We start from the raw sequence: 96401 nt of genomic DNA, 5'->3' as shown, positions 1-96401 counted from the left end.
TCTCATCTGGGCCCTCCCCGAAAGGACGGCCCGACAAGGGCTCGACGTGCGATCGTCTGTATATTCTACCCACTACTTTAAAGAACAAAAAATGCGATTTGACCCAATAGTCTTGAGCCAAAAAAACGGAGTTGAACACAATAACTATTGGGCTCAACCCCGTTTCGAAATTGGATTCCTAATGTAAGACTTTTTAGGGGTTCGTGTCAATGTTTTTGTCACATTTATTTTACGAATGTACCTAATGCCCTCCCCTTTGTTTAAAAGACACTTTTGCCACAATAACCTATGAATAGAGGCTGTATTCTCCGGGGTCTTCTTCATAATCCCTGAACATTTTTACTCCCAAATAACAGAGTGGAGTATCAAACAGTGCGAAAAAGAATTTAAAGAGGTAAGAATTGAGAATAAGGATGATTAATTTGCCAACGGTATCTATCTCCTGACCGAGATTTCCGGCCACAAAAAGGATCGTCAGGATAGCGGTAGAGTCCACTAACTGACTTATAGTAGTGGAAGCATTATTCCGCAACCAGAGGTGTTTTCCCTTGGTCAATCTCTTCCAAAAATGAAAGAGGCGGACATCCACTGTTTGGGCGACCAAATAGGCAATCATGCTGGCGATCGTATTACCGATCATAAATTCATAGACCCCTTCAAAGAGATCAAGTCCCCCACTGACCCCGGCCGTGTTGGGCAGCCAGTGATTTACACTCATTAACAGCAGCATGAACACATTCATCCAGAAACCTACCCAGACAACCAGCTGGGCTTTCTTCCGTCCATAGAGCTCTGAAAGTAAATCCGTCGCTAAAAACGTAAAGGGATACGCAATAACCCCCACCGGCACGCTCATGGTATATATGTCATTGTCCCGCACTAACTCCGGCACGATGGCTTGCATCCAGCTTGAGAGCTCGACTGAAAAAAGCGTCACAAATTTTGTCGTTCCTATAACATTGCCGAGCACCAGGGAAGTCAAGAAAATACCGGCAAGTGACAGAAACAGGGCATCCCGCTTGTAAGTTGCTACCGGCTCCTGCTTCGAAGGTTCGCCATTCATACGATTATACGACTATGCTTATTCCAGGTGATTCAATAGCTTGGTAGAAGCCTTTGAAAACCAGGGATTTTGGTCAAGATCAAGGCCCCGGGAAGGTTGCCCTCGCAGCATATAGCTCATATGTGAGGATTTCAACCGACCGATAACGCCGACATTGGGCAAAAGAGCGGTTTTGCAAAGATTTCTGGTAAAACTTCGACATAATAAAATCACTTTTCGAATGAAAATACAACTAAAAATTAATCTCGAAATAAACGACCCTAATTTTAATTTATAATTTAAAGGTTAAAACTGTATTTTCGCTTTTTTAATCTACGGAGATAATGAATTTTAACCCTCGTACAGCCAAGCTTTCTCTTCTCCCCATCCTGCTTTTTATCGGCCTGTTTCTGGGGACCGGTTTAACGCTGCAGGTGCTTGGTGTGGATCATGCCTTTCAGCAGCTCCCCGGACAGGTGGCCATACTACCGGCGCTGATGCTTGCGGTCTATTTACAAAAAAAACCTCTCACTCAATCCATTGGAGTACTGGTAAAGGGGGCCGGTAACGATAATATCATCACCATGTGTTTTATCTTTTTACTGGCCGGGGCTTTTTCTAATGTGGCTACAGCTACAGGCGGCGTAAATGCGGTAGTCAATGCGGGGCTGACTCTTATCCCTCCGGGATATATTCTGCCGGGACTTTTTGTAATTTCTGCCCTCATCTCCCTGGCCATGGGCACATCGGTCGGAACGATTGCTGCACTGGCCCCCATAGCGGTAGGTTTTGCAGAACAGGCCGGCATCGGAGAAGTACTTATTGCCGGAGCTCTTTTCGGAGGTGCCATGTTTGGAGATAACCTCTCTATCATCTCCGATACCACTATTGCCTCCACCCGTACCCAGGAGGTCGGCATGAGGGAAAAATTCTGGGAAAATTTTAAAATTGCCCTCCCGGCCACGATTGTCACCGTTCTCCTGTTTGTATTGCTGTCCACCGACTCCGCCCCCTTAACCCCGGAAACAGTCAACTGGACCGCTATCCTCCCCTACCTGGCAATTTTACTGTTGGCCGTCGGGGGAATGAACGTCTTCCTCGTACTCATTATCGGCATTCTAATGGCCGCGCTGCAAGGGGCTCTTTTTGCTGAGTATTCCCTGTCGACACTTGGCACTGATATAGCGGACGGCTTTGCCGACATGCAGGGCATTTTTATCCTTGCTATGCTTGTAGGCGCACTGGGTGAATACATCAAGCAGCAGGGCGGACTCCAATGGATTTCCGAAAAGATTAACCGTGTAGCGGCAAAAGCCTCGGGAACTGGTAATCGAGCCCAGCAGGCGGCTATAGGGATACTGGTATTTGTGACCGATTTTTGTATTGCCAATAATGTGGTTTCCATTATTGTGACCGGAGATCTGACCCGTGCCATTGCCAAAGAACACGGCATATCACCCAAGCGCAGTGCCAGCATCCTGGATATTTTTGCCTGTATAGCTCAGGGATTTCTACCCTATGGCAATCAGGCCCTTTTATTAAGCGCTACTTTTGCTATTTCACCATGGGAAGCCGTCACACATAACTATTATGGAGCTGTTTTACTGGTTTTTACCCTTGGAGCCATCTTCAGCTGGAAAGTCCGCGGGAACAATAATACCGTCATAAACAAATGAATTGATCGGCAATCCTGTTGTAACCCCATTATGTTATACTACGGACTTTTCCATAGAAGAGTTTTTTGTCCATTTTGTGTCTCCCCGGTTATCAGAATTCGGAAAAGAGCCTTGCTCACAAAGGGTTAACAGCTCTTAACGCACCCATGCAATAGATTTTAGAACGAATTCAGCAAAAACCGGCGGCATTTTGCACAACCTCTTATATTAATGATTAAATAATAACTGCTGCTTAAGTATATGTCGCTGCTGCTCATTGCTCCTGACCGCCAACTGTCATCGTGGGAAAAGACTATCCGAAAAATTGATCCCCATATAGAAGTTGCTATCTGGCCGGCCATTCCAAACAAGGAACAGGTCCAATTTGCCGTCTGCTGGAATCAGCCCAAGCATGTATTAGACAGCTTTCCCAACCTGAAAGCTGTCTCCTCGCTGGGTGCGGGCGCGGATCACCTGCTTTCGGATGAATCGCTACCGGAGTCCGTGGAAATTTGCCGGATCGTTTCGCCCTCGCTGGTACAACAGATGAAGGAATATATAATCGGCGCCGTTATTAGTATCCGGCGACATTTTACGAAGTATATCCGCCAGAAAGATCAGCAGCAATGGCAGGTCCATACCCACGGGGAAGTCTCCGGTACCCGAATTGGAGTGATGGGACTGGGTGCCATCGGCAAGCCCGCAGCCCGACAGCTGGCCCGGATGGGATACTCCGTCTCGGCCTGGTCGCGCACTCCCAAAAATGTACAGGATATTCGCTGTTTTGCCGGTCCCGATCAACTGGTCAATTTTCTCAAAAAGGCAGAAATACTCATCTGCCTGCTCCCGCTTACCGAAGAAACCGAAGACATTCTGGATCTGGAGCTTTTTAAACAGCTGCCGTCACCGGGATGGATCATCAATGTGGCCCGGGGGGATCACCTGGTGGATGAGGACCTGATTTATGCCCTTGACAGCCATCTCCTTCAGGGGGCATGGCTGGACGTTTTTTCCGAGGAACCCCTGCCGGACAAACACCCCTTTTGGAATCGCTCAAATATTATCATGACCCCCCATATCGCCAGCATCACACCCCCGGAAGAGGCAGCGGAACAAATCGTAGAAAACTATAAACGAGCGCTCTCGGGTATGAGCTTAAAGAATGCCGTGGACCGCGCGTTGGGATATTAGTTTTAGAGGCTTTAAAAAGCCAGGGATTTTGCCCAAACGATCCAGAGCGAGGCTGAAGCAAGAGCATATAACTCAAACGTGAAGATTTCAACACCCTGTTATCACCGACAATGGATCAAAATCCGTTTCTAAAATTCCCTATTACAAATAGCAGCTCACGGTATTGGATTCACCTCGCGAGTTGTTAGCATTATTTGCTTACATCGATCGGTCGCACCCAGTCAAACGGATCTTCTGTTCTGGATCGCTGGATGTCGTAAATCGTATCATAGAGCCTTTGTCCCACAGGCCCTCGCTCGGTCGCACCCGGCGTAACCGATGTACCATTGTGATGAATCTCCTCTATGGGAGCAATAACCGCCGCTGTTCCGGCCCCGAAGGCTTCCTCAAGCACTCCCGACTTACCTGCATCGATGACCTCATCAATCGTTATACGCCGTTCTTCAACGGGGATATCCCATTTCCGAGCCAGCTGGATCACTGAATCGCGCGTAACGCCGGGCAGTATGGTCCCGCCTAACTCAGGAGTGACAAGCGTTCCGTCAATAACAACGAAAATATTCATGGTCCCCACTTCCTCAAGATACTTATGCTCAAACGCATCCAGCCAAAGCACCTGATCGTATCCCTTCTCCTGGGCTTTACGCGCCGGGTAAAAGCTGCCCGCATAATTCCCGGCGAATTTGGCGTCGCCGACTCCACCTTTTGCAGCCCGGATGAATTTCTGAGAAGTTGTCAATTTCACTGACTTGCTGTAATAGGCCCCCACCGGCGATGTGATGACATAAAAGCGGTATGTTTCTGACGGGTTAGCCGCTATAACCCTGTCAAAAGCGGAAATGAAAGGGCGAATATACAGCACATCCCCCTCTTTGCGGGGAACCCACCGGCTATCCACCTTGATGAGAGCCGCAATGCCGTCCAAAAAAGTATCCCGGTCAACGAAGGGCATACATACCCGCTCGCATGAGCGGGCCATCCGTTCATAATTTTTTTCGATACGGAACAAATTTATGGTTTCATCATCCACGTAATATGCTTTTGCCCCTTCAAACACCGATTGCCCGTAATGAAAAACATGCAGGGAGGGGGGGACTTCAATGGCACCATACGGTTTAATCCGTGGCTGATTCCACTGGCCATCCGCAAATTCTACTTCCAGCATATGGTCGGAAAAGACACGGCCGAATCCCAATTCATCAAAATCAACCTGGTCTATACGGCTTTCTGTTGTTTTGGTGATGTCAAATGTAGTATCAGTGATCATAATAAAACATTATTTTAGGGAACTTTAATGTACCTCTTTTACAAAAATGGTTATGAGCAGTCACTTAGTCAATTAAACCGTCGGCGACGACTGTTCCTGTTTAAAATAGCTTTTATTCTGATTTATTCCATTAATTTTTTGCATGATATCATACTCGCAGATCGTTTTCCATCCGGCCCGGGCCGATGATATTTGATCAGGCGATTTAACGCGGATGATTTATCTGTAAAAATGTACCATAACGTTAAGCCTTCCGAGGAAAATTGGTCCATCATTTATAGCACGCAAAACTAACAGTTTGTCGGAAGTTTAAGATTCACCCGGGTATAGCATAATCTGCATAAATAATAAATAAACGGTATTGCCCCTCCCGATTGTCCGACTTGAGCAATACAAATTAATCTTCCATAAAATCTCTTTTTCCAAATAGGGTTCTCTCCGGTATATTGCAGACGCCCGGGATGCAACAACCGCAAACGGGCAGCTGAACTATCACCAACAAACCTTTATTTCCAAAATGAGTGGCCTGAATTCCCTTTTTACCCTTCTCCGAAATACGCCTGAAGGTTCTTTCTTTAATCCCTGGTACCAACATGATGAAAAGCACGATCTATCCGAAGAGGGCCCGGAAATTCGCCGGCGCCAGCTGCGTGCTTATCTTTCGGAACGAATCGGCAGAGCCAAATACCTGTTTATTGCGGAAGCGCTGGGGTATCAGGGGGGACATTTTACCGGTATTGCCATGACATCGGAGCGGATTCTGTTGGGGCATCACGAACCGGTCCATGGTATCCCCGCCGATGGCGCTTTTCAGTCTGCGCCTGCTCAGCGGACCAGCAAGCCCGCTGTCAATGCCAAGGGAATGTCAGAGCCAACGGCTACCATCATGTGGAAAGCGCTTTACAAGCTGGGAATAGATCCCTATGAAACAGTGCTCTGGAACGCCCTGCCCTGGCACCCGTACGATCCGGATGAGGGACTCCTGAGCAATCGCACCCCCACCGACCGTGAACTGCATCAGGGCTACCCATCGCTAAAAGCATTTTTAGCGCTCTTTCCCGGCGCTCAGCCCATCGCGGTGGGACGCAAATGCGAGCAAAGCCTAACCGACTTCGACCTCCCCTACATTCCTGTACGCCATCCGGCCAACGGGGGTGCTCCCAAATTTCGTCGGCAGATGAGGGAATTAATGGAGAATTAGGAATTTATTATCCCGTGCTCTGCATGGCGGCGGCTATGCCGTTGATACTCAGGAATATCGCGTTTCGCAGGGATTCCTCGTCTTTATCGGTCAACTCTTCATCCCAGCGATCCAGCAGCTCTACCTGCATCATATTCAGCGGATACGTAAAGGGATTACGAAACCGGATTGACTTTTTTATAACGGGACTGTTTTGAAGGACATAATCCTGCCTGGTTATGGCTTTGATCGCCTTTTCCGCCTTCTCGAAGTCATCCGTAATCAGCTTATGGAACGTTCCGTCGTCGTTGTCTTCATATATGGTAGAGGTGAGAATATGGGTCCGCGCCATTTCGCGCTGCACGTTATCCAGGATGGAATTGAAAAAGATATTCTGGTCATACCATTGCCGGAATCGTTCCAGCGCCTCTTCCCCCTGTTCTATCTGCTCCTGGAGGGCTACTCCCACGCCGTACCAGCCCGGCACATTATAGCGGACCTGGGTCCATGCAAAGACCCACGGTATGGCTCGTAAATTATCAAAGTCCGCCGCTTTGGCGCTCCCTCTTGAGACCGGGCGTGAGGCAATAGGCAGCCGGCTGATATGTTCAATGGGCGTCTTATTGGTATACCAACTCCAGAAATTCTCGTCGTCAATCAGATTCCGATAAGCCTTCATGGAACGCTGGGAAAGCTGTTCCATCGCCTGGTTAAACTGGTCCTTCTGGCCCACAGAATCAGACTCAGCTACGGTAATACGGATCATGGCATTGACAATCTGCTCTAAATGACGCCGCGTAATAGAGGCAAGGGAATACCTGAAGGAGATCACCTCGCCCTGTTCCGTAAAGCGAATACGTCCGTTGTTACTAACAGGGGGCAATGCTAAAATAGCCTCGTTGGATCGGCCGCCACCTCGTCCGACGGTACCACCCCGCCCGTGAAACAGGCGGAAATCCACGTCATACTCCCGGCAAACCCGTCCCAAACGCTGTTGCGCCTTGTCCAGGGCCCAGTTGGCCATCCAGTAACCGCCATCTTTGTTACTGTCGGAATAGCCCAGCATTATTTCCTGGAAATTGTCGCGGGCCTCCAGCTGCTTCTGGTACAGTTCGTTATCATAAATTTTGCGCATCAGGCTACCACATGCCTCCAGATCCTCAATGGTTTCAAAAAGCGGAACAACATCAATATCGCTTTCCACCTTGTCGTTTTCCTCACTCCAGAGACCTGCCTCCTTGGCCAGCACCAGCACTTCGAGCATGTCACTCACGCCGTGAGTCATACTGATGATATAGCTGCCGAAGCTGTTTTTGTCCAGGGCCAGCATGTCCCCGATCAGGGAAAAAGCTTTTAGCATCTGGGCCGTTTCGTCACTCAGATGTACCCGCACCGGTGAGAGGGGGCGAGGATTATTGAGTTCTTTGTTCAGAAGTGTCAACTTCTCTTCTTCGGAAAGATCAGGATAGCTGTCCGTTACCTCAGCGACAGAAAGGAGTTCAGCCACGGTGTTCTCATGAACTCCGCTGTGCTGACGAATATCCAGGGCCGCCATATGGAACCCGAATGTTTCTGCGCGTACAATCAGATGATGCAGCTTGCCAAAAGAGCTGACTTCCTCAAGTCCCGATGCCCGCAGGCTTTCGGCAATAAGCTTCAGCTCATGCACAAAATCTTCTGCCGTATACCGGTCGGCTTCATCCAGGATATAGCTGCGGTCTTCCTCCTTCATAACCTCAAGCTGATGTCTCAGCTTGTGCATCATATGCGTTACCTTGCGACGGTAGGGCTCCTGCTTGTACAACCGCTGGTACCGCTCCGAGAGCTGGTCAACTTTCTCATCTTCTTTAAGCGACGCTTCCAGCTTATCCGATATAGGAAATTTATTTTGCGATATGCTCAGGTATCGACGCAGTTCGTCGAGCTCTTCCAGATAGAGCTGGATGACATTTTCCCGCTGCTCCAGGATGGTTTCCCAGGTGACCGCGGAGGTTACATTGGGATTGCCATCCCGATCGCTGCCAATCCAGGAGCGATACTGCAACACCGTCGAAAAGTCGGGTACCTCTCCATAATACGTATGAAAAGCGTTTCTCAGATCGTCGTAAAGGACCGGCACGGTCTGCCAGATGGCATTCATAAAGTAGAACATCCCGTTTTCGACCTCATCTTCTACCGTCACTTTTTCCGTACGTACTTCATCGGTGGCCAGCAGCAGGTGAATTTCATTAAGAATTTCCATCGTCTTGGCCGTCTGTTCATCCGGCGTTAAGTTCCCGCGCCGTATCTGGTTAATCATTCTGGTGATGCTTTGCTGTTTCACCAGTACGCTGTGGCGCCGCGCTTCGGTAGGATGGGCGGTAATTGTCGGCTGAATATCAAGCTTTCCGATCACATCGGCAGCTTCCTGTGCGCTAAATCCTTCTGTTTTCAGGAAATAGACCGCCTCATCTATACTTTCTCCCCGGGGCGACTCCGGGTCGGTCTGAATAGCCCGTTCGCGATTAATGCGTGTAATTTCCCGCTGCTCCTGAGAGTTCATCAGGTGGAAAAAAACCGTATAGTACCGCAAAAGACGGGTGATTTCATCGGTAGAAAGTCCCGATATCTGCGCTTCCATCTCCCGGAAGGCCTCCTCATCTCCTTCATCAAAGGCCTGCGCCGCCAACTGGGGGAGATCTACCAACTCCTGGAGAAAATCATCATTCTCCTTACGACTCAGCACTTCCTCCAAAAAATGGGTAAGCGATTCAACCTGGTTTGAGAGTACTTTACTTATATCACTTTTTTCGGCAAATTGGTCAACGAGTTTTTCCCAGTGCATCGGTTTGATATCTTAATTATTGATACGTTAATTATTCATACATATGGATACGCCCAACCTTAACCTTCATTTCTCAAAAAGGCAATTATGAAAAATCGCTGCGTGTGGTGTCAAAATACGTTTGAGCAATATGTGCGTTATCATGATGAAGAATGGGGCGTGCCGGTCCATGACGACCAGACTCATTTCGAATTTTTAACGCTTGAGAGCGCACAGGCCGGTTTAAGCTGGAGTACCATTCTCAAAAAACGAGATGGGTACCGAAAGGCTTTTGCCGATTTTGAGGTCCGGGAAGTAGCACGCTTCGACGAAAAGAAGATACAACAATTGCTAAATAATTCAGCAATTGTTCGCAACAAGCTTAAAATTCGTTCGGCTGTCAACAATGCCCGGCAGTATATTGAGATCCAGAAAGCGTTCGGCAGCTTTGATAACTACATCTGGTCGTTTGTGGATGGCGAGCCTATTCAGAATCATTGGGAGAACCATGGGGATATACCCGCCACTACGCCTCTTTCCGACCGTTTCAGCAAAGATCTGAAGAAAAGGGGGTTTAAATTTGTGGGAAGTACCACGATGTATGCCCATCTCCAGGCATGCGGACTGGTTAATGATCATCTTGTATCCTGTTTCCGGCATGCCGAGGTTAAAAGCATGGCCTGAATGCACAAGATTTGCCTCCAAAATGGAATAGATCCCAAAATCGCTCTATTTAAGGTAGCAAAAAAGTTCATTTTTTCTATCTTTAGCCTACAGTCAAAATATTATAATTACTAATATCCCAAAATTTTGTTTGAATATGCGCTCAACATTCTCTTTGGAAGAAGTTGGTAAAATGCTGGATATGAAACCAAGTGAGGTTGAAAAAGAGATCGAAAACGGTCACCTCACGTACTCATTCTACGAAGGCAAGAAGCGGGTGTCTCTCTATGATTTGGAAAAATACATGGGGGCAGAACAAACCCGCAAGATTACTCAGGAATTTCTTGAAAACAAAAGCTCATAATATTCGATAAACTGAGAGTTACCTACAGATTAACGTTCGCTTATTGCTGTTAAGAGGGCTTTGAAAAAACCATGAACTTCGGTCAAAATAAAACCTGAGCGAATTTAAAACCGCAGCATATAAGGCAGATATGAGGTTTTTGAATTTGCGAACATGCAGAGATTGGCCAAAAGAACAGTTTTTGCAAAACTCTCTTTAATAAGAAGTTGCAGAAAATTAAGGCTGCCCTTAAAAAAGGCAGAAATCATACCTTCATACGATGCAGAGCGGCAGTCCAAGAGGCTCCGACGGGCTAATTTACGCCTGTACTATACAATCCCGATAGTTAGTCCGGCCAAGACGTGCGAAAAACTATTTCCCTTTTTTTACTCTTGTTACCCCTGATCGTATCTGCACAACAGACAGCCTCTCTAAGCGGTTATATTACGGATACGCAGACGGGGGAAACGCTTATAGCCGCCAATGTAGCTTTACAAGGTACCCGCGCCGGGACAACCACCAACACATCGGGATATTTTAACCTCCAGCATATTGAAGCCGGCACCTATACCCTCTTGGTTACTTATATCGGCTACCGACAGTATAAAAAAGAAATAACCCTCGAGGAGAATGAAAATCGACGGCTGGTTATTGAACTTATTCCCAAAGAATATCAGCTGGAAGAAGTGGTCGTTCAATCGGATCGTGAACAGGAGGAGCAGCGCAGTATCGGGACAGCACAGATCGAAACAGAATTTATCAGAACCGTTCCGAGTGTCTTTCAGGCAGATATCTTTCGTTCCCTGCAATTACTACCGGGGATTAAAGCGGCTTCCGACTTTTCCAGCGGCTTATATATCCGCGGCGGGAGTCCCGACCAGACGCTCATTTTACTTGATCATACCACCGTTTACAATCCCTCCCACTTTTTCGGATTTTTTTCCACTTTCAATCCGGATGCGGTCAAGGATGTTCGTCTCTATAAAGGAGGCTACCCGGCCAAATACGGCGGCAGGCTGGGATCGGTGCTCACTATTTTCAATAGAGATGGCAACCGCAACGAGTTTGAGGGATCCGTAACGCTGGGTATGCTGGCCTCCCGCGCTTCGGTCGAAGGTCCGATCAACAAAGGATCCTGGATCTTTTCCATTCGTCGCTCTACCCTGGAGCCACTGCTGGAGATACTGAGAAAATCACAGGATAATATTCCCGATCACTTTTCTTTCCTGGATGTAAATGGAAAAATAAATTATGATATCAATGCTGACAACAAACTGTCCATGGCATTGTATGCCGGGAACGACAACCTCCGGTTCCCTTTTGCAGAAGATGCGGGCGTTCGGTTACATTATGGAAATCAGACCTTCAGCGGCACATGGACGCATATCTTTTCTGAAAAAATATTTTCAAATTTTACCGTTACCGGTTCCCGCTACTTCAACTTTCCCTCTTTTAACATATCCGGCACTCCATTTAAGCGCTCCAATAATATTTACGATTTTTCTGCGAAAGGAGATGTAGAATACTTTCGTAACGACCGCCACGAATTTTCAGCGGGTTTTTGGGCCGGTCTGCTTACCTTAAAACTCCATGATAAGTTCGATGGAGATCAAACGTTTAGCTCGCGCACCCATACGCCATACGGTTCGTTCTATCTGCAGGACAAGTGGCATATCACCGACCGGCTGACGGTAACTCCCGGTCTTCGAATAAACGGTTTCAGCGAAGGCCGCTACCTGCGTGTGGGTCCCCGGTTCTCGCTCGAATACCGTCCTTCCGCCGGCATCCGCCTGCAGGGCGCATACGGTCGCTACCATCAGTTTCTTACGGTCGACTCCAATGAAGCGTTCACTGGCTTTGATGTTTGGCTGACGGCCGACGAAGGCGTGTCTCCGTCAGCGGGAAATCAATATATTGTTGGCATCAAAACATCTCCATGGAAAGATTATGCCGTAGATACGGAGCTGTATTTCCGGACGATGGAAGATCTCTTTGATCCGGACCCCTTTTTACAGGACCAGGCAGGACTTCCGTATGAGAAAACCTTTCGGTTCGGAAAAGGCTACGCTTTTGGTACAGAAATTTTACTTGAACGTCAGGCTGGAAGACTGACAGGCTTTGCAGGTTATACATTCGGGGTTACCCGCCGTAAATTTCCCGGCTTTAACGAGCCTGTGGAAGGAGGAACTGCCCGTTACTACCCGCCCAAATATGACCGTATCCACGATCTGAATGTGGTGCTGAGTTACGACCTCAGTTCACGATGGTCTGTCTCCGCCGCTTTCAATTATGCCACGGGACAGGCTTATACCAAACCATTGGGACGTACGGCGGCCTTTAACTTTCCCACGAGCGCTACCAGCAAACAACAGCTGACTGTGGGTAAAGTAAATGCCTCAAGGCTGCCCGATTACAATCGACTCGATCTCAGCTTCAGCCGGGATGGCACTTTTTGGGGTTTCGGGGAGGCACTGTGGCAGTTTCAGCTGGTGAATGTATATTCGCGGCGCAATACCTGGTTTTACAATTACGACCTGGATGAAAACCCGGCAGAACGCGAAGCAGTACAACTGCTTCCGATCCTGCCGACCATATCCTATACCCTTAATTTTTAACATGATGAATCGGATCCTTTTATTTGTTATCGGAGTAACTGTTCTTGCCGGCTGTGAGTTTTACGAGCAAGATGAATACCGGGAGTATTACGTGGTTGAAGCCTATCTCGTTGCTTATGACCCCCTCCCCGATATTATTCTGAGCAAAACCGTTCCCATTGAAGAGGAATATGTATACTCTGATGCTTCCGTTAATGATGCCTCGGTGGAAGTCCGTCTGCTCAATGCCGATAGTACGATCAACGAACGATACACCTATGGTTCGGGGGGAGAAGGATTATATTATCCCACAGAATCTGCCGCCGTTCAGGAAAAGCAGCTCTACCAGCTTTATGTCACCCTGCCCGGCGGAGACAGCATTGAGGCCAAGACTTATGTTCCGGGTGACTTTGAAACCGTTAACCGCCAGGAACTACCGGATCAATACAGATACCGGGGCGACAAACAGATTGAAATTACCACGACCCGAAGTGAATACCACACGGGGCGGCAAGCATACTATGTATTTACCGTCAATGCTGAAAAACCCGATTCGACCAACCTCACTCCCTTCTACGCCGATTTAGTCGGAGAACAGGAAAGGAGTCTGCAAAACTATTCTGTCCATTCATCCGGGATTATCAACGAAGGCAATTACAGTCCGACACCTGAGGGCAACATTACCCTGAAGGTTCCCTGGCTTTCCATCGCCTTTTACGGTCATAATGAGGTCGTTACAAATGCTATCGACGACAACATGTATGACTTTTTACGATCACAGGAAACCCAGACGGGCGGGTTCAGTCTGTCTCCCGGTGAAATTCAAAATATCCGCTATAATATCAATGGTGGTATCGGTATCTTCGGAAGTATGGCCCGCGACAAGAATCGCTTTGAAGTTCTCAGGCCTCCCCGGTAGCAGATTGCCGGCCGGGGTATTTTCCGGGGATGTCTATAGCTCAAAATCAAGGCCGATGTATTGTTCATATCCAAAACATCAAAAAATACTCATTTATACCGGTGCTTTCCCTTTGGTGTTAGCGTTTTTTTCGAGATATTTACCCAGTTCCCAAACATAACAAAACAGTTGCCATGATTATTCCCATCGCAAGCGATCACGCCGGATTTGAGACCAAGGAAAAAGTCAAAGTTATACTCGAAGAACTCGGACATATGCCGGTGGATTACGGTACTCATTCCGACGAATCGGTTGACTATCCGGACTTTGCCGTACAGGTTGCCGAAAAGGTGGACAACGGGGAGCACGGGAGAGGAATCCTTGTCTGCGGCAGCGGACAGGGGATGTGCATGACCGCTAATAAATACAGCAACATACGGGCGGCCCTGGTCTATGACGAGACCTCGGCCCGCATGACCCGTCAGCACAATAATGCCAATATCCTCTGCCTGCCCGGGCGTCAGATGGACCCTGAGAAGCTGCAGCAGATCGTGGAAATATGGCTCGGCACTGACTTTGACGGCGGGCGGCACGAACGACGCGTGAACAAAATTAAAAGTTTAACCGAGAATAATCAGAATTAACTTCATGGAACCACTTTCACAAAAGGATCCTTCCATCTATACCTTGCTTAATGAGGAAAAAGAGCGACAAAACAATAATTTAGAACTTATTGCCTCCGAAAATTTTGCTTCGCGGGCGGTCATCGAAGCCATGGGGTCTACCCTGACAAATAAATATGCGGAAGGCCTGCCGGGCAAGCGTTATTACGGGGGATGCGAAGTGGTTGACAAAGTGGAGGAAAAGGCCCGGGAGCGTGCAAAAAAGCTATTTGGAGCTTCATGGGTGAACGTCCAACCTCACTCCGGAGCCCAGGCCAATGCGGCCGTCTATCTCGCTTTTATGAAACCCGGGGAAACACTGTTGGGCCTGGATCTATCCCACGGGGGACACCTTACGCACGGTTCGCCCGTTAATTTTTCAGGACTGCTCTACCATTCGGAATTTTACGGGGTAGATAAAGAAACCGGCCGAATTGATCTTGACCAGGTTCGTAAGAAAGCCAGGGAAGTACAACCCAAACTTATTTCCATCGGGGCTTCGGCTTATCCGCGTGATTTAGACTACACAGCCTTCCGCGAAATAGCTGACGAAGTGGGCGCCTACCTCTGGATGGATATGGCACATACGGCGGGACTCATCGCCGCAGGCATTTTAAATGATCCCCTTCCTCACTGCCATGTGGTAACGACGACGACGCACAAAACCCTGCGGGGGCCGCGGGGTGGTATGATTTTGCTGGGTGAGGACGGTGAAAATACCCTTGGGGTGAGAGCGCGTAAATCCGGGCGGACCAAAACCTGGGGTGAAGTGCTTGATTCCAGCGTATTTCCGGGTACCCAGGGGGGACCGTTGATGCATGTGATTGCCTCCAAGGCAGTGGCCTTCAAGGAGGCCCTCCAGGATGATTTTACAGCCTATCAAAAACAGGTGCAAGCCAATGCGCAATCAATGGCAGAGACTTTTACGAAAAAAGGATATAAGCTGGTAAGCGGTGGTACGGACAATCACCTCATCCTTATCGACCTGAGAAATAAAGGCCTTACGGGGAAAACGGCCGAACAAGCGCTCGAAAAAGCGCATATCACGCTAAACAAAAATATGGTGCCTTTCGATACCGAAAGCCCCTTTGTTACTTCCGGCATTCGTATTGGTTCGCCGGCCATGACGAGTCGCGGCTTTGGCACAGATGAATTTACGAGGGTTGCCGATCTCATTGACCAAGTCCTGCAACATCCTGATGATGAAACCATACTATCGAATACCCGGAAGGAAGTGGCGGAAATGTGTCAAAATTTTCCGCTGTACGACTTCGTTACCGCTTAATTAATGCTGATGATTCTCCCGGGTATCACTTGCGACTCCTTCATCATCTTCGGTTTCTGATTTTTTGGAAACTTTTTTGAACTCATAGATACCCTGACCAATGCCCCGGGCCAGTTCAGGTATTTTCCGGGCGCCGAAAAACAGGAGGATAACACCAACAACAATAAGAATTTCCGTTGTTCCGAATGTCATAAAAAAAACGTTTTAAGTGAAAGTGTTTGTATCTTCTGCTACAGGATAAGAAAACAGAAGCATTTAAAATAATTTTAGTTCATAATAATCTGATTCCTATTGACTATGCTAAGCACTAAGGACCCTCCAATAATATTTTCACCGATAGTTGAAGATCTCTGTTGTGCTTTTTCGGAGGGCTTTTTAAGCCGAGATACCAAATATTTTTTTTATATTTGAAAGCTTTAATATAGTCTGTATCGTCTGTGGTATTTGTTCATATGATAATTTTTGGATTTAATTTAGAAGATTTGTGGAAAAACGAGAAACGATGACGAAAAATCCGCCCCCGGCTGAAATGCCGGAGGACCGAACAAGCGATATGGCTTTTCTGGACCACCTCGAAGAGCTACGCTGGAGAATCATCAAAGGTTTGGGGGGGATCGGCATCGGTATGATCATAGCCTTCATTTTTGGCGAATTTTTTATAGATAAGGTCATGCTGGGTCCCACCGATGCTGACTTTATTGTCTATCAGCTACTGGGCATAGACGCTATTGACCTTACGCTGCAAAGCCGTAAACTGCCCGGACAGTTTTTTACCTACTGGGGAACGCTTATCGTAGTTGGAATCATTATCGGATCCCCGATCTTTTTCTACCAGTTATGGGCGTTTATCGAACCCGCGCTTGAAAAAACCGAGAAATGGAAAACCCGCGGAAATACGGCTTTTATTACGTTCTTCTTTCTGCTCGGTGTGGCATTTGGCTATTTTGTACTGGTACCGTTTGCGCTGCAGTTTTTCACCCAGTTTCAGATTTCTACCGCTATCCACAACGATTTTGATATTAATGAATACTTTAGTTCAGTGACGATGTGGGTACTTTCCTGTGGCATCATATTTCAGCTGCCCGTTCTCAGCTATTTTCTTTCCAAATTCGGGCTGCTTACCCCTGAATTTTTAAAAAAGTATCGTCGCCATGCCATTATCTTCTGTTTTATACTTTCGGCATTTCTTACACCGCCGGACCCGGTTTCCCAGATATTAATCGCAATCCCGCTTATTTTGCTTTTCCAGCTTGCCGTGTTTATGAGTAAATTAGCTGTCCGTAAACGTAAAAAGGAACTTGATAAGGCATTTGGAGACGCCTAACAAATAAACATAATATTCGCGCTTTCCTGCGCGTTTTAAATACGTTACATTTAGCGCCTCTGTATGGCATGAGGCATCAGCTTTCGCTCGTACAAGTAGCTAACAGGGAGGTTTGTCAGCTTATAACTCTTTGGAACAGAGCCTTGAAAAACCAGGAATTTTGGTCGACTGGGCGAATTAACACCGCAGCATATAAGTATATGTGAAGATATCGAATGCGCTACAATATAGAGATTGGCCAAAATAACGGTTTTGCAAAAATATCTGAAAATTAACCGATATAAGTTTTTTATTTAATGATCTCATTGAAGCAATCAACGTTTTTGTCATTATTATCGGCACTTTCGCTTATCATGCTGATTCAGGCGTGCGGGGACGGTCCCTCCTATTACCGGCAAGCGGAGCTAACCCCCCCTGAGCCTTTCGATACGACCCAGGCGATAAGCGACTCGACGACCGAAGAGGGACTGACCATCTATTTTATTGAAGAGGGAGACGGCCTGCAGGACAAAAAAGTTGAGCCCCGTGATGAGGTATATGTTCGGTACACAGGGCGCACAGAAGACGGGGAAGCCTTCGACAGCAGCTACCGGGACAGTTCTCAGAATCCTGTTAGATTTCGTAATCTGACACCGGTGCCTAAAACTTCCCCCAACGGACAGCAGATCAGCCCCCTGGTCGAGGGGTTCCGACAAGGTTTGATAGGTATGGTCGAAGGCGAAAAAAGAACACTGATCATCCCTCCTGAACTTGGATACGGAGATCCCAATCAAAACTACAGCGGGGGCGACCTGGAAGATGAAACGCTTCGTTTTGATGTAGAGCTGGTAGTGATTCTTTAGCATCGGGGGGCTTTGAAAAACCAGGAGTTTTGGTCACCTTGGCGAATTCAAAAACACCCCGCATAAAAAGAAAAAGGCATACGCGAGCGAGGATGTCGTATGCGCTAAAGTTGGGACATTGCCCAAAAGAACAGTTTTGCAAGGTTCCCGAATCTTTATCGATCCGCATATTCCCGGGGAATACGCGGATCGATACTTGTCAGTATTTCATACGGGATGGTATCCAATTTTTGAGCCCAGTCATACGCATTATTCTCCGGGTATAACAGCTCAACCTCCGTCCCCGGCTCATAATAATCATTCCCCAGGAAAACCATGCAGTAGTTCATTGTAATTGTTCCCACAACCGCATACTCCTTTCCTGCAATACGGACTATCAGCCGGCCCGATAAATTGCGCTTAATGCCATCCTCATATCCTACGGGCAAGACCCCCAGATATCCATCCGAAGGGGCCTGCCACTCTGCCCCGTAACTCACCGTCGCTTCCGCTGATATTTTCTTTGTTTGAGCCAGAAAAGACCTCCAGCTCAATACAGGTTTTAGTCCCTCTATACCCGTAGTTCCCGGCGAATAGCCGTATAAACCGATCCCGAGGCGCACCATCGTAAACGGGCCGGTATCATAAAAAGCGATCCCCCCGGTGTTTGCTATATGAGCATTCAGATCATCCGAAAAACAGGATTGAATTTTTCGGAAGATTTCGTGCTGCCGGGAAACCAGTGAGAATCCGGGCTCATGTGCTGTTGCAAAATGACTGTATATTCCGGTACAAAAGAGTTCACTGTGATGCTGAACCCTATTAGCAACCTCTTCGGCCTGTGAGGGATGGAAACCAAGCCGCCTCATCCCCGTGTCAAAGTTCACATGATACGATGTCCCCTCAGGCACCCACTCAAAATGCTCTTTGGCACTAATTGTGGCCGTCAGGTCGTGCACGCGGTATTGCGATACCATCCGTTGCTGGGGGACTTCAAACACCAGGATAGGCTTTGTGATGCCGTTTTCCCGAAGTTCGATCCCCTCCTGAATAGCATTGACGGCAAAAGATTCAACCTTGGGAGCCAATATTTGTGCCACCTCAACCGCACCATGTCCATAGCCGTCGGATTTTACAACAGCCATAATGCGCGTTTCCGGATCCAGAAACCGGCTGAATGTCCGAAGATTATCCAGGAGCAGCTTACGACTTATCGTTACGGTTGAATTCGTTTTCTGAATCATGGGAAAAGAGTCTCGTTTTAAAACCAGGATTTCTTGCGCAAATCTTTCAGGATAATACGGGCTGCGTTATAGCCTGCGGCTCCGAATACTCCACCCCCGGGATGACAGGAAGCCGATGACAAATATAAATTTTTTACAGGAGTTTTGTACTCGCTCATCTCAGGAATGGGACGGAACATAAACATCTGGTCCAAACTCATCTCAACATGCATGACATTGCCGCGGGGCATGGCGTGTTTACGCTCAATATCAAGCGGCGTCTGGATATGCCAGTCGATTAACTTACCTTCCATATTGGGTGCATAGCGGCATACGACATCGTAAATTTTTTGAGCCTCCCGCTCGCGGATGTCATCCCAATGCAATCCATCCTGCAACTCATACGGATGCCACTGTGCCCAGCCGTAGAGGGTATGGCCCCCACTGGGAGCAACATCCGGATCAATCCCGGAAAAGGTCATGGCCACCACAGCAGGATCTTCAGGCGGTTTTTTCTTCATATAATCTCCGATGGCGTTGTTCAGGTAGGAGACCGAGGGGGCGAGCAGCTGCATCCCGTTGTGGATGTAGGAGTCATCGGGACAGGCTTCGTAGCGGGGCAGCTCTTCCACAGCACACCGGATGACCATTCCAAACCCATTGCCCACATTAATATTTTTAATCTTTCGATAGCTGTCGGCGGACAAATGCCGGGGGCCCACCAGCTCCATCATCGTAAGTTGCACATGAGCATTAGAAATCACAATATCCGCGCGAAATTCCCTTTCTTTGGTCCGTACGCCCACTGCTGTGCCCTTCTCGACGACAATATCCTGCACCGGCATTCCCGTCAGGATTTCCCCGCCGTGCGCTTCCAGGCAGCGAGCGAGCGCCTGGGTAAGCATTCCGCTGCCTCCCCGGGGATGCTTGGCCCCGCTTTGATGCAACATTGACTGCCAGCCGGCGAAATCGCCTGTCGCAGGATGGTCGGGCGTGGGGCCCGACTGGGCCGCAAACCAGGTAAGGGCCGCTTTCATATGCGGGCTCTCAAAGGCATCGTCCACTACCTTGCCATAGCTGCTCATGATTTTTTGCAATCCGCCGGCCTGCTCCCCTTTTTTGAACATCCTCCCCCCTCTCATCTGTCCCTTTGCCAGCTCCATAAAAATATTCTTGCTGCTCGGCGGTACCATAAACGCGTTGAGAACGCCCCTGTTAATGCGTCCCCAGAACTCCACAAATGCGCGGTAGTTCTCTACATCCTCCGGGGCGACCGTTGCAATAGCCTCCAGGGTGCGATCCAGATCCCTGAAGAAATGAATCACTCCCTGCTCCTTTCCGCCCGGGACAGGGTAGGACATGATGGGATCCATGTCGATGTAATCCAGTCCGTATTGCTCCAGTTCCAGCTCCTCAATAATCCCCGTCTGGTGGATCATGATATGGACGGAGGATCCCACATCCATGCGAAACCCCCGGGGATATTGTTCCGACCGGAACATCGTTTCGGTAGCTACCGCCCCTCCCAGTATATCGCGCCGCTCCACCACCGTTACCGGATACCCCTCTTTGGCAAGATAACAGGCGGTGATAAGTCCATTATGCCCCGAACCCACAACTATTATATCTTGTTTAGCCATTGATAACCAACGATTCTGTTTCTAACTTTTTTGCATATTTTTCGTATTCTCCAAGGTAAGAAATTATTATTCTATTAATTTTGAAATTAATGACCCTACGTGACTGCCTATGAATTTTTTCAAAACCCTTATTGCTACCATGCTGGGACTCTTTTTAGCAGTGGGACTGCTTCTTATTATTCTTGTTATCACTATTTCCAGCAGCTCACAGCAGCCTGAGCCCTATATCCAAAGCAACTCAGTCTTAAAAATAGGGATCAGTGGAACGCTCCCCGACCGGTCGGTCTCAAGCCCGCTGGATGAAATTTTGGACCAGGGCAATAAGGATAAGGTGTCTCTGCTAACATTAAAAGAAAATCTGACCAAGGCACAATCGCAAGACAACATCGAAGGTATCTGGCTTGAAATCGACTATGTGTCGGAAGGGTGGGCCAATCTTGAAGAAGCCCACCGGCTGATCAGCGCTTTCCGTGACAGCTCCGACAAATTCGTGTATGCCAATACCAGCGATGTGGGCTATAACGAAAAAGGATACTTTTTGGCCACGGCAGCCGACTCTATTTTCTCGGCACCGGAAACCTTTTTTGAGTTTGACGGTTTCTACAGCCAGGTCATGTTTTACGATGGCCTTTTTGAAAAATTGGGAATTGAAGCGGAAGTAACCCGCCACGGTAAATACAAAGGCGCGGTCGAGCCCTTTTATCGCAGAGAGATGTCGGATGAAAATGAATACCAGCTCTCGGAACTGCTGGATCAGGTACATCAGACCTTCATAGCAGCTGTCAGCCAGAAAAGCGGGCGTACGATCGAAGAACTGGATAGTCTGATGAACGGCCAGCCCCACCTGACCTCGCAATTTGCCTATGATGAGCAGCTTGTCGATTCGCTGCTATACACCGATCAGCTGGAAACGCTAATCAAAGAGCGTATCGGGCTTGCAGAGGATAAATCCATTAAAACCGTGTCCAATCGCCGGTATGCCAACGTTTCCGCATCCGCGGCGGGGCTCTCGAGCTCATCGGCCTCCGACAGGATTGCGGTTATTCACGCCAACGGCCCCATCATGCCCGAGATGAATTCCAGTTCACCACTGAACGAACAGCAGTTGATAACAGGTAGCTTTTTTGAGGAACAACTCGAAAACGTAAGACAGGATGACGATATCAAAGCGCTGGTCATCCGGGTCAACAGTCCCGGCGGGGCCGGGAGTACATCGGATCTGATATGGCGTAAAATTCAAACGGTCAAAGAAGAGATTCCGGTTATCGTCTCCATGGGCGGGGTGGCTGCATCCGGCGGGTACTATATCGCAATGGCCGCTGATTCTATTGTGGCCGAACCGACCACCATTACCGGCTCAATCGGTGTCTTCGCTACCAAGCTTAATGCCAAAGAATTCTTCAATGACAAAATCGGCCTTACGTTTGATGAGGTAAAGACCCACGAGCATGCCGACTGGCTTTCACAGAACCGAAGCTTAACGCCCGACGAGAAGCAAGCCTTTCAACGGTTTGTCGACCAATTCTACCAGGCGTTCATCAGCAAAGTAGCCGGCGACCGGAATATGAGCGTTGACCGGGTAGACAGCCTTGGACAGGGCCGCATATGGACCGGGGCCGCAGCACAGGAAAACGGGCTTGTCGACCTGCTGGGCGGCATGAACAAGGCTATAGAGGTCGCAGCTGAAAAGGCTGAACTGACCGACTACAAGCTTGACCATTTTCCCAAGCCAAAATCATTTTACGAGCTGCTCATGGGTTCTGCGGAAACCCAGGCAAAAGCATTGATGAACAATGGCTGGAGTTCCCTGATACCGGGGAACGAAATGCGACACCAGCTGTCGCTGTTGAAACAACGCCATGCCCTTACGCTCTTTCCTTTTGACATTAATATTCAATAATAAACGCCATGCAAATCGGATCGCTGACGGTAGAAATACTGAGTGAGGGGAAGTTCGAAGTTTTCCGGGACGGACACATCAACCGTTTTTCGGAAGACGAGGAGCAATCGTCTGATAACTTAGCGGAAATGGGGGTAGGCAGGCAATCTACCATAGTGGGCATTAATCCGATACTGGTAACATGCGGGGACCGGAAAATCTTGCTGGATACCGGCCTGGGCTGGGGACTGGATGCCGTGAGCAGTTATACCGGTGTTTCAAATATCAGCACAAACCTGGCTATATTCGGACTTGCACCGGAGGATATCACCCATGTGGTTCTCAGCCACCTGCATTATGATCATGCCGCCGGCTGCTCCTATATCGATTCTGCATCCTGCACCCGGGCGACCTTTCCGAATGCCATGTATTACCTGCATAAAGAAGAGTGGAACTTCGCCCTTGAACGGACAGCCCATGAGTCGCACGCAAGATGTACGGGCTATCAGCTGGATGAATTTTACCGGCTGATGGCGGACGACCGCGTACTGCTGGTGTCCGGAAAAACAACAGAGCTCATCGAGGGTATTAGCCTGCTTCATACCGGGGGACATACCCCCGGCCACCAGGTGGTATACCTGCAAAGCGGTGATGAATGTGCCTGCTACCCCGGAGAACTCATCCCCTCTTCGCTGCATCTTAACTATTACGGCAGCCATCAACAGGATTCCGACCCCATGCAGGCAAAGAAGGCGAAAGTCCGGCTACTCAAGAAAGCATACCGGGAACAAGCGGTCCTGTTGTTCTATCATTCACAACACGGCCAGTCGGGACGACTGATCAAGGATGACGACAAGCATTATGTTCTGGCTGATATAGCCGGGAAGTAGAAAAATAATTTGCAGTACGCAGTGAAGCCAGCTTCCGGATAAACACACATTGACACCATATCATCCATATTTTTTCCTTATAATACACATGGATCACGAACAAACGTAATTCGAATGGATAAACCCAGGCTAACCGCGTTTTGCGGTGACGTTTTACATCATTTTTTATCGAATAAAGTGCAAAAAAATGTTAACAGTTATACATTTTGTACTGTTTGATACTTAACTTTTAGAAGCTTTTGATAAACCGGGAATTTTAATCAACATCTAAACCCGGGCACATTTAAAACTACAGCATACAAGAAATATGTCAGGATGTTGAATGTGCCAAAATGCAGATATCGGCCAAAAGAACGGTTGTGCAAAGCCTTCTTTTAATACGATTCAATTCAAACGACAGCTTATTATGAAACGGTACGACTCTCTGCGTTGGATATTATTGGCTGCCGGGGTAATCGCTATTCTGGGGCTCACCAGCATGAACGTCTATTCGCTCTATGAGCTTCACGAGAGTACCATTCAGGTCGATCGCCAGCCCAAGAAGCTGCAGGTTGCTGAATTTGCAGACAAGGTCCGATATCGCTTTTTCAAGCCTTTCTGGGGACTTAGTTCAACCAATATGGAGCGCTTGAAATCCCGGTTCAGTCAAGACAACCAGTTCACTACCGCCATCCACAAACGGGTAAAGCAGGCAGCAACCGATTCCATTTTTAAAGACATCTATTTTATTCCCTCCAGTCTGGATGGGTGCGGACAAGGTGAATCCATTTTAAAGTATGATCCTGAGAAGGAAAAACTGGTTTGGAATGATAGCTATCCAGCAGCCGTATGCGACGGCATGGGCATTGCACGGACCCAGATGAAGGCACTCGTCAAAGACTATAAGTATAATAATAAAGTTATCTTTGACACCAACCGAAGTGTGACTCTCGCTTTTATAGATCCCTCTGAGCACACCATCTTCGGATATCTTACGATGCCCCTTGACCAGGAGTACCTTAAAAATGATTTTCTTCCCTCTGCACTGAATAAACACTTCGGGAAATCCCAACAGGCCGGGGTAAATGTATGGCTGCGTGACTGGACAAATGACAATATTATTGCCAGCAGTGATCCCGGCGTACCCTACGATCACGATAAAATCCAGTTCAAGCAGCGTTTTCCCGATTTCTTCGACAATTGGAAACTGGAAGTTTCCTTCACCAACACGCCAACAATAGAAGCCTCAAACTCTTCGCTGCTAAAAAATCTTATTGTTCTCGGGGCGGCTGTCCTGTTGCTGCTCGGATCGCTGGTTTTTATGTTCATGTCTGCCCAGAAAGAGCGTGCGTTAGCGGAACGACAGGCCGGCTTTTTGGCCAATGTCACTCATGAATTAAAAACACCACTGGCCGTCATGCAGGCCGCAGGCGAAAATTTGTCCGACGGACGGGTAAAGGATCAAACACGTCTCAAAAATTACGGCACACATATTTATAACGAAGCGGTACGGCTGCGCAGGATGATTGAAAAACTGCTCGATGTCGCCAAAGCAGATGCCGGTCAGTCGCTTATTGAGCCCCAGCCTGTGAATCTCGATCAGCTTGTACAAAGCTACATTGATGAACAAAAATCCTATATCAAAAGCAGGGGCTTTGCGCTCGATGTAGCTATTGAAAATGATATTCCCAAGGCCATGGTCGATATAGACAGCTTCGAGACCATCCTGGGCAACCTTGTGGAAAATGCCCTCAAATACAGCAATGAGGAACGTTACCTGGGTGTTTCACTCGAAGCGGATGACGATAACATCACTCTTAAAGTGGAAGACCACGGCGTGGGTATGCCCAAAAAGGTGATCTCTCATATTTTCGACAAATTTTACCGGGCGGAGGATACGCTGACCGCCCAAACAAAAGGTCATGGACTGGGACTTTCCATTGTAAAAAGCCTGGTGGAGCTGAACGGGGGAAGCATCAGAGTATCAAGTGAAGTGGGTAAAGGATCGATATTTACCGTCACCTTCCCCACCCTTGTCAATAGCCCCGTTGAAGAATCCCAGGCTTCTGCTGTTGATTCGTCAGCCATGCGTTCTCCTTCTTTAACACCATAAGCAAAAATTATGTCCGCTGAATCTAAAAAAATAATTATTGTTGAAGATGAACCGAGTCTTGTTTTTACACTTGAGGATACCCTTGAAAATGAAGGTTATCATACCTTTGTAGCGGAAAAGGGAGACGACGCCGTTGATATTGTCAAAAATGAAGATCTCGACCTTATGATTCTGGATCTCATGCTGCCCGGCATGAGTGGCTACGACGTCTGCAAGAAGGTAAGGGCCATGAACTATACCTTTCCGATCATCATGCTTACAGCCCGGGATCAGGAGATCGATAAGGTCACCGGCTTAAATATCGGCGCAGACGACTATATAACCAAGCCGTTTGGTGTAAAGGAGCTACTGGCTCGCATCCAGGCCCGCCTTCGCCGATCGAATCAATATGCCAAAGCCAAACCCATCAATGAATTAGAGCTCGGCGATATTCATATAGACCTGAAAAATGCCCGGGCCGACCATCCCGAACGGGGCGACATCGAATTGACGACGCGTGAAGTAGAACTGATCCGCTATCTTGCAGCCCATGCCAATGAACCGGTTTCGCGGGATGCGCTGCTCGAAAACGTATGGCGTTATGAATTCAGCACTAATACCAGGACGGTGGATGTCCATATCTCCAAACTTCGGTCCAAGGTTGAAATGCATCCCGATAATCCGAAATACCTCGTGACCCTGCACGGAGTCGGTTATATGCTGAAGATGAGCTGACTTATCTGTTATCAGAACCTGCCGATTGCTAAATTCCGCCTCAGGGAGTAACCTGGTTGTTGGCTATTTGTTATCGGTTATTTGAAGTCTTCGAAAAACCAGGAATTCTGTTCACGATCAAGGCCAGAGGAAGGGTGTCCTCGCAGCATATCACCTGTATGTGAGGAATTTCAACCGACCGATAACGCCGACGCCGACATTGGCCAAAAGAACGGTTGTGCAAAGGCTTCTATTAGGAACCCCCCGGCACAGAACCCGCTTCCGGACACTCCCTCAAGGAAAAATGGGACTATTTTTCACGTATGTAAAACCTAACACTCTCTATGGCTAACATTTACTATCGAGAAATTCGGATTAACCATCAGAAGGAGCCGTTCCTTCCATAAAATCACGCACAAAAGGGACAAAATTTTTTATCTGCGACTCCAGGAGCTCCTGTTGAAAGGCATCCTTAATCCCCTTTTGGTCATCAAAATTTTTGTTAATGCGCGGAATAAATACGCGTTCCGGGAAAACATGTGCATTGCGATAGCCAATTACCTGCTGAAGCTGTTCCACGGCCCGCAGGGCGCCGAATGCCCCGTTGGCTTCTCCCACCAGGGCTACCGGTTTTTTATGAAGGCTTTCCGGAAAGGGAAAATAATCAATAAAAAGTTTTAAGATTCCCGGGTAGCCGCCGTTGTACTCCGGACACACTATAACCAAGCCATCGGCCTGAACTGCCTGACCCACAAAAGCATTGACATCCGGGATATGCTGCCCATACCTGCCCCCGCTCACCTGTTCTATCGGAAAGTCCTGCAGATCGATAATCTCTGCTTCTACCCCCTCCTGCCGGTATTTCTTCTGCAAATACCGTGATACGCGAAGTGCATATGAGTTCGGGCGATCCGTACCGCTGATAATGCGTAGGTCAATCATCTCTGGCTGAAGGTGTGGGTTAAACTGGATTAAAGATACCATTTCTGTATGAAATAAAAATACGTACTCACCTGAATTTCGTCTCATGAAATTCATCGGGGTAATGATAAATTACAGAACAGTGAATGGGCTGTACGCTCATATATGGAAACAGATTTTTTTGCTCACCACATTATCCGGTAAAACTTTCAGGCTCCGGGGAATTAGGAATTAGGAATTAGGAATTGAGAATTGAGAATTGAGAATTGAGAATTGAGAATTGAGAATACTGGCCACACTTCACATCTTTTATTATTAATCATAAACATAATATTAGGTTAATAATTTATTTATTTTAATGAATTTATATTAATTATTTTTGTAAATTTGAATTTACTTATTATTATTACAAAGTAAATAACTTTGCATCCTAATATTCTAACTAAAATGATCCGAAATACTAAAATTCTTGTGCTTGTTGGTATATTCATGTTCCTGGATCCCCTCTCCACCGTTGCCCATGATGGCACTACCCTCGTTTCTGCCATCGAAATGCCGGAAACTTCCACCGGTAAGGCCTTCGCCGATCTGCTATGGGTCATGATTGCCGGGTTTCTGGTTTTTTTTATGCAGGCGGGATTCGCCCTCGTTGAAACGGGTTTTACCCGGGCAAAGAACGTTGCGAACATTATGATGAAAAACCTGATGGACTTCGGACTTGGGACCATCGTTTTCTGGGCCGTCGGCTTTTCCCTGATGTATGGCTCCGATGTCTGGGGTCTTTTTGGTTTTGGAAATTTCTTTTTATCAGAAGCGGTCGGCCCTGATGGCACGATCGACGCCTGGATGTACGCCAACTGGTTTTTCCAGGCGATGTTTGCCGCTACGGCTGCAACGATCGTTTCCGGCGCACTGGCAGAACGCACTACCTTTACGGGCTATCTCATGGTGACTGTCCTTATTACGGCTTTTATCTATCCTCTTGTCGGTCACTGGGTCTGGGGCGGCGGATGGCTTTCGAAGCTGGGGTTTTACGATTTTGCCGGTTCAACCGTGGTCCACGGCGTTGGCGCCTGGGCGGGACTCGTGGGTACTTGTATTCTGGGTCCCCGCATGGGACGCTTTGTTGACGGAAAGGTGAATGCGATTGCCGGTCACAGCATGGCTCTTGGAACGCTGGGCGTTTTCATCCTATGGCTCGGCTGGTTTGGTTTTAACGCCGGCAGTACGCTTAGTGCTGATGTTTCGTTTGCACGTATCGCTGTCATAACCAATATCGCTGCGGCCGGCGGAGCCGTATCCGGGATGCTCACCGCCTGGTATTATACGGGAAAACCTGATTTGGGGTATACGCTCAACGGCGCCCTGGCCGGACTGGTGGCCATTACAGCAGGAGCAAATCTCGTCTCACCCGCTTCCGCTCTAATCATCGGGCTTACAGGGGGGATCATCATGTATTATGGCACACGTTTTCTCGAAAAAATGCGGATCGATGATCCCGTAGGAGCTATCCCCGTTCATGGTTTTGCCGGCATATGGGGAACACTCGCCGTTGCTCTTTTTGCACAGGCACCCTATGCTACCTCCTTTACGGGACTGTTCTTCGGGGGATCCGCCTATCAGCTTCTCATCCAGTCCGTAGGTATTATCACCGTTTTAGGATGGACAGCCGGTACAGCCTATGTCGTTTGCAAAACCATTCATCGAACACACGGGTTACGTGTTTCTGAAATTGAAGAACTAAACGGACTCGACCAAAACGAGCATGGCACAACTGCATATCCCGATTTCTTTGGTGTGGATGAAGCCCGGGATATGCTCGACCTGGAGACCGAACAGGAACTTGCTTTGGTCAAGGAAAAGAAGCTGAAAATCGAGTTGAACCCCCACAACCCATAAAACCCATACACTAATCCCCCCACAGGGACCAGACTCTGACCGGGCCTGGTCCTTTTATTTTCGAGCTTCACTGTGAGAATACGCTTCTTTAATCTTCTGCAGCCGCTCCCACAGCTTATTCTCGCGGCCCACTTGTCCCGGCTCATACCACTCCCTGTTCCGAACCTCCTCGGGCAGATACTGCTGCGGGGCCCAGTGGTGATCATAGGAATGAGGATAGATATAATCGTCCGAAGCATTTTCAACGCCCAGGTAACGCGACTGCTTGGAGTTTGCCGTTTTATCGCGCAGATGGGGCGGCACGGCACCGATGCCACTGTTTTTGACTTCGCGACGGGCCGAAAAAATAGCGCCCGTGCTATTGCTCTTTGGTGCCAGTGACAGGTAGATACTGGCATGAGCCAGGAAATACAGTCCCTCGGGCATACCGCATTTGGTAAATGCCTCGTGCGCCGAATTGACCAGCGAGAGCGCATGCGGATCAGCCATTCCCACATCTTCGGAGGCCAGGATCAGCATACGCCGGAACAGGAAATTGGGATCCTCTCCGCCTTCCAGCATCGCGGCCATCCAGTACAGGGCCGCGTCGGGATCGGAGCCGCGCATGGACTTAATAAATGCCGAAGCATAATGATAGTGCTCGTCCCCGGTGCCGTCGTACCGCACGCTGCGCTTTTGAATACATTCCCGGGCGATCTCCAGGTCGATATGAATCATGCCCTCTTCATCCGGTTCGCTTGACAACACGGCTACCTCCAGAGCATTCAGGGCATTTCGGATATCCCCGCCCGCAAAATCCGCCAGATGATTTCTTGCCGGTTCGGTAACCTCGATATTTTTGTTGCCCAACCCGCGATGCTCTTCCTCTAACGCCCGGCCAATCATTGCCAATACATGATCCCTGGTAAGATCGTAAAGCTCAAACAGCTGGCAGCGTGAGAGCAATGGACTGACCATGGTGTAGAATGGATTCTCCGTTGTAGCTCCGATCAAGGTAATGATTCCGGACTCCAGATGCGGGAGCAGCGCATCCTGCTGGGCTTTGTTCCACCGGTGGATTTCATCCACAAACAGAATGGTCTTGCGCCCGTTCATCTGCTGCATCTTCTCCGCTTTGGCGACCACTTCTCGCAGGTCTTTTATCCCATCCAGGACGGCGTTAAGCACTACGAACTGAGCATTGATTTCACGCGATATGACGTGGGCCAGCGTTGTCTTTCCGGAGCTGGGGGGACCGTAAAAAATAAGCGAACCGATAACACCGGACTCAATCATACGCCGCAGCATCTTGCCTTCGCCCACGATGTGCTTTTGTCCCACAAACTCCTCCAGCGAGTGGGGACGCATACGCGTAGCCAGCGGTTCGTGGGGATTCGTGGAATCGGATTGTGAATCATCTCCATGATCGTCGGAATGCTCGTTAAACAAATCCATGACTTACGTTTGATAAAAAATTTAAAAACGGAAGTTAAGAATATCCCGTCAGCCATTCTAAATTTAATTATTCCCCTAAGGGAAATTTCTAAATAATCGGTATTACGAAATTCGATCATTTTGAACAGGCGACGTTTTTTCAGCTGCCAGCAACAATACCCATACTTAATAATATTATTAATTTTACTTTAAATGATTATTTATTTAACTAAATATCCGTTAATTATTTATATATATTATTAATTATTGTAATTTTAATTAATTTTGTTGCTACTCATGAGTTCTGACCGTTCTGTTATTTATGATAATCACGGCCGGCCTATTACCTATCTTCGCCTGTCCGTAACCGATCGATGCAATCTGCGGTGCAAATATTGTATGCCGGCTTCCGGAACAAATTTTTTGCCGCGCGAAGCATTGCTGTCCTATGAAGAGCTCGAACGTGTTATCACCATTCTTACGGACCTGGGAATATCCAAGATCCGTATCACCGGGGGCGAACCTTTTGTTCGAAAAAATTTAATCGACTTCATCACCACTATCAGCAACAACAAAAAACTTGAGAAAATTGCCCTCACTACCAACGGCACGCTCCTGTCCCCGTATATTTCACGTCTGCAACAAATAGGGATTACCTCTGTTAACCTGAGTCTTGACACGCTGGATTCTGATCGTTTTGAGTCGATTACACGAAGAAATCAATTTGACCGGGTGATTAAGACCTTCCATCTCCTTAAAAAGAGCTCTATTCCCTTTAAAATCAATACTGTGGTGATGGAGGATGAAAATATTAAGGATATCATCCCCCTGGCCGAACTCACGCGTTACAACGATCTGTCGGTACGGTTCATTGAAGAGATGCCCTTTAACGGGGAGGGCGGCAACGGCTCCGCACTTACCTGGACATACGACAAAATCCTGAATCATCTCAAAGACGAATATCCCCATTTAGAAACGATATTCTCTGGTCCCCACTCTACCTCCACTAACTATAAGATTCCGAATTACCGGGGAAAACTGGGTATCATAGCAGCTTTCAGCCGTACATTTTGCGGGACTTGTAATCGGATACGCATCGATTCCCAGGGCACCCTCAAAACCTGTCTCTATGACAGCGGCGTTCTCAACATCAGGGAAATTCTACGCGATGGTGCCAGTGATAGAGAAATCCGCACCCTCTTCAAACACACCTTTAAACAGCGGCCCAAAGATGGGTTTGAGGCAGAAAAGAGAAGAAAAGACAAACTCAACGAGTCGATGTCGGTAATTGGCGGATAATGTTCTGCCGGTCCTAATTCGATAAAACTGCCGGTCATTTTCCCCCGGGAAATGTACCTAAACTCTGTCCGCCCATCCATAACATAGCCACTTAGCCTTTGGGATAATCTCCAGCCGTTTTAAAACCCGTGATGCCTGTGAAACAAGGCCTCACAACGATCGATACAGGAACAGGGGATAGCTTTCCCCGGCCGTAAAATGGGCCCGGTCTTCCGGCAACTCCAGGAAACCATCTCCCCTGCACAGGTTGACCAAATCACTGGATCCTTTCCCTTTGACCGGGGTAGCCTTCATAATACCATCATTATTAATATCTATAGTCACCTGCAAAAAATAGGTCAGTTTTTTCTTGAAGGTATAATCTGCAGTAAGCTGAGCCCTTAATACATTTCTTTTACGCATCCCCAACTGCTTTTTCAGCCAGGGCAGGACATACCGGCAGCAGCAGGAAAAAGTAGAAACCGGATTCCCGGGAAGGGCAAAGACCACCGCCTCCTCAGATTGCCCGAACCAGAAGGGTTTGCCCGGACGCTGCCTTACTTTATGAAAGCGTTTTTCCACCCCTTTTTGCTCAAGTAACTCCGGAATATAGTCTAACTTTCCTCTGGAGACGCCCCCGCTTAGAATCATCAAATCAAATTGCCCGATTATCTTATCCAGTTTTTCCGCAATCTCAATGCGATCATCATTCAGATGAAACAGCTCTGCTTCCATATGCAGCTCTCGCAGCGCGGCGGATATAGTATAGGCATTCGACCGGCGTATTTGGTGAGGGAGCGGACGCTGACCGATGGGCACCAGTTCATCACCCGTAGATACCACGGCTACCTCCGGTACTTTCGAAACGTTCAGCCGTGTTTTCCCCACCGTGGCGGCTACCCCGATTTCGGCCGGGCTCAGAACCGTTCCCTGATCAATCACCCGCTCCCCCCTCTTCCGATTGGTCCCTGTTGGATGGATATTCTGTCCCTTTGCTTTGGGACCTTTTTGGATAACCGCTGAGATTTCTTTTCCATCCTGCTGGATGTTAATATCCTCATACCGGATCACCGTATCCACATTTCCGGGTAATATAGCCCCGGTCATCACTTCCATACAGTGCCCGTTACCATCCATGAGCTGTTTAGGTTCCCCTGCTTTTTGCAACCCCTCTACCGGAAACACGCTCTGTCCCTGCTCCCACTTGTCATACTGAATTGAAATACCATCCATCATCACCCGGTCAAAAGGAGGTAAATCCCGATCCAATGTTATCGGTTCCCGCAGAATCATTCCAGCGGTATCAGAAACATCAAGCTTCTCCGTTTCTACCTCCAATCGTACCCCGTCAATAATACCTTCGGCCTCTGCTACTTCAATCATAAACAGATAATAATTAATTTAATTAAATTACTAATTAAGTTAACAAATTATTGATATAATTAATATTTTACTAACTAAATTAATATTTTGTATCGTGCCTGCTGGAAAAATAGTTTTTACATATACTATGATTCCCAACAATGCCAAGGAACAACAACAGATAATGCCAAGGAATAAGAACAGGCAAACTCATCAAAAACACACTGTTTTAGCTAAAGCGGACCACGGTACATTCGGCAGAAACGAGCTGGCTATTGCCGGCACTACATGTCCGGCCGTTCAAAAGCTTGCCGCTCAACTTAGCAAATCGTTATCCCAAAAGTACCGAATCGGTTATGTAGATGCAGAGCATTCAAACGAGACTAATTCTGATCAGGACCGTGCAAAAACGTACACGGATACGGACCTGGTCCATATTCGAACAGAATCCGCCCAAAAGTTCAATTGTAGAAAGGGACTGGATAACTATCAGGCCAGATCAATGTTTAATGAAGCAGACCTGATACTTCTCAACGGCAATCATTTTGATGCCCAAAACCAGCTTACGGTCATAGACCAGCGAAAGCCGGTAGCCCCGGAGCGTCTAACCAATACCAAAATAATGGTATTGCAGGAAGGAGTAACCCATGTACCTGATTACGTGAAACAAAATATAAAAGAGATAGACCGGATCCCCGTTTTTAAAATTGAGGAAACAGGGAAAATTGTCAGTCGAATAGATCAACTTTTAGAGGCTGCCACACCCTCGTTGAAAGGATTGGTATTGGCCGGTGGAAAAAGTACGAGAATGCATACCGATAAAACGCGCTTGGACTACCATGGTAAACAGCAGCGCCTGTATCTCTATGAACTAATGGAGGATTATTGCAATGAGGTGTTTCTCTCATGCCGGAAAGATCAGAAAAAGGGCATTCCGGGGAATTATAACATCATTACGGACTCTTTTCTTGAAATGGGTCCCCTTGGAGGCCTGCTGTCAGCTTTTAGAGCGTATCCAAACTCGGCCTTCCTGGCAGTGGCCTGTGATCTGCCGTTATTATCTCCCCAAACCTTGCAGGCTCTGGTAGAAAACCGGAATCCTTCAAAAATTGCTACGGCGTTCCAAAAGAACGAAAGCAGATTCCCGGAGCCCCTCATTACCATTTGGGAGCCCAAAAGTTATCAGGTACTTCTAACGTTTCTGGGTATGGGTTACTCCTGTCCCCGGAAGGCATTAATCAACGCTGACATTCAGCTATTGGATCCTCCTGATCCCCGGGAGCTCATGAATGCCAATAATCCCCGCCAATATGAGCAGGCACTCGCCCAATTAGCTCATACTTCCTGAGCTTCGCCTTGCTCAGGGACAAATTTTTGGGAGAAGCAGGTACTCGCAGCTCATTAGGAAAACAGGATTTGTAATAAAAATCATTTAATTTTATATACCAATAGCCTATACCAAAGGGCGAGGCTGTAAACCAGCCCATGGCTCGGTTTTTTAAGTAATTACAACACCAGATCATTCGGCAACTGCTCTCATTTTCATTTCAAGTTTGAAAAAATCTATATCATGAATTCCACAAATCCACTCAATAATATGACTGCCGTGGCCTTTGAAAGCCGAATGGCCGACTCGACAGCACAACTACTGCAGCGAAAAGGAGCCCGGGCAATCAGCGCCCCCTCCATGCAGGAAGTGCCCCTGGAGAACCATACGGCTGTATTTTCATTCGCTGAGCAATTGTTTGACGGCAACGTTGATATCCTCATTTGCCTGACGGGCGTGGGGACAGATATGCTGGTAAAAACTATGAAGACTAAGTATGACTGGGAAAATATACACCAGGCACTATCGGGTATTACGGTTGTTTCGCGCGGTCCCAAGCCGGCCAAAGCACTTCGTAAGCTGGAGATCCCGATTAATATAAAAGTTCCGGAACCCAATACCTGGAAAGAGCTGTTGGAATCCCTTGCCGATAACGAGTTAACCTCTGATTTAAATGGAAAGCTCATAGCCATACAGGAATATGGGGAACCGAATGAAAAGCTAAACAGGGAATTAGAGGCACGCGGTGCTGAATTACTGCAGACCTCTATCTATCGCTGGGCACTTCCGGATGATCTCGAGCCGTTAAAAAAAGGCATCCGTGCTATCCTGGATAGAGAAACCGATGTCGTACTGTTTACCAGCAAAACACAGGTCAACCATGTGATGAAGGTAGCAGATATCGTGGCGTCTAAAGAGGAGTTGCGCAAGGCCCTGGAAGAGGTGGTGGTGGCATCCATCGGCCCTGTTTGTTCTGGTGGACTGGAATCCCATGGAATTACGGTTGATTTTGAGCCCTCGCGACCCAAGCTGGCTATTTTCATTAATGAAATATCAGAAAAGCTCCCAAAAAGAATAAACTAAAGAACAAACATAACAAATCACTCATTGAACTTACTGTATAAAAATAACCTGCTTTCTGTAGTGAATAACATTTGGTTAAAAAAAATTTAAAGCTGTAATTTACTTCATGGATGCGCGGCCACCCAGATTTCCTCATCTTCAAAAAACTCTTTCTTCCAGATGGGAACCGTTTCTTTGAGGGTATCAATCACAAACTCACATGCTCTGAATGCCTCTTTTCGATGAGGGGAAGAAGCAGCAATGACCACGGCAATATCCGATATCCGAAGGTTACCGGTACGGTGAATAACTGAAATATTCTTTATTGGCCACTGGTCGACTGCCTCATTCACGATTTTCTCGAGTTCCGATATGGCCATCTTATCGTAGGCTTCAAAGTCGAGTTTTACTACCCGTTTGCCATCGGTCATGTTGCGGACCGTGCCAATAAATACAACTACAGCGCCCGCCTCTGCCGAGGAAACTTCATCAATCGCTCGTTGCACGTTGATAGGCTTGGATGTCAATACAATCATACCTCGTTTATTGATTAGTGAGTGAGTAGTTGCTACTGGTCACCAGAATTTCTGACAACCAATAACTTATAACAAAATCATCCTCCGCTTACCGGGGGGATGAGGACTACCTCGTCCTGTTCATTCAATACTAAATCCCGGGGGGCATACTCCCCATTGACGGCAACCAGCAACGATGTAAGCCGGCCGAGTTCAGGATATTCCCTTTTAAGTTCTTTTCGTAACGAAGATACATCCGACGATGAAGAAAGGCAGTACTTCAATTCTGTTTGACCGACGATCTCTTTCGTTATTCCATAAAGCTTTACATTCAATCTCATAGTCTGTTATCTTTTTATATTTAAAATTCCCGACTCACTTCTTCTCCCAGGTCCATTTCGACTTCCTGAAATGAAGACTTGGGAGCCTCACACACAGGACAGTGATAGCTGCCCGGAAGTTCATGAAAAGCGATCCCCTCCGTAATACCTGACTTCGGCTCCCCGTATCGTTCATCATAGGTCGTCATACAATCCGAACATTGAAATACGGTTTTCAAAAACGTTTTCCCTTCCTGCTTCTCCCATATTCTATCTTCCTTTTCCTTATTCATTTCTTCGTAGTATATCCTGCTCAGCTTCATCAGAACTTCCGGGAGATTCCTCTTGGAGACATACATTCCAAATGGGATATAATACTCCTCATTGGGATCAAAATTCTTGCTGTAAAACACATTATAACGCTTTAAAATGTCATATTTTCCAAACAGCCGGATACTCGGCTGTGTAAGAATAGCAACAGAAGTAAACAGGTTAACCGGCGGCTCCTTGATAGAAAACGTTAGTCCATACGTACTGATATCGTGCCTGTCAAACACATCAACCAGGTATTTTTTCAACTTCAGAGCTGAATCATCAAGTACGGGCAAATGCCAGTTAAGCTCGAGGGAAGAGTGTCTCAGATTGATCCCGTTATTACCACACAAGAGCTCCCACTTCGACCGGTCTTCCTCTGAAATGTCCTTAACGATAAAGGACTTCCAGGGGGTAATGATGATTCTTCCACAATTCGTCTGCTCACAAAGATTGCATACCTTATCTAAAAAAGAGATGGTATAGCGATTGTTTCGCCAATACAACCCCAGCCAGTACTTGTTACCGGCCATTTTATTTAATCCTTCATAATAGGGAAAGGGCTCGGAGGGATAATCCAAATTCGTGTCAATGGTCCTGCTATTAGTACCCACCTTCTTATTTATTACTTCAAATAATTTTTTGGCAGATGCAATACTTTCCTTTTCAGATCTAAAATAATACTCTTCTATGGCAGCGGCTATCTTTCCTATATCCCGGCTGTAAACCAAAACCGGCCATCGCTGCCGCTCACCAAAGGAATTGAACTTTACAAACAGATACCAGTAGTCCTCATGGTCGGAAGCTACAAAATTAAGTTGTCCGTTAAACAACGGGACCAGACTCTGTTTGGGATCTGTAATATTTATTTTTAACCGGGGACGATAGTCAAAGTACTCAAGCACATTAAAATAGGTTCCCGAAGTGACCCATGAAGTACTTGCCATTAAATCCACCGCGACATAGGATGTAACGATATTCTGATACCGCCGTCCACTCCATTCGTAATTCGTCTGAATCGAACCAAACTCCTCATCCAGTTTCTTTTGATCTACCTCATCACCCGGAAACATAATATCCTGCCTCGACCCGAAATGAACCACCTCATTCCCCAGATCCCGGGCAATGCCGATAATCTTTTTTAAGTCCCTGGGGGTTAAAACGCCACCGGGAATAAACGCTCGGATGAGATCAGTTTTTTTCATAGCAGATTTAGCAGTTACTGACGTTTTTATATTTCGTGTCAAGGATCAATTTTGGTTTTTTGTTATCAGCCAACGGGTTATTAGTTATTCTTTGGTTGCTCAGCTTTAAGTTGAAACCTTCACTTCTCCGATTAAAACTCCTTTCTTTTCACTTTTTTACTTCTTCCTGTTCATTGATTCTACTGCTTTAATTTCACTGTAGCCTGTTCAAGGATTGCTTTTACTTCGGGCTTACAGCTTCCACAACCTGTTCCCGCCCCGGTTCGGTCACAAAGCTCCTTAAAATCATCACTTCCCTCACGAATGGTCTCTCGCAGGTTCCCGTCCCCTACGTTATTACAGGAACAGACGATCTCTCCTTTCAGCGGTGTCAGTGACTGCCCTGAACGCAACAATTCTTTTCGCCGGTCAGATAACTCCATTCGTTCATCCATTAACCGGCGAAACTCATTGAACTCCGTCTTATCTCCCATCAAAATGGCGCCTACCAATCGGTCCTGACAGACTATGCATTTTTTATAAAATCGCTCGCTTTTATCCACCAGTACAATTTTTTCATATTCGGATCCACCATCGGGAATTTCTGTCATGCCCAACGAGCAAAGCTCGAGGTCGGGAAACTTCAAGATATTCATAGAAACCGTACCCGAATAGGTGCTGGAAAGGTCACCAGAGATATAGGAAGCGACAATATCCGCTTGCTCTTCAGCTGCAGCCGTGATTCCATTCATGGATCCCCTGTACTCCGCAATCTCTCCAATAGCATAAATATGGGGATCGCTGGTTTGCAGATGCTCATTAACCACTACGCCACGCTTACATTCCAGACCTGCTTCTTTTGCCAGACCGATATTCGGACGAGTGCCTATCGCATAGACCACCGCCTTGCAATCCAGGAACTTACCGCTTTTCAATGACGCATGAATCCCATCATCCCGCTCAGAGAGATGCTCAATTTCATCGTTAAAAATCACATTAATGCCACAGTCCCGTATGTGTTCATATAACAGTTCACTCGCAGTTGGATCGAGCTGTCGCTCCATGAGCCTTGGATTGCGATGCACCAGTGTAACTGATATGTCAACCTTTTGGAGTGCAGCTGCCATCTCTAATCCAAGGAGTCCCCCGCCTACAATTACGACATGGCCTGCTTTGTTTGTGTACTCTATCAGATCTTCAGCATCACTGCGATGACGGATGGTAAACACCCCCGGTAAACGGGGAATACCTTTCGGGAAATTAGCACGACTTCCGGTAGCGAGCACCAGCTTGTCGTAGGAATGATCTTCGCCATTCGAATCCGTAATAAGTTGTTTTTCGGGGTCTATACGCTCCACGCTGATGCCCTCATGCATAAGGATATCGAGTTCTACGAGCTTATCGGACTTCATTTTTTTCAGCTTCATCCAATCCGACTCGCCACTGATATAGTCAGGAAGCATCACCCGGTTGTAAAACCAGTCATACTCTTTGGAGAATACTTCTACCTCGTCTTCCGCGTTGTATTCGCGATAACTATTGACAAACTGGAAACCTCCGGCCCCGGCCCCGACAACGATGACCTTATCATGCTCTTTGTTAAATTTTGATACCTCAACGGTTGAGAATTTAAAGTCAGGTTCCTTCGAAACCGGATCTACCCTGTCGCTGGTCAAATTATTCGCTCGCGGGAAATCCTTTTGGAGCACCTTCCCCCAATGCATCGGAATGAATACGACACCGGGTTTAACGGCCTCTGAGTGTATAGCTCGCACACGCACCTCTCCCCGTTCATTCGTTACTTCAACCACATCTTCATTGTCAATACCCCGCTTTTGGGCATCCTCAGGATGTATGTCTACATACGCTTCATCAATATGCTGATTAAGCCGGCTCACCTTGCCGGTGCGGGTCATTGTGTGCCATTGATCACGGATTCTCCCCGTCGTCAACACCAGGGGATTATTCTCACCCGGGCGTTCGGGTCTGCCTTTATCCTGAGTATGAATCTTAGCACGTCCATTCTGGGTATAGAACTCGTGATCCGTAAACAAACGCCGCGTTCCTTCCTGGGCGCCCTCGGGAAAGGGCCACTGTACCGTTCCATTTTGCTTTAAATACTCATGACTCAACCCGCTGATATCAATATTGGTTCCCCTGGTGAGCTTACAATGCTCAGCGAATATGTCAGCGGCCGTATCAAAATCAAATCCACGGTAGCCCATCTTCCGGGCAAAACGACACAATATCTCAGCGTCCGGTAGAGCCTCGCCAGGTGCTTCCACCACTTTATTCAAATAGCTGATCCGGCGATCGGAGTTGGTCATCGTACCCTCCTTCTCCAGGTAGCCCGCAGCCGGCAACACCAGGTCGGCATAGTCAACGGTCGCGGAATCCTGTGAGATATCCTGGACGATTACAAATTTGGCTTTTTCAAGTGCTTCTTCGACCATGGCGGAATGAGGAAGGCTCACCACCGGATTGGTACAAATGATCCAGATCGCTTTCATATCCCCGCTTCGCAGGGCGTCAAACATTTCGGTTGCCGTATATCCGGGCTCTGCGGGGACTGAATTGACATTCCAAAGGTCCGCCACTTCCCGGCGATGTTCCGGATTACCGAGATCACGGTGCGCGGAAAGCAGATTGGCCATCCCTCCCACCTCGCGTCCCCCCATAGCATTGGGCTGCCCGGTCAGTGAAAAAGGTCCCGCACCGGGTTTTCCGATCTGGCCCGTAATGAGGGAAAGATTAATGAGCGCCAGGTTTTTAGCCGTACCATCCACGCTCTGGTTAAGCCCCATCGCCCACATTGAAATAAAGCCGTTGGCATCTCCAATCCATCGGGCAGCCTGCTTAATTTCCCGTACTGGCAAACCACAGGTGTCGGCTGCTTCCTCCAGCGGTTGTGACAGAACCCGGGCTCTGAACTCTTCAAATCCATCCGTATGCTTTTCGATAAACGACTCGTCAATTCGGCCGTTTTCAATCAGGCAGCGCGCGATGGCATGGTATAAGACCGTATCGGTCCCCGGATTCAGCTGAAGGTGAAGATCTGCAATCGAGCAGGATTGCGTCTCCCGGGGATCGGCCACGATAACTTTAACATCCGGATCCTTCTCTTTATGGGCTTCAATGCGGCGAAAAAGGATAGGATGGCACCAGGCGGGATTGGCACCGGTTATGAAGAAGCAGTTGGCCAGCTCGATATCATCGTAGCTGATCGGCGGCGAATCCTCCCCCAGGGATTTCTTGTACCCGGCTACGGCTGAACTCATGCAGAGCCGCGAGTTCGTATCGATATTGTTGGTGCCTACAAATCCTTTGGCCAGCTTATTGACCGTATAGTACTCCTCGGTAAGGCACTGCCCGGAGACATAAAAGCCTACCGAATCGGGACCGTATTTATCAATAAAGGTACCGAACACCGCCGCCGCCCGATCCAGGGCCGTATCCCAGTCTACGCGTCTGCGGGGCTGACCCCGCGCCCATCGCATCTGTGGATGGAGTAACCGGTCGGAATGATCGGACACCGTATAATGCAGGTTCATTCCCTTGGAACAGAGCATCCCCTTGTTCGCCGGATGTGATTCATCGCCGGTAATTTCAATCTGTCCCCCGACGTTCTTTTCCACAATAACACCACATCCTACTCCACAATAGGAACAAGTAGATTTATATTTTTCGGTTCCGGTTTGATCCATAGTTATTTAAGTCTTGCATATTTCATAATATCTCCCACTCCGTAAGGCTTTTCCCGGCTGTATGCCGAGCTGCAACATTTATTCAACCTTCTGTCATGGCCTCAACCTTCAATCTGCATAGGCCGGCTCTAACTCGGGTTCCAGTTCTGACAATGCCTCTTCCAGCTCGTATCTCGCCTCTTTTTCATCGGCCATGGAGAAACGAATGGTAAAAGAGAGAAAGGAAACGACCGTAACCACACCCCCGATAATAAACAGCGCTTCGGGATAGCCTAAAGACTCATATTTAAACAGGAATCCGGCCATAACGGCGCCGGCATTGCCCCCGGCTCCCACAATGCCCGAAACCGCCCCAACAGCTTTGCGGTTCACAAAGGGAACGACCGAATAGGTGGCTCCTTCCGCCATCTGTACGCAGAGACTAAAGAAAATCATCGTTCCGATAGCCAGTGCAAGTGTCACCATACTGGAAAAGAGCATAAGGGCCACCCCTTCTAACAATAACATAACGAACAGGAATCGAACCCGGCCCTTGAGCCCAAATTTAATACCGAACGTGTCGCCCAGATATCCACCGGCCGAACGGGCAAATATATTCATCAGGCCAAACATTCCGGCAATGAGTCCGGCGGTCTGCAGGTCCAGCGAAAAATAATCGTGGTAATAAATAGCCGCGATATTATTAATCGTCAGTTCAATACCAAAACTGGCGCCATAGATTACAAACAGGCTCCACACCCGATAATCCTTCATCACTTCCCTCATTGATACATCAGCTTCCTCCTCTTCGCCCTCAAGCTCTGCTACGGGATCCACTTCCAGCTCAGAGAAGTTTCCTTCGGGCGTATCGGTTGTATAATGGTAGTAGAGGAACCCCAATACAATCATGGCTATTCCCGGAACGATCATCGCATACCTCCATGCCGAGGACTCCTCGAAACCCAGAAATACGAATCCGGCAAAAATGAGCGGCATAATCACTTGGGTAGCTCCTCCCCCCATATTCCCCCACCCCGCGGTCGTGGCATTGGCAGTGCCCACAACGTTATCCGCAAACATAACCGAGGTGTGGTATTGGGTTATCACAAAGGAGGCGCCGATCACACCGATAGCCAATCTGAACAGCAGAAACGTTTCATAACTATTGCTCAATCCGATGCCGATAACGGGAATGGATCCCAAAATCAGCAAGACGGCATAGGTAAGACGCGGACCATATTTATCACAAAACCGGCCGATAAATATCCGGGCAATCACCGTAATAGCCACTGAAGCGATAATAGTGTTCCCAATCTGTGACTGGGTCAGGTCCAGTTCCTCACGTATAACAGCCATCAGCGGTGCAATCCCAAACCAGCCAAAGAAACAGAGAAAAAACGAGATCCAGGAAAGATGAAAGGTCCGCATGTGCGGGGCCGCAAAACTAAAAATATTAATACTTGTCGCTTTGTTGGTATCGGTAGTTTTCATAGTAACAATCAGTAGATAATCGTTTAAAGGCTTAAAAATCGGTTTTAGTCACAGGCGACTGTAATGGAATACAGAAGATATCGGGTACCTTTTTGCCGGGAACACGGGGATTGGTTCAAGACACTATTTGAAATAGATTAACCGGGAGCATGTTTTGTTCAGAAGTCAGTTTTTTATCCTGGCGGGCCGTAGCATTTTCCTGGCATAGAATACTCCCGGCAGGATACCTCCGAGGCTTTGACGCAGTCCGTCGGAACTGCCGGGCAGCGTCACTATAAGCGTACTTTTCAGGATTCCGGCAGTCAGTCGCGACATCATGGCCAGCGGAGTTCTTTGCAGCCCGTGCAGTTCCATAGCATCCACGACCCCGGGGGTTATTCGCTCGAGGATCCCACGGACCGCATCGACCGCCCTGTTATCCGGTCCAAGCCCGGTGCCACCCACCGTAAATACAAATGGGATATTCCTATCCGCCCACTCTTTGAGCTGGGCCTGGATGGCTTCCCGGCGGTCAGGTATCACCTTAAAATCAACGATATCAGCATAATGCTCCCGGAGCATTTGTTCAATAATCGGTCCCGCGCGGTCCGCTTTTCGACCGGCGGCAACAGAGTTCGAACAAATGAGCACGGCAGCTTTATTTTGTTTCCCTACCACCTTCTTCAAATTGCTTTTGCCGCCTGTTTTATTGAGCAGGCGCGTCGTCCTGATTTCGACTTCATCTCCGAGTGGCTTCAGGAGGTCATAAATCGTTAGGGCGCTGATGGAAACCGCCGTCAGCAACTCCATCTCAATACCGGTTCGTCCGATCGACTTTCCCCCGGCGATAACAGCAATTCCAAATGCTACCTCCAGCTTTCCGATATCCTCTCTGCAATTACCGTCTTCGATATAGCTATAAGAGATATCCAGCGCATCAATCGAAACCGGATGGCAGTGTGGTATCAGGTGATGGGTCTGCTTGGAGGCCAAAAAGCCGGCCGAACGGGCTACATCCAACAAGTTACCCTTGGGAAGCCTATCTGACTTCACCCGCTCCAGTGTCGGGCGGCTGCAACTGACAACGGAAAGCGCTTTACCGGAGCGCAGCGAAGAACTCTTGCCAGAAATATCTCTCATAATTTTCAACTATTTTAAGGTTCGAATTGTGCTATCACATTTCCCGATCTTTAATCCCCCTGAACGGCTATGCCAAGCGTCCCCCCCTGAAAAGAACAGTGAACAGGTTGTCAGGGGTGGACACCTGACACAAGCTGATGCTAATATGGGAACCACGGGGGAGATTATGGATTCCGGAATTAATCTGTTGTGAGCCCGATATATACATATCCATCCTCCACTTTCACCGGATATGTGGTAACCGGTTCTTCTTCGCCATTAATATTTTCACCGGAACAAAGCGAGAAAGCTTTTTTATGAAAGGGACATGCCACTTTGGGCTCTCCCTTCGATTCTCCGATCATTCCACGGGCCAAAGCCATCTCCTTTTTGTGGGGACACATATTCTGGCAGGCAAACCACTCGCCGCGCCGGGTAAAATTGAAGACCGCAATCTGCTTGTCTCTATACTTAACACAGGCTCCCCCGTTTTTGGGAAAATCTTCCACTCGGGCCGCTTTGAACCATTTCTTGACATTCTCGTGCGCTTGCATTGTTCGGGCTGAATAGGTCTTTAAGTTTGAAAGTTTGATAAAGATATGTGGCATTAGGAATACGGATGACGACTAACCCTTTTCTTTCCAGCCGGCGGGTGCGGGTACGGGCTGTTCGCGATAGTCCTTGAACTTTACGCTGGGATCCACATCATCGGAGTTGACAAAGTGGGTAAACCGTTCCCTGAGTTCGGGATTATTGACCACTTCTTTCCACTCGCAGGAATAGACATTGATCAGCTGCTGCATTTCTATTTCGAGCTCCTCTCCTATCCCAAGGGAGTCTTCAACCACCACCTTTTTCAGGTACCCGAGACCGCCCTCCATTTTATTCAGCCAGGTGGACGTACGATTCAGATGTTCGGCCGTCTTAATGTAGAACATCAGGAAGCGGTCCAGATATTTTATAAGCGTTTCTTCATCGAGATCGGTAGCCAGAAGTTTGGCGTGCTGGGGGTTGGTACCGCCATTACCGCATACGAAGAGGTTCCAGCCCTCTTCCGTAGCGATTATACCAAAGTCCTTAGCCTGGGCTTCCGCGCATTCCCGCACACATCCGGAAACCCCGCCCTTAAGCTTATGTGGTGCGCGAAGGCCACGGTATCGCTCTTCAATTCGAATAGCAAAAGAAACCGATTCATGCAGTCCGTACCGGCACCATGTGGAACCAACACAGCTCTTAACCGTTCGCAACGCCTTGCCATAAGCGTGGCCGCTTTCGAAACCGGCCTCAATCAGATCCTCCCAGATATCGGGAAGCTGATCGACACGGGCACCCATCATGTTGATGCGCTGGCCGCCGGTAATTTTAGTATAAAGACCGTATTTTTTAGCCAGCTCGCCAATAGTGATCAGCTTATCCGGAGTAATCTCTCCGCCGGGCACCCGGGGTATAACCGAATAGGTACCCCCGCGCTGAATATTGGCCAAAAATCGATCGTTGGTATCCTGGATGGTATCTCGTTCTTCTAATACGTGCTCATTAAAAGCGCTTGCCAGCAACGAAGCCACAGCGGGTTTACATTTCTCACAGCCATCGCCTTGTCCCACTTCATCCAATAATTCATCAAAGGTGTGTATCTCCTTCACCTTGATGATATCAAACAGCTCCTGGCGGGTGTAGTCAAAATGCTCACAAATTACTTTGCGCACCTCCCTGCCGCGCGCTTCCATAGACTGGGTCAGCAGGTCATCGAGCATGGGTACGCAGCCGCTGCAGCCCGTTCCCGCATTCGTGCACGATTTGATACTGTCGATATCCTCTTTGCCCTCTTCTTCAATGACATCACAAATTTCTCCTTTAGTCACACTTTCACAGGAACAAATAATGGAGTTATCCGGAAATTCGTAGACCTTCTGTCCCCCGCCCGATTCTTCATCGCGATCGCCAATAATCAGATCAACCGGATCAGGCGGAAGTGAAAAGCCGTTTTGGGCTATCTGAAGAAGCATATTGTAGTCGTCGGCATCGCCTACAAGCATCCCGCCCAGCAGACGATCGCCATCATCCGAGACGTTGATGCGCTTATAAACACCTTTCGCCTTGTTGTCTATTATGACTTTCTTACTGTTTTCTTCCGATTCGCCAAAGGCGTCTCCAAAACTGGCTACATCCACGCCTACCAATTTCAGCTTGGTTGACATGTCGAATTCCGTAAACTTCTCCTCGCCGCCGGTAAGATTTTCTACCACTACATCGGCCATCTCATATCCGGGTGCTACAAGACCATAGATCATGCCCCGGTGTAAAGCCGACTCCCCAATAGCATAGATATCCGAATCGCTTGTTTGCAACTGGTCGTCAACAATGATCCCCCCGCGTTCTCCGACTTCAAGACCCGCTTTTTTTGCCAGCTCATCGCGTGGTCGAATACCTGCGGATATGATCACCATGTCGGCTTCCAGGTGGCCGCCATCTGCAAAATCGAGGTATTCGGGCGTCCCGTTACCCCCGATCAGGGTTGTATTTTTATTTAATAATATCTCCAGGTCCAGCCCTTCGAGCGCTGTTTTCAAAGCACCGGCCCCAATTTCATCCAGCTGCCTGGGCATAAGGCGGGGAGCAAACTCAATTACACTTGTTTTCAGTCCCAGGTCCATAGCCGATTTAGCTGCCTCTAAACCCAGCAAACCACCTCCTATGACCGCAGCCTTGCTGGCTCCTGCAGCATATTTCGTGATCGCTTCCAGATCCTCAATTGTGCGATAGACAAAGACCCCGTCTTTATCTACTCCATCTATGGGTGGAACAAAGGCACTGGATCCGGTGGCAAGGATGAGCGTATCGTAAGTGACGGTTCTACCTTTCTGCGACGTAACGGTTTTATGTTTCCGGTCCAAATCTACAGCCAATTCACCCGTATACAGTGCAATACCTTTCTCTTCGTACCACTCCTCCGGGGCCATTTGGAGATCATCTTCATCTGCCCCCGCAAAGTAGGAGCTTAGCTGAACGCGATCGTAGGCTGGCCTGGGTTCTTCTCCAAAAACAGTGATGTTAAACGCCTCATTACCTTGTTTTGCGACAAGTTTCTCGCAAAACTTGTATCCTACCATTCCATTTCCGACAACTACGATCTCTTTTCTGTCTGATATTTTCATAGTGCAATTAAAATTGCTGGTTTTTTACTTACCATTTATGAGCTCCCCATTAACATCTTCGCTTACCGATTACAGTAAATAGATTAGTTAATTTTTAAGTTTTAATTTAAATAATTCATAATTAATTTATGCAAAGAATTAATTTTACCTCTAATACTAATGCAAAAGAAAGATATTGTCAACAATGAATTTTAAAAATCGAATATCCGGTTATTTGAGTACCGTCTCAGCGACAACCCCATTATCAGCAATCGGTATGCCTGCCCACACCTGCAAAACCCGTCGACCTCTTCTGAGAATGTTTCGTCAAAAGAATAGCCAAACCAATTGTAAACGTTGAAGGCATGGAACGGTCAAAATTAATTTTACTAGGGGCAGGCCCGGGTGACCCGGACCTCATCAGCGTTAAAGGCGTTAAGGCACTTGAACAAGCGGAGGTGGTACTTTACGATACCCTTTCACACCCGGCGTTACTGGAATATGCGCCCTCAGCCGCCGAAAAAATTTATGTAGGTAAAAAGGCGGGCTCCTGCCAGAATAGCCAGGAAAAGATCAACAACCTCATTGTTCAAAAAGCCAATGAAGGCCTTTGTATTGTTCGACTTAAAGGCGGGGATCCGTTTATCTTCGGAAGGGGACATGAAGAGCTGGCTTACGCTCGCGCCCATGATATTCCCGTTGAGATTATTCCCGGTATATCGAGCTGTACCTCCATCGGAGAGCTGCAAACAATTCCACTCACAAAACGAGGAATTAATGAAAGCTTTTGGGTTACAACAGGCGTGACCAGAAATGGCGGGGTTTCAGAGGATATTGAACTCGCCGCACAAACGACGGCTACCGTTGCGATTCTGATGGGAATGAGGAATCTCCAAAAAATCACTGCTATATTCGAAAAAAACGGCAAGGCCAAAACACCAGCTGCCGTTATTCAACAGGGATCTTTGCCGAAAGAAAAAATAGCCCTGGGTACGGTTCAAACGATCGCCGGTGAAGTAAATAAACAGGGCCTAACCAATCCGGCCCTTATCTTAATTGGGGAGGTAGTTGGGCTGCATCCGAAATTTAAAATTCCCGGTAATGCCGAAGATCATATGGGAATCTGCCGGACGTAGGTCATGGTAAGCGAGAATTTCAATTAAAAATACATCCTGTGATTTTTTAGACAAACAGTGGTACTATGTAACGAAAAAGAGCTCGAAATCCGGCCAAACTCGTCGGATTCGCAGTAGATTTTGCTGAGTTCCACATACTCTTATACACGCTTTTGACTGAAAGTGCCCACCTGCAGGCCATATCTTATAAGGCTAAGAGCCGAAGTAGTACTAAAATTTTATCTCTAAGAAATTTTGTGAAATCAGGAATTTTGGTAAATACCAGAACCTGAACGGATACGACACAGCATATTAAAGGATTTTAAATGCGCGAGGATGCAGATATTGGCCAAAAGAGCGGTTTTGCAAAGTCCTCTACAAAGGAAGATTATCGTGTTTTTTCCGGGGAACACTATCCACTTTATTTTCGCTAATTTCAAGCGCATGAATTAGTTTCTCCCGGGTTTCCCCTGGCAGAATCACATTATCAATAAAACCACGCTCTGCCGCTTTGTAGGGATGGGCAAACTCTTCTTTGTAATAATCAATAAGCTCCTGTTCTTTTGCCTCGGGATCATCGGCTTCGGCGATCTCTTTGCGGAAAATAATTTCAACGGCCCCTTTGGGACCCATAACCGCAATTTCGGCCGTTGGCCATGCCACGTTATAATCAGCACGGATATGCTTGGAATTCATTACGTCATAGGCGCCGCCGTAGGCTTTCCGGGTAATGACAGTCATTTTGGGGACCGTTGCCTCGCAAAAAGCATACAGCAGCTTCGCCCCGTGTTTAATAATGCCGCCCCACTCCTGATCCGTACCGGGTAAAAATCCGGGCACGTCCTCAAAAGCAATAAGGGGGATATTAAAGGCATCGCAGAACCGCACAAACCGGGCGCCTTTGACAGAGGCATCGATATCCAGCACACCAGCCAATGATAACGGTTGATTCGCTACGATACCCACACTGCGACCGTCAATACGTGCAAAACCAACCACTATATTATCGGCGTAATGCTCGTGTACCTCCATAAACGAATCTTTATCAACAATCCCCTCGATAACATCCTTGATATCATAAGGCTTGTTGGGTTGATCCGGCACAAGACTATTCAATTGTTCCACTTTGGAAGAATCGGGCTTTTTAGCCTCTTTTCGGGGAGGCTTTTCTTCGCAGTTTTGTGGAACATAAGTCAGCAGCTTCCGCATCTCCTGCAGGCAGATCGCGTCGTTCTCTTCGGCAAAATGCGCTACGCCCGACTTAGTGCTGTGTGCACTGGCACCGCCCAATTCTTCAGAAGTGACGTCTTCATGCGTTACAGTCTTCACCACATCCGGTCCCGTCACGAACATATAGCTGGTATTTTTTACCATAAAGACGAAATCGGTGAGAGCGGGACTGTATACCGCTCCACCGGCGCAGGGCCCCATAACCGCAGATAGCTGCGGTACGACTCCCGAGGCCATGCTATTGCGCCAGAATACCTCTGCATAGCCCCCCAGCGAAGAAACGCCCTCCTGAATGCGCGCACCCCCGGAGTCATTGAGCCCCATCACGGGCACGCCGTTTTTCATGGCCAAATCCATTACCTTACAGATTTTTTCGGCATGAGTTTCTGAGAGAGACCCTCCAATCACGGTAAAATCCTGGCTGAACAGGTAAATCGGTCGCCCGTGAACCTTCCCAAACCCTGTCACCACCCCGTCGCCCAAAATCTTTTTTTCCTCAAGTCCGAACTTGCGGCTCCGGTGCGTCACAAAAGGATCGATCTCTTCAAACGTGCCGTCGTCCAGCAGCAGATCGATACGTTCGCGGGCGGTCAACTTACCCTTGTCATGCTGTTTTTGAATTCGTTCTTTCCCGCCCCCCTTTAGCGCATCCTTACGCTTTTGTTTGAGCCGTTCCTCTATATCATCTGAAGCCATCAAATACCCTGTTTTTTAATCTTCTTTTTTGGAAAAAAAATTATGCAACCGGTCGGTAAAATCTATGGCCGACTCAGAATACATGTCCACCATATTACGCTGAAATATCTCTTTTTGAATATACTTGCTGGCTCCCCGCCAATTGCTAAGCATAGCTATCTCCTTTAGAGCCTCTTCGTAGGCTCGTTCCGAACCACCAAAAATATCTTCAACAAACCGTCGGCGTCCCCCTGCAAGCTGTTCTTTCAGTTGATCCACTTCCCTTGCTGCCGGATCATCGCCCTCAAGGTCACCAATGGGGTCTTCGCCGTAATCATCGTCCTCCTTCACTATATCCATACCCGCATCGCTATCCATTTCCACCCCCGCGTCGGATTCCCGTTCATTAACGGTTATTCCCGAAATCGGTTCCTCTTCTCTTTCGGACTCCAGTGCTGCCTTCTCTTCTTCGCTCATAAAATTCATCCAAATGGGCTTATCATCCCTTTCTGCTATCTTCTCGTCTTCTCCTTTCACTTCTATGTCATCCGCGGCCGGATCCTCCCTTGTCGGGGAAAATGCAGAAGCCTCGTCTTGTGTACTCTCTTCTGTTTCCTCCTCAGATCCAAATGAGATCAGTCCCTCCTCCCATCCAAAAGCGGAATTAAGGGTTTGAACATCTTCCGCCTGTGGGTCCGGCGCTGAAGCGGCCAAGTCTGTAAAACTGTTGTTCTCATTCTCGGGCCGGGACTTGTCCTCATTTCCGGACCGGGACGATGATTCTGCATCAGCAGAAACCTGTGGATCCATAAACGTATCGTCATCAACGGCTTTCTCCTCCCGAACTCCTTGTTCCGGTTCATCGAATCGTTGTTCTCTGCGTTTCTTATTTTTCTGCCCTTTCTGTCGCCCGAAACCGGTTTCATCCGTCCGGTTCATTTTACCGGGTTTAGCCCTGTCCGGATCGTAGGATTCTTCCGCGGATTTTTTCTCCTGTTCTCTTTCTACAGGATCTGCCTGAGATTCAGCCCAATCAGGTGAAGACAAGACCTCAATAAATTCGGCACGGCTCAGCAATTCATCCTTTCGATCGAACACCTCAGCTATTTTTTCCCGTCCCTTATCCTCAAAAAACAGGCGCAACATACTGGGATCCACCTGCTCATCCAGCAACCTGAATAAAGGATCAAGGGTTTGCGCCCAGTTCAAAGGCGAATAGTTGGACGTTAATCGTTCATCAGCCCGCCTGATTATCTGATCGCATCGATCTCTGGTAATCACGGTAAGCTCTTTCTTTTGCATATAACGCGGCACCAGCGTAGCAAAATGACGGTAGACAACCACCGCCTGTATCCGCTCACATAACTGCTCGTACTCCAGCTCTTCGTTACTGCCAAAAATAACATCCGGAATGTTTTTCCGGGGTTCGATCAACATGTCCAGCGTGTCGGCCACGGCTGTTTCGATCACTGCTTTTGCAAAGCTGCCCGGCAGACGCGCTTCGGCACGGATAGCCTGTACAAACTGCTGCCAGGCATCCAGTACCGCATCGGATTGGGTATTTGCCCAGTCGGTTTTGGGCAAAATCATCGATTCGGCCAGATTGCGCTCAAGCTCCACCTGGATTCGCTGCACGATAAAGGAGGGAAAACCCCACGAGCGGAGCTCATCAACCCGGTAGTATTGTTTATTCTCGGGTAAAAGATCAATGAACTTTTGTGTGGTCTGTTGGATGGTCTGATTCATCATTAAATATATTGTCGGCTGAAAGTCTGTTAACCTGCATTTCAAAAGTTCCCGGCAGTCGGGGTGAGAAATCCGTACGGTACAACCGAAGAACATGGCAATATGTTAAATCCTGAGAATCTTATGAAATATTGATTGCTGAAAAATAGACTCCCGTCAGGGTGACCGCAACAGTTCTTGCGCGGGAATCCTCACAACCCGTATTTCTTCTCATAGAGAACATACAGTATACTGCTATGGCACCTGGCAGCAAGAATTATCGATATTATAACATTTAACCTAACAAATTATTTCCCCGTGAAATGGCCCCCTGTACAAAGACCCAAACCGTTTTCAATACCAGGGCCTCGCAAAACGGGCGGGCAAGGAGAATGCGCCTGCCGGCACTGCCGTATCCATACACATTCGGGAAAGCGAAGGCTTCCCCGGGCTCCCTGGGCTTTGGGGGTAAAAACGGTTAATCGTTACCTTTCCTGTTCAGGATTCTTAACGAATAAAATACCGTTAAATTTTACGGTTTCCCATTTGTACTTTTTACCTTTGGCTATGATTACGCTACAAATTAAACGGCTGCACAAATCGTTTGGATCCAAAATGATTCTCCGGGATCTCTCATTGGAATATTCAGGAGATCCATTGGGTATTTCCGGGGCTAACGGATCCGGCAAATCGACCTTGCTGAAGTGCATGGGCGGATTACTTTCTCCCACCCGGGGAAACATTGTGTGGACAGACGAATCCGAACCACTCACCAAAGAGCAGCTTCGGCACCGGCTGGGATACGCCGCACCCTATATAAATCTATACGACGAATTAAGCTGCCTGGAGAATCTTCATTTTTTATCCGCCGTTCGCAACCCACAAGATAAGGCATCTCAACCGGTTGAAGAATGGATCCGCAAAACAGGGCTCCGGGCAGTATCGGATCAACCCTACGGGAATCTTTCAACGGGACAACAACAACGACTGCGGCTTGCAGCGGCCCTTTTCCATCAGCCGGATATTCTGTTACTGGATGAACCGGGCTCTAATCTGGATGAGGCTGGCAAATCATTGATAATCGATATTTCCCAGCGTTTTCAGGACAACCCTTCGAAGCTGTTAATCATTGCTTCCAATAACCCGGAAGAGCTCGATCTGTGCGGACGGATATTCTCGGTTGAAGAACATACATTCACCTGACACCTGACTATTTAATCCCCGTTGCACTGCTCCCCGCGGCAACATTCCTCAACATTGATGCCACATTGGGCGCATTGTCCATGCCCGTGTACCCACACCAGCGGAGCTTTTGAGCCACAATATGGGCACCGATGCGGCACCCCTTCCGCTCGAGAAGACCTCCCAGACTTAACTTTATCGCTCATTGCCATATAACAAATATCGGTCTGATACTTTAAAGAGCCATTTCATCCCGGATTAACAACAGGATAGCCCCGTGGGGACAAATAAGGTACTTCTCGTCTTCAAACTCAATTTCATGGGTCTGATCCTTCAAAAAGATAGCCAGGTCTCCTTCCACTGCCTGCATGCCAATGTATTTTGTCTCATTCGTATCCTCTTTCCACGATTCATCAATTTCATTGGAAGGGATGGGATATCCCGGCCCGGTCTTAACCACATATCCGCTGTGAATATCCTCTTTTTCCTTGACGGTAGCGGGTAGTACAAGCCCGCTTTTAGTTCGGGTCTCCAGGTCCCGCGGCTTAATAAGTACACGGTCGCCGACGACAATAAATTTTTCAACAGAATTGAGATATTCTTGAATCATTCGTGCTATAATTTCGTGATGCCAATTAACTTCAGTGATCGATACGCTCGTAAGTTAACTTCTTTACTGATCAATATGAACTATCGATTTTGTTTAAAATAGCAGCTCTCTTTGGATTTATCCAATAGACCTGGTGGGGGCCAATTCCGGCATGAAAAACTGTTTTTGAACTTTGTCAGATGCCAGGTAAGGATTCGCATATGATGAGAGGCAGTCACTCAGCGCATCCGTAAAGCCCGGTAAAGGCTCAGTCAGTGACACCGTACATCCCAGGATCACATTGTGCGGGTCTACGTAGCATTGCAAATGAGCCATACGTAAACCAAGACTCTCAAGCTGATCGTCGGTTAATTTGCACCATCTCCAACGTCCACAGCGGGGATCTCTCTACTTCCTGAACACATGTAACGATGTTCGTTCAGGTATATTAATGGCTGCAACCCGGCGCAGACAACACCAGCTTGCTTGGAAAATGGAAATAAAATAGAACAGTTGGACCGAGAAGATATGCAAAAAGCTATCGAGCCTATCTTAATACGAAGAAGCGTTTCATACGTATTTTCCGGGAACGCCATATCAAGTTATTAAGCTCTTCACTTGTAATATTAGGCATCGTCGAAGGGGATGGTTCTTCCTGTCTTTCCGGGACCTCCACTTCCCCCATATTAAGATGGTTTAAAAAAAGCTTTAGTTGTCCCCGAAGATAATGAGAGTAGTTCTTTTCAAGTGTTTTGATAATATGCGGCCAAAGTGCCGTATTAGCGGACCATTCAATACCTAATCCTACGGCATTTGCATGGACCTCCTCTGTCAGACAAATATGCAAACACTCATCAATACCGGTGGGCAGGGGCTCGTGACGCATCAGCTTAGGTCCCAATGTCTCTCCGTCAGAAAGCGGAAAGAAACTCTTCCACATTTGATTCGAATAAGGATGATGATAATACACCTCGTAATTGGTGCTGTCTTTACGAAGCTGCTTCATTTCCTTAATCAAAGAAAGTTGTTGATCGCTGTCGATGATATACATATCTGTTATATTCGCTACTTACGATTTCAAAATCCCCCGCTCATCTATCTGTATACAGGCCCTCGAAATAAACTCTCCCGGCCATATTCTGCATCCCTGCCGGCCGTATCGTCATTCCTTCGGTTCGTCTTATATATTGTATAGTCCAGAATGATATAGCTTGTTCCCGATTTTGGGAACAAATCGCCGGATCATACGCGACCGCGTCCAAAAATAAGAGAAAGGACGAACAGAACCAGGAAAATATAAAAAAGTATTTCTGCGATCCCGGCAGCGGCTCCCGCAATACCACCGAACCCCAGGATAGCAGCAATGACAGCAATAATTAAAAAAGTAATCGTCCACCGTAGCATAATAACCTCCGATTATTTATTTTTTAGCGGCAAATGCTATTAAAGTCCCTGCTATTAAAACCACTGCTGAAATAATCATCGGCATCGGATCCCCCTGGCTGACAGTAACCTCAAGTCCCAAAGCGCTTACATGTTCTGTATTATTGATGTAGTTGATGCCGGTGTATACAAGTCCGATTAAGCCAACAATTGAAATAAGATATCCCAACTTCTCCATATCGCGTGCTCCTATTGTTAGGTTTGAGTATTGTAGTGACAGTGAATCTTTTTTGTTCCGAAAAAACTGTTAGAGCGGGCTTATCCCTCCCCTTTAGCGCAGACAGCGCATAATAAACTTCACCACCTCAGGCGTCACCTTCCCATCTTGCAATCGTCCAATACCCGCAAGGGGTTCCCCGGATTTTTGCTTTAATATGCCGTCATATGCAATGGACAACCTATTTTTCCTGTCATCCGGCTCCCGAATATCAAGCACGATATGATGAGTAGTCTCTTCAGTCATCGTCGCGTTCACAAGCACCAGCTCATACGCGAAGTCAAGGATCGGATCACGGAAGCCCCCACCGGTATCTATAGCCGAAAATTCAAGTGCGATATCCGCCGGTTCAACTAACTCCAGCGTTGTTTTGTCAATCGTTACCTTTTCAATGATAGCCGTAATCTGTTGTTTCATAGAAGCTCGGTATTTTATAGCCGTCTTTTGAGAAAAGAGTGTTATATAGCCATTAGTATTTTTGGAATCAACCCATCATGCAGGTCTTCGAGGCAGAGCCGCCGCAGATTTCGCGATACATTCGTTAGCCCGTCTCATCCTGGCCTTTCGTTCCCGGATACGCTTGTTTTACAGGGTACTGTACTTATTCTTAAGTCCGTCTGATCTGGCTGTGAACCCCGGGATCCGATGAACAGGCCGTACAACATCCCAGGGGGGGACCGGTTCATCCCTGTGTCGCGATAGTGTAAAAACATCATGGAATCGTGATTTTAAAATTTCGAATTTAGTAAAATAGATTTTATATATCTCTGGCTATTGCAATGATGCAGAAGAAACCTGTAGCCTTATTTTTTGCAAAAACATGGACTGACTTCAGGGTGACACGATATTTGTGGTGGCCTCTGTAAGTCTGGTAATTAATACAACGACCTGAATAAATTAATTATACAGGTAGAACGATAATCCGATAATAATCTTCAACACACAATAGAATATGGATCGCAAAACTTTTTTCTCTCTTACTTCAGCAGGCATCGTAGGCAGTACCCTCATGCACAGCTCTGAGGCGGACAGTCAGGATTTCAGGCGCCAGGAAAAGCGATACCAGGATGGCAGGAGCCCCTGGCCCCTCTGCCTGGATACGGCTACCATTCGTCCGGCCAATCTCCGGGATAAAATTAAAATCGCTTCCGAAGCCGGCTTCGATGCGATCGAACCCTGGGATGGAGAGCTGGAAGAATTCGAAGAAAAAGGCGGCGATCTCCGGGAGCTGGGCAAAGAGATCAAAGATCGCGGCTTGTTTGTGCCCAGTGTCATCGGCCTGTGGAATGCCCTCCCTCCCACGGAAGAAAAGTGGAAGGCCTCGCTCAAAGATACCCGGCGCCGGATGCGCATGGCTTCCGATATCGGCTCAGAACATATTCAAACGATTCCCAATACTGTAGGCGAAAACTACGACTTGCGCTGGGTTACCGACCGCTACCGGGATATCATCGAAATAGGAATATCAGATTACAATATTAAACCTGCCCTCGTGTTTGTGAAGTTCTTCCCTCTCAAAACGATGGGCGAGGCCGCCGCTATTGCGCTCAATGCAGACCACCCGGAAGCAAAGATTATCCCCGATACCTTTCACATGTATATAAGCCAGGGCGGATTCAACGGGTTACCGCTCCTCGACGGGACAGCCATGGCGATCTTTCAATTTGCCGATGCTCCGGGCGCTCCCGGAGTCGATCAGCTTGAGGATAAGCATCGCGTATTCCCGGGAGACGGTGTACTTCCCCTCCCGCACATTTTAAGCGACCTAAAAAAGACCGGCTTCCGCGGCTGTATTTCCCTGGAACTCTACAATCCGAACTACTGGGAACAGGATCTTCAGAAAATTGCCGAGACAGGCCTCCACAAAACGTTGGGCGTAATGGAAAAAGCGGGGGTGTAGCCCGGATCATTCGTACAGCTCTTCATCTTCGGGCCCTATGGTAATGAGTTTACGCCAGGCTTTAAAGAGCATCACGCTGGCAGCCACGGCAACGACGGTAATGAACCCGGCCAGGATCCAGCGGCCGTAAATCCAGTAGCCGGTGGCAAAAAGCGCCCCGTACACCGCAACCGATCCCAGGACCATGCAGAAGATCCCCTGGGGCACCCGCCAGGCTTCATCTTTGTAGACCTGCACTTCCCTGCCCGCCTGTTCGGCGATATCCAGGACGCGCTGCCAGCCGGGCCCGCCGGGACGTGCAACCTCATAAAAATGCAGCAGCGTTTTCTGGGAGGTAGGACGAACCATGTACGTGACAGATATCCAGCCAATAGTGGTGATAGCCACCCCGATCACGACCTGCTCCCACCCGGTCAGCTCCGGGAGTCCGGTGTAACCGTGGAAAAACTGAAAGTAGACCGCAATAACGAAGGAAATGACCATCGCCGCTATCTCACTTCCGGCGTTAATCCGCCACCAGAACCATCGCAGGATAAACAGCAGCCCGGTCCCGGCCCCGATCTGCAGTAAAATCTGAAAACTTCCGAGCGCGTCCTGCAGCAGCAGGGCTAATCCCCCGGCTACGACCATTAAGAGGACCGTAGAAATACGTCCCACCATCACCAGTTCCTTCTCTGAGCTGGCGGGATTGATAAATCGCTGATAGAAATCATTGACCAGGTAGGATGAGCCCCAGTTCAGGTGGGTCGAAATCGTCGACATATAGGCGGCGGTCAACGAAGCGACAACGAGTCCCAGCCATCCGGTCGGAATGAAGGTAAGCATGGCGGCATAGCCCATATCGTCGCCGGCCACCGAAGCGGCATCCGGAAAGGCTTCCTTCATGGAGGCGATATCCGGGAAAACGATAATCGAGCAGAGTCCGACAATAATCCAGGGCCAGGGTCGCAGGGCATAGTGGGCGGCATTGAAAAAGAAAACCGCTGCAATCGAATTGTTCTCATCTTTGGCGGCAAACATGCGCTGGGCAATATAGCCACCGCCCCCCGGTTCCGCCCCGGGATAGTACACACTCCACCACTGCACCGCCAACGGGATAATAAAGACTCCGAGAGCCTGGGCGGGGTCATTGAAATCAGGTAGAATATTCAGCTGGCCAACCACTTCAGGATGTTGAAACAGTCCCTCGAAACCACCCACCTGCGGGTGGTTAAGCGCTACATAGGCAGCGATAATACTTCCGCCGATCGCCAGGAAAAACTGGAAAAAATCGGTAAACAAAACTCCCTTAAGTCCTCCGAGCGTACTGTATATCACCGTTACGATGCCTCCGATCACGACGGTCTCTACGGGACTTAGTCCCATAAGCACGCCGGCAATCTTAATGGCAGCCAGCGACACCGTAGCCATGATGACCACATTGAAGACAAAACCAAGATATATCGCCCGGAAGCCGCGCAAAAACGCCGCCATTTTCCCGCTATAGCGCAGCTCATAAAACTCAACGTCGGTCAATACACCCGAGCGTTTCCAGAGGTGGGCGTAAACAAAGACCGTAAGCATGCCGGTCAGCAGGAACGCCCACCAGACCCAGTTCCCCGAAACCCCGTCGGTGCGCACGATATTTGCCACCAGGTTGGGAGTATCCGTGGAAAAGGTTGTGGCCACCATGGAAATACCGAGCAGCCACCACGGCATGTTTTTGCCCGCCGCAAAATACTGTTGTGAGCTCTTACCCGCCTGACGGGCCACCACCAGTCCAATGATAACAGAAAAGAGCAGATAGGCTCCGATTATGGTCCAGTCGATAGGTGCAAGTTCCATAAAACGTAGTTCCGTTAGATATTCATTTAAGGGTTAATTGTTCGATGTCTTCCAGGCTCAAAAACCGAGGCATTTTCAATCAAAAACCAACAAGCTATTTGTACTTTTCCGCAAAATCGCTATTATAAAAAACTTTAAAATAACAGAAATGTAAATAACTAATCCCTAAATGAAAGTAAAATACTTTCTTTTTAAAATGACATTTCATTATCCCGTCTTTTCAACCCAGTCATCGAACGGACGGGCAGGTAAAAAAAATCTGTTCGGGTAACTTTAAACAAAATAATGATACGTTCACTTCTCCTTTCTTTTGTACATTACTATAAATAACACCTGGCATCATATTTATATCTTCGTAAGATTATTATAAAAGGTAACAACCGCTCATGAGTAATGAAATAACCGAAGAGGCGACCCTGCAAGAACAGGTTGACGAGCAGAAATCCGGCGTTCGGCAAAAGTACGGCACCTTTGGTGGTGTGTTTGTGCCTACGCTTCTTACCATACTGGGCGTGATTCTTTTCCTCCGGGAAGGATGGGTGATCGGGAATGCCGGACTGCTGGGCGGGTGGCTTATTATTACGCTTGCTTTTGTTATCGTCACCTTTACCGCCCTTTCGATGTCGTGTATTACTACAAATATTCGCATAAAGGCGGGGGGAGCGTATTCTATTATTTCACAGTCACTCGGTCTTGAGGTGGGGGGCAGCGTGGGCGTTCCCCTGTATCTCGCACAGACTTTCGCCATTACCATGTACATCTTTGGTTTCAGGGAGGGATGGCTCTATATCTTCCCGGCCCACTATGCCATAGTGGTCGACTTCGTAGTATTTGGAACGTTGTTCGTTATTGCATTTATGAGTGCCAGGCTGGCTTTCAGAATACAGTATATTATTCTGGCTGTCATAGCCGGGGCATTGATTTCTGTCGGTGCCACCGTTTTTACAGGCGCCATGGAACATAGTATTCAATGGTGGGGAGAGTTCCCCGGAGCCCCGGAGAATGGTTTTGAGGGCGTCAGCTTTTGGGTGGTATTTGCAGTGCTCTTTCCCGCGGCAACCGGGATTATGGCAGGGGCCAATATGTCCGGAGAGCTCAAAGATCCCTAGAAAAGTATCCCCTTGGGAACCATCTCTGCAATCGTCATTAGTTATGTTATATATATGGCCTCGGGTTATTGGTTTGCAAGGGTGGCCCCGGTGGATGAGCTGGTAAGCAACTATAATGTAATGATTGATTATGCCTTGTGGGCACCAGCTGTTCTGGGCGGATTATTGGGTGCCACCTTTTCATCGGCACTGGCATCCATTGTGGGAGCGCCCCGTATTTTACAGGCTCTGGGCGATCATCGTATTTTTCCCGGTGGAGAAATATTCTCAAAATTGTCAGAAAATGGCGAGCCCCGGAATGCTATTCTCCTGATCGGAGGCATTGTCCTGGCCACCCTGCTGCTTCGCGACCTTAATACCATCGCCCCGCTCATTACGATGTTTTTTCTTATTACATATATGATGATAAATCTGGTCGTATTCGTTGAGCAGTGGATGAACATGATCAGTTTTCGTCCCACGTTCGGCATTCCGAGGTTCGTTCCGTTCATAGGCACAGCCGGATGCCTGTTCACCATGTTCATCATTAATCCCACTTTTGGGCTTATTGCCATGGGGTTTGTGGTTCTAACCTATTTGTATCTTACCAACAGAAAACTAAAAGTACCCTATGGGGATATGAGAAGCGGTCTTTTTGTATCACTGGCCGAGTGGGCGGCGAAGCGCGTTTCCCTTCTGCCGGAAAATAATGAGCGCGCATGGAAAGCAAATCTGCTCGTGCCAGTACGCAGCGCAAGGGAACTTCGCGGCAGTTTTAGCCTTATCAGAAACCTGGTATATCCCAAGGGATCGGTTAAGCTGGTGGGGCTGTCGGGAGCGGGAGATGATAGCGAACTCAGGGATTCGCTGATGGATTTTGCCATGTCATTTAGCAGAGAAAACGTATATGCAAGATGGAGTGTTATAGATTCCGATAATTTTGAAGAAGCGATATTAAACTCACTCCAAACATTACAGGGGACATTTTTCAGGCCCAATATTCTCTTCCTGAGGTTGCCGAATCATAAAAGATATGACAGGGAAATTCACTCTATCATCAACCAGGCGAGGTTAAATAATATGGGGATCCAGCTTTATGTAGAGGATACCATAGCACAGCTTGGCCGAAGTTCATCGGTAAATGTATGGATGCGTGAAAGGAGTCCCGACTGGGATTTGAGTATGGAGCTGGGAAATATTGACTTGGCTCTGCTTACGGCCTACAAATTAAAAATGAACTGGAATGCCACCATGAGAATGATAACAGTGGTGGATGAATCACAGGTAGAACAGGCCTATGACTACCTGGAAAACCTGCTGGATGTCGCCCGCCTCCCGGATGTTCAACCGCATGTTGAGATCGGTACCTTTATAGAGGCCATCCAAAATGCTCCACAGGCAGATGTTGACTTTTTGGGATTGCGCCAGGATCCCGACCTGGACGAACTCCGACTCTTCGTAGAGCGTACGCAGTCGGCCTGTGTTTTTGTGGCTGATTCCGGCAATGAAAATATCCTGGCCTGACAGATCCTATCCCGGCAAATGCACATGACTTCGGGAGATCAAAACTCATATGCCAACGGCTTCACCCGGCGGTGAGGCATCTCATTTATAAAGTGTAATACCGGTGAGCAATAGTAACTCAGTGATTAAAACCAGTCGACATAAGTAGCCTTTGAAAAATAAAAGAACCAGAAAGATGCCCGACTCCTAATTACATTCAGTCCCGCATCAGCTTTTTGTACTGCACGCGCTCGGGGTGATACCTGGACCCGAGTCGTTGTTCACGATTTTCTTCGTACTCCGAGTAATTTCCATGAAACCAGTACACCTGGCTGTTGCCCTCAAAAGCCAGCATGTGCGTGGCAATGCGATCCAGGAACCAGCGATCGTGGGAGATTACGACGGCACAGCCCGCAAAATCCAGCAGGGCCTCTTCCAGGGCCCGGAGGGTATGCACATCCAGATCATTTGTTGGCTCATCGAGCAGCAGTACATTTGCTTCCTGCTTCAGCATCTTGGCCAGGTGCACCCGGTTACGTTCTCCACCCGAAATTTCGCTGCACTGTTTCTGTTGATCGGTCCCGCTGAAGTTAAAACGGGCCGTATATGCCCGCGAATTAATTTCGCGATTGCCCAGCTTTACGACCTCCCTGCCATCTGATATTTCCTCCCAAATGGTCTTTCCAGGGTCCAGCGGACGCTTCTGGTTTACATACCCAAGTTCCACACTTTCGCCGATCTCAATCCTACCGCTGTCGGGTTCCTCTTCCCCGGTGATCATCTTAAAGAGCGTTGACTTTCCGGCGCCGTTGGGACCAATAACGCCCACAATCCCTCCCGGCGGGAGGCTGAAGTTCATGGCCTCAATAAGGAGCCGGTCGTCGTAGCCTTTGGATACATCATGGGCTTCAATCACTTTATCCCCGAGTCGAGGTCCGGCCGGAATAAAAATCTCCATATCCTCGCGCTGTTTCCTGCGCTCTTCCGACAGCAATTCTTCGTACTGATTGATACGCGCTTTGCTTTTTGACCGCTTGCCTTTAGGATTCTGTTGAATCCATTCGAGCTCTTTCTGCAGAGTTTTTTGCCGCTTGGATTCCTGCTTTTCTTCCTGTTCCAGGCGTTTCTTCTTCTGTTGCAGCCATGAGCTGTAGTTCCCTTCAAAGGGGATGCCCTCACCGCGATCGAGTTCCAGAATCCATCCTGCTACGTTATCCAGGAAATAGCGATCGTGGGTAACAGCGATGACCGTCCCTTCATACCGGGCCAGGTGCTGTTCCAGCCAGGCCACCGACTCGGCATCCAGGTGGTTGGTCGGCTCATCCAGGAGCAGGACATCCGGCTTTTTCAGTAAGATGCGGCAGAGCGCCACGCGGCGAGCCTCACCACCGGATAGGACTTCAACCGGGGTGTCAGCCGGCGGGGTGCGCAGGGCATCCATTGCCTGCTCGAGTTTACTGTCGAGCTCCCATGCCCCGAGCTGTTCAATCTTTTCCTGGAGTTTCTCCTGCTTTGCAATCAGCTTCTCAAAGTCGGCATCGGGATCTCCGAAGGCGGCATTCACCTCCTCGTATTCAGCCAGCAAATCGATTTGATCCTGCACGCCTTCCTGCACAATCTCCCTGACGGTTTTATCGGGATCCAGTTTGGGCTCCTGGGGCAGCATTTCGAAAGAAATGCCTTTATTGCGCGACACTTCGCCCAGGTACTCCTCGTCTTTGCCGGCAATAATGTTCAGCAGCGTACTTTTGCCGGAGCCGTTATTGCCGAGCACGCCGATCTTGGCGCCGTAAAAGAAGGAAAGGTAGATATCTTTAAGTACATAATTGTTGGGTTTGTAAATCTTGCTGACCCCAACCATCGAAAAAATAACTTTTTGATCACTCACTGCACTTTAATTAGGAATTAGGAATTAATATACGTCCTGATTGGAATCTGTCAATTATAATCACAATGAATACGTAACTAATAGGTAATCTATAAATTCTTGCAGCCGTAATTTCTCTGATATTTCCAGCGTTCATACAATCGCAGATACGGATCAAAGCGGGTAGCTGATCTCCTCTTCCAGTTCATCCGAACTAACATATAGAGCCTTTAAGTGTCCTGCCGCAAATATCAATGTAATAAAATGACAGGCCAAAAAATCATTAAGAATTTTTTTACGTCGTTGAATTATTCTGGCTAAACAATATAAAAAAGTTCGCAATTCCTAGTTCCTAATGCTCAACGTCAGTCCTTTCAAAAAATAGCGCAATACCTGATCCCCGCATTCACGGTAGTTTTTGTGTCCCTTGCGGCGAAAAAGGGCGCTCATTTCATGCTTGGAAAGCGAAAATCCGGCCCGCTCCAAAATATCGTGCATGTCTTTTTCCCGAAGTTTAAAGGCCACCCTCATCTTCTTCAGCACCATATTATTGGTAACCGGTGTTTTAATAGGTCGCGGTGGGTGATCCTTGCTTTTTCCCCGCTTGTAATAAATAAGTCCGTCGAGAAAATAGGCCATCAGTTCATCACTGCTGTCACTTTCCTTTTCATTCTCTGGCTCGAAAATAGCTGCCACCTCTCCCCGTTTGGGTTCGTAGTCTCTCAATTTCAGGATATGGGCAATTTTAATATCATCCAGATCCAGCATATAGCGGATACTCTGTATTATGTCGTCATTTCTCATGGAACGTTAAAAGTTTCAGGCGGGATTAAGGGGTTGGTGTAATACCGGCTGAAAGGTACGGGATTTATACCTGATCATAAAATGTAACCGACGGTTGCGCTTTTATTAAAATTTGTTATAATAGTGATTCGGTGAAAAGTTCACAGGAACGGGATAAAATAAGATCTGCCGGGGACGGTACGCTTTGACCGATAAAAGCAATCATAAAAACAGTTGCCATTTAATTAAATAAAACAACTATGTACGGATACTTCTTGTCGGCACTGTTGATTGCAGCAATCCTCTTTATTGTCGTAAGTACGTCCCGGTGGAAACTGCACCCCTTTCTGGCACTGCTGCTGGCCGCCTTCGGGGTTGGCCTTTTCTCCGGCCTGCCGGGCTCCGAGACGGTAACGGCCATTACCGATGGGTTTGGCGGCACGCTGGGTTCCATCGGTATTGTCATTGCCGCCGGCACGATCATCGGATCACTGCTGGAGAAGAGCGGCAGTACAAAAGTGATAGCCGAGCTGGTAATACGAGGCATCGGCAAGGCACGGTCGGCCCTGGCGATGAGTCTCACCGGAGCCATCGTTTCTATTCCGGTCTTCTGCGATTCGGGTTTTGTCATTCTATCCCCGCTGAACCGTTCGCTTGCCTCCGAAACCAAACAGTCGCTCGCTACTTTTGCCGTGGCCCTGAGTATGGGACTTTATACCACGCATGTCTTTATCCCGCCGACGCCCGGCCCCATTGCCGCCGCCGGAACCCTCGAGGCCGATATCGGGTCCGTCATTCTCCTGGGGATAGCCGTAACCATCCCTGTAATTTTCGTAACGTATTTATTTGCCAATTATATCGGCAGACAAATCTATATCGATCCTGATGAACCGGTAACCTCTGACAGCCGCCGCGGGGAGGGGACCACCCCGGAGCAGCCCGCTTCAAGGGCCCATCAGCCTACTCCCGTAACGGCTCTGCTCCCTATTTTGGTCCCGATGCTGCTCATTGCCCTGGGATCGATCGCCGCTCTGCCTTCCGCACCGCTTGGAGAAGGCTGGGGATCGGCGGTCATTCATTTCCTGGGCGATCCCAATACGGCACTCATTATAGGGGTCTTTCTGGCATTCCGGACCATACACCGGGAGCGGCGGGGATCCAGGGTCTATGGCGAATGGGTGGGAGAGGGACTTAAGAGCGCCGGGACGATCATCCTGATTACGGGGGCGGGCGGAGCCTTCGGAAGTGTGCTCCGGGCTACGGAGATCGGCGGTTTCCTCGGACAGCTGCTGGCAGAATGGAATATTGGCATTTTCCTCCCGTTTCTGATTGCCGCTGCGCTCAAGACGGCCCAGGGGTCGTCGACGGTAGCCATCATCACCAGTGCCTCTATCATGCTGCCGCTGCTGCCGGAGGCGGGAATGGCAGAGGGACTCGGTCCCGTACTGGTGACGCTTGCAATAGGGGCGGGGGCAATGACCGTTTCCCATGCCAATGACAGCTATTTTTGGGTGGTCAGCCAATTTTCAGGGATGAATGTCTCCCAGGCCTACCGCCTTCAGACGATCGGTTCAGCCGTAGCAGGTGTCACGGGCATTATGATGGTTTTCCTGTTGAGCCTGTTCCTGCTCTGAGTGTTTTAGTTACCGGCTATTGGTTACGGGCAGGTTACGTATTTCTAAATTTTGTGCCAAAAAACTAATCTTGAAATTATGTGTACTTGACACTCGCAGGGAACGGGGTCCCGAAGGATGCCGTTATTTGGGACTTCGTGCCAGGAAACTGCTTCAAAATTTACACTTACCGCAGTATCGCCAGCTGCTCAAAGTCAGGGGACACCTCGAGCGTATAGGTCCCCCCTGATGCTTCGGGCAGCGGTTTTTCCTCCCCATCCAGCTGGACAGCCGAAGGGGTAAACGGTAATCCGATAATATTAATCCTGGTATGGAGGTAAGAGGGACGGTAAGCGCCCTCCCGTTCTGCTGTAATCGTCATCTTTTCATCATCGGATTTCATCGTAAATGTGGTAAGCCGGTACTTGCCGTCCCGGTACTCATGGCCCTCCCCGGCATCTTCATAGAGCTGACTGGCAGCCTGTGACTCGCTGTAATAAGCATTCAGCTCCAGCCATTCCGGTTCCCGTTCCCCGGTATACTGCATCACCTCACGCAGCGGCAAAACAGTCCCTCCTTTTACAAAGAAGGGCACCTCTTCCAGAGGCGCCGGGATCGTATGTTTCCGGGTTCCCTCATAGCTCCGGTTCGTGCGGAAATCGTACCAGCGGCCTTCGGGGAAATAGGTTTCAACCTCGGTCTTACCCTTGTCAAGGACGGGTGCAACCAGGATGTGATCTCCAAATAAGAATTCATCGTTCTCTGTAAGGGCCTCCTCATCCCTCTGGTCGAAATAGCCGAGGGGACGCAGGATGGGTGTATACTCCCGTATATATTTGTAGAATGCCGTGTAAAGATAATGGAGCAATCGATACCGCAACTCGATAATGGAACGGTTAATGGCGGTATATTTATCCCCGAAAATCCAGGGTTCCTGGTCGGTATCGACCTGGGCTTTTCGGAGCTCCACTTCCTCTTTTTTAACGGCGGCGGCCCCATCCACATTGTATCCCATGGTATGATTTCGGAAAAGCGGATGAAAAATGGCCAGCTGCAGCCAGCGGGTGAAGAGCTCCGGGCTGGGCTTGTCGACGAATCCCCCCACATCCGATCCCACAAACGAGTATCCCGAAATGCTGAGCCGCAGCGACTGTTCATTGGCCAGCCTCAAGTGATCCCAGCTGGCAATATTGTCGCCGGTCCACAGCGCGGCATAACGTTGTCCCCCCGCAAAATTAGCCCGGGTAAGCAGAAAAGGGCGTTTATCGGGATTGTGCTTCTTCATTCCATCCAGCGAGGCCCGGGCCATCTGCATGCCATAGATGTTGTGGGCCTTTTTATGGCTGCAGGGATGTCCGTCGAAATGATGACGGATGTCGTTGGGAAAGGTTTTGGACTCGACTTCAAAGACCGCCGGTTCGTTCATATCGTTCCAGATACCGCTGATGTTCTTCTCGGCCATCAGATCCTCGTAGAGGCTCCCCCACCAATCGCGTACTTCAGGATGGGTAAAGTCGGGGAATGTACACTGGGAGGGCCAAACCGGAGCTATGACAATCTCTCCGTCGGGACGCGTACAAAAGTAGTTGTTCTCCAGTCCCTGCTGATATACAAAATAGTCCTCGTCCACCTTTACGCCGGGATTGATCATCACGATGGTTTCAAAGCCCTGCTCACTCAGATCGCTGATCATCGTCCCGGGATCGGGAAAAAGCTCCGCATCCCAGGTAAACGTCCGGTAATTATCCATATAGTCGATATCCAGATAGATCGCATCGCAGGGAATCCGCTTATCGCGAAAGGTTTCAGCCAGTTCCCGGACCCGCGACTCGGGGTAATAGCTCCACCGGCACTGGTGGTATCCCAGCGCCCACAGCGGCGGCATCTCCGGCGTGCCGGTAAGGCGGGTGTAGCGCTCCGTGACATCGGTAAGACCCGGCCCGTTGATAAAGTAGTAATTCATCACCCCGCCCTCCGAAGAGAAGCTGCTTATGTTGTTTTCCTTACGGTCGAAGCTGAAGCGGGTACGGTAGGTATTATCAAAGAAAATGCCGTAAGCGCGCCCGTTATGCAGAGCCGCGTAAAAGGGGACACTGCGATATAACGGGTCTTCGCCCCTTTCATAGGCATAGGCGTCGGTATTCCAATTCTCAAAAGCACGTCCCCGTAAATTCTGTTCGTAGGCCTTGTCGCCCAGCCCGTAAAAACGATCCCCGACCGGGGCCTGTTTGGTCACTTTTATCTCGGAAATACCTTTCATCAGGCTTTCGCGCCGGTAGAACCCATGCTGGTCCTCACAGAGCATGTTTCCATCAGAATCAAAAAAGTGAACCAGCAGGTTCTTTTTCGTTACAATACCATTCACCCGGGGGGTAGAAAACTGGAAATAGCCTTCGTCCTCTTCAAACTGCAGGTCAACATCCTCTGGCTCAAAACCGGGATTAATGGCATAGGAAAAATCAGACCGCACATCGCCCACCAGAAAATAGGTGAGTTGTATGATATCCGGGGTTTGTACCCGGATCTGCAGCTCGACATTGTTTTCGGTCCTGAAAATAAGTTGTTGATCCCCGCGCTCATGACTAACGACTCTCCCCGGCCGGTGACGGCTGATTATATCAGGTTTCCGGTCGCTGGTCTCATCAATGGCATTGTTTTCTTCCTGTGGCTCTGTTCCTGGCATGCAAATTTGATCTGTATTTTTTTATGACAACAGAAAATATAAAATAACAGTCATAATACAACGCTTTCTTCCTTTTTTTGTCATTTATTCCTTAACCTAAAAAATACCCGTTGGCCAATTCGGTATAGGCTTTTACCTGCTGCTCAATCCACCGTTGATCCCGCTCCAGCTCGTCGGCCATCAGCCGGGCCACCGGCTCGGCAATCTCTATGCTGGCCCGGGCATCCAGCAGCAGTGACCGGGTACGGCGCGCAAGTACATCCTCAACCGTGCGTGCCATTTCACTGCGGACGGCCCAAATGACCTCCGCCGCTGTATAGGGCAGATGGGGATGGAGTTTCGGGTTGCCGTCCGGATGCCCCGAAGCGATTTTTTTAAGGGCCAGGGCATCGGAGCCATACCCCTCAAAGGGGTCGGCGGCCTCCGTATTTTTAAGCCATCCGTGCAGGCGCAGGTTTTCGGTCACAGACTCCCGTTCATCCAGTCCCGCTACCACCGCCGCTTCGTCAATCGTATCCTCGGCCATCTTGCGATAGGTTGTCCATTTTCCCCCGGCAATGGTTACCAGCCCCGACGGATCAATAAGCAGGGTATGATCGCGGGAAATGGAGGCAGTATCATCGTTTCCCCCGCGCGCCACCAGAGGACGAATGCCGGCAAAAACACTGAGTACATCATCGGGTTCGGGATCCTTTGTCAGATAACGCGCCGCGTGGGTCAGCAGAAAATCGATTTCCTCCTGCCGGGCGCGCGGTTCGAGGCTGGGTTCATCAATGGGCGTATCGGTTGTACCTACAATGATTCGGTTATGCCACGGCACCGCGAACAGTACCCGCCCGTCATCCGTTTTGGGTACCATAATCGCACTTTCACCCGGCTGGAACGAACCGTCAAGCACGATATGCACGCCCTGGCTGGGCCGAATGATCCCCGGGGCATCGGGATTATCCATCTGCCGGATAGTATCCGTAAAAGCCCCGGTCGCGTTTATAACCGCACGGGCCTGCAGCTCAAAACGATGCGTTCCCTCACGGTCTTCCACCTTCACGCCTGAAACCAGCTTGTTCGCCTTGAGCAGGCCGGTCACTTCCATATAATTAACACCGATGCCTCCCTCATCAAATAACGTCTGCAGCAGGTTGACAGCCAGGCGGGAATCGTCAAACTGGGCATCATGGTAGATAATGCCCCCATCGAGGTCGTCGGGCTCAAGGGTCGGTATATGCTCCAGCGTTTCCTCTTTGGACAAATGCTCGGAAGGTCCCAATCCCAAATCTCCGGCCAGCTTGTCATAAATCTTGAGTCCTATGCCGTAAAACGGGCCTTCCCACCAGTCGTAATTGGGAACAATAAAAGATTGATTCTTAACCAGGTGCGGGGCGTTTCGGCGAAGCAGTCCCCGCTCGCGTAGTGCTTCGAGCACAAGCGACACATTCCCCTGCCGCAGGTAGCGCACGCCTCCATGGACCAGCTTGGTGCTTCGGCTGGAGGTCCCTTTTGCAAAATCGTGCTGCTCCAGTAAAAGCGTACGATAACCGCGCGATGCCGCCTCCACAGCCGTACCAAGACCGGTAGCCCCGCCGCCTATAATAATGAAATCCCATATTTGGGGATCATCGGTCAATTCAGTGACAATGTCATCTCTTTTCATCTTCATGAGAAAAAACCTTATTATTAGATTGTTACTTTCCACTGCGGCTGAGGGAAGCGACCCTATACTAACAGTTGCCTATATATTTATAAGCAATTAAAGATTTACCTTTCACAAAATCTAATGAAAAGTAATTGCTTTCCTTACAGATTTAAATTTTTGGCAAACCCTTCTAATACTCCACCCTCACAAACCAGAGACGCGAAGGCGTACCGGCATAACCCTTCTGGTGGCATATCACTATTTCGCATATTAACTTTAGATAAAACTTTTTAAACGCTGCCTACTCCTTCTATCCTCTATCCGAATGGTCAGGAATAAACAAACTGTTATAAAAATCATTGCACGGATTGGTTTTCTTGCAAAGGGTCTGGTCTATTTTATGGTTGGCTTGCTGGCCCTGCAAGCCTCCATTGGGATGGGAGGCAAAACCGCAGGTACAAAACAAGCTCTCCAGGAATTTATTTATCAGCCCTTTGGATCTATCTTATTAATAGGATGTACTGTGGGACTGTTTGCCCATGCAATTTGGAAAATTGTGCAATCACTCCTCGACCCCGAGGACCGGGCCGAAACCAAGGAAGTCATTTTTATCAGAATTGCAGACTTCTTTACCGGCGGTCTCTACCTTTCATTTTCATATGCCGCATGGCAAATTTTTCAAGGTCTCAACACCCGAAGCAGCAGTCAAAGTACCGAAGTATGGGTCGGACAAATATTGGAACTTCCTTACGGAAAATGGCTGGTAATGTTCTGTGCTATACTCATATCGATTACCGGGCTCTACCAGTTTTATTCGGCATATGTTTCCAATTTTGACTATAGCTTTGATACCCGGCACATGAGTCAAAAGAAACAGGTAACCCTTCGGAAATTAGGTCAGATTGGTATTTCCGCCTGGGGCATAGTCTACTGCATGACAGCTATACTTTTTTACCAGGCAGCCCTGACTTATAATCCAGAAGAAGCCGGAGGACTTGATGAGGCACTCAACGCCCTGCGTTCGCAACCCTTCGGAGCATGGATTTTAGGAATTACTGCGGCAGGTCTGCTTATTTATGGGATATATCTTCTTATCTTATCCTATTATCATAAAATTTACGGGTATTAAATTTTGGAGACGATATTTATCTTTGTAAAGCCTTTGAAAAACAAGGAATTTTATTCAAGGTCAGGGCCTCAGGGAGGTTGGAATCGCAGCATATACTCCATATGTGAGCATTTCAACCGATCGATAACGCCGAGATTGGCCAAAAGAACGGTTTTGCAAAGGCTTCTTTGTATATATATTGTTTAACATTGCAAAGCGATGGATTTTATGCTCGATGTAAAATATATTGGCCAAAAATTTTCAGGTTACTCCTTGCAAAGAGTGGCTCAAAAACTTTCTTATTTATTTATCATTCTTGCCGCATCAATGGTTATAAGTTCGTGCGGCACCCTATCGCGTACCAAGGATACAGAACCTGAGAAAACACCGGAGATCGATTTTCCGGATGCGGGAATTCCGGGAAAAAAAATAGAGGAAGGTATGGCCAGCTGGTATGGTCCCAAATTCCAAGGGAGGCTAACGGCTAACGGGGAACAATATGATATGGATCAGCTTACCGCCGCCCATCGCACCCTCCCCTTTAACAGCATTGTACGGGTTCAGAACCTGGCCAACGGAGAGTCCGTTATGGTACGCATCAATGACCGAGGGCCGTTTGCAAAAAACAGGATTATTGACTTGTCGAGGAAGGCGGCCCGCCAGATCGGGATGATTGGACCCGGCACCGCCAAAGTGGCGTTGATACTGATGAACGGCAGCCTTGAACATTCCTCTGTGGCGGACCTTAAAACACCCACCTATACCGTACAGTTGGGGTCTTTCCGTGATGAATCCAAAGCTTTTGAACTTTCCAGAAAGATTCGCGGTTCTCGCGTTAAAGCGATCAACCATTCCAAAGATACCGTTCATCGCGTTTATTACGGTACTTTTATCGAAAAAGCCAAAGCTCGCCAAAAAAAGCAGGAGCTGAGGGAGCGGGGCTTTAACGGCTATGTAAAACAGATCCAGAACTGATTAAAGATGCCCTGGGACTGTCTGACCGTATATCCGCAGCGGGGGGTTATCTGCGGACACACTCTTGCCCGGAGCGCACCAAAACTAATAGTATTTTTCTATAAATCCATGAATGTTTCAATGGCGCCCAAATTAAACAGCGCGCTGGCCTATACCATTACTCAGCGGGCGTTTTCAATTCCTTCTGGAGCTTGTTCCAGTCAGCCAGAAAGCGCTCAAGGCCACTGTCCGTCAGCGGATGATGAAGCAGCTGGTCAATGACGCTCAGTGGCATCGTAGCAACATCCGCTCCCAGGCGCGCCGCCTCCAACACGTGCATCGGGTGACGAATACTGGCAGCCAGGATTTCGGTTTCGAATCCATAGTTGTCGTAGATAGTGACCACATCTTCAATGAGCTGCATGCCGTTATCGGAAATATCATCCAGACGGCCGATAAAGGGAGAAATATAGCTTGCTCCCGCCTTGGCAGCCAGCAACGCCTGGGTTGCGGAAAAGCAGAGAGTACAGTTGGTGCGGATCCCTTCATCAGAGAGGCTGCGAATGGCCTTAATCCCTTCTTTAATCAAGGGAACTTTTACCACCACATTATCAGCAATCTGAGCCAGGTGACGCGCTTCAGCCATGATGTCATCATACTCCGTAGAAACCACTTCGGCCGAAACGTCGCCTTCAATCATGTTGCAAATCTTGGCAATATGTCCCTCGAAATCGGCCACTCCGATCTTGGCGCATAAGCTGGGATTCGTAGTTACTCCATCCAGTACTCCCAGATCGTGGGCTTCCTGTATTTCATCAAGGTCAGCGGTGTCAATAAAAAATTTCATAATTCCCTTTAAGCTATAGTTGGCTGTTTCTGTTTATCAGAGGGCTTTGCAAAACTGTTCTTTTGTTCAATCTCAGCATGTTCGCGAATTCAAAATATTCACCTATGCCTTTATATTCCGCGCTTTCAGACTCGCTCTGGCTTTGATTCTGATCTGAACTCCTGGTTTTCAAAGCCCTTTGTTTGTTAAAATATAAAAAAAGTTTCTCTTTCTTAAGAGGTTTGGCAATTATTATCGTGGGCCCATTTACAATTGTCCTTCCACTCGCCTTTCAGTGTTCTCAGGAGCTGAAAGCATTGTTCTGGTAACGACATTGTGAGGAACCGCGGCGTAGTTATACAAGCACAGACAGGGTACGCTACCGGGTCAGTTGACCGCATAACAATTTATCCGGAGACCGTTAGCCCATATCCAGCCGTACGCCGAGATTACTGCATTGAATCCAGTCGGTCCCCAGTTTTCACTACGAAGGATGTTAAAAAAGTTAAAAAATGGCCTCCCCCCCCTTTTCAGCGATTTCCCTGTGTATCATTTGCCAATTGTTTTCGTAAGCCCACTGTTGCAAACTCTGATAGCTCTAAAATTATATTCACGTGAAAAAAACATACCATTATTCTTTTTTTATAGCGCTCGTTACGCTTCAGTCATGCGGTGGAACTTCGGAAAACCCCGGCGCTCCTTTCAACAACCCGGGCCAGCAGCGGGCTACCAGCGTTGAAACTATTATCGCTTCATCCCAGTCGATTTCAGAGCAGATCAAATCATTTGGAAATATCCGGGCCCAGGAAATTGTGGATGTGACGCCTCAGGTATCCAACCGGATCACAGAAATTCATGCCGAACTCGGTGATACGGTGCAACAGGGTGAGGTATTAGCCGAAATTTATGCCGTCCCTTTCCGGGATAGCTTTCAGCAGGCAAAATCTCAGCTGGAACAGAGCCGGTCCTCGTACATCAGAGACAGCCTCCAGTTCTACCGGCAGCAGAAACTATACGAGAAAGATCTTATCAGCTCTTCGGAATTTGATAACGCACGGGCCACTTTCCAAAGCAGCAAGGCCCAACTGGAGGCTTCACGGGCCAGCCTGACCCAAAGCCGCGAGGATTTAAATAACACCAACATCACTTCACCGGTGTACGGGGTGGTTTTAAACAGAAATATTTCGGAGGGTGATCTGGCCACTACCGGACAGACGGCATATGAAGTTGCCAACCTTGTAGGTTACCAGGCACGTGTTTTTCTTCCGATGGAGGAATGGCGTAAAGTTAAAATCGGTCAGCCGGTGGATTTTCGCGTCTCAAACCAGCCGCAAGTCAGCGGCAGGGGACGCGTAACACAAATCAGTCCCCGTCTGGATCCTTCCACGGGGCTGGGAGAAGTCGTCATCAGCCTTACCGACCGGGGACCTTCGATCTTTCAGGGCGTGCTCGTTGAATCGATCATTAATATAGAAACCCGGGATAATGCCGTAGTGATTCCTCGCTCAGCGCTGGTCGAGAAGGTCCAAACCCTTATCGAACCCGAATCAAATACCATCCAGCTGGAACGTAGTTATTCTGCCTTTGTCGTTCAGGACGACTCGCTCGCCCTCCGGCGGGAACTCACCCTGGGCATCGAACAGGGCAACCAAATTGAAATTCTGGAGGGCGTACAGGCCGGCGAAGAGGTCATTATTACCGGACAAAATAATCTCGATGACAGTACGAAAGTGCGGGTTGCGGGACAACAGGAATTTGAGGAATCTCCGCAGACGCCTATTGAACAGGCAGAACAGGACGGTGACGCACCATCAGCCGACCGCTCTACCCCGTAATACAGATCAGATATTCCTAATTTATGAAAATTTTAGCACGAAAAGCGGTTGAGCGACCGGTTACTTTCTTCATGACAAGCCTCATCGTCATTGGATTCGGCCTTTTTGGTCTGTCTAATTTGAGGCTTGACCTCTACCCGGATGTCTCCTTCCCCACAATTACGGTCTATACCACCTACGAGGGGGTGGCTCCGGAGGACATGGAAACGCTTATCACCCGCCCCATTGAAGAAGCCGTAGGCAGTATCAGCGGCGTGCGCCGGGTGCGCTCCATCTCAAACCAGGGGGCCTCGGTTGTAAAATTGAATTTCAACTGGGGCACGGACCTCTATATCGCCGAGTCGGATGTCCGCAAGGAGCTCGATTTCGTACGGCGCACGATTCCCGACGACGCCGAACAGCCGATCGTCTTTTCGTATGATCCCAACCAGGAACCGGTTATTGTCCTTACCCTCACCTCCAATACCCGGAGTTCGCGTGAACTGCGCACCATTGCCAAACAGGATCTCGAACAACAGCTGGAGCGCATACCCGGCGTGGCTTCGGCCGAAACGTCCGGTGGGTACGAACGCCAGATCAATATCGACATCAGCAATGAACAGATGCGAAGTTATAACCTGAGCATCGCTACTATCGGTGACAAGCTGCAACAGGAGAACATCCAGGTACCGGCGGGCGAACTGATAGAGGGACGAACGATCTATTCGCTGCGAACGATGGGCGAATTTGAAAACGTAGATCAAATTCGTAATACCATCATCGCGGTCCGCGACGGCGAGCCCCTGCAGCTTAAAGATGTAGCCACCGTAGAAGACGGTATTGCCCAGCCGATTGGCAATGTTCATATTGAAGGTCACGATGGGGTCATACTTAACATATACCGCCAAAGTGATGCCAATGTAGTTACGACGGCAAACGCAGTAGAAAACAGCCTCGATCAGCTGCAGGATATCCTACCCGGTGATATTGAAATAGATATTCTGACCAACCGGGCGGAATTTATCGAAATGTCCATCGATAACCTGTTGTGGACCGGACTGCAGGCCGTCATATTAGTAGTGCTCATTCTGCTGGCCTTTCTGCGAAGCGGACGATCGGCTCTTATCATCGCCATCTCTATCCCGGTTTCGATCATCGCTACGTTCAGCGTAATGGATTGGGCGGAATTAAGTCTAAACATTATCTCTCTTTCCGGACTTACCCTGGCCGTGGGAATGGTTGTGGACGACGCCGTTGTAGTGTTGGAAAATATTTTCCGGTTTAAGGAAGAGGGACAAGACCGGGATAACGCTTCCATTTTGGGAGCTCAGGAAGTAGCCGTCCCCGTAGTAATCTCTACGCTTACTACGCTGGTGGTATTTATCCCGATTTTATTTGTGCCGGGCATAGCTGGTTTCCTCTTTCGCGATCTGGCGCTTACGCTCTCTTTCGCGCTTTCAATCTCTTCCCTGGTGGCCCTCACGCTTATCCCCTTGATGAGTTCCCAGCTACTGACTCCCGGAACGGAAGAAAATAAAGATAACGGTAACACAGAAGATTCCTATCTCAGGCAACTGCTGGACTGGAGCCGCGGGACGGTCTACAAGCGGATCCTGGCCGCGCCCCTGCTTCTGTTGGGAGCTCTCATCTACCCGCTCATCCGGCTGTTCAACTACCTGGCCGGCACCATCGTCACTTTTTTCAGCAGCCGGGTAGGTCCCCCTGTCAGTCGATTCCTCGACCGGCTGGAACATTCGTATAAACATCGGCTTTCGACTTTGCTGGACCGGAGCGGCAGCGTCGTCATTGCGGCCGTCATCCTGTTTCTCGTTACGTTGCCCGTGTTCAACTTTCTTGGGGGAGAGTTTTTTCCCAATGTAGATGACAACTCGTTCATCCTGGATGTCCGGCGCGAACCGGGAGTCAGCCTGTTGGAGCTGGAGCGCTCGATTTCACGGGTTGAACAGATCATCCGCAATGATGTGCCCGAAGCCCGGCTGGTCGTATCCGATTTCGGTGACAAAGAAGGAATTGAGGGGGCAGAAAACCCGGGAGGATACCAGGGCACAGTCCGGGTGGAGCTGGTTCCGCAGGGCGAGCGCCGCCGGTCGGAAAGTGAAATTCTTGCGCCCCTTCTCGATCAACTGGAGCAGGTAGCCGGTACGGAAATTAAAGAAGTACAGCAAGATCCCCTGAGTCCTGAAGGAGAAAACGGCCTTATCGTCCAGATCTACGGGTATGAAATACAGCAAAAGCAAGAACTGGCAGACGCGGTCAAACAGAGGCTGCGGGAGATTAAGGATATTGTAAATGTCTTTAGTACGGCCGACCAGGGACGACCCGAACTGCGTGTGGTCATGGACCGGGAACGCATCTCACGGATCGGTATGACGACATCGCAGGTAGCCACGGCCCTTAGCAATGCCGTTAAAGGGGACCTCGCGACCACCTATGTTGACAAGGGCATAGAATTTGAAGTGCTGGTCCAGCTGCATCAGCGTGATAAAGCGGCCACCGAAGATCTCCGTAACCTGCAGGTGGAAACCCCTGACGGCAACTGGACTCCCCTGTCAAACCTGGCCCGTATCGAGCGCTATAACGGTCCCACCAACATCCTGCGAATCAACCAGGAACGGGTCACCGAAGTCACCGCCGACCTGTCTAATATCGACCTCAAGGAAGCCGCGGACCATACCCGGCAGCAGCTCGATCAGATGAGCTGGCCGGAAGGCTATCGTTACGAGATTGCCGGCTCCGCCGAAGACCAGCAAGCTTCTTTCAACTATCTGCTGATCGCCTTTGTCATTGCGGGTATTCTCACCTACATGGTGATGGCGTCCCAGTTTGAGAGCCTGGTGGAGCCGTTTATTATTATTCTTACCATTCCGTTGGCGCTGACCGGCGTGCTGCTCATGCTCTGGGTCACCGGTACCTCGGTCAGTGTTACTTCGATGGTGGGACTCATTTTGTTATCGGGTATTGTCGTCAACAACGGTATTGTCATGATTGATTATATTAAAATTCTGCAGGCACGGAAGGTGGAACGCAGTGAAGCGATTATCGAAGGCGCCGGACGCCGGCTCCGTCCCATTTTGATGACGGCCGTTACGACCATCCTGTCGATGGTCCCGCTGGCTCTTGAGCTGGGCTCCGGATCTGAGACCTGGAGTCCCATGGCCCGAACTGTTATAGGGGGACTCACAATGTCGACGCTCCTGATGCTTTTTGTGGTGCCCTGCCTGTACAAGCTGATTAACACGATGGTTGAACATCTCGGTTTCGATTCGGTGCATAAGGAGGACCCGATCAGCAACTTCAATGTCAATAAAATGCTATGAAGAAATTTACCGTAGCAGGAGGTATTTTAAAGCGGCCCATTACCGTGATTATGGTTACGCTGGTCGTCATCGGCTTCGGTATGTTTTCTCTGTCGAACCTTAAAGTTACGCTCTATCCCTCCTTCAACATACCGATCCTCGCTGTTTCCACCGGCTATAGCAACGTAGCGCCCGGGGACATGCAACAACTGGTTGTAGAGCCCATCGAAGGAGCGATCTCATCGATCGAAGGCATCGAAACGCTGGAATCCAATATAAGCAAAGGGAGTGCTTTCATCATCCTCCGGCTGAAAAACGGGATCAATATTCGTAATACGGAACTGAAAGTGCGTGAAGAGATTTCTCGCATCCGCAATGAACTCCCCCGGGAGGCCGCCGACCCGGTCATTTTCCAGTTCGACCCGGAAAACTTTCCCATCATGCGGCTCAGCCTGGAAGCTGACAACAGGGGACTGGATGAGCTGCGACGGCTGGGAGTCGAGTTTATTGAACCCCGCATAGAACGACTGCAGGGAGTGGCCTCGGCAGATACGCGCGGGGGACTTGAGCGCAAGGTATTTGTCAATGTGGCGCCCATGTCACTGGCACAGCACCGGCTGATCCCCTCAGACATCGAAGCCGCCCTGCGGTCAAACAATCTGCAGGTGCCCGTCGGAGATATCAGAACCGGCCAGAACAGCTATAGCGTCCGCGCTCAATCAATGTATTCGGGCGTAGAGGAGATTAGGCAAACGATTATAAAAGTCACGGACGAAGGTATTCCCATCCGCATAAAAGATGTGGCAACGGTAGAAGACAGCTTTGCCGAAGTAACCACGCTTGTTGAAATCAACGGCAAAAACAGCGTATCGGTTGAGGTCCAAAAAAAATCGGACGCCAATACGCTGGACGTCGTTAACGCCGTCAAGGATCGGCTATCCGCTATCAACGCGAACCTGCCACCGGGGGTTAGCCTGCAGATACTTACCGATGACGGGGAAAATATCGAAAATTCGATCTCGAATCTGACCCAGTCGGCTCTTGCGGCCCTGGTGGTCGTTATTATCATTCTGCTGATCTTTATGGGCGGCTGGCGGATCGCCCTGGTGGTCGCGGCTACGATCCCCGTCTCCGTAACCGCCAGCTTTGCGGCGATGCATGCTGCGGGACTGACGCTCAATATCCTGACAATTACGGCCCTGGCCCTGGCCATCGGCCTTCTGGTTGACAACGCCATTGTGGTCTCGGAAAGCATTGCGCGCAAACTCGAAGAGAACATCGACAACATGCAGGCCGCTCTCGAAGGAACCAATGAAGTGGTCGGTGCGCTCCTCGGAGCAACGCTCACCACACTGGGTGTTTTCGTACCTATTATCGGTCTTTCAGGTATGCAGGCGCAATTTTTTTCAGAATTTGCCCTTACCATCAGTATCTCTATTGCCATCTCTTTCCTCTCCTCCATCATCCTGGTGCCGGTACTTTCTCTGCTTTTTTTGGATAGTACACATTTTCAAAAAACAAGCGGTGCAACCGACAGCCTAAAGAAACTTGAACAGTGGTATGCCGACTCCCTGCGGTGGGTCATGTTTCGAAAGTGGATGGTCCTTCTCTTTGTCGGGATGATTCTGGGGGGCTCCTACCTGCTGTACAACAGCCTGCAGTTTGAATTTTTACCACAATCGGATACCGGAAGCGTATCCATCAGTGTAGATCTTCCTTCCGGCACCAAGCTGGTCCGGACCGCCCGGGTGTTGCGTGATTTCAGCAACCAGGTCCGGGAGAAAGAAGAGGTGGAGTCCGTCGTCACTCAAATTGGTCAGCGCGGATTCAGGACCCAAACCAATACCGGGCAGATTACCGTAACCCTGGTGGACGCAGAAGAGCGCGAGGTAAGTACCAACCGATTTTCAGTCGGACTTCGCCAGCAGCTTGAGGCCCCCGGGGTGGACGTCACTATTCGGGGCGCCGGGGGAGGCTTCGGCGGTTTTGGCAGCGGTATTGACCTCAGTCTCGTTGGTCCCGAAATAGAAGTGCTGCAAGCGATTTCCGATAAAATCGAGAGGGTGGTACTGGCCGATTCCAATGTCATTTCCGTTGATAACGGTCGCACCGATCCCACGCCCGAGTTACACTTTTATGTGGACCGGCAGCGTATCAGCCGGATGGGGCGTTCCCTGGACGAAGTAGCAAATTCGCTCAAAACCCAGGTCCAGGGCACGCGCGTGGGATACCTCCGGCAGCAGGGACGTGAAGTGCCTATTGAAGTGCGCGCCTCAAAATCTACGTTGACCAATCGGGAACAGCTTTTCGACCTCGAACTGGTACAGGCCGACAGTCAGCGTATTCCGGCAGCGGCACTGGGACGGTTCGAAAGCGTGGAGGGAGTCGATCAAATTTCGCGCAGAGACCGGCAGACCATCCTGGATGTAAATATCCAGGTGGCGGGCAATCCTAATGAGTTCCGGGAAAAACTTACGAATATCATACGGGAGGAAGTCGTGTTGCCCGAGGGATATCGATATGAATTTACGGGCTCTACACAGGATGCGGATGAAGGAACCAATGAATTTATTTGGTCACTGCTGTTTGCCGTTTTATTGACCTATATGATTATGGCATCGCTATTTGAAAATTTCCGGGATCCTTTTGTCATATGGTTCAGTATTCCTCTGGCCTTTTTCGGGGCTCTTCTCGGACTATGGCTCCTGGACACCTCTCTGAGTGCCACCGCTTTTATCGGCATGTTTATGCTGGTCGGTATCATCGTAAATAACGGCATTGTGCTCGTCGATTACATCCATCTTTATACGGAATACCACGAGCAGGCGGACTCCCTGTTCAACAATGCCATTGAAGCCTGCAAACGAAGACTTCGCCCTATCCTGCTGACAGCACTCACGACCATCTGCTCGATGATTCCACTTTCGATAGGTATTGGCGCAGGATCTGAAATGTGGGCGCCTCTCGCGCGGGCAGTTATAGGGGGACTCTTTTTCGGGTCTATTCTTACGCTGTATGTGGTCCCCGTATTTATCATGGGAATAAACAAAAAACGCCGGGACGCTATCAAAAGTCATATGAAATAATCGGGCTAAGACGTTTTTAAATAAGTTCAGTAAATTGCATATTACAGTACAAGGACAAACGTTACTAAAGTGACATATTTATTTGAATTCGTTACCGCATAAAAGGAAAACATATTTATGAGTAAGTCAAAAAACTTTACCCTCGGACTATTGTCAGGCGCACTTGTTGGTTCCGTAATTGCTCTGCTTTACGCCCCCGACAAAGGGAGCAACACCCGGGATATCATTTCGTATCGTCTCAGTACCTATATCGATGAACTATCGCATCTTATTGAGCAACTCTCCGACGAGAAAGCATCGATGTCTGAAGCGAAACGCAAAGGAGATTTGGTTGTGGAAGATGCCCGTAAACGAGCGGAAGATCTGATCAACGAAGCAGAAGACCTGCTGGGTTCTATTGAAAAAGCCAAAGAAGACGTGACCGAATAGGACGTAATACCTCGTTTTTTTACTCCCGGGAACCACGGGCTAACCTCTCTATATCACCGGGAGTATATTCTGGCGTAGCTCCATCTTTACGGGCTACAAAGGAACCCGCGGCATTGGCATACCTGAGGAGCTCTTCCCCCTTCTTTTCGGCCTGTATACCACACACCAGGGCCGCAAGAAAAGCATCCCCCGCGCCCACGCTGTCTTTGACGTTGGCAGGATACCCTTCGTGGCTATACCAGGAGCCGTTCTGATACATGACCGCTCCTTTTGTCCCCGCCGTAACACAAATCAGCGAGCATTGAAAATCAGCCGCCAGCTCTTCTACGGCCCGGCGGCTATCGCCGTTTAACGAATACCATTCAATGAGGCGGAATAATTCATCTTCATTTAATTTTATGATGTCAGCTACCTTCAGGGAATCCCGGATTACCTGACTGTCGATATGGGGAGGTCTCAAATTAATATCCAGAATTTTTTTCAGGTCAAAACCCCACAACTTCCGAATTGCCGATCGGCTTTCGCGGTGGCGCTGTGCCAGAGAGCCAAAGACCAGGGCCCAGCTTTCCCGGGCTATATCAGCCAGTGCCGGACGCTCTTCAATAAAGTCCCATGCAGCAGGCTCAATGATCTCATACGCCGGATCCCCCCTCTCCCCGATTTCAACCTTTACAAACCCCGTCTCTGCCTTGCTGTCTGTTTGAATATACGCTGTTGATATATCGCTGTGTTGTATTCGCCGCAATGCTTCTTTTCCCAGCCGGTCGTCCCCCACTCTGCTGCACATATCAGCCGGGATACCCAGCTGGTTCAGGTGGTAGCAGACATTCAGCGGGGCTCCCCCGAGAAATAAGCCGCCGGGCAGCGAATCCCAGAGAACCTCTCCAACACACAACACATTTCTTTTAGTCGTACTTGCCATAAGGAAAAAATTAACTGCTTAACGCTTGCTATACTTCGGAAGTTGCCTCCTCATCAAGGTCAAACTCCGCATCTTCCGGAAGCAATATATCCTCCAGCTCCTCCAGTGTCCGGTTTTTGGTCTCCGGCATAACCAGCCATACAAAAAGCAGCTGCAGAACCATCATCCCCGCAAAGAATGCAAAAATCGATCCTCCGGAAAACGTACTTAAAACGGTGGGGGTTGCAAGCGTGATCAGCGCGGCAAACACCCAGTGCGTACCCGACCCCAGCGACATGCCGTAATCCCGCACTTTATTGGGAAATATTTCGGAGATAAACACCCAAATCACGGCCCCCTGTCCCACCGCGTGAGCGGCAATAAATGCACTGATAAAGGCCACGACAAGCGATCCTTCAGCTCCGGTAAAAAAGCCCCAGGCAACGCCCAACAGGGAAAAAATATAGCCGAACGATCCATAGTACATCAATCGCTTGCGTCCCACCCGGTCGATCAGGTACATCCCCAGGAGCGTAAAAAGAAGATTCACAATTCCCAGCGGGATGGAGGCTCCCAATACTTCCGTGGCGGCAATGCCGGCCTGTTCAAAGATCCGGGGGGCATAGTAGAGCACAAAGTTAATACCGGAAAGCTGATTGAAAAAAGCAATCAGAAAGGCCAGCAAAATGGGAAAACGATATTTACGGGAGAAAAAGTTAGGATCGGTCGATTTCCCAACGGAACCCTTAATCGTCTCAAGCATCTCCATCACGTTAGCCTTGGGATTAAGCTGCTTTAACAACTTCTTTGCCCCCTCGTCATCCTTTTTCTTCAGGGCCAGCCATCGCGGACTCTCGGGGACGCCCAGAACAAAGAAGGCGTAAATGGCAGCCGGAATGGCCTCAACTCCCAGCATCCATCGCCAGGCATATTGATCAAAATAGATCCCAATCACATAGTTGGACACATAAGCGACCAGAATCCCAAGCACAATATTAAATTGGTAGGAAGCTACCAGTCGTCCCCGGTCGGTAGCCGGGGTAATTTCCGATATATAAATGGGAGCGGCGACGGAAGAGGCCCCGACGCCCAATCCCCCGATAAAACGGGAAAAGGAGAAAATATAGGGATCCGGGGCAAAGGCTGACCCCAGCGCGGAAAGCAAATATAGCACGCCAATGCCAAAAAGCGTCTTTTTACGGCCGAACCGGTCGCAGGGTATGCCCCCGAACAGGGCCCCGATGACCGTGCCCCAGAGCGCCATTGACATGATAAACGTGCCGTGAAACAGGTCGCTGGTTTCCCAGATCTCCTGAATGGGACGGTCCGCCCCGGAGATGACAATGGTATCGAAGCCGAACAAGAAGCCTGCCAGTGAGGCGACAATAGCTGAGAGTAAAATAGATCTTGTTTTTAGCATAATGATTCCAGGAAATTAAAGAATAGGATCTCTTCAGACATCCGGCGCTACTTTATAACTTTGCACCATCCTCAACGATATAAATATTTTTTTCGCTTTTCCCAAAAAAATCCTTTCTGTTTGGGGAAACTTTTCCGCTTTTATCGGTCATCGATGTTTGAAGCATCGATGACGCACATTTTCAATTCTGTTGACCATCGATACTATGATTCTGACTTTTTATCCTCTACGCCAGAAGCGTTTTGCAGTACGAAGCGGCCCTGCCTTCCGATGAGCTCGAATCCCGGTCTACGGCAAGTACCAGAAGAGTTATCAAGCGGCATACACTATCCCGAGCAGGAATTGTTGTTCGAAAATTGGGTAACAGTCCTTATTGTTTAAAGCTCACATGAGACCGGTATGGTGAGAAGTGCAGGTACTTACCCCCGCCGGCAAGCATGCTTTATAATAAAAAAGCGTCCGGCTGCTGAGCCGGACGCTTTTAATTTGGACTTATAGGTAGATATACTTAACGAAGGATGCTACTCCTCATCTTCTTCGGTATCGGCCGTTTCAGCAGCCGTCTGGGGCTCTTCGCCATCTTCAGCTTCAGGTTCGCCCGCCCCGCTGAGCTGTTCGAAGACTTTAGCCACCTCCTGCTCATCTTCATCCAGCTCGGTTTTCTTACCGACGATAAGATCATCGTATTTGCGCAGTCCCGTACCGGCAGGCACCTTGTGTCCGACAATCACATTCTCTTTCAAACCAAGCAGTTCATCTTTCTTGGCCTCAATGGATGCTTGTGTCAGGACCTTGGTAGTCTCCTGGAAGGATGCGGCCGACAGCCAGCTTTCGGTTGACAGGGCCGCGCGGGTAATACCCAGCAGGATCGGCTTCGAAATCGCCGGTTCCGCCTCACGTGTTTCGATCTCTTCTTCGCCCGCTTTAATCAGTTCGTTATTGAGCTCCCGAACCTCGCGGCGGTCGAGAATGGTTCCCTGTTTCAGGTCACTTCCACCCGTGTCGGTAACCACATATTTACCGATTAGCTCATCATTCTTGTTGTTGAGCTCGAACCGGTCCACCTTATCTCCTTCAAGGAACATGGTGTCCCCGGAATCGGTAACTTCTACCTTCTGCATCATCGTGCGGACGATCGTCTCAATATGCTTGTCATTGATCTGAACACCCTGCAGGCGGTAGACCTCCTGAATTTCATTCACGAGGTAGGACTGTACGGCATAGGGACCGAGGATGTTGAGAATTTCCTCAGCCGGAATGGTTCCGTCCGACAGCTGCTGTCCCGCTTCCACATAATCGTTCTCCTGCACAAGGATATGCTTCGACAGGGAGATCAGGTAGGTCTTCTCCGTCTTGCCGTCTTTACTTTCGACTATCACTTCCTGCTTACCGCGTTTCCGTCCGCCCATGCGAACCACACCGTCAATCTCAGACACGGCAGCGGGATCGCTCGGCGACCGAGCCTCGAAAAGCTCCGTAACACGCGGCAGACCAGCCGTAATATCTTTCGATTGTCCCGTTGAACGCGGAATCTTGGCCAGTACCTGTCCCGCTGACACCTCTTCTCCATCGTCGACCACGATATGCGTATCGACAGGCAGCGTCTTCTCACGGATACGGTCGTCACTGCCCTTGACCAGCAAGGTCGGGACCAGTGACCGGTCTTTGGAATCAACAACCACTTTCTCACGGTGACCCGTCTGGGCATCCGTTTCCTCCGAAAAGGTGATATCTTCGAGGATATCCTTGTACTCGACCTTCCCGTCAATTTCAGCGTAGATATTGGCGTTATAAGGATCCCAGCTACAAATCGGAACTCCTTTCGGGATTTCATCTCCCTCTTCGACCAGCAGTTCTGAGCCGTAAGGGATATTGTAGGTCGTGAGCACCTTGCCCTCTTCATCGACAATCTTGATTTCGCCGGCGCGGCTCAGGACGATGTCATGGATTTCTTCCCCGTCGTCGTACTCAACGACACGAATATTCTCAAATTCCACCTTGCCCTCGAACTTCGCCTTATGCTGGGATTCCGACTCCATGCGAGAGGCCGTACCTCCCACGTGGAAGGTTCGAAGCGTAAGCTGAGTGCCCGGTTCGCCAATAGACTGGGCAGCGATAACACCCACTGCTTCGCCTACCTGAACCATCGTTCCGCGTGACAAATCACGACCGTAGCATTTCGAGCAAACACCGCGCTCGGTCTCACAGGTGAGCACCGAACGGATTTCCACCTCTTCAATAGACGTTTCGGCAATGCTCTGGGCCACACCCTCATCGATCATATCATTGGCTTCACAGATGAGCTCATCCGTCAGAGGATCATAGATGTCGTGCAGTGAAACACGTCCCAATATACGATCCTCGAGGCTTTCAATGACATCCTCGTTATCCTTCAGGGCTTTCATCTTGATGCCGCGAAGCGTCCCGCAATCTTTCTCGTTGATTATAATATCCTGAGAAACATCAACAAGACGACGCGTCAGGTAACCGGCATCAGCAGTTTTAAGAGCCGTATCCGCCAGTCCTTTTCGAGCCCCGTGGGTAGAAATAAAGTATTCAAGAACCGTCAGTCCCTCTTTGAAAGAAGACAGGATCGGGTTCTCAATCACCTCGTTGCCTTCCTGCATCGAGCTTTTCTGAGGCTTGGCCATCAAGCCACGCATGCCGCCCAGCTGACGAATCTGTTCTTTCGAACCACGCGCCCCTGAATCAGCCATCATAAAGACCGGGTTAAAGCCTTCGCGATCGGCCGTCAATGCATTAAACAGGGATTCCGAAACACGGTTGGTCGTACTGGTCCATTTGTCAATCACCTGGTTGTAACGCTCATTATCGGTGATAAAACCCATTTCATAGCGATCAGTGATCTCTGCGACCTCATCCTGCGTATTGTCAATAAGCTTCTGCTTCTCATCCGGAATAACGATATCCTCCAGACTGAATGAGAGTCCCCCGGTCGTAGCCTGCTCAAAGCCTAACTTCTTCATTTCATCCAGGAATTCCGCGGTGCGCGCGGTCCCCACCTTATAGTGGATATCGCCAATCAGCGAACGGAGCTCCTTCTTGCCGAGCGTACGGTTGATGTAGCCCATCTCTTCGGGCAGAATTCTGTTGAAGATCACTCGTCCGGTCGTAGACTTGATAATCTCATATCCTTCCTCCCCATCTTCGTTGGTCCGGGGAATCCGGATATTGATCTTGGCATGCATGTCCAGGCGATCCCGATCGTAAGCGATAAGCACTTCATCGGTATTGGCAAATGTCTTGCCCTCCCCTTTCTGGTCGTTGGCCATCTTGGTCATATAGTAAATACCCAGAACCATATCCTGTGACGGTACGGCAATAGGTCCGCCACTGGCGGGACTCAAAATGTTGTGCGAGCCAAGCATCAGTACGGAGGCTTCCAGTATGGCGTCGTGGCTCAGTGGCACATGTACGGCCATCTGGTCCCCGTCAAAGTCGGCGTTAAAGGCCGTACAGGAGAGCGGATGAAGGCGCACAGCCTTCTCTTCGATAAGGACCGGCTGATATGCCTGAATACCCAAACGGTGAAGCGTAGGCGCGCGATTCAGCAGGATGGGGTGTCCGTCAATGACATTCTCAAGAACCTCCCATACCACCGGGTCTCGCCGGTCAACTACTTTTTTCGCTGATTTGACCGTCTTCACATAACCGCGTTCAATCAATCGGCGGATAATAAACGGTTTATAGAGCTCAACAGCCATCTCCTTCGGCAAACCGCACTCGTGAAGCTTCAACTCCGGTCCGACCACAATAACGGAACGACCTGAGTAATCCACACGCTTCCCGAGCAGATTCTGACGGAATCGGCCGCTCTTCCCTTTCAGCATATCGCTGAGCGATTTCAGGGGGCGGTTGTTATTCCGTACCGCATTGGATTTTCGGGAGTTGTCGTACAGCGAATCGACCGCTTCCTGCAGCATGCGTTTTTCATTGCGCAGGATGACATCCGGCGCCTTGATATCGATCAGGCGTTTCAACCGGTTGTTTCGGATAATCACACGCCGGTACAGATCATTGAGATCGGAAGTGGCAAAACGTCCCCCTTCCAGTGGTACCAGCGGACGTAATTCCGGGGGTATGACCGGGATGACACTTTGCACCATCCACTCGGGACGGTTTTCCGTGTGCTGATTGGCCGCACGGAAGGATTCGATAACCTGCAGTCGTTTCAGCTTCTTTTTCTTCCGCATCTGGGACGTCTCGTTCCGCGCCTCGTAGCGCAGTCGATAGGCAAGCTCATCGAGGTCCTGCGTCGTCAGCAGTTCTTCAATGGCATCCGCCCCTTCTTTGGCCCGAAACTTGTCGGGATCTTCATCGTCCATCTCCCACTGATCTTCGGGCAGCTGTTCCTGAATATCGTAATACTCTTCTTCAGAAATAAGATCGCCTTTTTTATACCCGAGATCACGTGCAACGCCGGGATTCATTACGACATAGGTCTCGTAATAAACGATCTTCTCTAAATTCTTGGACGAATAGCCTAACAGGTAGGCCAGTTTGTTCGGCAACGATTTGAAGTACCAGATATGAACCACCGGCACCGTCAGGGAAATATGTCCCATACGCTCCCGGCGAACGGCTTTTCGCGTTACCTCAACGCCACAGCGATCACAGATGATCCCTTTATACCGTATTCGCTTGTATTTGCCACAATGGCATTCGTAATCTTTAACCGGGCCAAAGATCTTTTCACAGAAAAGACCGTCCATCTCCGGTTTAAAGGTGCGGTAATTGATTGTTTCGGGCGTCAAGACTTCACCATGCGAACGGGAGAGAATAGTCTCCGGCGACGCAAGGGAAATACCAATTCTGTTGAAGTCTTTCGAAACTGTTAATGTGTTAGTAGTCGGCAAGGAAGTACCTCCGGATTGACTTTATTTAACAGTGCAATTTCTGTTGTTCTAATTAGTCTATATGAATTTCAAGTCCAAGGCCCATCATTTCGCGCAGCAAGACTTTAAATGATTCGGGCACATCGCCTTCGGGCAAGTTTTCGCCTTTGACAATAGCTTCGTACACGCGCGATCGGCCTTTGACATCATCACTTTTGACAGTAAGCATCTCTTTCAGGATATTCGAAGCGCCATAAGCATACAGTGCCCAGACCTCCATCTCACCCAGACGCTGGCCACCGAACTGTGCTTTACCACCGAGCGGCTGCTGCGTAATGAGGGAATAGGGTCCGATTGAACGGGCATGCATCTTATCCTCAATCAGGTGATTGAGCTTCAGCATGTACATATAACCGACCGTGGTTTTCTGATCCATCGGCTCGCCGGTGCGTCCGTCATAGAGCGTGACGCGACCATCCTCCGGCAAGCCGGCTTCTCTGAGCTGCTCTTTGACCTGTTCCTCGGTTGCCCCGTCAAAAATAGGGGAGGCAAAAGTAACACCGAGTTCTTTGGCGGCCCATCCCAAAATAGTCTCGTAGATCTGGCCAAGGTTCATGCGAGACGGTACGCCAAGCGGGTTCAGGCAGATATCGACCGGTGTTCCATCTTTCATAAAAGGCATATCCTCAACAGGTACTACCTTTGCGATAACGCCTTTGTTACCGTGACGGCCGGCCATCTTGTCACCAACCTGAAGCTTCCGCTTCTTGGCAACATACACCTTTGCTTTCTGAATAATGCCGGGCGGCAGATCATCTCCGACCTGTATCTGATATTTTCTTCGTTTTGCTTCGGTATCGATCTCCCGGCGCAGATCCCGATAATTTTTAAAAAGCAGGCGCACGTGTTCTACCAGCTCATCATCGGTAGCCCACTGAATATTTTCGTTGATATTCACCGGATCGAGCTCCTCAAAATCCGACTTTCGGTATTTTTCCCCTTTCGGGATAAGCTCGACACCGTTGAAATCGTATACGCCCGGCGAAGTTTTATCTCTCAGCAGGCTGTACAGGTTATCCACCATCTTGCTGTTGAGTTCATCCACCTTTTCGGCGTGACGTTCATTCTCGAGCTCAACCTGTTTCTTTTCCTCCCTGCGCGAAATTTGCTCGTCACGTTTTCTGCTAAAGAGCTTGGTATCGATAACCGTACCCGAAACCCCCGGCGATACTTTCAGCGAAGCATCCTTGACGTCTCCGGCCTTATCACCGAAAATGGCACGCAACAGTTTTTCCTCGGGCGTGGGATCGGTTTCTCCTTTCGGGGTAATCTTACCGACAAGGATATCACCCGGATTAATCTTGGCACCCGTTCTGATGATCCCGTGCTCGTCGAGATCTTTGGTGGCCTCTTCGCTCACATTCGGGATTTCACGCGTCAACTCTTCTTCGCCGCGTTTGGTGTCCCGAACCTCCTGTTCGAATTCCTCAATGTGGATGGAGGTATAGAGGTCGTCCTGGACCACCCGTTCACTTACGACAATAGCATCCTCAAAGTTGTATCCCCTCCACGGCATAAACCCGACCAGCAAGTTACGGCCCAGGGCCAGCTCCCCGCCATCCGTTGCACAGCCGTCGGCCAGCGTTTGACCTTTGACGACTTTTTCCCCCACATCAACAATAGGCTTCTGATTGATGGTGGTACTTTGGTTCGTGCGTTCGAATTTCGTCAGTTTGTATTTCTTAATGCCGTCATCAAAGTGGCAGTTCTGCTCCATCTCCGTTCGTTCATACTTCACATGGATTTCTTTGGAGCTAACGTACACCACTTCACCGTCTTTCTCGGCCGTGATAATGGCGCGGGAATCCTTGGCAGCACGATACTCAAGGCCTGTGCCCACGACCGGCGCTTCCGGCCGAAGCAGCGGCACCGCCTGGCGCTGCATGTTTGATCCCATGAGCGCACGGTTGGCATCGTTGTGCTCAATAAACGGAATGAGGGCCGCTGCAACAGAAGTGAGCTGGTTCGTGGAAACATCCATATACTCAATCTCTTCCGGATCCGCCAGTCCCACTTCGCCGTCACGGAAACGAGAGAAGATGTTGTTATTCTTGAAAACACCGTTTTCTATCGGTGCGTTTGCCTGGGCAATCACCGTTTCATCTTCCTGTTCGGCGGACAGGTATTCTATATCTTCCGTTACCTTGCCCTCTTCAATTTTTCGATAGGGGGTCTCCAGGAAGCCGAAATCATTCACTTTGGCATGGACACAGAGCGAGGTAATCAATCCGATATTGGGTCCCTCCGGCGTTTCAATGGGACAGAGCCGCCCGTAATGGGTATAGTGGACATCGCGAACCTCAAATCCGGCCCGTTCCCGGGTCAAACCACCCGGACCCAGCGCCGACATCCGGCGCTTGTGGGTCAGTTCAGCAATGGGATTCGTTTGATCCATAAACTGGGAGAGCTGGTTCGTCCCGAAAAAAGTATTGATAACGGAGGAAATCGTACGTGCATTCACCAGGTCCTGTGGCGTCAGCTGCTCGGCATCACGCGAGTTCATTCGTTCTTTGATCGTACGCGACATCCGCGCCAGGCCGATCGAAAACTGTTGTCCCAACTGCTCACCGATGGTGCGAACCCGGCGGTTGCTCAGGTGATCGATATCATCCACCTGCGACTTCATGTTCTTCAGGCGGATCACCTCTTTAATGATGGCTACGATATCTTCTTTCACCAGATACCGGATATCCATATCCACATCCAGCTTCAGACGCTTGTTCAGGCGGTAGCGTCCCACTTCTCCGAGGTCATATTTCTTGTCGCTGAAGAACAGCCGCTCCAGTACCTGCCGTGCGGTCTCGGGATCCGGCATCTCTCCGGTACGAATCTGCTTGTATATTTCGCCAAGGGCAGACTCTTCATCATGGGTCGGATCCTTACGCAGTGTATTCATAAACACATCACGCTCGGAATCTTCCGGCTCCATATCCTGGATACGAACCGCATCCACATCCGCCTCTTTGAGAAGGCCGTAATCGTCTTCGGTCAGCTCATGATCAATTTCAAGAAGTACGTTGCGCGTCAGTGCTTCCGTTACTTCGCCGGTCTCATCGTCCACGACCTCTTCCATCTTTTCTTCAACGATATCCACGGCAAGGCGTTCTCCGACAAGCTCTTCATTATACTGTTTCTTGGAGCTCAACTTAACCTTTTCAGACAGTTCAAACAGGTTAAACAGCTCTTCATCCGTAGAATAGCCCAGTGCGCGAAGCAAGGTCGTAAACGGCACCTTCTTCTTGCGGTCGATATAAGCCCAGAGGACGTCTCTGATATCCGTGGAAAACTCAATCCATGAGCCTTTGAACGGGATAACCCGGGCATTATAGAGCTGGGTGCCGTTCGGGTGGACATTTTGTCCGAAAAAAGCGCCGGGCGAGCGGTGCAGCTGGCTTACGATAACACGCTCAGCACCGTTGATAATAAAAGTACCGCGTTCGGTCATCCAGGGAAGGTCACCCAGAAAAACTTCCTGCTCAATGGTCTCCGTCGTTTCATCATCATCATCTACGGCCGAAAGGCGCAATTTGGCTTTCAGGGGAACCGCATAGGAGAGACCGCGCTCCTGGCATTCTTTCATGCTGTATTTAGGCGTATCGACGCTGTAATACAGAAATTCCAGAATGTGGGTTTCCCGCGAATCCTGTATTGGGAAGTTATCTTTAAAAATCTTCTGAAGTCCCTGAACTTTTCGGTCTTCCGGAGCAATGTCCAACTGCGTAAACTGACCAAATGAATCCAGCTGGATATCCAAAAAATCGGGGTAATCTAATACGTGTTCAGTACTGGCAAATGTTAAGCGATCGGTGAAAGGAATTTTCTCCATTTTACTTTGTATACTCAAAGGAACCTCTCCTTTAAAATTAGTTAGATGGTGATGAGCCGAATTTGCCGCCTGACCATTCACTTCGGTGAAAGGAAATGGTAAGCATACAAATAGACGCCAATAGCCAATACCGTAACAGCACGATATTGGCTAATGACAAATTGATACGTTGATGCTTAACTATTTAAGCTCAACCTCAGCGCCTGCTTCTTCAAGCTTGGACTTCAGGTCTTCAGCTTCTGCCTTATCAACACCTTCTTTAATAGGATTAGGTGCATTATCGACGAGCTCTTTTGCTTCTTTAAGACCGAGGCCAGTGATACTTCGAACCTCTTTAATAACGGCAATCTTTTTGTCGCCGGGGCCGTTCAGAACAACATCAAATACGGTTTGTTCTTCTTCGCCCCCGCCATCGCCGTCACCAGCAACAACGGCCGGTGCAGCCGCAGGCGTGATGTCGTATTCTTCTTCAAGAACGTTAGCGAGCTCGTTTGCTTCTTTTACGGTTAGGTTAACTAATTGTTCAGCTAAATCTTTAACGTCAGCCATGTTATTTCTCCGATTGATCTTTATGAATTGAAAATTCGTGTATTAATGTTTGTTATTTTTCGCCTTCTTCAGCGATGGTTTCAATGGCACCGGCAATGGTTCTGCCGGGAGCTTGAAGTGCGCTTACCACGTTGGAAACAGGTGAAAGCAGAAGCCCGACGATATCTCCGATAACTTCGCTCTTCGACTTCATTGCAGCCAGGGTATCAAGCTCGTCTTCACCGTAATAATCTCCGGCAATGACGGCCGCTTTAAACTTAGGCCGCTCAGTTTCCTCGTATAATTTTTTTATCACTTTTGCGGGGGCAGCAAGCTCTTCCTCTACGAAGACAAAACCATTTTGTTCTACCAGGTGGGGATATAAATCTTCATATCCGCCCACTTCCTCCATGGCCCTTTTTACCAAGGTGTTCTTATACACTTTATACTTGATATCGTCTTCGAAAAATTTGCCACGCATATTGTTGACTTCCGATACCGACATACCTGAATAATTGGCGATATATACTGCACCGGCATCATTCAGGTTTTCCGTAATTTCTTCAACAACTGCTTTCTTTTCTGCTAATGTTGGCATGATTCAGTTTGTTTTAAACGTCTATACAGAAATTACAGATGAACGACTTAATGGTATGCTTGGACTCATGCTGGAGCTCATATAGGCGCTTCTGATGTATAACCCTTTGGCAGAAGCGGGCCGGAGCCGCATGACCGTTTGCAAAAACCGTATTGCATTTTCACGAATTTCACTGGCATCAAAGCTTACTTTGCCGATTGATGCGTGCAGAATACCATATTCATCTACACGAAAGTCAATTTTCCCGGCTTTTACTTCTTTGACGGCATCAGCGACATCGTTGGTTACGGTACCACTTTTCGGATTGGGCATCAGTCCGCGGGGACCTAAAATACGCCCCAGCTTTCCTATTTTTCCCATGACATCCGGGGTGGCAACAATCACATCAATGTCTGTCCATCCTTCTTCAATTTTTTCAATGTATTCATCAAGGCCTACGTGATCTGCTCCGGCCTCCTCAGCTTCTTCCTGTTTAGCTTCGCTTACCAAAGCTAAAACGCGTACTTCCTTACCTGTGCCGTGCGGCAACGATACGGACCCGCGAACCATCTGATCGGCGTGCCGGGGATCGACTCCCAGGCGAAGATCCAGATCGATCGTTTCATCAAAGTTAGCTGATGAGACTTTTTTAACAAGATCACAAGCTTCCTCCAGAGTATACTCCAACTCCGGATCGATGAGCTTTGCGGCTTCCTGATATTTTTTTCCTCGTTGTGCCATAATTATATATAAAACTTCCTATTTATCTCTTAGCACTCGAAGCCCCATACTTCGGGCAGTACCTGCAATCATTTCAGCAGCATTTTCTACCTCAAAAGCATTAAGATCCTGCATTTTCTGCTCTGCAATCTCTTTGCACTGGGTCCAGGTTACCTGGCCCACCTTGGTACGGTTGGGCTCTCCGGAACCGGATTTTATGCCAGCAGCTTGTTTCAGCAGAACTGCAGCAGGTGGTGTCTTCGTTATGAAAGTGAAAGACTTATCCTGGTACACCGTGATTTCAACCGGAATAATCGTGCCGGCATCTTCCTGGGTGGCAGCATTAAAAGCCTTACAAAACTCCATAATGTTGATTCCAGCCTGACCTAAAGCAGGTCCCACGGGTGGAGCAGGGTTTGCCTGTCCGCCGCGAATCTGGAGCTTAAGTACTTGATCTACTTTTTTTGCCATTTGAATTTACTGCTTATACTTATCTGTTTATTGCCGCGTAATAGCTCACTTTGCATCAGTGATTGTATGTGGTCAAGTTGCAGGTTCTACCTGGTTCACATCAACTTCAACCGGGGTCTTTCGACCAAAAATACTTACGAGAACACGTAATTTGAGTTTCTCAGTGTTTACTTCCTGTACCGTTCCGTCAAAATCTTTAAAGGGTCCGTCAATAACTTTTACGACATCTCCTTCGTCGTAGGGAATTTCAATCTTCCCGCCCTGCTCCATCATATCTTCATTATCCTGCACACGACCTAAAATCCGGTCAACTTCTGCCTTGCGCAGGGGCTTGGGTATATGCTGCGTCTTGCCTGTCTTCAAAAACCCAATGGTGGAGGGAGCACCCTGGATAAGATTATTTACTTCTTCGTCATATATGGTCTTCAATAAAATATAACCCGGAAAAAAATTCTTCTCGCGTGTCCTTTTCTTACCCGACCGTATTTCAATGACGGTTTCGGTTGGGATAAGGACTTCACTGATCTTATCTTCCAGCCCCCGCATCTCTATTTCACGATCCAGGTACCGTTTCACTTTCTTCTCGTGGCTGGAAAAGACACGAACTACATACCATTTATACTGATCATCTTGTGTCATTGATAAATTGTCTCTAATATCGTGCTATAAACTTGATCTACTGCAAAAATAAAGGCAGCCAGAAGAATAGTAAAGATGACCACAACTATCGTATAGTCAACCAACTCGTCTTGGTCAGGCCAGGAGACCTTTTTCATCTCCTTGCGGACATCTTCCAAAAATTCTTTAATCTTATCCATGAAATTTTAATCGATTCAATACTTGCACGGGTGGAAGGACTTGAACCCACAACCTTCGGTTTTGGAGACCGCTGCTCTGCCAATTGAGCTACACCCGTAAATTTCTGCCGGTATAGCTTTCGTCAGCAAGAAAAACATGCCGCTGACTCTGTCCGGCGCCCGGAGATCCGGGAAACTACATCTGCATATATATACATATAAAATACGTTTTTTTACGGGCAAATCAGCATTAAAAACAAGGTTTATCCATTTGCTTTATCGTTGTTTTCTCTTCCTGTCTATCCGGGAAGATACTACCTACGCCCGTATACACCGAGAGAACGGGCCCTCCAGTGACCCATTCTCTCAAGTAACTGTTATACTACTTAAGTACTTATGCTATCTATTCAATAATATCGGTTACCACGCCGGCCCCGACAGTGCGGCCGCCTTCGCGGATCGCAAACCGCAGCCCCTCTTCCATGGCCACCGGCTGG

General features: G+C 48.8%; 70 protein-coding genes, 1 tRNA gene and 2 pseudogenes. 31 read left to right on the top strand and 42 right to left on the bottom strand.

The annotated features are described in order from the left end of the window. Positions 1–286 precede the first annotated feature (286 nt). Complete coding sequence (locus BUB16_RS15930) at positions 287–1063, bottom strand: queuosine precursor transporter (RefSeq protein ID WP_073066776.1); 777 nt, start codon at positions 1061–1063, stop codon at positions 287–289. 323 nt (positions 1064–1386) lie between these two features. On the opposite strand from BUB16_RS15930, the gene BUB16_RS15925 reads away from it, so the two are divergent. Together BUB16_RS15925 and BUB16_RS15920 are read left to right on the top strand one after the other, a co-directional pair. Then, entirely contained in the window at positions 1387–2718 is a 1332-nt protein-coding gene (locus tag BUB16_RS15925) for a Na+/H+ antiporter NhaC family protein (RefSeq protein ID WP_073066772.1), read from the top strand. A gap of 240 nt (positions 2719–2958) precedes the next feature. Continuing rightward, complete coding sequence (locus BUB16_RS15920; protein WP_073066770.1) at positions 2959–3888, top strand: 2-hydroxyacid dehydrogenase; 930 nt, start codon at positions 2959–2961, stop codon at positions 3886–3888. 190 nt (positions 3889–4078) lie between these two features. Here the strand turns inward: BUB16_RS15920 and BUB16_RS15915 are convergent, their stop codons facing one another. Further along, complete coding sequence (locus BUB16_RS15915) at positions 4079–5155, bottom strand: branched-chain amino acid aminotransferase (RefSeq protein ID WP_073066767.1); 1077 nt, start codon at positions 5153–5155, stop codon at positions 4079–4081. 517 nt (positions 5156–5672) lie between these two features. On the opposite strand from BUB16_RS15915, the gene BUB16_RS15910 reads away from it, so the two are divergent. Continuing rightward, positions 5673–6356 carry a uracil-DNA glycosylase gene (locus tag BUB16_RS15910; RefSeq protein ID WP_073066764.1) on the top strand — a complete coding sequence of 228 codons (684 nt, stop codon included), beginning with the start codon at positions 5673–5675 and terminating at the stop codon, positions 6354–6356. Positions 6357–6363: 7 nt separating this feature from the next. Here BUB16_RS15910 and ppc read toward each other — a convergent pair whose 3' ends face one another. Beyond that, positions 6364–9159, bottom strand: coding sequence for a phosphoenolpyruvate carboxylase (ppc, locus tag BUB16_RS15905; RefSeq protein WP_073066761.1), 2796 nt, complete (start codon positions 9157–9159; stop codon positions 6364–6366). Positions 9160–9246: 87 nt separating this feature from the next. Between ppc and BUB16_RS15900 the strand changes: the two genes are divergently transcribed. From BUB16_RS15900 to glyA, 6 genes are all read left to right on the top strand, one after another. Then, positions 9247–9822: a DNA-3-methyladenine glycosylase I gene (locus tag BUB16_RS15900; RefSeq protein ID WP_073066758.1), complete on the top strand. Its 576-nt coding sequence runs from the start codon at positions 9247–9249 to the stop codon at positions 9820–9822. A 136-nt stretch (positions 9823–9958) separates the two neighbouring features. Next, positions 9959–10165, top strand: a complete 207-nt coding sequence (locus BUB16_RS15895; protein ID WP_139240337.1) for a hypothetical protein — start codon at positions 9959–9961, stop codon at positions 10163–10165. A 341-nt stretch (positions 10166–10506) separates the two neighbouring features. Next, positions 10507–12759 carry a TonB-dependent receptor gene (locus BUB16_RS15890; protein ID WP_244545722.1) on the top strand — a complete coding sequence of 751 codons (2253 nt, stop codon included), beginning with the start codon at positions 10507–10509 and terminating at the stop codon, positions 12757–12759. Position 12760: 1 nt separating this feature from the next. Further along, positions 12761–13657: a DUF4249 family protein gene (locus BUB16_RS15885; RefSeq protein WP_073066749.1), complete on the top strand. Its 897-nt coding sequence runs from the start codon at positions 12761–12763 to the stop codon at positions 13655–13657. A 173-nt stretch (positions 13658–13830) separates the two neighbouring features. After that, positions 13831–14280 (top strand): ribose 5-phosphate isomerase B, encoded by a 450-nt coding sequence (gene rpiB / locus BUB16_RS15880; RefSeq protein WP_073066746.1) that lies wholly within the window; start codon positions 13831–13833, stop codon positions 14278–14280. 4 nt (positions 14281–14284) lie between these two features. Continuing rightward, complete coding sequence (glyA, locus tag BUB16_RS15875) at positions 14285–15583, top strand: serine hydroxymethyltransferase (RefSeq protein ID WP_073066743.1); 1299 nt, start codon at positions 14285–14287, stop codon at positions 15581–15583. Here glyA and BUB16_RS15870 read toward each other — a convergent pair whose 3' ends face one another. Next, complete coding sequence (locus BUB16_RS15870) at positions 15584–15775, bottom strand: Sec-independent protein translocase subunit TatA/TatB (RefSeq protein ID WP_073066741.1); 192 nt, start codon at positions 15773–15775, stop codon at positions 15584–15586. A gap of 292 nt (positions 15776–16067) precedes the next feature. On the opposite strand from BUB16_RS15870, the gene tatC reads away from it, so the two are divergent. Together tatC and BUB16_RS15860 are read left to right on the top strand one after the other, a co-directional pair. Continuing rightward, positions 16068–16907, top strand: a complete 840-nt coding sequence (gene tatC, locus BUB16_RS15865) for a twin-arginine translocase subunit TatC (protein WP_244545721.1) — start codon at positions 16068–16070, stop codon at positions 16905–16907. Positions 16908–17230: 323 nt separating this feature from the next. Continuing rightward, positions 17231–17749 (top strand): FKBP-type peptidyl-prolyl cis-trans isomerase, encoded by a 519-nt coding sequence (locus BUB16_RS15860; RefSeq protein ID WP_170864430.1) that lies wholly within the window; start codon positions 17231–17233, stop codon positions 17747–17749. 155 nt (positions 17750–17904) lie between these two features. On the opposite strand, the gene alr is transcribed toward BUB16_RS15860, so the two are convergent. Both alr and BUB16_RS15850 read right to left on the bottom strand, forming a co-directional pair. After that, positions 17905–18972 (bottom strand): alanine racemase, encoded by a 1068-nt coding sequence (gene alr, locus BUB16_RS15855; protein ID WP_073066733.1) that lies wholly within the window; start codon positions 18970–18972, stop codon positions 17905–17907. 17 nt (positions 18973–18989) lie between these two features. Next, positions 18990–20594: pseudogene (locus tag BUB16_RS15850) on the bottom strand (phytoene desaturase family protein); the annotation flags it as partial. Between the two features lie 106 nt (positions 20595–20700). On the opposite strand from BUB16_RS15850, the gene sppA reads away from it, so the two are divergent. The 4 genes from sppA to BUB16_RS15830 all read left to right on the top strand — a co-directional run bounded on the left by sppA (position 20701) and on the right by BUB16_RS15830 (position 26166). Beyond that, entirely contained in the window at positions 20701–22491 is a 1791-nt protein-coding gene (gene sppA, locus BUB16_RS15845; protein WP_073066726.1) for a signal peptide peptidase SppA, read from the top strand. An 8-nt stretch (positions 22492–22499) separates the two neighbouring features. After that, positions 22500–23360, top strand: coding sequence for an MBL fold metallo-hydrolase (locus BUB16_RS15840; protein WP_073066722.1), 861 nt, complete (start codon positions 22500–22502; stop codon positions 23358–23360). A 406-nt stretch (positions 23361–23766) separates the two neighbouring features. Further along, positions 23767–25452 carry a sensor histidine kinase gene (locus BUB16_RS15835; RefSeq protein WP_170864429.1) on the top strand — a complete coding sequence of 562 codons (1686 nt, stop codon included), beginning with the start codon at positions 23767–23769 and terminating at the stop codon, positions 25450–25452. A gap of 9 nt (positions 25453–25461) precedes the next feature. Next, the gene (locus BUB16_RS15830) at positions 25462–26166 is read left to right on the top strand and encodes a response regulator transcription factor (protein WP_073066716.1); all 705 of its coding nucleotides are present in this window, start codon (positions 25462–25464) and stop codon (positions 26164–26166) included. Positions 26167–26520: 354 nt separating this feature from the next. On the opposite strand, the gene BUB16_RS15825 is transcribed toward BUB16_RS15830, so the two are convergent. Next, positions 26521–27087, bottom strand: a complete 567-nt coding sequence (locus tag BUB16_RS15825; RefSeq protein ID WP_244545720.1) for an NADPH-dependent FMN reductase — start codon at positions 27085–27087, stop codon at positions 26521–26523. Positions 27088–27513: 426 nt separating this feature from the next. On the opposite strand from BUB16_RS15825, the gene BUB16_RS15820 reads away from it, so the two are divergent. After that, on the top strand, positions 27514–28965 hold the full coding sequence (locus BUB16_RS15820) for an ammonium transporter (protein WP_170864428.1): 1452 nt from the start codon (positions 27514–27516) through the stop codon (positions 28963–28965). Positions 28966–29019: 54 nt separating this feature from the next. Here BUB16_RS15820 and BUB16_RS15815 read toward each other — a convergent pair whose 3' ends face one another. Further along, complete coding sequence (locus BUB16_RS15815; RefSeq protein WP_073066711.1) at positions 29020–30399, bottom strand: replication-associated recombination protein A; 1380 nt, start codon at positions 30397–30399, stop codon at positions 29020–29022. A 276-nt stretch (positions 30400–30675) separates the two neighbouring features. On the opposite strand from BUB16_RS15815, the gene moaA reads away from it, so the two are divergent. Further along, a complete protein-coding gene (gene moaA, locus BUB16_RS15810; protein ID WP_073066708.1) occupies positions 30676–31677 on the top strand; it encodes a GTP 3',8-cyclase MoaA in 1002 nt (333 codons plus the stop codon). A gap of 150 nt (positions 31678–31827) precedes the next feature. Here the strand turns inward: moaA and BUB16_RS15805 are convergent, their stop codons facing one another. Next, complete coding sequence (locus BUB16_RS15805) at positions 31828–33039, bottom strand: molybdopterin molybdotransferase MoeA (RefSeq protein ID WP_073066705.1); 1212 nt, start codon at positions 33037–33039, stop codon at positions 31828–31830. A 163-nt stretch (positions 33040–33202) separates the two neighbouring features. On the opposite strand from BUB16_RS15805, the gene BUB16_RS21820 reads away from it, so the two are divergent. Continuing rightward, on the top strand, positions 33203–34366 hold the full coding sequence (locus BUB16_RS21820; protein WP_211483209.1) for an NTP transferase domain-containing protein: 1164 nt from the start codon (positions 33203–33205) through the stop codon (positions 34364–34366). 222 nt (positions 34367–34588) lie between these two features. Further along, positions 34589–35428 carry a uroporphyrinogen-III synthase gene (locus tag BUB16_RS15795; protein WP_073066703.1) on the top strand — a complete coding sequence of 280 codons (840 nt, stop codon included), beginning with the start codon at positions 34589–34591 and terminating at the stop codon, positions 35426–35428. 104 nt (positions 35429–35532) lie between these two features. On the opposite strand, the gene BUB16_RS15790 is transcribed toward BUB16_RS15795, so the two are convergent. The 8 genes from BUB16_RS15790 to nirB form a co-directional block, all read right to left on the bottom strand. Next, positions 35533–35943 (bottom strand): molybdenum cofactor biosynthesis protein MoaE, encoded by a 411-nt coding sequence (locus BUB16_RS15790; protein WP_073066700.1) that lies wholly within the window; start codon positions 35941–35943, stop codon positions 35533–35535. A gap of 77 nt (positions 35944–36020) precedes the next feature. Continuing rightward, positions 36021–36263 (bottom strand): MoaD/ThiS family protein, encoded by a 243-nt coding sequence (locus tag BUB16_RS15785; RefSeq protein ID WP_073066698.1) that lies wholly within the window; start codon positions 36261–36263, stop codon positions 36021–36023. Between the two features lie 20 nt (positions 36264–36283). After that, complete coding sequence (locus BUB16_RS15780; protein ID WP_073066695.1) at positions 36284–37759, bottom strand: ferredoxin-like domain-containing protein; 1476 nt, start codon at positions 37757–37759, stop codon at positions 36284–36286. A 179-nt stretch (positions 37760–37938) separates the two neighbouring features. Then, positions 37939–41442, bottom strand: a complete 3504-nt coding sequence (locus BUB16_RS15775; protein ID WP_073066692.1) for a nitrate reductase — start codon at positions 41440–41442, stop codon at positions 37939–37941. Between the two features lie 108 nt (positions 41443–41550). Next, entirely contained in the window at positions 41551–42912 is a 1362-nt protein-coding gene (locus BUB16_RS15770) for a NarK family nitrate/nitrite MFS transporter (RefSeq protein ID WP_073066690.1), read from the bottom strand. Between the two features lie 165 nt (positions 42913–43077). After that, the gene (gene moaCB / locus BUB16_RS15765) at positions 43078–44031 is read right to left on the bottom strand and encodes a bifunctional molybdenum cofactor biosynthesis protein MoaC/MoaB (RefSeq protein WP_073066687.1); all 954 of its coding nucleotides are present in this window, start codon (positions 44029–44031) and stop codon (positions 43078–43080) included. Positions 44032–44210: 179 nt separating this feature from the next. Further along, on the bottom strand, positions 44211–44564 hold the full coding sequence (gene nirD / locus BUB16_RS15760) for a nitrite reductase small subunit NirD (protein WP_211483208.1): 354 nt from the start codon (positions 44562–44564) through the stop codon (positions 44211–44213). A 72-nt stretch (positions 44565–44636) separates the two neighbouring features. Further along, positions 44637–47165: a nitrite reductase large subunit NirB gene (gene nirB, locus BUB16_RS15755; RefSeq protein WP_073066681.1), complete on the bottom strand. Its 2529-nt coding sequence runs from the start codon at positions 47163–47165 to the stop codon at positions 44637–44639. Between the two features lie 344 nt (positions 47166–47509). Between nirB and cobA the strand changes: the two genes are divergently transcribed. Further along, positions 47510–48280: a uroporphyrinogen-III C-methyltransferase gene (gene cobA / locus BUB16_RS15750; protein WP_073066678.1), complete on the top strand. Its 771-nt coding sequence runs from the start codon at positions 47510–47512 to the stop codon at positions 48278–48280. Positions 48281–48634: 354 nt separating this feature from the next. Here the strand turns inward: cobA and BUB16_RS15745 are convergent, their stop codons facing one another. Both BUB16_RS15745 and BUB16_RS15740 read right to left on the bottom strand, forming a co-directional pair. Further along, a complete protein-coding gene (locus BUB16_RS15745; RefSeq protein WP_073066674.1) occupies positions 48635–50185 on the bottom strand; it encodes an acyl-CoA carboxylase subunit beta in 1551 nt (516 codons plus the stop codon). Between the two features lie 15 nt (positions 50186–50200). Then, entirely contained in the window at positions 50201–51913 is a 1713-nt protein-coding gene (locus BUB16_RS15740; RefSeq protein WP_073066671.1) for a DUF8457 domain-containing protein, read from the bottom strand. Between the two features lie 543 nt (positions 51914–52456). Here BUB16_RS15740 and BUB16_RS15735 point away from each other — a divergent pair. Next, a complete protein-coding gene (locus tag BUB16_RS15735) occupies positions 52457–53092 on the top strand; it encodes an ABC transporter ATP-binding protein (RefSeq protein ID WP_073066668.1) in 636 nt (211 codons plus the stop codon). A gap of 214 nt (positions 53093–53306) precedes the next feature. Here the strand turns inward: BUB16_RS15735 and BUB16_RS15730 are convergent, their stop codons facing one another. The 5 genes from BUB16_RS15730 to BUB16_RS15710 all read right to left on the bottom strand — a co-directional run bounded on the left by BUB16_RS15730 (position 53307) and on the right by BUB16_RS15710 (position 55737). Then, positions 53307–53681 (bottom strand): co-chaperone GroES, encoded by a 375-nt coding sequence (locus BUB16_RS15730; RefSeq protein WP_170864427.1) that lies wholly within the window; start codon positions 53679–53681, stop codon positions 53307–53309. Positions 53682–54207: 526 nt separating this feature from the next. Further along, on the bottom strand, positions 54208–54711 hold the full coding sequence (locus tag BUB16_RS15725; RefSeq protein ID WP_073066665.1) for a hypothetical protein: 504 nt from the start codon (positions 54709–54711) through the stop codon (positions 54208–54210). Positions 54712–54902: 191 nt separating this feature from the next. Next, positions 54903–55064, bottom strand: coding sequence for a DUF1328 domain-containing protein (locus tag BUB16_RS15720; protein WP_073066662.1), 162 nt, complete (start codon positions 55062–55064; stop codon positions 54903–54905). A 16-nt stretch (positions 55065–55080) separates the two neighbouring features. Then, positions 55081–55281, bottom strand: a complete 201-nt coding sequence (locus tag BUB16_RS15715; protein ID WP_073066659.1) for a hypothetical protein — start codon at positions 55279–55281, stop codon at positions 55081–55083. Positions 55282–55374: 93 nt separating this feature from the next. Further along, positions 55375–55737, bottom strand: coding sequence for a hypothetical protein (locus BUB16_RS15710; RefSeq protein WP_073066655.1), 363 nt, complete (start codon positions 55735–55737; stop codon positions 55375–55377). A 535-nt stretch (positions 55738–56272) separates the two neighbouring features. Here BUB16_RS15710 and BUB16_RS15705 point away from each other — a divergent pair. Beyond that, positions 56273–57220: a sugar phosphate isomerase/epimerase family protein gene (locus tag BUB16_RS15705; RefSeq protein ID WP_073066651.1), complete on the top strand. Its 948-nt coding sequence runs from the start codon at positions 56273–56275 to the stop codon at positions 57218–57220. Between the two features lie 6 nt (positions 57221–57226). On the opposite strand, the gene BUB16_RS15700 is transcribed toward BUB16_RS15705, so the two are convergent. Beyond that, positions 57227–59044 carry a sodium:solute symporter family protein gene (locus BUB16_RS15700; RefSeq protein WP_073066648.1) on the bottom strand — a complete coding sequence of 606 codons (1818 nt, stop codon included), beginning with the start codon at positions 59042–59044 and terminating at the stop codon, positions 57227–57229. 386 nt (positions 59045–59430) lie between these two features. Between BUB16_RS15700 and BUB16_RS22285 the strand changes: the two are divergent. After that, positions 59431–60777, top strand: a pseudogene (locus BUB16_RS22285) (amino acid permease); the annotation flags it as partial. Further along, positions 60772–61656 carry a hypothetical protein gene (locus tag BUB16_RS22280; protein ID WP_350354143.1) on the top strand — a complete coding sequence of 295 codons (885 nt, stop codon included), beginning with the start codon at positions 60772–60774 and terminating at the stop codon, positions 61654–61656. The pseudogene BUB16_RS22285 and the gene BUB16_RS22280, both read left to right, overlap by 6 nt. A 196-nt stretch (positions 61657–61852) precedes the next feature. Here BUB16_RS22280 and ettA read toward each other — a convergent pair whose 3' ends face one another. Further along, positions 61853–63523, bottom strand: coding sequence for an energy-dependent translational throttle protein EttA (gene ettA, locus BUB16_RS15690; RefSeq protein ID WP_073066645.1), 1671 nt, complete (start codon positions 63521–63523; stop codon positions 61853–61855). Positions 63524–63847: 324 nt separating this feature from the next. Beyond that, complete coding sequence (locus BUB16_RS15685) at positions 63848–64306, bottom strand: YehS family protein (protein WP_073066642.1); 459 nt, start codon at positions 64304–64306, stop codon at positions 63848–63850. Positions 64307–64545: 239 nt separating this feature from the next. Between BUB16_RS15685 and BUB16_RS15680 the strand changes: the two genes are divergently transcribed. Further along, a complete protein-coding gene (locus BUB16_RS15680; RefSeq protein ID WP_073066638.1) occupies positions 64546–65919 on the top strand; it encodes a GntP family permease in 1374 nt (457 codons plus the stop codon). A gap of 166 nt (positions 65920–66085) precedes the next feature. Here the strand turns inward: BUB16_RS15680 and BUB16_RS15675 are convergent, their stop codons facing one another. After that, positions 66086–68581 (bottom strand): glycoside hydrolase family 31 protein, encoded by a 2496-nt coding sequence (locus BUB16_RS15675; RefSeq protein ID WP_084088347.1) that lies wholly within the window; start codon positions 68579–68581, stop codon positions 66086–66088. Positions 68582–68672: 91 nt separating this feature from the next. Continuing rightward, positions 68673–70232 carry a glycerol-3-phosphate dehydrogenase/oxidase gene (locus BUB16_RS15670; protein ID WP_073066782.1) on the bottom strand — a complete coding sequence of 520 codons (1560 nt, stop codon included), beginning with the start codon at positions 70230–70232 and terminating at the stop codon, positions 68673–68675. A gap of 307 nt (positions 70233–70539) precedes the next feature. On the opposite strand from BUB16_RS15670, the gene BUB16_RS15665 reads away from it, so the two are divergent. Both BUB16_RS15665 and BUB16_RS15660 read left to right on the top strand, forming a co-directional pair. Further along, complete coding sequence (locus BUB16_RS15665; RefSeq protein ID WP_073066635.1) at positions 70540–71343, top strand: DUF1206 domain-containing protein; 804 nt, start codon at positions 70540–70542, stop codon at positions 71341–71343. A 207-nt stretch (positions 71344–71550) separates the two neighbouring features. After that, positions 71551–72297, top strand: a complete 747-nt coding sequence (locus tag BUB16_RS15660; protein WP_244545718.1) for a septal ring lytic transglycosylase RlpA family protein — start codon at positions 71551–71553, stop codon at positions 72295–72297. Between the two features lie 157 nt (positions 72298–72454). On the opposite strand, the gene fsa is transcribed toward BUB16_RS15660, so the two are convergent. Further along, the gene (gene fsa, locus BUB16_RS15655; RefSeq protein WP_073066630.1) at positions 72455–73123 is read right to left on the bottom strand and encodes a fructose-6-phosphate aldolase; all 669 of its coding nucleotides are present in this window, start codon (positions 73121–73123) and stop codon (positions 72455–72457) included. Positions 73124–73716: 593 nt separating this feature from the next. Between fsa and BUB16_RS15650 the strand changes: the two genes are divergently transcribed. The 4 genes from BUB16_RS15650 (at position 73717) to BUB16_RS15630 (ending at position 81748) form a co-directional block, all read left to right on the top strand. Then, on the top strand, positions 73717–74937 hold the full coding sequence (locus tag BUB16_RS15650; RefSeq protein WP_073066627.1) for an efflux RND transporter periplasmic adaptor subunit: 1221 nt from the start codon (positions 73717–73719) through the stop codon (positions 74935–74937). A 23-nt stretch (positions 74938–74960) separates the two neighbouring features. Continuing rightward, complete coding sequence (locus BUB16_RS21965; RefSeq protein ID WP_244545717.1) at positions 74961–78254, top strand: efflux RND transporter permease subunit; 3294 nt, start codon at positions 74961–74963, stop codon at positions 78252–78254. Beyond that, a complete protein-coding gene (locus BUB16_RS15635; protein WP_073066624.1) occupies positions 78251–81319 on the top strand; it encodes an efflux RND transporter permease subunit in 3069 nt (1022 codons plus the stop codon). Before BUB16_RS21965 ends, BUB16_RS15635 begins: the two co-directional genes overlap by 4 nt. Before the next feature lie 117 nt (positions 81320–81436). Further along, entirely contained in the window at positions 81437–81748 is a 312-nt protein-coding gene (locus BUB16_RS15630) for a YtxH domain-containing protein (RefSeq protein WP_073066620.1), read from the top strand. Between the two features lie 19 nt (positions 81749–81767). Here BUB16_RS15630 and BUB16_RS15625 read toward each other — a convergent pair whose 3' ends face one another. The 12 genes from BUB16_RS15625 to BUB16_RS15570 all read right to left on the bottom strand — a co-directional run. Further along, complete coding sequence (locus BUB16_RS15625; protein WP_073066616.1) at positions 81768–82670, bottom strand: carbohydrate kinase family protein; 903 nt, start codon at positions 82668–82670, stop codon at positions 81768–81770. A gap of 28 nt (positions 82671–82698) precedes the next feature. After that, complete coding sequence (locus BUB16_RS15620; RefSeq protein WP_073066613.1) at positions 82699–84069, bottom strand: sugar porter family MFS transporter; 1371 nt, start codon at positions 84067–84069, stop codon at positions 82699–82701. 521 nt (positions 84070–84590) lie between these two features. Beyond that, on the bottom strand, positions 84591–88946 hold the full coding sequence (gene rpoC, locus BUB16_RS15615; RefSeq protein WP_073066610.1) for a DNA-directed RNA polymerase subunit beta': 4356 nt from the start codon (positions 88944–88946) through the stop codon (positions 84591–84593). Positions 88947–88998: 52 nt separating this feature from the next. Beyond that, entirely contained in the window at positions 88999–92811 is a 3813-nt protein-coding gene (rpoB, locus tag BUB16_RS15610) for a DNA-directed RNA polymerase subunit beta (RefSeq protein ID WP_073066607.1), read from the bottom strand. Between the two features lie 180 nt (positions 92812–92991). Continuing rightward, complete coding sequence (gene rplL / locus BUB16_RS15605) at positions 92992–93360, bottom strand: 50S ribosomal protein L7/L12 (RefSeq protein WP_073066602.1); 369 nt, start codon at positions 93358–93360, stop codon at positions 92992–92994. Positions 93361–93412: 52 nt separating this feature from the next. Then, entirely contained in the window at positions 93413–93937 is a 525-nt protein-coding gene (gene rplJ / locus BUB16_RS15600) for a 50S ribosomal protein L10 (protein ID WP_073066597.1), read from the bottom strand. A 21-nt stretch (positions 93938–93958) separates the two neighbouring features. Continuing rightward, positions 93959–94657, bottom strand: coding sequence for a 50S ribosomal protein L1 (rplA, locus tag BUB16_RS15595; RefSeq protein ID WP_073066594.1), 699 nt, complete (start codon positions 94655–94657; stop codon positions 93959–93961). Between the two features lie 18 nt (positions 94658–94675). Beyond that, a complete protein-coding gene (rplK, locus tag BUB16_RS15590; RefSeq protein WP_073066592.1) occupies positions 94676–95107 on the bottom strand; it encodes a 50S ribosomal protein L11 in 432 nt (143 codons plus the stop codon). A gap of 72 nt (positions 95108–95179) precedes the next feature. Further along, on the bottom strand, positions 95180–95746 hold the full coding sequence (gene nusG / locus BUB16_RS15585; RefSeq protein WP_073066588.1) for a transcription termination/antitermination protein NusG: 567 nt from the start codon (positions 95744–95746) through the stop codon (positions 95180–95182). Beyond that, complete coding sequence (gene secE, locus BUB16_RS15580) at positions 95743–95925, bottom strand: preprotein translocase subunit SecE (protein WP_073066585.1); 183 nt, start codon at positions 95923–95925, stop codon at positions 95743–95745. The genes nusG and secE overlap by 4 nt, the downstream gene beginning before the upstream one ends. Before the next feature lie 25 nt (positions 95926–95950). After that, positions 95951–96023 (bottom strand) — tRNA-Trp (locus tag BUB16_RS15575). Between the two features lie 284 nt (positions 96024–96307). Then, the coding region (locus BUB16_RS15570) for an EF-Tu C-terminal domain-related protein (RefSeq protein WP_139240335.1) at positions 96308–96401 on the bottom strand (94 nt) is incomplete at its 5' end.

The organism is Fodinibius roseus, from assembly GCF_900129315.1.
Lineage (GTDB): Bacteria > Bacteroidota > Rhodothermia > Balneolales > Balneolaceae > Fodinibius > Fodinibius roseus.
This window is presented reverse-complemented; position numbering and strand designations above follow the sequence as displayed.

Coding starts and splice junctions, on each gene's coding strand:
- cobA (WP_073066678.1), top strand. CDS start 47,510: ATGGAACGGTCAAAATTAATTTTACTAGGGGCAGGCCCGGGTGACCCG.
- secE (WP_073066585.1), bottom strand. CDS start 95,925: ATGGATAAGATTAAAGAATTTTTGGAAGATGTCCGCAAGGAGATGAAA.
- moaCB (WP_073066687.1), bottom strand. CDS start 44,031: ATGAGAGATATTTCTGGCAAGAGTTCTTCGCTGCGCTCCGGTAAAGCG.
- BUB16_RS15925 (WP_073066772.1), top strand. CDS start 1,387: ATGAATTTTAACCCTCGTACAGCCAAGCTTTCTCTTCTCCCCATCCTG.
- BUB16_RS15840 (WP_073066722.1), top strand. CDS start 22,500: ATGCAAATCGGATCGCTGACGGTAGAAATACTGAGTGAGGGGAAGTTC.
- BUB16_RS15665 (WP_073066635.1), top strand. CDS start 70,540: ATGGTCAGGAATAAACAAACTGTTATAAAAATCATTGCACGGATTGGT.
- BUB16_RS15660 (WP_244545718.1), top strand. CDS start 71,551: ATGCTCGATGTAAAATATATTGGCCAAAAATTTTCAGGTTACTCCTTG.
- glyA (WP_073066743.1), top strand. CDS start 14,285: ATGGAACCACTTTCACAAAAGGATCCTTCCATCTATACCTTGCTTAAT.
- BUB16_RS15740 (WP_073066671.1), bottom strand. CDS start 51,913: ATGATGAATCAGACCATCCAACAGACCACACAAAAGTTCATTGATCTT.
- BUB16_RS15930 (WP_073066776.1), bottom strand. CDS start 1,063: ATGAATGGCGAACCTTCGAAGCAGGAGCCGGTAGCAACTTACAAGCGG.
- fsa (WP_073066630.1), bottom strand. CDS start 73,123: ATGAAATTTTTTATTGACACCGCTGACCTTGATGAAATACAGGAAGCC.
- BUB16_RS15735 (WP_073066668.1), top strand. CDS start 52,457: ATGATTACGCTACAAATTAAACGGCTGCACAAATCGTTTGGATCCAAA.
- BUB16_RS15805 (WP_073066705.1), bottom strand. CDS start 33,039: ATGATTGAAGTAGCAGAGGCCGAAGGTATTATTGACGGGGTACGATTG.
- BUB16_RS15670 (WP_073066782.1), bottom strand. CDS start 70,232: ATGAAAAGAGATGACATTGTCACTGAATTGACCGATGATCCCCAAATA.
- BUB16_RS15725 (WP_073066665.1), bottom strand. CDS start 54,711: ATGTATATCATCGACAGCGATCAACAACTTTCTTTGATTAAGGAAATG.
- rpoB (WP_073066607.1), bottom strand. CDS start 92,811: ATGGAGAAAATTCCTTTCACCGATCGCTTAACATTTGCCAGTACTGAA.
- BUB16_RS15700 (WP_073066648.1), bottom strand. CDS start 59,044: ATGGAACTTGCACCTATCGACTGGACCATAATCGGAGCCTATCTGCTC.
- ppc (WP_073066761.1), bottom strand. CDS start 9,159: ATGCACTGGGAAAAACTCGTTGACCAATTTGCCGAAAAAAGTGATATA.
- BUB16_RS15705 (WP_073066651.1), top strand. CDS start 56,273: ATGGATCGCAAAACTTTTTTCTCTCTTACTTCAGCAGGCATCGTAGGC.
- rplA (WP_073066594.1), bottom strand. CDS start 94,657: ATGGCACAACGAGGAAAAAAATATCAGGAAGCCGCAAAGCTCATCGAT.
- BUB16_RS21965 (WP_244545717.1), top strand. CDS start 74,961: ATGAAAATTTTAGCACGAAAAGCGGTTGAGCGACCGGTTACTTTCTTC.
- BUB16_RS15710 (WP_073066655.1), bottom strand. CDS start 55,737: ATGAAACAACAGATTACGGCTATCATTGAAAAGGTAACGATTGACAAA.
- BUB16_RS15830 (WP_073066716.1), top strand. CDS start 25,462: ATGTCCGCTGAATCTAAAAAAATAATTATTGTTGAAGATGAACCGAGT.
- rplK (WP_073066592.1), bottom strand. CDS start 95,107: ATGGCAAAAAAAGTAGATCAAGTACTTAAGCTCCAGATTCGCGGCGGA.
- BUB16_RS15910 (WP_073066764.1), top strand. CDS start 5,673: ATGAGTGGCCTGAATTCCCTTTTTACCCTTCTCCGAAATACGCCTGAA.
- BUB16_RS15920 (WP_073066770.1), top strand. CDS start 2,959: ATGTCGCTGCTGCTCATTGCTCCTGACCGCCAACTGTCATCGTGGGAA.
- BUB16_RS15785 (WP_073066698.1), bottom strand. CDS start 36,263: ATGAGATTGAATGTAAAGCTTTATGGAATAACGAAAGAGATCGTCGGT.
- nusG (WP_073066588.1), bottom strand. CDS start 95,746: ATGACACAAGATGATCAGTATAAATGGTATGTAGTTCGTGTCTTTTCC.
- BUB16_RS15915 (WP_073066767.1), bottom strand. CDS start 5,155: ATGATCACTGATACTACATTTGACATCACCAAAACAACAGAAAGCCGT.
- alr (WP_073066733.1), bottom strand. CDS start 18,972: ATGATTCAGAAAACGAATTCAACCGTAACGATAAGTCGTAAGCTGCTC.
- BUB16_RS15780 (WP_073066695.1), bottom strand. CDS start 37,759: ATGAAAAAAACTGATCTCATCCGAGCGTTTATTCCCGGTGGCGTTTTA.
- BUB16_RS15900 (WP_073066758.1), top strand. CDS start 9,247: ATGAAAAATCGCTGCGTGTGGTGTCAAAATACGTTTGAGCAATATGTG.
- BUB16_RS15635 (WP_073066624.1), top strand. CDS start 78,251: ATGAAGAAATTTACCGTAGCAGGAGGTATTTTAAAGCGGCCCATTACC.
- BUB16_RS15835 (WP_170864429.1), top strand. CDS start 23,767: ATGAAACGGTACGACTCTCTGCGTTGGATATTATTGGCTGCCGGGGTA.
- BUB16_RS15825 (WP_244545720.1), bottom strand. CDS start 27,087: ATGATTGACCTACGCATTATCAGCGGTACGGATCGCCCGAACTCATAT.
- BUB16_RS15685 (WP_073066642.1), bottom strand. CDS start 64,306: ATGAGAAATGACGACATAATACAGAGTATCCGCTATATGCTGGATCTG.
- nirB (WP_073066681.1), bottom strand. CDS start 47,165: ATGAAAATATCAGACAGAAAAGAGATCGTAGTTGTCGGAAATGGAATG.
- BUB16_RS15795 (WP_073066703.1), top strand. CDS start 34,589: ATGAATTCCACAAATCCACTCAATAATATGACTGCCGTGGCCTTTGAA.
- BUB16_RS22280 (WP_350354143.1), top strand. CDS start 60,772: ATGAGAAGCGGTCTTTTTGTATCACTGGCCGAGTGGGCGGCGAAGCGC.
- BUB16_RS15770 (WP_073066690.1), bottom strand. CDS start 42,912: ATGAAAACTACCGATACCAACAAAGCGACAAGTATTAATATTTTTAGT.
- rplL (WP_073066602.1), bottom strand. CDS start 93,360: ATGGCTGACGTTAAAGATTTAGCTGAACAATTAGTTAACCTAACCGTA.
- BUB16_RS15730 (WP_170864427.1), bottom strand. CDS start 53,681: ATGATTCAAGAATATCTCAATTCTGTTGAAAAATTTATTGTCGTCGGC.
- sppA (WP_073066726.1), top strand. CDS start 20,701: ATGAATTTTTTCAAAACCCTTATTGCTACCATGCTGGGACTCTTTTTA.
- BUB16_RS15790 (WP_073066700.1), bottom strand. CDS start 35,943: ATGATTGTATTGACATCCAAGCCTATCAACGTGCAACGAGCGATTGAT.
- nirD (WP_211483208.1), bottom strand. CDS start 44,564: ATGCAAGCGCACGAGAATGTCAAGAAATGGTTCAAAGCGGCCCGAGTG.
- BUB16_RS15745 (WP_073066674.1), bottom strand. CDS start 50,185: ATGGCTTCAGATGATATAGAGGAACGGCTCAAACAAAAGCGTAAGGAT.
- BUB16_RS15620 (WP_073066613.1), bottom strand. CDS start 84,069: ATGCTAAAAACAAGATCTATTTTACTCTCAGCTATTGTCGCCTCACTG.
- BUB16_RS15775 (WP_073066692.1), bottom strand. CDS start 41,442: ATGGATCAAACCGGAACCGAAAAATATAAATCTACTTGTTCCTATTGT.
- BUB16_RS15680 (WP_073066638.1), top strand. CDS start 64,546: ATGTACGGATACTTCTTGTCGGCACTGTTGATTGCAGCAATCCTCTTT.
- rplJ (WP_073066597.1), bottom strand. CDS start 93,937: ATGCCAACATTAGCAGAAAAGAAAGCAGTTGTTGAAGAAATTACGGAA.
- BUB16_RS15720 (WP_073066662.1), bottom strand. CDS start 55,064: ATGCTACGGTGGACGATTACTTTTTTAATTATTGCTGTCATTGCTGCT.
- BUB16_RS15815 (WP_073066711.1), bottom strand. CDS start 30,399: ATGGATTTGTTTAACGAGCATTCCGACGATCATGGAGATGATTCACAA.
- BUB16_RS15895 (WP_139240337.1), top strand. CDS start 9,959: ATGCGCTCAACATTCTCTTTGGAAGAAGTTGGTAAAATGCTGGATATG.
- moaA (WP_073066708.1), top strand. CDS start 30,676: ATGAGTTCTGACCGTTCTGTTATTTATGATAATCACGGCCGGCCTATT.
- BUB16_RS15820 (WP_170864428.1), top strand. CDS start 27,514: ATGATCCGAAATACTAAAATTCTTGTGCTTGTTGGTATATTCATGTTC.
- BUB16_RS15870 (WP_073066741.1), bottom strand. CDS start 15,775: ATGACATTCGGAACAACGGAAATTCTTATTGTTGTTGGTGTTATCCTC.
- BUB16_RS15885 (WP_073066749.1), top strand. CDS start 12,761: ATGATGAATCGGATCCTTTTATTTGTTATCGGAGTAACTGTTCTTGCC.
- BUB16_RS15715 (WP_073066659.1), bottom strand. CDS start 55,281: ATGGAGAAGTTGGGATATCTTATTTCAATTGTTGGCTTAATCGGACTT.
- BUB16_RS21820 (WP_211483209.1), top strand. CDS start 33,203: ATGCCAAGGAATAAGAACAGGCAAACTCATCAAAAACACACTGTTTTA.
- BUB16_RS15675 (WP_084088347.1), bottom strand. CDS start 68,581: ATGCCAGGAACAGAGCCACAGGAAGAAAACAATGCCATTGATGAGACC.
- rpiB (WP_073066746.1), top strand. CDS start 13,831: ATGATTATTCCCATCGCAAGCGATCACGCCGGATTTGAGACCAAGGAA.
- BUB16_RS15625 (WP_073066616.1), bottom strand. CDS start 82,670: ATGGCAAGTACGACTAAAAGAAATGTGTTGTGTGTTGGAGAGGTTCTC.
- BUB16_RS15630 (WP_073066620.1), top strand. CDS start 81,437: ATGAGTAAGTCAAAAAACTTTACCCTCGGACTATTGTCAGGCGCACTT.